Annotated in this window: 101 protein-coding genes and 1 tRNA gene (1 of these 102 running past the window's edge); 50 read left to right on the forward strand and 52 right to left on the reverse strand. The window is 48.7% G+C overall.

Annotated elements, in window-relative coordinates; all coding sequences use genetic code 11:
* Nucleotides 1-1174, forward strand: partial view of a PAS domain S-box protein gene (locus H6F90_RS30960; RefSeq protein WP_242024673.1) — the final stretch only. It extends 2363 nt beyond the left edge of the window; only the last 1174 of its 3537 coding nucleotides appear in the window; its start codon lies beyond the left edge, outside the window; the stop codon is at nt 1172-1174.
* A gap of 98 nt (nt 1175-1272) precedes the next feature.
* On the opposite strand, the gene mgtE is transcribed toward H6F90_RS30960, so the two are convergent.
* On the reverse strand, nt 1273-2619 hold the full coding sequence (gene mgtE / locus H6F90_RS28770) for a magnesium transporter (RefSeq protein ID WP_190438307.1): 1347 nt from the start codon (nt 2617-2619) through the stop codon (nt 1273-1275).
* A 208-nt stretch (nt 2620-2827) separates the two neighbouring features.
* Between mgtE and H6F90_RS28775 the strand changes: the two genes are divergently transcribed.
* Nucleotides 2828-3466, forward strand: coding sequence for a sporulation/spore germination protein (locus tag H6F90_RS28775; RefSeq protein WP_190555366.1), 639 nt, complete (start codon nt 2828-2830; stop codon nt 3464-3466).
* Nucleotides 3467-3478: 12 nt separating this feature from the next.
* Here the strand turns inward: H6F90_RS28775 and H6F90_RS28780 are convergent, their stop codons facing one another.
* On the reverse strand, nt 3479-4171 hold the full coding sequence (locus tag H6F90_RS28780) for a DNA-3-methyladenine glycosylase (protein ID WP_370588122.1): 693 nt from the start codon (nt 4169-4171) through the stop codon (nt 3479-3481).
* Nucleotides 4172-4242: 71 nt separating this feature from the next.
* On the opposite strand from H6F90_RS28780, the gene H6F90_RS31270 reads away from it, so the two are divergent.
* Both H6F90_RS31270 and H6F90_RS28785 read left to right on the forward strand, forming a co-directional pair.
* A complete protein-coding gene (locus H6F90_RS31270; protein WP_255525089.1) occupies nt 4243-4365 on the forward strand; it encodes a hypothetical protein in 123 nt (40 codons plus the stop codon).
* A gap of 268 nt (nt 4366-4633) precedes the next feature.
* On the forward strand, nt 4634-6427 hold the full coding sequence (locus H6F90_RS28785; RefSeq protein ID WP_370588123.1) for an MBL fold metallo-hydrolase: 1794 nt from the start codon (nt 4634-4636) through the stop codon (nt 6425-6427).
* Nucleotides 6428-6545: 118 nt separating this feature from the next.
* Here H6F90_RS28785 and H6F90_RS28790 read toward each other — a convergent pair whose 3' ends face one another.
* From H6F90_RS28790 to H6F90_RS28805, 4 genes are all read right to left on the reverse strand, one after another.
* A complete protein-coding gene (locus tag H6F90_RS28790; RefSeq protein WP_190438310.1) occupies nt 6546-6854 on the reverse strand; it encodes a DUF6679 family protein in 309 nt (102 codons plus the stop codon).
* Nucleotides 6855-6933: 79 nt separating this feature from the next.
* The gene (locus H6F90_RS28795) at nt 6934-7164 is read right to left on the reverse strand and encodes a hypothetical protein (protein ID WP_190555367.1); all 231 of its coding nucleotides are present in this window, start codon (nt 7162-7164) and stop codon (nt 6934-6936) included.
* A gap of 471 nt (nt 7165-7635) precedes the next feature.
* A complete protein-coding gene (locus H6F90_RS28800; RefSeq protein WP_190555368.1) occupies nt 7636-8475 on the reverse strand; it encodes an alpha/beta fold hydrolase in 840 nt (279 codons plus the stop codon).
* A gap of 68 nt (nt 8476-8543) precedes the next feature.
* Nucleotides 8544-9266 carry a 1-acyl-sn-glycerol-3-phosphate acyltransferase gene (locus H6F90_RS28805; protein WP_190555369.1) on the reverse strand — a complete coding sequence of 241 codons (723 nt, stop codon included), beginning with the start codon at nt 9264-9266 and terminating at the stop codon, nt 8544-8546.
* Between the two features lie 431 nt (nt 9267-9697).
* Here H6F90_RS28805 and metG point away from each other — a divergent pair, with 431 nt between their 5' ends.
* From metG to lptC, 3 genes are all read left to right on the forward strand, one after another.
* Nucleotides 9698-11299 carry a methionine--tRNA ligase gene (gene metG / locus H6F90_RS28810; RefSeq protein WP_190555370.1) on the forward strand — a complete coding sequence of 534 codons (1602 nt, stop codon included), beginning with the start codon at nt 9698-9700 and terminating at the stop codon, nt 11297-11299.
* A gap of 103 nt (nt 11300-11402) precedes the next feature.
* Nucleotides 11403-12008: an NYN domain-containing protein gene (locus H6F90_RS28815; RefSeq protein WP_190438321.1), complete on the forward strand. Its 606-nt coding sequence runs from the start codon at nt 11403-11405 to the stop codon at nt 12006-12008.
* 171 nt (nt 12009-12179) lie between these two features.
* On the forward strand, nt 12180-13349 hold the full coding sequence (lptC, locus tag H6F90_RS28820; protein ID WP_190555371.1) for an LPS export ABC transporter periplasmic protein LptC: 1170 nt from the start codon (nt 12180-12182) through the stop codon (nt 13347-13349).
* A gap of 9 nt (nt 13350-13358) precedes the next feature.
* Here the strand turns inward: lptC and H6F90_RS28825 are convergent, their stop codons facing one another.
* Nucleotides 13359-14786: a D-alanyl-D-alanine carboxypeptidase gene (locus H6F90_RS28825; protein ID WP_190555372.1), complete on the reverse strand. Its 1428-nt coding sequence runs from the start codon at nt 14784-14786 to the stop codon at nt 13359-13361.
* A 92-nt stretch (nt 14787-14878) separates the two neighbouring features.
* Between H6F90_RS28825 and H6F90_RS28830 the strand changes: the two genes are divergently transcribed.
* Together H6F90_RS28830 and H6F90_RS28835 are read left to right on the forward strand one after the other, a co-directional pair.
* Nucleotides 14879-15535 carry a cofactor assembly of complex C subunit B gene (locus H6F90_RS28830; protein WP_190555373.1) on the forward strand — a complete coding sequence of 219 codons (657 nt, stop codon included), beginning with the start codon at nt 14879-14881 and terminating at the stop codon, nt 15533-15535.
* 26 nt (nt 15536-15561) lie between these two features.
* Entirely contained in the window at nt 15562-16077 is a 516-nt protein-coding gene (locus tag H6F90_RS28835) for a DUF456 domain-containing protein (protein ID WP_190555374.1), read from the forward strand.
* Nucleotides 16078-16218: 141 nt separating this feature from the next.
* On the opposite strand, the gene rfbB is transcribed toward H6F90_RS28835, so the two are convergent.
* The 4 genes from rfbB to H6F90_RS28855 form a co-directional block, all read right to left on the reverse strand.
* Nucleotides 16219-17328, reverse strand: coding sequence for a dTDP-glucose 4,6-dehydratase (rfbB, locus tag H6F90_RS28840; RefSeq protein ID WP_190555375.1), 1110 nt, complete (start codon nt 17326-17328; stop codon nt 16219-16221).
* A gap of 23 nt (nt 17329-17351) precedes the next feature.
* Nucleotides 17352-18374 carry a D-glycero-beta-D-manno-heptose-7-phosphate kinase gene (gene rfaE1, locus H6F90_RS28845; protein ID WP_190555376.1) on the reverse strand — a complete coding sequence of 341 codons (1023 nt, stop codon included), beginning with the start codon at nt 18372-18374 and terminating at the stop codon, nt 17352-17354.
* A 69-nt stretch (nt 18375-18443) separates the two neighbouring features.
* The gene (locus H6F90_RS28850) at nt 18444-19649 is read right to left on the reverse strand and encodes an energy transducer TonB (RefSeq protein WP_190555377.1); all 1206 of its coding nucleotides are present in this window, start codon (nt 19647-19649) and stop codon (nt 18444-18446) included.
* A gap of 219 nt (nt 19650-19868) precedes the next feature.
* On the reverse strand, nt 19869-20675 hold the full coding sequence (locus H6F90_RS28855) for a precorrin-2 C(20)-methyltransferase (RefSeq protein WP_190555378.1): 807 nt from the start codon (nt 20673-20675) through the stop codon (nt 19869-19871).
* A 164-nt stretch (nt 20676-20839) separates the two neighbouring features.
* Between H6F90_RS28855 and H6F90_RS28860 the strand changes: the two genes are divergently transcribed.
* Nucleotides 20840-21466 (forward strand): cytochrome b N-terminal domain-containing protein, encoded by a 627-nt coding sequence (locus tag H6F90_RS28860; protein WP_190555379.1) that lies wholly within the window; start codon nt 20840-20842, stop codon nt 21464-21466.
* A gap of 26 nt (nt 21467-21492) precedes the next feature.
* Here H6F90_RS28860 and H6F90_RS28865 read toward each other — a convergent pair whose 3' ends face one another.
* The 8 genes from H6F90_RS28865 to H6F90_RS28900 all read right to left on the reverse strand — a co-directional run bounded on the left by H6F90_RS28865 (nt 21493) and on the right by H6F90_RS28900 (nt 31677).
* Nucleotides 21493-23460, reverse strand: a complete 1968-nt coding sequence (locus H6F90_RS28865; RefSeq protein WP_190555380.1) for a sodium:proton antiporter — start codon at nt 23458-23460, stop codon at nt 21493-21495.
* 168 nt (nt 23461-23628) lie between these two features.
* A complete protein-coding gene (locus H6F90_RS28870; protein ID WP_190555381.1) occupies nt 23629-24816 on the reverse strand; it encodes a murein transglycosylase A in 1188 nt (395 codons plus the stop codon).
* Between the two features lie 33 nt (nt 24817-24849).
* A complete protein-coding gene (locus H6F90_RS28875) occupies nt 24850-25101 on the reverse strand; it encodes a hypothetical protein (RefSeq protein WP_190438355.1) in 252 nt (83 codons plus the stop codon).
* A gap of 95 nt (nt 25102-25196) precedes the next feature.
* Entirely contained in the window at nt 25197-25964 is a 768-nt protein-coding gene (locus tag H6F90_RS28880) for a hypothetical protein (RefSeq protein WP_190555382.1), read from the reverse strand.
* A gap of 894 nt (nt 25965-26858) precedes the next feature.
* Nucleotides 26859-27233: a Mo-dependent nitrogenase C-terminal domain-containing protein gene (locus H6F90_RS31670; RefSeq protein WP_190555383.1), complete on the reverse strand. Its 375-nt coding sequence runs from the start codon at nt 27231-27233 to the stop codon at nt 26859-26861.
* Between the two features lie 399 nt (nt 27234-27632).
* The gene (locus tag H6F90_RS28890; protein ID WP_190555384.1) at nt 27633-29390 is read right to left on the reverse strand and encodes a ribonuclease J; all 1758 of its coding nucleotides are present in this window, start codon (nt 29388-29390) and stop codon (nt 27633-27635) included.
* A 290-nt stretch (nt 29391-29680) separates the two neighbouring features.
* On the reverse strand, nt 29681-30565 hold the full coding sequence (gene dapA, locus H6F90_RS28895; RefSeq protein ID WP_190555385.1) for a 4-hydroxy-tetrahydrodipicolinate synthase: 885 nt from the start codon (nt 30563-30565) through the stop codon (nt 29681-29683).
* 68 nt (nt 30566-30633) lie between these two features.
* Nucleotides 30634-31677 carry an aspartate-semialdehyde dehydrogenase gene (locus H6F90_RS28900; protein ID WP_190555386.1) on the reverse strand — a complete coding sequence of 348 codons (1044 nt, stop codon included), beginning with the start codon at nt 31675-31677 and terminating at the stop codon, nt 30634-30636.
* A gap of 841 nt (nt 31678-32518) precedes the next feature.
* Between H6F90_RS28900 and tig the strand changes: the two genes are divergently transcribed.
* The 5 genes from tig (at nt 32519) to H6F90_RS28925 (ending at nt 37561) form a co-directional block, all read left to right on the forward strand.
* A complete protein-coding gene (gene tig / locus H6F90_RS28905; protein WP_190555387.1) occupies nt 32519-33937 on the forward strand; it encodes a trigger factor in 1419 nt (472 codons plus the stop codon).
* Between the two features lie 279 nt (nt 33938-34216).
* Nucleotides 34217-34912, forward strand: coding sequence for an ATP-dependent Clp endopeptidase proteolytic subunit ClpP (gene clpP / locus H6F90_RS28910; RefSeq protein ID WP_190438383.1), 696 nt, complete (start codon nt 34217-34219; stop codon nt 34910-34912).
* Nucleotides 34913-34919: 7 nt separating this feature from the next.
* Nucleotides 34920-36260: an ATP-dependent protease ATP-binding subunit ClpX gene (clpX, locus tag H6F90_RS28915; RefSeq protein ID WP_190555388.1), complete on the forward strand. Its 1341-nt coding sequence runs from the start codon at nt 34920-34922 to the stop codon at nt 36258-36260.
* A 91-nt stretch (nt 36261-36351) separates the two neighbouring features.
* Complete coding sequence (locus H6F90_RS28920; protein WP_190555389.1) at nt 36352-37305, forward strand: alpha/beta fold hydrolase; 954 nt, start codon at nt 36352-36354, stop codon at nt 37303-37305.
* A gap of 55 nt (nt 37306-37360) precedes the next feature.
* Nucleotides 37361-37561, forward strand: coding sequence for a hypothetical protein (locus tag H6F90_RS28925; RefSeq protein WP_190555390.1), 201 nt, complete (start codon nt 37361-37363; stop codon nt 37559-37561).
* Between the two features lie 50 nt (nt 37562-37611).
* Here H6F90_RS28925 and ctpC read toward each other — a convergent pair whose 3' ends face one another.
* Together ctpC and ispG are read right to left on the reverse strand one after the other, a co-directional pair.
* Nucleotides 37612-38904 (reverse strand): carboxyl-terminal processing protease CtpC, encoded by a 1293-nt coding sequence (ctpC, locus tag H6F90_RS28930; RefSeq protein ID WP_190438396.1) that lies wholly within the window; start codon nt 38902-38904, stop codon nt 37612-37614.
* A gap of 213 nt (nt 38905-39117) precedes the next feature.
* The gene (gene ispG / locus H6F90_RS28935) at nt 39118-40344 is read right to left on the reverse strand and encodes a (E)-4-hydroxy-3-methylbut-2-enyl-diphosphate synthase (RefSeq protein WP_190555391.1); all 1227 of its coding nucleotides are present in this window, start codon (nt 40342-40344) and stop codon (nt 39118-39120) included.
* Nucleotides 40345-40522: 178 nt separating this feature from the next.
* On the opposite strand from ispG, the gene H6F90_RS28940 reads away from it, so the two are divergent.
* Complete coding sequence (locus tag H6F90_RS28940) at nt 40523-41218, forward strand: hypothetical protein (RefSeq protein ID WP_190555392.1); 696 nt, start codon at nt 40523-40525, stop codon at nt 41216-41218.
* A 580-nt stretch (nt 41219-41798) separates the two neighbouring features.
* Here the strand turns inward: H6F90_RS28940 and H6F90_RS28945 are convergent.
* Together H6F90_RS28945 and H6F90_RS28950 are read right to left on the reverse strand one after the other, a co-directional pair.
* Nucleotides 41799-42902, reverse strand: coding sequence for a glycerate kinase (locus H6F90_RS28945; RefSeq protein ID WP_190555454.1), 1104 nt, complete (start codon nt 42900-42902; stop codon nt 41799-41801).
* Between the two features lie 24 nt (nt 42903-42926).
* Nucleotides 42927-43259 (reverse strand): DUF565 domain-containing protein, encoded by a 333-nt coding sequence (locus tag H6F90_RS28950; protein ID WP_190555393.1) that lies wholly within the window; start codon nt 43257-43259, stop codon nt 42927-42929.
* A gap of 207 nt (nt 43260-43466) precedes the next feature.
* On the opposite strand from H6F90_RS28950, the gene H6F90_RS28955 reads away from it, so the two are divergent.
* From H6F90_RS28955 to H6F90_RS28970, 4 genes are all read left to right on the forward strand, one after another.
* Nucleotides 43467-44141 (forward strand): hypothetical protein, encoded by a 675-nt coding sequence (locus H6F90_RS28955; RefSeq protein WP_199296239.1) that lies wholly within the window; start codon nt 43467-43469, stop codon nt 44139-44141.
* Between the two features lie 142 nt (nt 44142-44283).
* Nucleotides 44284-46146: a glycosyltransferase family 39 protein gene (locus H6F90_RS28960; protein ID WP_190555456.1), complete on the forward strand. Its 1863-nt coding sequence runs from the start codon at nt 44284-44286 to the stop codon at nt 46144-46146.
* Complete coding sequence (locus H6F90_RS28965; protein ID WP_242024675.1) at nt 46143-47756, forward strand: glycosyltransferase family 39 protein; 1614 nt, start codon at nt 46143-46145, stop codon at nt 47754-47756. The genes H6F90_RS28960 and H6F90_RS28965 overlap by 4 nt, the downstream gene beginning before the upstream one ends.
* A gap of 81 nt (nt 47757-47837) precedes the next feature.
* The gene (locus H6F90_RS28970) at nt 47838-48947 is read left to right on the forward strand and encodes an LptF/LptG family permease (protein WP_199296240.1); all 1110 of its coding nucleotides are present in this window, start codon (nt 47838-47840) and stop codon (nt 48945-48947) included.
* 3 nt (nt 48948-48950) lie between these two features.
* Here H6F90_RS28970 and H6F90_RS28975 read toward each other — a convergent pair whose 3' ends face one another.
* A complete protein-coding gene (locus H6F90_RS28975) occupies nt 48951-52559 on the reverse strand; it encodes an ATP-binding protein (RefSeq protein WP_199296241.1) in 3609 nt (1202 codons plus the stop codon).
* 598 nt (nt 52560-53157) lie between these two features.
* Between H6F90_RS28975 and H6F90_RS30965 the strand changes: the two genes are divergently transcribed.
* The 3 genes from H6F90_RS30965 (at nt 53158) to kaiC (ending at nt 56156) form a co-directional block, all read left to right on the forward strand.
* Nucleotides 53158-54093, forward strand: coding sequence for a circadian clock protein KaiA (locus H6F90_RS30965; protein WP_190555394.1), 936 nt, complete (start codon nt 53158-53160; stop codon nt 54091-54093).
* An 88-nt stretch (nt 54094-54181) separates the two neighbouring features.
* Nucleotides 54182-54499: a circadian clock protein KaiB gene (kaiB, locus tag H6F90_RS28985; RefSeq protein ID WP_190438414.1), complete on the forward strand. Its 318-nt coding sequence runs from the start codon at nt 54182-54184 to the stop codon at nt 54497-54499.
* Between the two features lie 88 nt (nt 54500-54587).
* The gene (gene kaiC / locus H6F90_RS28990) at nt 54588-56156 is read left to right on the forward strand and encodes a circadian clock protein KaiC (protein WP_190438417.1); all 1569 of its coding nucleotides are present in this window, start codon (nt 54588-54590) and stop codon (nt 56154-56156) included.
* A 150-nt stretch (nt 56157-56306) separates the two neighbouring features.
* Here kaiC and H6F90_RS28995 read toward each other — a convergent pair.
* Both H6F90_RS28995 and H6F90_RS29000 read right to left on the reverse strand, forming a co-directional pair.
* Nucleotides 56307-56379, reverse strand: a tRNA-Arg gene (locus H6F90_RS28995).
* A gap of 189 nt (nt 56380-56568) precedes the next feature.
* Nucleotides 56569-56754 carry a hypothetical protein gene (locus H6F90_RS29000; RefSeq protein ID WP_190555395.1) on the reverse strand — a complete coding sequence of 62 codons (186 nt, stop codon included), beginning with the start codon at nt 56752-56754 and terminating at the stop codon, nt 56569-56571.
* A 21-nt stretch (nt 56755-56775) separates the two neighbouring features.
* Here H6F90_RS29000 and H6F90_RS29005 point away from each other — a divergent pair, with 21 nt between their 5' ends.
* On the forward strand, nt 56776-58395 hold the full coding sequence (locus tag H6F90_RS29005; protein ID WP_190555396.1) for a DEAD/DEAH box helicase: 1620 nt from the start codon (nt 56776-56778) through the stop codon (nt 58393-58395).
* Between the two features lie 94 nt (nt 58396-58489).
* Here the strand turns inward: H6F90_RS29005 and H6F90_RS29010 are convergent, their stop codons facing one another.
* The 3 genes from H6F90_RS29010 to ribBA form a co-directional block, all read right to left on the reverse strand.
* Nucleotides 58490-59755, reverse strand: coding sequence for a murein hydrolase activator EnvC (locus H6F90_RS29010; RefSeq protein WP_370588124.1), 1266 nt, complete (start codon nt 59753-59755; stop codon nt 58490-58492).
* A 146-nt stretch (nt 59756-59901) separates the two neighbouring features.
* A complete protein-coding gene (gene trmFO / locus H6F90_RS29015; RefSeq protein WP_370588125.1) occupies nt 59902-61305 on the reverse strand; it encodes an FADH(2)-oxidizing methylenetetrahydrofolate--tRNA-(uracil(54)-C(5))-methyltransferase TrmFO in 1404 nt (467 codons plus the stop codon).
* Nucleotides 61306-61340: 35 nt separating this feature from the next.
* Complete coding sequence (ribBA, locus tag H6F90_RS29020) at nt 61341-63041, reverse strand: bifunctional 3,4-dihydroxy-2-butanone-4-phosphate synthase/GTP cyclohydrolase II (RefSeq protein ID WP_190555398.1); 1701 nt, start codon at nt 63039-63041, stop codon at nt 61341-61343.
* Between the two features lie 380 nt (nt 63042-63421).
* On the opposite strand from ribBA, the gene argC reads away from it, so the two are divergent.
* The 3 genes from argC (at nt 63422) to H6F90_RS29035 (ending at nt 65245) form a co-directional block, all read left to right on the forward strand.
* On the forward strand, nt 63422-64480 hold the full coding sequence (argC, locus tag H6F90_RS29025; protein ID WP_190555399.1) for an N-acetyl-gamma-glutamyl-phosphate reductase: 1059 nt from the start codon (nt 63422-63424) through the stop codon (nt 64478-64480).
* A gap of 193 nt (nt 64481-64673) precedes the next feature.
* Entirely contained in the window at nt 64674-64943 is a 270-nt protein-coding gene (locus H6F90_RS29030) for a GlsB/YeaQ/YmgE family stress response membrane protein (protein ID WP_190438433.1), read from the forward strand.
* A gap of 32 nt (nt 64944-64975) precedes the next feature.
* A complete protein-coding gene (locus tag H6F90_RS29035) occupies nt 64976-65245 on the forward strand; it encodes a GlsB/YeaQ/YmgE family stress response membrane protein (RefSeq protein ID WP_190555400.1) in 270 nt (89 codons plus the stop codon).
* A 78-nt stretch (nt 65246-65323) separates the two neighbouring features.
* Here the strand turns inward: H6F90_RS29035 and H6F90_RS29040 are convergent, their stop codons facing one another.
* The 3 genes from H6F90_RS29040 to H6F90_RS29050 all read right to left on the reverse strand — a co-directional run bounded on the left by H6F90_RS29040 (nt 65324) and on the right by H6F90_RS29050 (nt 68917).
* Nucleotides 65324-65542: a hypothetical protein gene (locus tag H6F90_RS29040; protein ID WP_190438435.1), complete on the reverse strand. Its 219-nt coding sequence runs from the start codon at nt 65540-65542 to the stop codon at nt 65324-65326.
* 99 nt (nt 65543-65641) lie between these two features.
* Nucleotides 65642-67927, reverse strand: coding sequence for a ribonucleoside-triphosphate reductase, adenosylcobalamin-dependent (nrdJ, locus tag H6F90_RS29045; protein ID WP_190555401.1), 2286 nt, complete (start codon nt 67925-67927; stop codon nt 65642-65644).
* A 93-nt stretch (nt 67928-68020) separates the two neighbouring features.
* Nucleotides 68021-68917: a hypothetical protein gene (locus H6F90_RS29050; protein ID WP_190555402.1), complete on the reverse strand. Its 897-nt coding sequence runs from the start codon at nt 68915-68917 to the stop codon at nt 68021-68023.
* A gap of 216 nt (nt 68918-69133) precedes the next feature.
* Between H6F90_RS29050 and H6F90_RS29055 the strand changes: the two genes are divergently transcribed.
* Complete coding sequence (locus tag H6F90_RS29055; RefSeq protein WP_190555403.1) at nt 69134-69715, forward strand: Npun_F5749 family FMN-dependent PPOX-type flavoprotein; 582 nt, start codon at nt 69134-69136, stop codon at nt 69713-69715.
* Between the two features lie 12 nt (nt 69716-69727).
* Here H6F90_RS29055 and cysE read toward each other — a convergent pair whose 3' ends face one another.
* Together cysE and H6F90_RS29065 are read right to left on the reverse strand one after the other, a co-directional pair.
* Nucleotides 69728-70555, reverse strand: coding sequence for a serine O-acetyltransferase (gene cysE, locus H6F90_RS29060; protein WP_190555404.1), 828 nt, complete (start codon nt 70553-70555; stop codon nt 69728-69730).
* Nucleotides 70556-70672: 117 nt separating this feature from the next.
* Nucleotides 70673-71155: a hypothetical protein gene (locus tag H6F90_RS29065; protein ID WP_190555405.1), complete on the reverse strand. Its 483-nt coding sequence runs from the start codon at nt 71153-71155 to the stop codon at nt 70673-70675.
* Between the two features lie 537 nt (nt 71156-71692).
* Here H6F90_RS29065 and H6F90_RS30970 point away from each other — a divergent pair.
* Complete coding sequence (locus H6F90_RS30970) at nt 71693-72508, forward strand: response regulator (RefSeq protein WP_190555406.1); 816 nt, start codon at nt 71693-71695, stop codon at nt 72506-72508.
* A gap of 156 nt (nt 72509-72664) precedes the next feature.
* Here H6F90_RS30970 and H6F90_RS29075 read toward each other — a convergent pair whose 3' ends face one another.
* Nucleotides 72665-73093 carry an anti-sigma regulatory factor gene (locus tag H6F90_RS29075; protein ID WP_348227828.1) on the reverse strand — a complete coding sequence of 143 codons (429 nt, stop codon included), beginning with the start codon at nt 73091-73093 and terminating at the stop codon, nt 72665-72667.
* 208 nt (nt 73094-73301) lie between these two features.
* Here H6F90_RS29075 and H6F90_RS29080 point away from each other — a divergent pair, with 208 nt between their 5' ends.
* Entirely contained in the window at nt 73302-74450 is a 1149-nt protein-coding gene (locus tag H6F90_RS29080; RefSeq protein WP_190555407.1) for a PP2C family protein-serine/threonine phosphatase, read from the forward strand.
* A gap of 24 nt (nt 74451-74474) precedes the next feature.
* On the opposite strand, the gene H6F90_RS29085 is transcribed toward H6F90_RS29080, so the two are convergent.
* Nucleotides 74475-74801 carry an STAS domain-containing protein gene (locus tag H6F90_RS29085; protein WP_190438459.1) on the reverse strand — a complete coding sequence of 109 codons (327 nt, stop codon included), beginning with the start codon at nt 74799-74801 and terminating at the stop codon, nt 74475-74477.
* 481 nt (nt 74802-75282) lie between these two features.
* Between H6F90_RS29085 and mrdA the strand changes: the two genes are divergently transcribed.
* Nucleotides 75283-77076: a penicillin-binding protein 2 gene (mrdA, locus tag H6F90_RS29090; protein WP_190555408.1), complete on the forward strand. Its 1794-nt coding sequence runs from the start codon at nt 75283-75285 to the stop codon at nt 77074-77076.
* A 136-nt stretch (nt 77077-77212) separates the two neighbouring features.
* Here mrdA and H6F90_RS29095 read toward each other — a convergent pair whose 3' ends face one another.
* Nucleotides 77213-77944 (reverse strand): alternative oxidase, encoded by a 732-nt coding sequence (locus H6F90_RS29095; RefSeq protein WP_190555409.1) that lies wholly within the window; start codon nt 77942-77944, stop codon nt 77213-77215.
* Between the two features lie 114 nt (nt 77945-78058).
* Nucleotides 78059-79858 carry a DUF3352 domain-containing protein gene (locus tag H6F90_RS29100; RefSeq protein ID WP_190555410.1) on the reverse strand — a complete coding sequence of 600 codons (1800 nt, stop codon included), beginning with the start codon at nt 79856-79858 and terminating at the stop codon, nt 78059-78061.
* Nucleotides 79859-80080: 222 nt separating this feature from the next.
* On the opposite strand from H6F90_RS29100, the gene H6F90_RS29105 reads away from it, so the two are divergent.
* From H6F90_RS29105 to coaE, 6 genes are all read left to right on the forward strand, one after another.
* Complete coding sequence (locus H6F90_RS29105; RefSeq protein ID WP_190555411.1) at nt 80081-80380, forward strand: hypothetical protein; 300 nt, start codon at nt 80081-80083, stop codon at nt 80378-80380.
* Nucleotides 80381-80542: 162 nt separating this feature from the next.
* Entirely contained in the window at nt 80543-82225 is a 1683-nt protein-coding gene (locus H6F90_RS29110; protein WP_190555412.1) for a GspE/PulE family protein, read from the forward strand.
* Nucleotides 82226-82429: 204 nt separating this feature from the next.
* Nucleotides 82430-83569, forward strand: coding sequence for a hypothetical protein (locus tag H6F90_RS29115; RefSeq protein ID WP_190555413.1), 1140 nt, complete (start codon nt 82430-82432; stop codon nt 83567-83569).
* A gap of 111 nt (nt 83570-83680) precedes the next feature.
* A complete protein-coding gene (locus tag H6F90_RS29120; RefSeq protein WP_190555414.1) occupies nt 83681-84037 on the forward strand; it encodes a rhodanese-like domain-containing protein in 357 nt (118 codons plus the stop codon).
* A gap of 420 nt (nt 84038-84457) precedes the next feature.
* A complete protein-coding gene (gene hrcA, locus H6F90_RS29125) occupies nt 84458-85552 on the forward strand; it encodes a heat-inducible transcriptional repressor HrcA (protein WP_190555415.1) in 1095 nt (364 codons plus the stop codon).
* A gap of 119 nt (nt 85553-85671) precedes the next feature.
* Complete coding sequence (gene coaE, locus H6F90_RS29130; protein ID WP_190555416.1) at nt 85672-86457, forward strand: dephospho-CoA kinase; 786 nt, start codon at nt 85672-85674, stop codon at nt 86455-86457.
* 71 nt (nt 86458-86528) lie between these two features.
* Here the strand turns inward: coaE and H6F90_RS29135 are convergent, their stop codons facing one another.
* Nucleotides 86529-87962, reverse strand: coding sequence for a TldD/PmbA family protein (locus H6F90_RS29135; protein WP_370588127.1), 1434 nt, complete (start codon nt 87960-87962; stop codon nt 86529-86531).
* A 261-nt stretch (nt 87963-88223) separates the two neighbouring features.
* On the opposite strand from H6F90_RS29135, the gene H6F90_RS29140 reads away from it, so the two are divergent.
* Nucleotides 88224-89894: a HAMP domain-containing histidine kinase gene (locus H6F90_RS29140; protein WP_190555417.1), complete on the forward strand. Its 1671-nt coding sequence runs from the start codon at nt 88224-88226 to the stop codon at nt 89892-89894.
* Nucleotides 89895-90075: 181 nt separating this feature from the next.
* On the opposite strand, the gene H6F90_RS29145 is transcribed toward H6F90_RS29140, so the two are convergent.
* The 3 genes from H6F90_RS29145 to H6F90_RS29155 form a co-directional block, all read right to left on the reverse strand.
* Nucleotides 90076-91698, reverse strand: a complete 1623-nt coding sequence (locus tag H6F90_RS29145; RefSeq protein WP_190555418.1) for a DICT sensory domain-containing protein — start codon at nt 91696-91698, stop codon at nt 90076-90078.
* Between the two features lie 268 nt (nt 91699-91966).
* On the reverse strand, nt 91967-93457 hold the full coding sequence (locus H6F90_RS29150; RefSeq protein WP_190555419.1) for a UDP-N-acetylmuramoyl-L-alanyl-D-glutamate--2,6-diaminopimelate ligase: 1491 nt from the start codon (nt 93455-93457) through the stop codon (nt 91967-91969).
* A 31-nt stretch (nt 93458-93488) separates the two neighbouring features.
* Nucleotides 93489-93773, reverse strand: a complete 285-nt coding sequence (locus H6F90_RS29155) for a glutaredoxin family protein (protein WP_190555420.1) — start codon at nt 93771-93773, stop codon at nt 93489-93491.
* Between the two features lie 368 nt (nt 93774-94141).
* Between H6F90_RS29155 and sbcD the strand changes: the two genes are divergently transcribed.
* The 3 genes from sbcD to recJ all read left to right on the forward strand — a co-directional run bounded on the left by sbcD (nt 94142) and on the right by recJ (nt 98201).
* On the forward strand, nt 94142-95449 hold the full coding sequence (gene sbcD / locus H6F90_RS29160; protein WP_370588129.1) for an exonuclease subunit SbcD: 1308 nt from the start codon (nt 94142-94144) through the stop codon (nt 95447-95449).
* 211 nt (nt 95450-95660) lie between these two features.
* Nucleotides 95661-96101, forward strand: coding sequence for a hypothetical protein (locus tag H6F90_RS29165; protein ID WP_190555421.1), 441 nt, complete (start codon nt 95661-95663; stop codon nt 96099-96101).
* 39 nt (nt 96102-96140) lie between these two features.
* Nucleotides 96141-98201 (forward strand): single-stranded-DNA-specific exonuclease RecJ, encoded by a 2061-nt coding sequence (gene recJ, locus H6F90_RS29170; RefSeq protein WP_370588130.1) that lies wholly within the window; start codon nt 96141-96143, stop codon nt 98199-98201.
* Between the two features lie 137 nt (nt 98202-98338).
* On the opposite strand, the gene psb30 is transcribed toward recJ, so the two are convergent.
* Nucleotides 98339-98470, reverse strand: coding sequence for a photosystem II reaction center protein Ycf12/Psb30 (psb30, locus tag H6F90_RS29175; protein ID WP_190438500.1), 132 nt, complete (start codon nt 98468-98470; stop codon nt 98339-98341).
* A gap of 235 nt (nt 98471-98705) precedes the next feature.
* Between psb30 and H6F90_RS29180 the strand changes: the two genes are divergently transcribed.
* The 3 genes from H6F90_RS29180 to H6F90_RS29190 all read left to right on the forward strand — a co-directional run bounded on the left by H6F90_RS29180 (nt 98706) and on the right by H6F90_RS29190 (nt 99955).
* Nucleotides 98706-99062, forward strand: coding sequence for a YkgJ family cysteine cluster protein (locus H6F90_RS29180; RefSeq protein ID WP_190555422.1), 357 nt, complete (start codon nt 98706-98708; stop codon nt 99060-99062).
* A gap of 56 nt (nt 99063-99118) precedes the next feature.
* A complete protein-coding gene (locus tag H6F90_RS29185; RefSeq protein ID WP_370588131.1) occupies nt 99119-99574 on the forward strand; it encodes a TMEM165/GDT1 family protein in 456 nt (151 codons plus the stop codon).
* Nucleotides 99575-99652: 78 nt separating this feature from the next.
* Entirely contained in the window at nt 99653-99955 is a 303-nt protein-coding gene (locus H6F90_RS29190) for a TMEM165/GDT1 family protein (protein WP_190438505.1), read from the forward strand.
* A 116-nt stretch (nt 99956-100071) separates the two neighbouring features.
* On the opposite strand, the gene H6F90_RS29195 is transcribed toward H6F90_RS29190, so the two are convergent.
* Nucleotides 100072-100590, reverse strand: coding sequence for a DUF4149 domain-containing protein (locus tag H6F90_RS29195; RefSeq protein ID WP_190555423.1), 519 nt, complete (start codon nt 100588-100590; stop codon nt 100072-100074).
* An 871-nt stretch (nt 100591-101461) separates the two neighbouring features.
* On the opposite strand from H6F90_RS29195, the gene H6F90_RS29200 reads away from it, so the two are divergent.
* The 4 genes from H6F90_RS29200 (at nt 101462) to H6F90_RS29215 (ending at nt 104184) form a co-directional block, all read left to right on the forward strand.
* A complete protein-coding gene (locus H6F90_RS29200) occupies nt 101462-102043 on the forward strand; it encodes a DUF2808 domain-containing protein (RefSeq protein WP_190555424.1) in 582 nt (193 codons plus the stop codon).
* Nucleotides 102044-102131: 88 nt separating this feature from the next.
* Nucleotides 102132-103088, forward strand: coding sequence for a type II secretion system F family protein (locus H6F90_RS29205; RefSeq protein WP_190555466.1), 957 nt, complete (start codon nt 102132-102134; stop codon nt 103086-103088).
* A gap of 153 nt (nt 103089-103241) precedes the next feature.
* The gene (locus H6F90_RS29210) at nt 103242-103622 is read left to right on the forward strand and encodes a hypothetical protein (RefSeq protein ID WP_190555425.1); all 381 of its coding nucleotides are present in this window, start codon (nt 103242-103244) and stop codon (nt 103620-103622) included.
* A gap of 97 nt (nt 103623-103719) precedes the next feature.
* Entirely contained in the window at nt 103720-104184 is a 465-nt protein-coding gene (locus tag H6F90_RS29215) for a hypothetical protein (protein ID WP_190555426.1), read from the forward strand.
* A 24-nt stretch (nt 104185-104208) separates the two neighbouring features.
* On the opposite strand, the gene H6F90_RS29220 is transcribed toward H6F90_RS29215, so the two are convergent.
* The 4 genes from H6F90_RS29220 to lgt form a co-directional block, all read right to left on the reverse strand.
* Entirely contained in the window at nt 104209-104562 is a 354-nt protein-coding gene (locus tag H6F90_RS29220; RefSeq protein WP_190555427.1) for a phenylpyruvate tautomerase MIF-related protein, read from the reverse strand.
* A gap of 105 nt (nt 104563-104667) precedes the next feature.
* Nucleotides 104668-105147 (reverse strand): flavin reductase family protein, encoded by a 480-nt coding sequence (locus H6F90_RS29225; protein ID WP_190438536.1) that lies wholly within the window; start codon nt 105145-105147, stop codon nt 104668-104670.
* Nucleotides 105148-105236: 89 nt separating this feature from the next.
* Nucleotides 105237-106052, reverse strand: a complete 816-nt coding sequence (cobM, locus tag H6F90_RS29230) for a precorrin-4 C(11)-methyltransferase (RefSeq protein ID WP_190555428.1) — start codon at nt 106050-106052, stop codon at nt 105237-105239.
* 296 nt (nt 106053-106348) lie between these two features.
* Nucleotides 106349-107269, reverse strand: coding sequence for a prolipoprotein diacylglyceryl transferase (gene lgt / locus H6F90_RS29235; protein WP_199296245.1), 921 nt, complete (start codon nt 107267-107269; stop codon nt 106349-106351).
* A gap of 307 nt (nt 107270-107576) precedes the next feature.
* Between lgt and rlmN the strand changes: the two genes are divergently transcribed.
* The gene (rlmN, locus tag H6F90_RS29240) at nt 107577-108689 is read left to right on the forward strand and encodes a 23S rRNA (adenine(2503)-C(2))-methyltransferase RlmN (RefSeq protein ID WP_370588132.1); all 1113 of its coding nucleotides are present in this window, start codon (nt 107577-107579) and stop codon (nt 108687-108689) included.
* A 53-nt stretch (nt 108690-108742) separates the two neighbouring features.
* On the opposite strand, the gene H6F90_RS29245 is transcribed toward rlmN, so the two are convergent.
* Nucleotides 108743-108931: a replication restart DNA helicase PriA gene (locus tag H6F90_RS29245; RefSeq protein WP_190438540.1), complete on the reverse strand. Its 189-nt coding sequence runs from the start codon at nt 108929-108931 to the stop codon at nt 108743-108745.
* Between the two features lie 925 nt (nt 108932-109856).
* Nucleotides 109857-111740 carry an excinuclease ABC subunit UvrC gene (gene uvrC / locus H6F90_RS29250; RefSeq protein WP_190555429.1) on the reverse strand — a complete coding sequence of 628 codons (1884 nt, stop codon included), beginning with the start codon at nt 111738-111740 and terminating at the stop codon, nt 109857-109859.
* Between the two features lie 199 nt (nt 111741-111939).
* Here uvrC and H6F90_RS29255 point away from each other — a divergent pair, with 199 nt between their 5' ends.
* The gene (locus H6F90_RS29255) at nt 111940-112119 is read left to right on the forward strand and encodes a hypothetical protein (protein ID WP_190438544.1); all 180 of its coding nucleotides are present in this window, start codon (nt 111940-111942) and stop codon (nt 112117-112119) included.
* Nucleotides 112120-112142: 23 nt separating this feature from the next.
* Here the strand turns inward: H6F90_RS29255 and H6F90_RS29260 are convergent, their stop codons facing one another.
* Entirely contained in the window at nt 112143-112550 is a 408-nt protein-coding gene (locus H6F90_RS29260; protein ID WP_190555430.1) for a response regulator, read from the reverse strand.
* A 330-nt stretch (nt 112551-112880) separates the two neighbouring features.
* A complete protein-coding gene (locus H6F90_RS29265; protein ID WP_190555431.1) occupies nt 112881-113852 on the reverse strand; it encodes an NF038130 family PEP-CTERM protein in 972 nt (323 codons plus the stop codon).
* Nucleotides 113853-114387 lie beyond the last annotated feature (535 nt).

The raw sequence follows: 114387 nt of genomic DNA on the forward strand, positions 1-114387 counted from the left end.
CGTGAATACCGATATCACTCAGAAGAAGCAAATCGAGGCTCAGTTTCTCCGAGCGCAGCGCATGGAGAGTATCGGCACCTTGGCAGGCGGTATTGCCCATGACTTGAACAATGTGTTGGCTCCGATTTTGATGTCTACTCAATTGTTAGAGCGCAAAATCAAAGATGAACAAAGCCAACGCTTACTGAACACTGTAGAGTTGAATGCTAAACGAGGAGCGGATTTAGTTAGACAGGTTCTATCCTTTGCTCGAGGTTTAGAAGGAGAAAGAACTTTACTCCAAATTAGGCATTTAATTCTAGAGATTGCCAAGATCGCCAAAGAGACATTTCCCAAGTCGATTGAGATCTACACAGATATTCCGCAGGAATTGTGGCCAGTTTCGGGAGATGCCACCCAACTCCACCAAGTACTGATGAATCTCTGTGTGAATGCTAGAGATGCCATGAGTGAGGGAGGCACGCTGAGCATCACGGCTGAGAATTTGCTGATTGACGAAAATTATGCTCAGATGCACCTTGATGCTCAAGCAGGCTCCTATATTGTTGTGACGGTATCGGATACAGGAGCCGGAATTCCGCCAGAAATTCTCGATCGCATTTTTGAACCCTTCTTTACTACCAAAGAGTTGGGCAAAGGTACAGGTTTAGGCCTGTCAACGGTGATGGGAATTATTAAGAGTCATGGGGGCTTTGTGCATGTCTCTAGCAAGCTCAATCAAGAAACTCACTTTAAGGTGTTCTTGCCAGCCACAGAAGCGACGGTACCGCAACCGATAGCTGAGGCCTCCGACCTACCTTGGGGCAGGGGTGAGCAAATTTTGGTGGTAGATGACGAAGCAGCGATTCGGGATATTACCAAAACTTCGCTAGAGGCGTTTGGTTACCGAGTACTGGTGGCTAATGACGGCATTGAGGCGATCGCTCTCTATGCTCAACACAAGGATGACCTCAGCGCTGCTTTAGTAGACATGATGATGCCCTCTATGGACGGTCCCACCACCATCCGGACCCTCCAGAAGATTAACCCCCAGCTAAAAACCATCGCGGTGAGCGGTTTGGTAACCAGCGATAAGTTAGTTGCAGCAGCCAAGGCTGGGGTTAAAACCTTTTTGAACAAACCCTTTACTGCCAAAGAGCTACTCCAAACCCTCGATCAGTTGTTGCACACCTAAACTCCCTTAGCTGGGGCTAGAGCAATATCGGCAGACCAATCAGGACGATTCTCGTGATTGTCCTGCTTCAAAACTTTAAAGGCTTTGCGTATCCAGCGTTACTTGAAAACTTGTAAAGCGATGGAAATCAGGGTCAGGAAGGTGAGAAAGCCCACTGCATCTAGCAGGGTAGTGAGTAGTGGCCCACTGATTAAGGCAGGATCTAGATTTAGCCGTTTCAAGCCCATTGGCAGCACTGTTCCTAAGCTGGCGGCAATGAAGACATTAATCGCCATTACCGTTCCTGCCACCAAAGCCACCCAGCGTTCATCTGGAGGAGACCAAATCAGGGAGAGGAGGCTAAGGGATAGACCTAAGCCTACAGCAGTGCCCAAGCCAGCTAAAACCTCTTTGCGTAGAATTTGCAATGTGTCATCTGGTGTGACCTCACCCACCCCTAAACCTCGAACGGTAACCGATAAAGCTTGAATTGCTACGTTGCCGCTAGCGTTAGACAAAATTGGCATAATCACAGCCAGAACAGGTACTAGGGCAATCGTCTTTTGGAAAGGAGCGATCGCACTGGCTGCACCTACGTAAAGCACAATGTTGCCCATTAACCAAGGTAAGCGCTTGCGAATTGTGACATGGGGAGCCGACAAAGCTGCTTCGTCTCCACCACTTACCCCAGCCAGCTTTTGAATATCTTCCGTGGCTTCTTCTTCCAAAATATCGACTACGTCGTCAATTGTGACAATGCCTACTAAGCGATCTTCTCGATCGACTACAGGCACAGCCAGCAGGTCGTAGCGCTTCATCAACTGCGCCACTTCCTCTTGAGGCATTTCGGTGCGAGCTTTGAGGACGCGATCGCTGGCAATATCCTGAATTAGGACGTTGGGCAGTGAAAAGAGAAGTTGGCGCAGTGACACAACCTGCACCAGTTTGCGGTTGTTGTCAGTCACATAAGCGTAGTAAATCGTTTCTTTATCTTGATCAGTCAGGCGGATTTTGCGAATGGCTTCTTCGACGGTTAATCCTTGGCGTAACCGCACATACTCGGTGGTCATCACCCGTCCAGCAGTGCCTTCGGGATAGCCTAGAATTGTCGCTGTTGCTTGGCGTTCCGTAGGGCTGAGCTGTTGCAAGAGCCGCTTGACCACGCCGGCGGGCAACTCGTCAAATAACTCGGCTCGATCGTCGGGTCGCATCGACTCAACGATCTGACAGACCTGGGTACCGTGCATGGAATTAATCAACTCTTCCTGCACTTCAGAGGGGAGATATTCAAAAACATCGGTGGCTTGATCTTTCCTCAGCAACCGAAACGCGATCGCTCGCCGCTCAGGGGGGAGTTCAACAATGTAGTCCCCCACATCCACAGCAGGTAATTGATTCAGCTCAGACTTGAGCTGGTTTAAGTCCGCAATATCGGACAGCAAGGCACGGTTTTCCTGAGTTAGCATACAACCTCCTACGTCTCCCCCGCGCTGGGAGACTTACGCCACCAGGCTAGAGGAGATATCTACTACCAGGGAATGGACTAGAGTCCATGGAATCAATAAAACTCAACATCGACACCCAAATCAGGTATCGCTACGTTCTATGCTAACCCTCTCCTGCTTCTGGCGGTAGAGTCCGGTTGAAGTTTATGGAATCACAGGTAAGAAGACGATGAAATTTTATAAAGTATCTTTAATAGTTTTGCTAGCTGGTAGTTTGTGTTTAGGCATCAGCAGTTGTGATACGCCTCCCAGCGAAGAAGGCGATCGCACCCGCTCATCTCCGCCCAACTCCACCGCAGCGAACTCAACTATTCAACCAGCCGCCTCAGTTCCAAGGGCAATGCCAACCCCTACGACTAGCCCTTCCTCAGCGACTTCAACTCCAGCCGCTCGCAGCCAACCGCTAAATGCACCCGCTAAAACCGTGGCGGCAACCACAACGGCTCAGACTCAAAATACAGTCCCTGTGACGATCTACAAGGTGGATGGTCAATGCCAAAACTTGGTGCCGCAAAAAGTAACGGTGTCAGCTCAGAAACCGCTGGAGGCAGCAGTTAGTAAAACCCTAGCGCAATGGGATACTGCTGATTTTAGTTTGACAGGCTATCGGGTCAGCGTTGATCCAGACAGTCGGGTTGCGACTGTGGATCTGCGCGTCAGCCCAAGCTCGAAACGGCAACTAGAGTCGCTCTCTAGCTGTGAGCAATTAGCTTTGTTGGGGGCAGTAAATAAAACCTTGACTGCCAATCCGCAGTGGAAAATTGAGTCTGTTCGCTTTACAGAGCAAGGAGAAGAAGTGGTGCTTTAGAAGGCGCAAACTCTAGAGTTTGGAGACAGCAGGGCACTGTTTGACATACCAGCGCCAAGGAAGATCAGTCCCTTGGGTTAAGCCAATCCGGGTGGTTTGTACCAACGCGATCGCCCCTTGCTCGAAATCTTGTTGCCAGTTGGGTTGACGATGCCCCAGCCAGAGGGGTTGGCCTAGAGCGAATGGCAAAGCCGTCAAACTTAAGTCAATTTGGAAGGCACGGCAAAGTTTTCCGGGTCCGGCGGCTACTCGGTCTAGTTTGCGTTCTTTGAGGGGGTCGATTCCCGGAGGCATAGCATCCAACTGCAAAGCCCGGATTAATACAGCGCTAGGGACGCCATCTAGATCAGTGACTACATTCAGACAGTGATACATGCCGTAAATCAGATAAACATAGCTTAGCCCTGCGGGACCAAACATCACAGAATTCCGAGTGGTCTGTCGTCGGTAGGCATGACAAGCAGGATCTCCGGGTGCATAAGCTTCTGTTTCTACAATCAAGCCACGCAACACGGTACCATCCGCAGTTTGTCTAATCAAGGTGCACCCTAAGAGATCGGGGGCTACCTCTGTAGAAGGACGAGCCAGCCAAGTGGGCTGAATAAACTGGGCAGTGGAAATCGAACTCGGGGAGATTGTGTCAAAAATGTTGCGATCGCTAAGATCTTGATTGGTTTGTTCTACAATGCCGTCAAGTTTGGTCACTGAATTCCTACTTCACATTCCATAAGGTACTGAATTTAAGCCTGATATTGCTGTTTACCTGGTTTATAAATATGGACGTTAAATTAATTTTGGCCGTTCTCACCGTTGTATTTACCATTTCCTGTCTATTCTTTGGCACCCAAAACGGCTTTTACGATTCAGACAATTACCACGGAAATGGTTCCGCTCACTAATAGCGGCTAACTGCTATAGAGTTGATTTAATTCACATTTTACTGGCACGAGATAGCATCAAGGTAAGGGCAGAGTGTGCTGCCCTAAGCTGAGAGTAGAAGTATCAGAATTTGGGTTTTTAGCGTTCCCTAGTTAAAACCCAAGTTTTGCTATATCTAGCCTACATTCGCAACTATGCTAATTTTTTGTGGCTAAAGAAATATTGGTTGCCCTCAGAAAATCCGGCACACTTCTCTGATTTTGGGTTCTACGGAGATGTAATACGGACGTGGTTGAGCTGGAATGTTTGCCCTATGGTGCTGGTCAAGCAGGTGAAGGCGTCTGCTTACTAGTACGGATGGGACCTTATCGGATTTTGCTAGATTGCGGTCTGCAAGATGTTTCGCCTCTGGTCGTAGATGCCGATCGCTCGCTGCCTGCCGATTTGGTTTTATGCACACATGCCCACCTAGACCATGCCAGAGGTCTCTTGGCGCTGCACCAGGCGTTTCCACAACTTCCTATCTATGCTAGCGAAGTTACCACCGAATTGTTGCCCTTCAACTGGCCAGAGCTAGATCCAGCTGAGATTCCGCCTTTCTGCCAAGCCTTGCCGTGGCGATCGCCGATTGAGTTTCAAGAAGGGTTGACGGCTGAGTTATGGCCCGCAGGTCATCTTCCAGGGGCCGCAGCATTCTTACTCACCTACACCACACCACACCGTACCTACACGGTTTTTTACACGGGAGACTGCTTCCTTTCTAATTCTCGTTTAGTCGAAGGGTTTCCGCTGGAAGAGTTGCGGGGGTTGCGGCCTGACGTGTTGATTGTCGAAGGCAGTTATGGAACTTCGCGGCATCCACGTCGCCGTCAGCAAGAAAATCAATTAGCCGAACGAGTCAGCCAAGCCATTACAGAGGGCTATTCTGTGTTGCTGCCTACGCCTACTTTAGGGTTAGGGCAAGAGTTGCTGATGTTGCTGCGAAGCCATCACCACTTTACGGGACGTGACCTCAATATTTGGGTCAGTGGCACTGTGGCGGCTGCTTGTGATGCTTATATTCAATTGCTGCCACATCTGCCTACGACTGTGCAGAATTTTGCTCAACATCAACCTTTGTTTTGGGATGAGCGAGTTCGTCCACGAGTACGACGGCTGCACACCGACCCTATCGGCACCGCTGAGGAGTTGAGAACCGGGGATTTACAACCTCCTTGTATTATTCTCACCGACGCAACTGCCGACTTGAGCCAGTACTGCCGTCCTGGAAATGGGCCTTGGCTGCTAATGCTGCCCCAGCAGTTAGTCACAATTCACTCATCCTCGGACGAGCCATTCTTAGCTGAGCGATCGCAGCGTCATCGTCAATTGGTATTGTCACAGTCGAGGACCGTTGAGAAGAAACTGCAAGCCGAGATCCGATCGGGTCGCCTAGCCGTAGAAACCTACCTACTTGCTGATCACTGCGATGGACCAGGCACTACCCAGCTGATCCACAATTTACGGCCTCAGCATGTGGTGTTCGTACACAGTTCTCCTACCTACTTGTCCGATCTGACTAGTCTGGATGAGCTGCATAACCGCTATCACCTGCATTCCCCCGCATCGGGCACGGTAGTTGAGTTGCCAGTCGGCGAAACGTTTTTGCAACCTGCCGCACCCGAAACCAGTTATGAGGGTGAGCTAACCGAGCTAGGCACTGTAGTCACTATTACGCTACCCGATGCCATCACGGTGGATACTCGGTGGCACAATTTTGCCGATACGGGTCTGATTGAAGCTCGTTGGCAGGGGGAGGAACTCGTGCTACGTGGTTTGCCTCAATGGGAGCTATTAACCCAAGGTAGCGATCGCCCTGCTCCAGTGACACTAGATTGTTGTGGCAACTGTCAGCACTACCGAGGTCAGCGGTGCTGGAATCAAACTTCGCCTCTGTTCGACTTCAAAGTTGCCCCTGAAGGGTACTGCCCTGTTTTTGAGCCCATTCACCCTGAGTCCCCTAGCTCCAGCTCGCCTCTGAGCAACACCTTGACAGGAGATCTAGAGGGGCTAAACAGTGACGACGAACCAGAACTCAACTAAGGCGATATATCAGGTGCGCAGGTAAGCTGGCAACCAGGGATTAGCAGTGGTTTAAAGCAAAAAGACAGGCTGAGGAGCCTGCCTTAAAGTTGATCAGAAACCTACATCAGGTCAGGTCCTAATCTGGGTTGGAGTCAGGATGATTACGAATTTGCTCTGCTTCAGGACAGTCATCGGAAACTAAAGGTTCGACATCGCCTCTGGGGACTGTGGCTAGCTTCTGGGTCACAGCACCGATGCTTTCTAGCCGCACCATCTCCTCCCAGGAGCACATTTCATCCTCTTCTTCAGTTTCGTAGCGAAGCGTAACTAAATCTCCCTCAATATCAAGAATGCGTGCGCGTTCAATCCAGCGCTGCTGGTCCCGCAAGAAGATCCAGACTTCGCGACCATCTGAACAGAGCTGATAGATCTTGCGGTGTAGCATGTTTGGTTTCTCCTGAGCACCTAACTCTTCGAATACTTAATCAATTGCCGTAGCTTTACTCGAATCAATGCTGTCGCCCTCAATGTGTAGCACCCAAACCTAACAGGGGTTTTGGCTGACTTTGAAAGCGTCCAATGGGTGATTGGAAGTGAGCATTGCTGAGTTGTTGCCTGCCTGCCTGTAAGGTGCAGTTAATAGCAGGTAGCCCTTGATTGATGTGATTTGAAAATTTAGCAAGTTGAGCCTGAATCAAATGGAAGAGAGTAGTTTGGAAACGTTCTTGGAGATGGATGGTACCTGTTACAGTCATTATCCAAGGTTGTTAAGAAATAATTCAGCGAGAGCGCGAATGAAGCCGTTTGCCGGGAAGTGTGGAGGAGCTGCTGAAAGACATTATGGTTTCAACCGTCAATGCTGCTGAGGGGCAAACGTAACTTCTTACCAGCAATCTGGCCAGTGATCTGGAACACTGAGTTTCCATCATTCTAGCGACTGTTGAGCAGAGTTTGCGGTTTCCAGAAGGGATTTACCAAAAAATTGCACTTTAGGCGAAAAGTGAATTGGTTTCATGAATATTTTCTCCCTTCAGGAATGAGGTGAATTCGAGAGCCACACCAAGCTTTAAGAGGTTGATGCGATCGCCATGACCGACACTTGAGCTTGCGCTTTGAAGTCTAGCAATACACCCTAGTTGAGGTAGTAGCAGACTAACCTGCCTCAATCCTCGCATAATATGAACTTCAGTCTACTGCCAAGCAGATCCAGATTTTTAGCTTAAAAGTTAGGACTGCACACCCAAACCTGAAATAGAGGCTGGTAAAGTCAGGTCGTCTTGATACATCAAAAAATTATGCTGACGCATAATCTCGTAAAGATTGACATTTGCTTCTAAGAGGCAGGCGTGACCACTATCGGGCAGAACCACCGTTGTGACGTTTGGCAAAACTGCTGCTAAGCGCTCTGCCTCGGCTAAGGAAGGTAGCAGGCGATCGGCGGCACTGGCTAAGAGTAAAACAGGTTGTGTGAGACAACGCAGTTGGTCATCGGCAATGTCAAACTCATTGAGCAGAGAGAGACGCCAGATGGAAGTTTTTTGCGGGACTGACTGCACCGCCGTGAGCAGCGCTTGGCGATCTTCCGGTAGTATGCGCCCAAAGGATGCTAGAAACGGCAGCAATCCTACCGATGAGATTTGGTACCAAGTTTCTGGCAACCAACGAGTCAAAGATGAACCCCACTGAATCCAAGGCCGCCGTTTAAAGGACGAAGCTGGATTGACGAGCACGAGCCGATCAAAGAGTTGAGGAGCTTGAGTGGCAACTCGAAGCGCTAGACAGCCACCGAAGGACTCACCGCAGAGGTAGACCGCCCGTGGTTGCTCCTGTTTGGCAATTTCTTCTTGAATCAAATTGATGACTTTGGTGGCTAAGACATCCCAGTTAGTTAGATCATCGGGAGGAATGGCTAAGCAGCGGATATCAAAGCTGGTCTCTAGTCCTGAAGTTTGCGATCGCAAAAGTTGCCCAGTCCCATCCATACCCGGTAGGAACACAAACAGGGAATGGTGAGGATTCAGCCGCCTGGGCGTGAGAAAACAGATTTGGCTCTTGACTTCCTGCATTTTCTGAGGGAGATGAGAATTAGTAAATTCCAGCTGGAGCGTTGAGCAGCAGCCTCAGGTAGGCGGCTTTAGTAGCAACCTTGAGCAAGTAACTGGTCAATTTCGACGTGACAGTAGTTGGTTAAGTCAGCGACAACTGTTTTGGCATCCTTGCCGCGGTAATGTTGGCGTTCAGAGGCTTTGACCCAGTGTGGCCGACCAATGAAGACGTTGACCCGATGGTAGATTACCAAAGGATGCCAACCATTTTGGTCAAATAAAGGCTCTGACGGATCGATCAGGCTTAATAATTTCAGCGGAACCCCTGCACCATTGCTTTCCTCGCAGGAGGCGATCGCGACAGGCAACACGGCCAAATTCTGAATTGGAGCGCGCAAAGCCAGGTGAGCAAAGCCTCGATGGAACTCTCCAGTTTTTTGAGGATGAGTCGCTTGCACCATAGGCTCTCCTCCTTCAGGAAACACCCCAATCATTTGAGGGGACTGGAGTAGTTGACTAGCCTGCCGAAAGAAACTCTGTTGTCGATGTTCCAGCGAATCTAAAGGAAAACAGCCTAATAGTTTGACGAGTTCCCGCATCACTGGCACTTGGTCCATATAGTGATGGCAGGCAAACCGAATGGGGCGATTAACTGCGGCCATCAGGATCGGAGCATCCATAAAACTGCGGTGGTTGCTCACTACCAAGACAGCGCTATTCCGAGGAACCAAATTCTCATGGTAGAGAAACATGCGAGTTCCTAAGGCAGTTAGCAGCCAGCGAGAAATTTGCAGTGGGCTATTTGAAGACATTGGAGAAAATAAACGCCTCAATCCTTACTTAATGACAGTGTTAACATTGCTTTACTCGGCTTGACACATGTCTTAGAGTAGAAACTAACGAGTCTAGCTAAGTAAAGAGTTGCGGCTAGCCCTGCTGCTTCTACCCAACGAGGCAGACTGAAAACTTAACCCGCTTACGAGCTAGAACTCCTTGTCGCGTAAAGTGGCAAGGTATAGCTGCTTTATTTCAATTGATTTAAGGTTCTGTAACCTTTTTTAAGTAAAGTTTACGGTTAAGATAGTAAGTAACTTCAGCTTTGTCACCTTAATTATATTTTTGTTTGATTCTAGACTTATTAATTAAAGCTAATTAGCCTAGATCAAAGAGCAGATAAAGGACTTATTTGCAGGTGCTCATGTATGATTAAAAACGGATTTAATGTATTGTATTTTTCTCTTCCATGATTTCTATCGATACGAATAAAGAAAAATTTGCTCTTACAACACCTCTTTATTATGTAAATGATTTACCGCATATTGGCAGCGCTTACACCACGATCGCCGCAGACGTAATTGCGCGCTTTCAAAGATTGCAAGGTAAATCAGTTTTACTAATTACAGGTACTGATGAACATGGGCAGAAAATCCAGCGTACGGCTGAAGCGCTAGGGCGATCGCCGCAAGCACATTGTGATGAAGTTTCAGCTGGGTTCTCTCAGCTCTGGCAGCAACTCAATGTTCAGTGCGATCGCTTTATTCGTACCACTGACCCACGCCACGCCGCCATTGTCAAAGAGTTCTTCCAACGGGTGTGGGAGCGCGGCGACATCTATTTAGGCCAACAGAAAGGTTGGTACTGTGTTTCTTGCGAAGAATTCAAAGAAGAGCGAGATTTATTAGAAGGTCATCGTTGTTCTATTCACCAACGCGAGACTGAATGGCGTGACGAGCAAAATTACTTCTTTCGGCTATCGAACTATCAAACCAAATTAGAAGAACTTTACCAACAGCAACCAAATTTTATTCAACCAGAAATTCGCCGTAACGAAGTGCTCAGTTTCGTGAGCCAAGGGCTAAAGGATTTTTCGATTTCTCGCGTCAATTTAGACTGGGGATTCCCGGTACCCAACGATCCTGGTCATACCCTGTATGTGTGGTTTGATGCCTTATTAGGTTATGTAACGGCTTTGCTGGACCCGGACAGCGAACCCACCCTAGAAAATGCCTTAGCCCATTGGTGGCCGATCAATTTGCATTTGATTGGCAAGGATATCTTACGCTTTCATGCAGTTTATTGGCCTGCCATGCTGATGTCAGCCGAGGTACCCTTACCAGGGCGCTTGTTTGGGCATGGCTTTTTGACTAAAGACGGTCAAAAAATGGGCAAAAGCTTGGGCAACACGATCGACCCAGTGGCCTTGGTTAATCGGTATGGCTCAGACGCAGTGCGTTACTATTTCCTCAAGGAAATCGAGTTTGGCCGAGATGGCGACTTCAATGAAACCCGTTTCATCAATATTTTGAATGCTGACTTGGCTAACGACTTAGGCAACTTGCTAAATCGGACCTTGAAGATGGTCTATAAGTACTGTGATGGCAAGATTCCCGCTGTCGTGGGCGCAGAGGTTGCTGCTGATCATCCGTTGAAGGCAATTGGCGTAACTCTAGGCGATCGCGCGTCCCAAGCTTACCAAGCCCTAGCATTCAGTGAAGCCTGTGAAGCCATTCTGGCTCTGGTGAGAATGGGCAACAAATTTATTGATGAACAAGCTCCCTGGAGTCTCTATAAGCGAGGAGAGCAACAAGCAGTCGAGCAAGTACTCTATTCAGTTCTAGAATCGGTCAGGCTTGCCGCTTATCTCTTGTCGCCAATCATTCCGAATGTCAGTGGTGCCATCTACCAGCAGCTCGGGTTTGTTGTAGATTTTAATGATCGAAGTTTAATTGATGTTTCGCTGCCGTTTGTGACCCATGCTACCTGGGGAATACTACCTGGTAATCAATCCTTAGGTGACGCTAAACCTGTGTTTCAACGCTTAGAGGCTCCGGAAGCAGTGATCTAAGGTCAGTCTAAGCAGACAGTGTTAGCAAACAGTGCTACGGTCATCAATAGGTGAACTAATGAAACATCAATTTTTTTCATAATAAAAAAGAGGTATAACAACAATGTTGAACAATTTAGAAAGCAATACTGTATTCACCCCAGAACAAGTTCTAGAGAATCGGGGTCGAGTGGCCATTTTTATTGATGGCTCTAATCTGTTTTATGCCGCGTTGCAGTTAGGGATTGAAATTGATTACACCAAACTGCTTTGTCGTCTGACGGCGGGTTCTCGCTTATTACGGTCATTTTTCTATACAGGGGTCGATCGCACCAACGAAAAACAGCAAGGCTTTTTGTTGTGGATGCGTCGCAATGGCTACCGAGTGATCTCTAAGGATTTGGTGCAGCTGCCAGATGGCTCTAAAAAAGCCAATTTGGATGTAGAAATTGCTGTAGATATGATGGCCTTGGTCGATTCCTACGATACGGCTGTTTTGGTGAGTGGCGATGGTGACTTAGCCTACGCGGTTAATGCCGTTAGTTACCGAGGTGTGCGGGTTGAAGTGGTCAGCCTCCGCTCCATGACCAGTGATAGCTTGATCAATGTGTCGGATCGCTATATTGATCTGGACAATATTAAGGAAGATATTCAAAAAACACCACGCCAAAGCTATACCTATCGGCCCCTCTCCGGTATTAGCATCGTTGAAGAGCCAGAGGAGCGGTAGGGAAACTGCCAACTCGGCGCAGTGTTAATGGCTGAGAAACGGCCATCTTGGATGAGGCCATCGTTTTACTGCTGTTAAAAGGCGATCGCGAGAAAAGTGCATCAGCGTCTAGAGTGGAACCAGAAGCCTACTGTATAGTCAATTCTGGTATTGAACACTTTGAGAATGCTGATGTCACTGCTGCCTCGCTTGAGACCCTCTAGCTTGCGCCGACACCCAATTTACTCCTCGCAGCTTGTGTGGTTGATCTTGCTGGTGGGTCTCAGTGCTTGTGGGGGACCCAAGAAAAGCCAAACGGTTGATAAGCTGGCTCAAGATAGTTCTGCGGTGCAGAATTTTGATAACAACTTGACGTTTAATGATGTCACCCTAGAGCAGGTAGACGAAAAAGGTCAGTTGCTATGGAAAGTCAAAGCCAAGCAAGCACGCTACAGTAAAGACCAAAAAATTGCTAACGTTCAAAGCCCTGCGGGTGAGTTGTTTCAGGATGGCAAGGCGGTCTACAAAATTCAGGCTCAGAGTGGCGAAGTCCGAAAAGACGGCCAAACTATCCTGCTGAAAGGGCAAATTGTCGCTACTGACATCCAAAGTGGGGCGATCGTTAAGGGTAATGAGCTGGAATGGCAGCCCAAAATCGATCTTTTGCTAGTTCGCAATAACATCACGGGCACTCATCCCCAATTCCAAGCCACGGCTAAAGAAGCCAAAGTATACAGTCGGGCGCGGCGGATGGAGTTTTTTGGTCAGGTAGCAGCTATGTCTAAAGATCCTGCTATGGGCTTTAAGAGCGAGCATTTGATTTGGGAAATTGCTAAGCAGTTAGTAGTGGTTGATAAGCCAGTCCAAATCGATCGCTATGTGGGGACTGTCGTGAGCGATCGCGCCGTAGCCGACCAAGCCGAAGTGCAGCTAAAAAACAAAGTCGCGACGCTGAAACAGAACGCTAAACTGTCTGTGGCTGACCCACCACTAGAAATTGCCAGCAATTCTCTAGTTTGGAACCTCAATGACCAAACAGTAGTTTCCGACCAGCGAGTTGATGTGTTGCACCGGGAGCAACTGGTCGCTATCACGGCCAATCAAGGACGTGGTAATCTGGAGCCGCGAATTTTTTACCTAACGGGAAATGTGCAAGGAAACGGACAGCGCAACCAATCCCAACTAGCAGCAGACAACCTCACTTGGTATATCCCGACGCAGCAAATTGAAGCCACAGGGAATGTGGTTTATAGCCAAGCGAATCCACCCTTTAACCTCAAAGGCCCCAAAGCTTCAGGAACTTTGCAAGACCAAAATATTGTGGTGAGTGGTGGACGAGTAGTGACGGAAATTATTCCCTAAGCTCGAACCTCAAACCTGGACCTTAAACAAAATTTGATTGCGCCTGTCATCGCCTAGTTGAAACTTTTGGTGCAGGGTCGGTGATGCTGCCTTGGGATTGCTAGGAGCAGTTGTAGTTCCCATTAGCTGAGTAGCGGCGGGTTCACTGCTGGAGGCTGGAGCTGAGAAATTGAGCGGTGTATTAGAGCCTGGTGCGCTGTTGGGAGCAATCTCAGCCACAACCGATTGATCGGCTCCCCACTGCTCTAGTAAATTTTGCAGCAGTTGGTCTTGGCGATTCCGCAACCCATCTAGGTCTTCGCCTCGATTCAAAATCGCAAACCAAATTAAGCCGCGATCGCGAGTAGGTAAGGCTCCTGCCAGAGTACTCACATCCCAAAGCGTCCCCGTTTTGACGACTGAGGCGACAGGAATATTGCGGTCTTCGAGCGTACCACCGTCGCGACCAGAGACGGGAAACAAGTCAGCTACACTCATCTGCTGAGGCTTCAAGTAATTTTCAATCGCCATAAACATGGCGCAAACAGCCCGTGGGGAAATTTGATTTTCTGGACCCAAACCAGAGCCATTAATCAGTTGAATTTCTGCTTGTGGCACCCCCGCAGCTTTGGCAGCCTGAGCGGCAACGACAGGCGCTCCTCCCACGGAAGCAGCTAACATCTCAGCCATCGGATTGTTGCTGTAGATGTTCATCTGTTTGAGGATTTGTGCAAGCGGTAGAGATTGGTGCCGTAACAAAGCAATTTGCTTAGGAATCGGCAAGGTAGCGACCTTCACATCGCCCGCGATCGCGACTTGAGGCTGAGGGGTGCCTTTGGGTAAGTTGAGGTGCTGTGCCTTGGCTTCCTCAGACCACAGTTGAGCATTTAACCCTTGCTTTAGCAACGTTCCTGCTAGCAAGGGATCAGTCTCATAGTTCATGGCGAAGTTGCCAGTGATTACTAGGCTGCCTGTGACTTGACGAATGCCCATGCGGTTCAGGGTATTGCCGAGGGCGATCGCTTCTTCCCAAACAAAGAAGGGGTCGTTATTGCCCTGAATTACCAAGTCTCCCTGTAACACTCCGTTCTGAATTGGTCCCGTGGCCCCGATCAACGTGTCAAATTGGTGGGCAGGCCCCCAAGTTTCTAGTGCTGCCAAAGAAGTCGCGACCTTGGTTAAAGAGGCCGCAGGTAGGGGTTGCGTTCCTTGGTGATTGGCCAACAGATTGTAGCCCACTTGCACCCAAACACCTTGGGTCGTCTCAGTCAGCCCTGTGGCGCTCAGACCTTGCAGATACTGTTTCACAGTTGCTTCGCCTGCTGGGTCAGGTTGGGCAGAAAAAACTAGGCCAGGTGTATTCCAAGACGCAAGCAAGCTATCGGGATTGATGGGTTGTGGCACATGGGCCATTTTGAACCAAAGCGAAACCAACCCAGAGCTGACTAATTCCAGCACTACTGATTTGCCTCCACACGGCTGAAGCTAAAACCAAGACGGAAACATTCTATCTATTACGATGGTGAATAGATAGAATCAGGCCCCAAGGCATGGCAAAACCCGACCAAAATCAAGTTTTACGTCGTTTACCCATTGTTGTGGGCGCTTTGGCAGGGACGTTGCTGCTGGTGAATCGCCTGCTTACGCCCAATTTAACGGATGCTCAAGCTCGTTCTGACGCTTTAGGCGTCATTCTTAGTGCCTTACTGATTCTAACTGGGTTGCTGTGGCAGCGCATTCAACCGCGATCGCCCGATGCCGTAAAGTTAGTCGGTGAAGAAGGACTCGAACTAGCTTCAAATCTGCCAGAAGCGGTGCGGCTAGAACTGGCTTGGGCCTCTCAGATTTTGCTCACTAATACCGTGACGCGATCGCTGGTGGTGTTGTATCAGGGGCGCGTCTTACTGCGGCGAGGAATTTTGGCGACCAATGCGGAGGTGAAGCCAGGCCCGATTCTGCAACGGGTCTTAGAGAAGCAAAAACCCGTTTATTTAGTCGATGTAAAAGCTTATCCTGGACGCATTGAGTTTGACTATTTGCCAGAAAATACTCAAGGTATTATTTGCCAACCCATTGGCAATCAAGGAGCTTTGATCCTGGCCGCCAATGCTCCGCGCAGCTATACCAAGCAGGACGAAAACTGGGTGGAGGCGATCGCCGACAAGCTAGACAATACTCTGAGTCATCATTTATCCGTCACTATTTAGAAGTTGCTCAACCTCGCGCTTAAACTATGACCGTACTCTATTGGCTGCTTGTAGCTGTAATGGTGCTTGGGGTAATTGGGGCCGTGGTCCCAGCTATCCCAGGCACCAGCTTGATTGTGGCTGCCATCGTTATCTGGGGCGTTATCCACGGATTTAGTACAGTGACCGTTCCCCTAGTGGTGGCGATCGGGGTGCTGGTGGTCAGCATGGGTGTAGATTTTCTGGCGAGCTTCTGGGGAGCCCAGCGTTTTGGAGCCAGCAAGTGGGGCCAGATTGGTGCAGTAGTAGGCTTGCTGCTCGGCTTTTTTGGCTTGCTGCCAGCGCTGCCCTTTGGTGGGCCATTGTTGGGAATTTTGATTGGTCCCTTACTGGGCGCGATCGTGGGTGAGTTGATTTATCGACGAGATTTTGTTGTAGCTGTCAAAGCTGGCATCGGGATTGTTGTCGGTTCGTTGATCGGTAACTTAATTCAAGGTTTGCTGGCATTAGGAGCTGTGATTGTGTTCCTTGTGACCACTTGGCCCCTGGGAGCAGTTACTTAACCTCAACGCCTACATGTCAACGCCTGGTAGGGGCATCCGTTGCGGATGTGTTGTGGGTGCCTTTTCACCATTGAGGGCATCCCTTGTGGGTGCCCCTACAATAGATCAAAAATTTTGTGTCTACGCAGCTATCAAGTAGGTTTAGGCGTAGACCTTGCGGTAATAGGCTTGATATTCCTCAGAGAGCAGAGGTCGCCACCAATTGGGGTGGTCTAAATACCATTGCACAGTTTTGCGTAAGCCTGCTGCAACCGTTTCTTGGGGAGTCCAGCCCAGCTCGGTTTTAATCTTGCTGGCATCAATGGCGTAACGGCGATCGTGCCCTGGGCGGTCTTTGACATACGTAATCAGCTGATGGCAAGGACGCACAGGTGAGTCGGGGGCCAGCTCGTCCATCAAGTCGCACAGCATGTGAACTAGGTCAATATTTTTGACTTCGTTATTGCCGCCAATATTGTAAGTTTCTCCTACCTGCCCTTGGTGAATCACGGTGTCTAAGGCGCGGCAATGGTCTTCTACGTAAAGCCAGTCACGCACGTTTTGACCATCACCATACACAGGTAACGACTTGCCCAGCAAAATGTTGATACACATCAAAGGAATCAACTTTTCTGGGAAGTGGTAAGGACCGTAATTGTTGGAGCAGTTAGTAATGAGGGTGGGCAGGTTGTAAGTGTGGTAGTAAGCGCGGGCGAAATGATCACTCCCTGCTTTAGAAGCCGAGTAAGGGCTGTTTGGAGCGTAGGGAGTGGTTTCGCTAAAGGCTGGATCGTCAGAGCCTAAGCTGCCATAAACTTCATCGGTAGAGACGTGCAAGAAGCGATAGTGGCTCGGTTTTTGGTGGGCTTCCCAATGGTGACGAAACGCCTCTAGAAGTGTGAAAGTGCCGACAACATTGGTGCGGACAAAAGCACCAGGCGATAGAATCGAGCGATCGACATGGGATTCGGCAGCGAGGTGAGCGATCGCATCAACTTTTTCTTGCTTCAGCAGAGCATCCAGCAACAAGCGATCGCAGATGTCTCCTTGAACAAAGCGAAAATTAGGCCGCTCCTCTAAACTTTCCAGGTTCCGCAGATTGCCAGCATAGGTCAGCGCATCCAGCACAATCACGCGATCTTCTGGATAGCGATCGCACCAGTAATGGACAAAATTGGAGCCAATAAACCCAGCTCCTCCCGTGATGATGATGCGGCGGGGATGACGGCGCTGAGATTTTTGGTCTGCTGTGCCTTTGCCTGTCTCTGTCATGTCGCTTGTTGTCTCCAGGTTACTTAGTTCAGTAAATTTTGTAAGGCTAGTTTAATTTCAGAGGTAGTGGTTGTAGCAGTTCCAAACTGCCGCACCACAATGCTGGCTGCTAAGTTACCTAGAACAGCGGCTTCCCATACCGATGCTCCTGCAGTTAACCCCAGAGTTAAAGCTGCTACGACAGTATCGCCTGCCCCAGTGACATCAAATACGTCAGTGCGGTTAAAAGCAGGAATATGAGATTCCTCCCCTGATTGCTCAAACAGGGTCATACCTGCTTCCCCACGGGTGATCAGAATATTTTGGGCCTCAGTTAAGTCTAAAAGATCACGTCCCGCTCGACTCAAATCCTGGGGAGTCGCGATCGCATAACCAACCGCTTGCTCCGCCTCCGGCAGGTTGGGCGTAAACAACAGGGCACCTCGATAGCGGTTCAGTTCTTTCTGAGTGTCCACAATCGTGCAAGGATGCTGCAAAGCTGCGGCAGTTACCAATTGGGTGAGAGTGCCATCCCCGTAATCTGAACAAACAACTGCATCTACGGTGTCTTGATGTTGCTGAATATACTGCGCTAATTGGAGCTGCAACTCTAGGTCTGGTGGCTCATCCGATTTGCGATCGACCCGCACAATCTGCTGCGTCACTGACTGACGAGCATGCCCAGAAATGCGAGTTTTAGTCACAGTGGGACGCTGGGCATCGACTAAGACTCCTTGAGTATCAATCCCAGCACTGGCGAAAATCTCGCGAATCACCTGTCCTTGCTCATCCTTGCCAATCAGCCCTACCGCTTTGACCTGGGCTCCCAACTGAGCAAAGTTATAGACCGCGTTCGCGCCGCCTCCCGGAACTTGCCTGGTATTTTCATGCCGAATAATCAGCACCGGAGCTTCGCGAGAAATCCGCTCTACTTGACCTGTGAGAAATTCGTCTAGGGTTAAATCTCCCACCACAAGAACCTTCGCCTGACTAAACTGCTCCAAGTAGTGAAACAGTTGGTCAGCCGCAGCGGTTAATTGCTTTGTAAACGAACGGTCTAAAGCCATATCTGCTGAAGCAGCCTAAGCTACCTGGAACAAACTTACAAAATTTGTTACACAAGTTCAAACAAAAACTTAGCTAGGGGGTGCTTCCTCTGAAGGGATATCAGCACAAGTATCACTGCTGTAGTTAAACGGTAGGCTGACTAAATACGGCTGAGACTCACCTGTTCCCTCAAACTCGTAGGCTCTGACTGCTTCTTCGGCCTTTTGGTTGAGCAGTCGGTAGCCAGCACTTTGAATCCGAGCAAGTTCACCCACAATTTTGCCATCAGCATCGACGACAACGCCAAACGTCGCTTGTCCGTTTAATTTCCGGGGACAGGCTGCTGTCGGGTAGCTCGGTTTTAACTCTAAACGCTTAAAGTCCTTCCCTGTTGATTGTGAGGTTTCCTCAGTCCAATCCGATAAAGTACCGGAGGCTTCCTCGTTGCTGGTACCTGTTGCGTCGTAAGCATAAAGTTCTTGCTGGCGTTGTTGGGCTTCACGCAGTCTCGCGATCGCCTCAGCAGGAATTTTATCTGGTCGGGGGCCAGGGGCGGAGGGAGGTGTGTTTGGGGCAGCAGCCTGCTCTGTCTCTGGAGGCAAAGCTTGAGTCGTAGCTGGAGGAGTGGTTTGTTCTGGTGAGTTGCTAGGAGGCTGGGGCTGTGGAGTTACTGGCTCAGAGGGGCTAAGGTCTGTGGGTGGGAAATTGATTGTCTCAGGAGCGCTGGCTTCTAGCTGTGGCAGTTGAGGTAGATTTTGGGATTGCAAAGCCTGAGAATTCTGCTGAATCGCATCTAGACCCGGTTGATCTTGAAAGGCGATCGTAGGTCTGGAAGATTGAGCGGGTTCCGAGATTCTAGGGGCTGGCGCATCGGGAATGGGAATTTGAGTCGTGGGAAGCCCTAAAGGAGCGGGTAGGGGCACGGACGGAGAAAAAGAAAAGCCTGAAGGGGGCGGTGCGAAGAGGGGAAGATTATACGGGGACGAACTAGAGCTAGGCAGTGAGTTAGACGACTGTAGGGACGGCAGGGATGGAAATAGGTTTGTGGTCTTGGGCAGAGGAGGCAAGGAAAGTTGGGGGGTAGCAAAGCTGGGTAAACGGCCTTGTTCTGCTGGCGTCAGCTCCACCAGTTTTACAGGTCTTTGCGCCTCAGATTCGGTGGTTTTTGAGGATAGAGGTAAAACAGGTAGAACAACCCAGAGCAGCCCGTGAACCCCGACGGAAGCAATAGCTGCAATCCCGCTGGGTTGGCGCAATACTTCGGGCAGAGACTTAATCAAGGACCAGTAAGACATAACCGTGACAATCCGCTCCGCTCAAGCATCAACAACCGACATCTCGTTTGGTACTAAAAAAGCACGCACTCAAATCTTAGCCTTAGGACCTTAAACTTTAACTGGCTCATGATTGTAAGGATGAGCGGCTTAAAACTGCACGTAATACCACGATGGGCCCACGATGGGCTGTATGGGAAGACATTATAGTGGCGCTAAAAGTTGCCTACGCCACCTGAATTAACTACCAACAAGACTAGGGGCTGTAACTTGCACAATCAGCAGTGAGAAGTAAGACAGTTGGAGGTTAGGGCGATCGCTCAGATTCGCATAAATTACCTGCTCTGGCAAGGTGGCTCGCTCAACCACATAACTACGATTTAAAAGTTGCTGCTGCTGCAAAATGGCCCATACCTGTTCGTACACAGAACTAACTTTCATTAAAACCACCACATCTGCCCATTGCAGCGCGGTTTCTAATTCTGATACATGGTACAGCGCTGGTAGCACCACGAGCCGCTGCGCTTGCATCGTCAAAGGAATACCTAAAGTCGCCGCCGCAGCTAAGGGAGAACAAATCCCTGGAATGGTCTGTACCTTAGCTTCTGGGTGGAGGTGTTGCAGGCTTTGGGCTAAATATGTGAAAGTGCTGAAAAAGCTGACATCCCCCTCAGAAACAAAGGCTACATCCTGGCCTTGCTGTAAATAGGGCCAAACCGACTTGGCGGCTTGCTGCCATGCTTGAGTCAGCGTGTCTGTATCTTGAACATAAGGAAAATTTAGGGCTAGGCGCACTTGATGGGGCTGTAACCACTCAGCCACAATCTGCTCAGCCATGCCGAGTTTGCCTTTTACTCCTGCCGGAAAAGCAACGACTGATGCTTGCTTTAGTAGGCGTAGCCCTTTGAGCGTGAGAAGTTCTGGATCGCCTGTACCTACGCCAATGCCATACAAGGTTCCAATTTCGGCGATCGCAGGTTTAGTTGAGTTTGCGAATGCAGCAGTCACCAATTCATCCTTTGCAATAGTCTCTTTTGAGTCTGACATATTCGCTGCTCGTTACTTGCGCTTAGTTGATGACGGGCTAGGTTGCACGCGGCGATAAGTCCTGAGATCCAAAGAATTTTCCAGTTCTGCAACCTGCGATAGAGTGGCTGATTCTGGCATCCTTTGTTAATTTAAGAGTTAACAAAACTACACATTAACGAGCCATGAAAAACGTGCAGTACGCGGTAGTTTGGCGGCGACTCGCTACGGTTTTGGCTGTAGCTGTTTTGACTTTGAGTCTCATAGCAGCGATCACAGGAATTTTGCTTGCGTTCTATTACGAACCTACAGCGGGCGGTGCTTACGAGTCCTTGCGACTGATTAATACTGAAGTCACGAATGGTTGGTTAATTCAAAACCTGCACAGCGTGGCTGGCAATGGCCTCATTGCTATTTCTCTCATCCAAATTGTGGTGATGTTTCTCGGAGAGCGTTTTCGCTCCAGTTGGTTAACAGCTTGGATTAGCGGTATTTTACTGACTTTGACCGCGATCGCTTTAGGCTGGACCGCTATGATCTTGAGCTGGAGCCAACTTGGTTATTGGCGCTTCAAAATTGAATTAGAAACCATCCAAGCTATCCCCTTAATTGGACCTGCCTTACGCGAAATTTTGACAGGTGGTTCAGTCAGCACAGTTACGGTAGAGCATCTTTACACTTTGCACAGCTACTTGCTGGCCATTGGAGCCGTTTTGCTCGCGATAATTCACCTAGTCAGCTTGTTATTTCAAGAAAAAGAAGCTAAGCAGGCTGATGTTGGAAGTACCAATCTAGATGCGGAATTGTCCTAAAAGTTAAACCTCTCACCTAATCTCACCTAACTTGAGATAGAAGGTGGTACAACTTCTGTCTCCCTAGGCGTTACTTGGGCTTCTACCAAGACAGGAGCTTCTAAGGCAGGTTCGGGAATCGGAACTTCTTCTACTGCGGCTAATTTCTCCAAGGTGAGGCGAGGCTGGGTGGTGCCAGATAGCAACTTTAGCAGGGTAGGCCGAGGGTCATGTAATAGATAAATAATGCGATCGCCCGCTTCCCACTCTTCCTGGGCAGGCATAATTTGCAAACGGTCATCGCGCTCTAGGAGTAGTGGAATCAGCTCACCGGAGCGAATCAAAGCTTGCAGATGAGCCTGCTGAAAAGCAAAACCCTCATCCCGCAGCATCGTCTCGCCCAGCTTGACGGCACCGCTGCTCAAATAGTCGTTCCAAGCTTTGATGGGGAGCTCTGGAACAAAAGCTTGATGCACTTTATGGCTCTTATTCACAGCACTCGCTTGAGGATCGCGCGGGAAAACAGCTAGAACGCGAGGTGGATGAAATTCTTCGGCGGCTCGTTGCGCTAGCACCACATTCACTTCACCGTTGTTGGTCATGGCAAGAAAGGTGCCAACTGAGCCTAGTCCTGCTTCTTCTAAGACCCCAGCATCTAAGCCGCTGCTGACAAAAACCCGCACATTTTCTTCTGCCGCTAAACGACAGGCTTCAGGATCTGTGTCAATCAGGACTACAGTTTCCCCGCATTCATCAAATAAGCGTGCCAGAAGACGGCTGAGAGGACTACAGCCAATAATGACCGCACCTGTCGCTTGAGTAGAGGTAATCCCTAACCAGCGAGCGACCCAACCCGCAGATAGGCCTTGGACAAAAACGGTCATGAGGATTGTCAGAAAGACCAAAGCTTTAATTGCATCTCCACCATTAATCCCGCGTTCGGTCAGCAAAATAGAAAACAAGGAAGCAACCGAAGCGGACACAATACCTCTAGGAGCCACCCAACACAAAAATAGCTTTTGTCGCCAGTTCAGGTTGCTGCTCCAAGAGGTACAGAGCCAGATGTTGAGGGGGCGGACGATGAACATCAAGACTAAGACTGTGAGTACCCCACCTGGACCTAAAGCGAAAATACTAGCGATCGAAAGATCCGCTGAGAGCAGAATAAATAAAACCGAAACTGCCAGTGTGGTCAACTGTCCTTTGAAGCGTCGAATCAAGCGCTCTTCCGGCAGTGAGGATGCTCGCAACATCATTCCAGCCGCCACCGTTGCCATCAAGCCTGACTCACTTCGGAGCATTTGAGCCAAGCCAAACAAGCCCCAGAGCCCCGCTAAAACGATTAAGTTTTTGAGATCATCTGATAAGAAGCGGGCTCGTTTAATCACAAAGCCTAGCGAGAGACCCCCCACCAACCCAATTCCACCGCCAATGCCCAGTCGGAGCATTAAGCCACTAAATACTAAAACTGGGTCGGCATCACCGTTGAGAATGATGTTGAGCACTACCACAGCCAAAATAGCTCCCACCGGATCGATCAGGACGCCTTCGCCTTCCAGCAAGGCTGCCACCTGACGATCAACCTGTACTTGCTTCAGCAGGGGGCTAATGACAGTGGGTCCAGTAACGACCACGAGGGAGGCATAAAGAAACGCGATCGGCCAAGGAAATTCACTCAGCCAATAGGCCGCAATGCCACCACCCACTAAGGTAATCAGAGTGCCGATTGTCACTAGGTTGCGGAGGCTCCCGGAAACTCGACCCAGCTCTCCGAGTTCTAGATTGAGTCCCCCTTCAAACAAAATCAGCGCTACGAAGAGGGAGACAATCACTTCTAACCCGGTACCCAGCAAATTTGGGTGCAAGATATTGAAACCATCAGAGCCCAGCAGAATGCCAAAGAGGAGCAAGAAAACAATGCTCGGCACCTTGCAAAATTCGGCAATTACCTGAGCACTAATGCCTGCGATGACTGTAATGATCATCAGCAGTGTAATTTCAAAGGATGCTTCCATAGGCGCTACTGTTGCAGGCTTTGGTCTCTGTCTAGACGCCTTACTGATTTAAGGGAAGGGTCTTATAGCAATGGCAATGTAGAGCTGGGTAGTTCGTTTGCCTATCTTTGAATGTGAGACGCTTCTATAGACAGGGTACAACCTCAACAGGGGTAGGTAGAAATAGGGTTACTGCTTCAGTAATAGATAGTAGAGTTGACCCGTTGAATTTGTCAGGCCCGCGCGATCGCCTGCCTTCACCCCTGTACCCATGAAAATATCAACTCGTCCTGGGCCTTTAATGGCGCTTCCCGTATCTTGATCCAAGACGTAGCGGCTCACGGGGCGTTGTTCTAATTTGCCAGCCGCACTTGGCTGGGGCAGCGGGGTGTCAATCAAAGCTAAAGCGCCAGGTGGCATGAGAGATTTGTCGGTTGCGATCGATCGCTCAGCCGTTACGGGCACGCCTAAACTACCAGTTGCCGCTGCACCATAGGTTTCTCGAAAGAACACGAAACTGCGGTTGCGTGGCAAATAAACGTCGAGGTCTTCAGGATGCTGATGAAAGTATTCCAGCAAATTAGGCAGTGTTAGGTCTTCCAGACGCATCTTGCCATCTTTGACTAACTCGCGGCCAACTCCGGTGTAAGGATGATTGGTCTTGCCCGCAAAGCCAACGGTCATTGTGCTGCCGTCCGTCATTTGCAGGCGAGCCGAACCTTGCACTTGAATCAGAAATGCTTCTAGGCGATCGCGCAACCAAACCAACTCCAGATTCTTCAGCGGCCCCTTGGCAAATTGAAGCCCATCCTTTCCTTCCAATCGAGCCCTAGTTGGCTGAGGTTTAGACCACTCAGCTAAACCGGGCGGTACCCGAAATAGAGGATAGCGATATTCAGCCGTACGGACACGGCTAGCAGTATAAGTAGGCTCAAAGTAACCTGTATAGGCAACAGTGCCTTGGTTGTCTTTGCCCACGGCTCGATACAAAACAAACTCCCGCTGCACGGCTGCCTTTAGCTCTGCCGCAGAGCGCGACTTTGTCACCAACTGACGAAATCTAACTAGACTGCGACGCACGCGATCGCGGCTAATTCCAGGCACCGAATGCTTCTGATAATCTGTCGCTGCTTTAGGAGTTTGGAGATAGGTTAAACTATGGTCGATCGCCGCTAATAAAGCTGCCCGATCCCCCGGCTGGCCTGCTTGAGGCCAGATTTTGTCGTCAAGCCCGAGGGAGGTCGGTAGCGAAACAGATGAAGTAACAGGTTGCAGGGGTTGAACTGCAAAAATAGGCTGATGAGTTGCTGTGAGCGTAACTCCAAAACTGAGAGCAACGGCAGCAAGCCATCTTTGAGCCTTAGCAAAGCCAGACATACTTTGGTTGAGTGGAATAAAGAATCTAAGGAGCTAGTATCGCTCGACGCTAGAATTGAACACCGGTTCCACTCGAATCGCTATAATCCGCGAGGGTCGGGCCACCATGTACTCGCCCTGAATATTTTTGATCGGAACACTGATGAAGTCATCAGACGAGGATTTGGGCACTAGCTCACCGCTGTACCACTTTTGGAATTCTTGAATGGTAGGGAAACGGACTTCTTCCCGATGGCCTCCATCAAATAGGAGGTGAACAATGAACTCATTCGGGGTTCTAGGCATACTGTCGAAACTATCCTGAATACACCGACATTATTATGGGCTCTGAATCGGCGAAAATCGACAATTCCTTGCGAAGACTTGTTAGAAAGCTAGATTTACGAGAGCAAGCTGAATCGCTGTAATTGAGTTTCTACCAAGCTGGGTAAAGCTTTGCTTAAGTCTTTAGCGTCCTTAAACACTAAGCGGTTCTGGCTGGGTAAATCGAAGGGAAACTGCCCTGGCAAATCGGAGCGGTCCATTTGAGCCAAAAGGATCTGTTCGGTGCGCTTGCTTTGCAGGGCATAACCAACCTCAACACAAACCTTAGGGCTCGGAATCAACTGCGGTGGTTCAGCGCTAATTTTAGTGATGGGAGTGCTATCAGCGACAAAAAGCAAGCTCTGGCGAATTTTCCGCATCAAAGTACTGCTGAGCCGCACTGGTCCTTCTGTCAGGCGATGGGACTCTTCTAAACTCAGGGGTAAGCGCGATCGCCGATTTAGTTTTTCAATTAGGTCTTGGAGTGCGTCTCTCAAGACATCACTGGATTGGTTGTACTCGGTTTGGTAGCAGAGAAAAATGGTTGGCTCCAGATGAGCCATCACTTCTTGCTTGGTGAAGTAAATTTCGTGACTAATTAGATCAATATTCGAGATCGCGTAGCCACCACTCCCCTCGATATAAAACTCGATGGTTTCCCCTTCTAGGTAGCGCTGAAACCAAGCAGAGCGCTTTACTTCTTCAGAATCTTCTAAAAAGTCAGCTCGCAAACCAGATTTCAGTAGGCTATTTTTACTTAGGCGTAAATCATGGGGACGTTTCTCCAGTTCTCGAATCGGCTCATACTGCTGGAGGTACCAGGCTTTCAGGGCAATAATGGCCATGATACGCGTTTACCTATTGGCTGAAATTTCTATAAAGATAACGACAATAACAGAAAGTTTAAACGACAACAACACCCAAGCCTTCACTGAGTAACTTCCCCTGGTTCATCGATCATGGGCAGAGTTGCTTTGATTGAATTAATTCACAATCAACGACAGAGCTCCCAATTAGCCAATTGATGAGGAAGTATCAGTATCACACTTGAGTGCTGTTGCGACGATGCGAGACAGACTTTGTAAAAACAGCGCTTTTTACCTCTTGCTGAATGGACACTTGGCTGTTAAATCTGCCAGGGAAGCTTAATTGCTTCACTTATCAATATAGCGTCCCCGATTCTAGAAGCAAGACAGTGAAACTAAAATTTACTCCTCTGAGAGTACCTAATAATTTTGAGCGTTACGAAGCTTTAAATATTTACTCTGCAATGCTTGTGGCAGCTTCAGCTATTGAACCTGACTTCAATTCAGGCTGTATGAAATGAGTGAGGTTAACTGAAAATAGTTGAGCTAGCTTTATGAATTGAGATTTTTAGCTATTAGAGTAAAATTAATGAGAACTAAGATATTTAGGTTTAGGAAAGACTTAAATAAACAAAAACGTAAGGCTTTACTTAGCTAACTCAATAGCTTATTGCAGACTATTCTGTGATGACGCAAAGTCTAATGGATTTTTAGATTTCGGTGTTGATCTTTTGCAGCGGTCTAAAGAATCAACTAGTTAAATCTATGGATTAAATGAGACTTGGGTATCTCTGTCTCAAAATCGTTTCGGCTCTTCTTGCAGCCAAGGTTCTAATTGGACGACAACCCTATATAAACAATTAGCGTTGAGTGGATGCAGCAGCTCTAATTCTTTGCGGAAGGGCTGCGATCGCTCGACTGCCTACTGGATGACTAACAGTAGCGCGTTACATCTTCACCACATTTGTCTGCCAAGTAGCAAAGCGCTCGGAACCGTAGACCTACCACTTCTTCGTATAAAGGATTGAGTTTGCACATGGGAGGAATGTGAAACAAAGTGCGACCAAACAGTTTAACGTCACGCTCAAAGGGGCACTGAGAAGGAATAAGTTGGCAAAGCCGATGAGCTAGACCTGGAGTCGCAACTTCGACTTGCTCTAGCCATTGACGCATAGGTTGCCAAAAATCAAATTTAGCTTTTGCAGGGGGATGTAGAGGGCTTGCTGTCATTTCAGAGTCTTGACTGGAGGAGAGCCAAGTCCAGCTAACCAGGGCCAAATTTTCGGATGTGCATTCAGAAGTATTCATACTGCCTTTCCTGTGAATTAGTAGATGGTATGGAACCCTGCTTGCAGCTACAGCCCCTCAACGGGAAATATCGGATCGGCTGGGAAATGGTTGAGTAGACTTTGAGAAAACTGAAGGAGCGCTTAACTGAAGTTGGGCTTTCATCTATTCCAACACTGCTATTGTGTCTAAGATCCGGACAATCCTGAGTGAGCGATTTCACGGAAGTTTTGTGAATGTCCTCTCTCTAGTTCAGTGACTTCCGTAAGGATATGCCTATGACGGTCATCACCAAAATGGACTGCCATAAAGAAAGAGATAGGGGAAGCACGTTCCTCGCCTATCTCTACTTAGGTTTGCAATTGTAGTTTTATGCAGTGCTACGACTCAGCCGCCCGCCCGCAAAATAACGGTCAGCCTCTAGGAAGCTACTTTGGCAGTGGAGCGCCGACGATTTGTGGTCACTTTTGCGGGTGGCTTCTCAGGATTTTGCATCAGGAAGACCAAAAGTGGCTTGCTTTGCAACTCACGTCGCAGCAGTCGCTGTACGGCTGACTCAATCTGCGCTTGTAACCCTACCCAATCCACTTCAATTTGATCGTCTTCTAGAGACTGCACAAATTCCCGCCAGCGATCGCTCAACACGCTCTCAATGGCTCGGTTAATCAGCTTTTGCAGCAGCGATCGCTCCAGGGTAGTGACTACGCCGCGCAGATGTACTTCCGGCTGAGTTAACAATTTGCCGTCCCAACCGACTGTGGCAGCCACGGTGACAACACCATCTTCAGCTAGGTGCTGACGCTCTTGGAGGACGTTTGCATTGACGACTCCAGCCCGATCCACTAGCTCAATCCCAGAAGGTACCTTGCCCGCAACTTGAATGCTATCCGGAGCCACTTCAACCACATCACCGTTATTGATGATGACCATATTTTCGGCGGGAATGCCCATGCTTTGAGCCGTTTGAGAATGCTTAACTAGCATCCGGTGCTCGCCATGTACGGGCAAGAAGAACTTAGGCCGAGTTAGGGCAATCATTAGTTTCTGGTCTTCTTGGCAACCATGACCAGAGACATGAATCCCCTGCTCGCGACCATAGATCACCTTGGCCCCCTGAATCATCAACTTATCAATCGTGTTAACCACGGCGATCGTGTTGCCAGGGATGGGGTTGGCAGAGAACACAATCGTATCGCCGGGGCGCACCTTGATTTGGTTATGTTCGCCGTTAGCAATTCGAGTCATGGCAGACATGGGTTCGCCTTGAGACCCGGTTGTCAAGATCAGTACTTGCTCGGGAGGCAAATGTCGGATTTCTTGAAGCGGCTTGAACAAACTATCTTCACACTTGATGTAACCCAAATTCCGCGCATGAGCAATCACGTTCAGCATGGAACGGCCAATCACCGAAACAAAGCGGTTACGTTTCTTGGCCAACTCCAAAATCATGTTGATGCGATGCACAGACGAAGCAAAGGTAGTAACAAGTAAGCGTCCTTCTGCTTGGCTGAAAACGCGATCTAAGTTTGGGAAGACAGAGCGCTCAGAAGCTGTGAATCCAGGCACCTCAGAGTTGGTAGAGTCGCTGATCAGACAAAGAACGCCCTTCTCACCATGCTCAGCTAGCTTTTGGATATCAAAATGCTCACCGTCTACGGGTGTGTGGTCAAATTTGAAGTCACCTGTGTGAATCACTACACCTACAGGGGTGTGTAGGGCTACGGTATAGCTGTCGGCGATCGAGTGGGTGTTGCGAATAAATTCTACAAAGAAGGACGAACCGATCCGCACCATATCTCTAGGACGAACGGTACGCAATTCAGTTCTGTCGGCGACTCCTGCTTCTTCTAACTTACCTTCTAGCAAAGCCATGGCTAGGCGAGGGCCGTAAATGACAGGGATGTCAAACTGCTTGAGGTGAAAGGCAATACCGCCAATGTGATCTTCGTGACCGTGAGTTACGATCATGCCTTTAATTTTGTGGCGATTTTCCCGCAGATAAGTGGTGTCGGGCAAAACGATGTTGACACCATGCATGCCATCGGTCGGGAAAGCCAATCCAGCGTCTAGCAGCAGAATCTCATCATTGATTTCAAAAACACAGGTGTTTTTGCCAATTTCATGGAGGCCACCTAAAGGAATAACTTTGAGAGCAGGAGCTGATTGAGTTTGAGTCATGTGTATCCTTAGTACAAGTTTTTTACGAATGTGTAGTCAAGGCAAAAGAGTTGATGAATAGGCCAGTAAAGCGGTGCAAAGTCGAAAAAATGGCTAACTGCACTGGAGGCTCATGGCGGGTCAAAAACTTTTCTAGAATCAAATGTTTGTCAAGAAATAGCCTTGCTCAAAGGGAGTAATGGAATATCAAGACATTTGCTAGAACTACAGTGATTCAGAGAGGGTGTGGTTAGAATATTTAGTTGTCTAGAAACTTCAGGGCGCTCGCCCTACTCAGCTCAGCCAAGGTGCTAGAGCAAAGCCAACTCAGCGAGAACGGTCTTCAAGGCTGCGACAACATCGGTAGGTGGATCACAGAGCGGTAGCCGGGAAGGGCCTACCTCCCAACCTCGAAGTTTCATAGCTGCCTTGACAGGAATTGGATTTGTCGTCAAAAACAAAGCCTTAAATAAAGGAAAGAGGCGCAGGTGAATTTGTGTGGCTGCCTGAACTTGTCCTTGTTCAAACGCTTGAATCATTTGTTGCAGTTCTGGGCCAACGATATGGCTGGCAACACTGATAACACCTCTAGCTCCTACAGCGAGCAAAGGTAAGGTCAAGGAGTCATCCCCTGCATACATTGTAAATTCTGGAGGGGTCAATCGTCGAATTTGACTGGCTTGATCTACGTTACCACTGGCTTCCTTGATTGCCACAATATTAGGAATGTCAGCTAAGCGAGCTACGGTTTCGGGTTGTAGGTTCTGGCCCGTCCGACCTGGCACGTTATAAAGCATTAAAGGTAGATCAGGACTTGCTTGTGCGATCGCCTTAAAGTGTTGGTAGAGGCCTTCTTGGGGTGGCTTATTGTAGTAAGGCACAACCTGCAAAGACCCGTCTAAGCCTAGCTTCTCGGCTTTTTGGGTGGCAGCGATCGCTTCTTGGGAAGAATTCGAGCCAGTGCCTGCCATTACCTTAGCTTTGCCTGCGACTGCCTTTTGCACTACCTGAAACAGCTCGTACTCCTCATCCCAACTGAGAGTCGGAGATTCGCCTGTAGTGCCACACACAACCAGCGTATCTGTTCCATTATCGGCTAGATAAGCTGCTAGTTGCTCTGCAACAGAATAATTAACAGTGCCATCTGCTTTAAATGGCGTGAGCATCGCAGTGAGAACGCGTCCAAAATCTACCACGCTCTTTCAACTTCTCCTCATGATGAATAGGTCAGAAATTTTTAGCTGTGAGTCAGCAGTTGTCCTCATCAAGTTGCTAAGGCAGGAGCCGCAGGCTGAAGCAGATTTCTTGCAACCAGTAATTCAGCAATTTGCACTGCGTTGAGAGCTGCTCCTTTGCGAATCTGGTCTCCGCTCAACCAAAGCTCTAATCCACAGGGATGAGACAGGTCTTGACGGATTCGACCCACCAAAACTTCGTCACAGCCACTCGCTTCAATGGGCATCGGGAAATAATTAGCTTGCCAATCTTCAACTAATTTGACCCCAGGCGCTTGGCTCAACAATTCTCTAGCCTGAGCCACATCAAAAGGTGCATCAAACTCTAGGTTAATCGCTTCCGAGTGAGCCCGGAGTACGGGAACCCGTATGCAAGTTGCCGTGATTCTGAGATCAGGAGCACCAAAGATTTTGCGAGTTTCATGCACCATCTTCAACTCTTCTTCGCAGTAACCCTGATCAGTCAGCTTAGAGTTGTGCGGGAATAAGTTAAAAGCTAGCGGGTAAGGAAAAACTTCACTAGTAGGAGTTTCACCTTGCAAGATTGCTTTGGCTTGAGTTTTAACTTCTTCCATTGCCCGTGCACCCGCGCCACTGGCAGATTGATAAGTAGCTGCCACAATCCGTTTAATGGGTTGAATTTGGTGCAATGGCCAAATGGCAACTGACATCAAGATAGTAGTGCAGTTGGGGTTGGCAATGATGCCTTGGTGCCTAGCAGCAGCGTCCGGATTAACCTCTGGAACGACCAATGGCACTTGAGGGTCCATGCGAAAAGCACTGGAGTTGTCAATCACGACTGCTCCTGCTGCCACTGCCTTGGGTGCCCAAGCTTTAGAGATCGAACCTCCAGCGGAAGCTAGAACTAAATCTACATTGGCAAATGAGTTTTCGCCGACGGCTTCGATGGGTAATTCTTCGCCTTGAAAGGTGAGGGTGCGTCCAGCCGACCGAGGAGAAGCCAGTAGCTTCAGCTCGGAAACTGGAAATTGGCGACTTTGCAACAACTCAATGAGTTCTGTCCCAACTGCACCCGTTGCTCCCAAAATAGCGACTTTATAAGACTGACCCAAATTAATTGCCTCCTGTAATACCGATAATTTTTGCAATTGAATAAAAAATATTTGAAGAAATATAAGGTTAGAGCTAGGTCTTTACAGGTAAATCTAAAAGTCGGTTGGCTAACTTTGCTGGATTTTTAGCTGTTGGATCTGCTAGCTCACAAGGCTTTTTATAAGATTTTCTTTTGTTTAAGTTTTATCAGATGAGGTTAAATCATGAATTTAGAGGTTTTCTTAGTGATAAGCCTCAAAAATTGAGGTTTCAACATCTTAACGGATTTTGTTCGTACTGAAAAATAGCTCACCTTGTCTAAGCAGGAGTTTCAGCACTCCTCAACTAAGATCTTCGCATAAGACTGGGTTTTATCCGCTTAACTTTGTGCTCTGGGGGGCGATCGCTGCTGAGCAAAGCTAGCTGTAACAATACGGGCACTAGATTGAGGGGCAAGAGCACTAAAGTCATTGGGTGCCTTTGAGTGCTACTCTGCCAAAGAACAGCCCAGATGAACTTTAGATCAAATTTAATTCATCTCGTTCATGGCTGGTTAGGATCGGTTAGGATAGCTAATTGCAGTTAAGCGAAATTTCCCCGAATTGCTGAACTGAGCTCTTTCGCTCTGACCTTTGGTTAAGTGACAGAGCAGGTGATTAGTCCTGTGAAAGCTAAGTCATACCGATCGCCCTGAGTATGCCCGGAGTACTTAATGCCTACAGTAATCAAGTTGTTGCTGGGCCAAGGGCTGACCTTTAATGTCAGGGATTGCTCAAGGAAACCTGTGCTTTAGGGCACTGTATCACAAACCTCAATCCCTGTTGAACCAGAAAGTTTAGTTGTCTAAAAACTGCAGAGCCAATGAAAGTTACCCAGGAAAAACTTCCCGCCAGTCAGATTGGTTTGGAAATCGAAATTCCACCAGACATGTCCAAGAAAGCCTACGAGCAGGTCCTGCAAGAGTTTACTCGCTCGGCTAATATCCCTGGGTTTCGGAAAGGCAAAGTTCCTCGTCAAGTATTGATTCAGCGCTTTGGTTCTAGTCGCATGAAGGCTGCGGCACTAGAAGAGTTGGTTCAAAACGGTGTCCGTCAAGCCGTTGAACAAGAAAAAATCGATGCGATCGGTAACTTCCAGTTGCGCTCTTCATTTGAAGACTTGGTGCAACAGTATGAACCTGGTTCTGTCCTCACTTTCTCTGCTGCTGTAGATGTTCAACCAGAAGTGAAGCTAGACCAATACACTGGCTTTAACGTTCAGGCAGAAAAAGCAGAGTACGACCCTCAGCAAATCGATAAAGTTTTAGAAGAGCGTCGGGCTGAATTGGCAACTCTGATTCCAGTTGAAGGCCGCGCTGCCCAGCTGGGTGATACAGCTGTAGTGGACTTTTCGGGTCGCATAGTAGCTGAAGAAGGCGCTGAAGAAGAAGCTGCTGAAATCCCTGGCGGCCAAGCTGAAGACTTCCAGGTCGAGTTGTCGGAAGGCCGATTCATTCCTGGTTTTATCGACGGCATGGTCGGCATGAATCCAGGGGAAACCAGAGAAGTCTCAGTCAAGTTCCCAGAGGATTATCCGCAAGCTGATCTGGCAGACAAACCCGCTGTCTTTACCATTACAGTAAAAGAGCTGAAGGAAAAGGAACTGCCCGCCTTGGATGATGACTTTGCTCAAGAAGTCAGTGAGTTCCAAACTTTGGCGGAGTTACGTGCTTCGATCGAATCCAATTTCCAAAAGAAAGCTGACAGCAAAACCGACGCGAATAAGGAACAAGCGATCATCAGTGAGTTGCTGAAGCAAATTGAGGTTGATTTGCCCATGACCTTGATCGATCGCGAAGTTGACTACATGTTGACCCAAACCGCGATTGAGTTACAAAACCAAGGGCTGGATATCAAGCGGCTGTTCACCCAAGACATGATTCCTCAGTTGCGAGAGCGATCGCAGCCCGAAGCCGTTACTCGGATCAAGCGCACACTGGCTCTAGGCGAAGTAGCGAAGCGGGAGTCCATCCAGATAGAACCTGAGGCGATCGAGACTCGTATCAAAGAAGTCATGGAGCAATACAGCGATCGCGACATCGACCACGATCGTTTGAGAACCGTGGTTGAAGAAGATTTGTTGAAAGAAAAAATCCTCAAGTGGCTAGAAGAGCGCTCCACGATTGAACTTGTACCCGAAGGTTCTCTCACTCAGAGTGAAGAAAACGAAGAGCTAGCTTCAGCAGAGGTTACAGCTGAACCGGAAACTGCTGCTCCAGCAGAAACAGAGGTTAGTGAGTAGTCTTACGTAAATTTTCTTGAGGGAGCGATCACTTTAAACTCACTCTACGGCTCTAGCCGATAGAATGACTGGTTAGCTACCTAGCCGTAATTAAGCGGGTTTCTCGTGCATTTCTCCCTCACCTACAGCCAGTCTTAGATGAGTTGAGGCATAATGATCGCATATAACAGATACAAGCGTTACGGCTTTCCTCAGGAGTGTGTGCTCCTAAAGGTCCGTAAATAAACGCTCGAACTGTTTGGTTGATGTCACAGTCCTGAACTTCAGTTCTTAGCCCCTATGTTGGTATCTCAGTCCCTTTACTCCCCTATCAGCAGCCTGAACTTGCTAGACGTTGCTTCTACTGGCCCCAGCAACGTCATCCCGATGGTAGTGGAACAATCTGGTCGGGGTGAGCGGGCGTTTGACATCTACTCACGGCTCTTACGGGAGCGCATTGTATTCCTAGGAACGCCAGTTGATGACGCGGTCGCTGATTCCATCGTGGCTCAACTCCTGTTTCTAGAAGCAGAAGATCCAGAGAAAGATATTCAGCTTTACATCAACTCGCCAGGTGGTTCCGTCACGGCTGGTATGGCAATCTATGACACCATGCAGCATATTGGCCCAGATGTTGTGACTATGTGTTTTGGATTGGCTGCTAGCATGGGAGCCTTTTTACTCTCAGGCGGAGCCCCAGGCAAGCGCATGTCACTGCCTAGTTCCCGAATTATGATCCACCAACCGCTAGGTGGAGCGCAAGGTCAAGCTGTTGACATTGAAATTCAAGCCAAAGAAATTCTGTATCACAAGCGCAAGCTGAATGAGCTATTGGCTGGTCATACAAATCAGCCTTTAGAGAGGATTGAAGCGGATACTGAGCGCGACTTCTTTATGTCGGCAGTTGAAGCAAAAGACTACGGTTTAATTGATCAAGTTATTTCTAGGCAGAACATTCCCCTTCCGGGAGAGGCTGTCACCGCACTGAAATCATGAGGCAGTTATGTCTAAGTACGACTCCCATCTGAAATGTTCCTTCTGTGGCAAGTCTCAAGAGCAGGTTCGCAAATTGATTGCCGGACCAGGAGTCTACATTTGCGATGAGTGTGTCGACTTGTGTAACGAAATTCTGGATGAGGAACTGTTTGACTCTAGTGCAGCAGCTCCTCAGCCAACTCCTCGGCGTGAGCAACCGGTAGAGAAGCGACGTACTCGTGCTTCTAGTCTCTCGTTGACTCAGATTCCTAAGCCTCGGGAAATTAAAAAACACCTAGATGAGCACGTCATCGGTCAAGATGAAGCCAAGAAAGTGCTGTCTGTTGCAGTGTATAACCACTACAAACGCCTTAGTTTCATTCAAGCTAAGGGAAGTGCTAAGTCGACCGACGACCCTGTAGAATTGCAAAAATCTAACATTTTGCTGATTGGTCCTACTGGGTGTGGCAAGACTCTGCTGGCTCAAACGTTGGCAGAGATTCTGGATGTGCCTTTTGCGGTCGCTGATGCCACAACGCTAACCGAAGCAGGGTACGTCGGTGAGGATGTCGAAAATATTCTACTGCGCTTGCTACAAGTGGCAGATCTGGATGTAGAAGAAGCCCAGCGAGGCATTATCTACATTGATGAAATTGATAAAATCGCCCGTAAAAGCGAGAACCCCTCGATCACCCGTGATGTTTCTGGTGAAGGGGTGCAACAGGCGTTGCTGAAGATGCTAGAGGGAACAGTTGCGAATGTGCCTCCCCAGGGCGGTCGTAAGCATCCCTATCAAGACTGCATCCAGATTGACACTAGCAACATCCTGTTTATCTGTGGTGGTGCTTTCGTTGGTCTCGACAAAACAGTGGAGCAGCGGATTGGCAAGAAATCGATTGGCTTCATTCAGGCGGGTGATGGTCAATCGAAAGATAAGCGAACGGCGGATATTCTTCGGCACCTGGAGCCAGATGACTTAGTCAAATTTGGGATGATTCCAGAATTTATCGGTCGCTTACCCATGGTGGCAGTGGTCGATCCGCTGGATGAAGATGCCCTGTCTGAGATTCTGACTGAGCCTCGCAACGCTCTGGTGAAGCAGTACCAGAAGTTGCTGAAGATGGACAATGTCCAGTTGGAGTTTAAGCAAGAAGCTGTGCGGGCGATCGCTCAAGAAGCCTATCGTCGCAAGACTGGGGCACGGGCGCTGCGGGGTATTGTGGAAGAACTGATGCTAGATGTGATGTACGAGCTACCCTCCCGCAAGGATGTGACACGCTGCACGATTACCAAAGAGATGGTGGAGAAGCGCTCAACCGCCGAGCTATTGCTACATCCCTCGTCCTTGCCTAAGCCTGAGTCTGCGTAGTTAGTGCAGCCAAGCGATGTGGCAGCTTGAGTAGTAGGTTTTTTAGCCAAAAACCTGTAATCTCAATCTGGAGTTTAAAACCTGCTTAGCAATGCCTTATATTCCAATTCGTGGTGTTAATCACTACTATGAGTGGATTGGTACGTCGGACCACTCTAAGACCTCTGGAAAGCCAATTATGGTTTTTGTGCATGGTTGGGGTGGTTCGGCGCGGTATTGGGAAAGTACAGCTCAAGCGCTCTCAGATACGTTCGATTGTCTCCTCTACGATCTCCGAGGGTTTGGTCGTTCCTGTTTACCTGCTGATCAGCAACCAGGCGCAGAAAATCAACAAGCAACTTTACAGCAAAGTGTAGACAAGACAGTGACAGCTGAAACAGAACTGCTGCAAGCAGCTGAGAGCACTGAAGACTTAATCTATGAACTGGAAAGCTATGCGGATGACCTAGCTGCTTTACTGGAAGCACTGGAATTAGAGCGAGTTTATCTGAATGCTCACTCGATGGGAGCTTCGATCGCGGTCTTTTTCTTGAATCTTTACCCACAGTTTGTAGAGCGGGCAATTCTGACCTGTAGTGGCATCTTTGAATACGATGAAAAAGCGTTTAGTGCTTTTTATCGCTTCGGCGGCTATGTCGTTAGGTTCCGCCCCCGTTGGTTGGCTAAAATTCCTTTTGCCAACCGCATGTTTATGGCGCGGTTCTTACACAAACCTTTACCAGATGCCATTAGCCAAGCTTTTCTAGAGGATTTTCTCTTAGCTGACTACAAAGCTGCGCTTGGAACCATTTTTACTTCAGTGAGCAAAAAAGCAACAGAAGTGATGCCACAAGAGTTTGCTAAGTTAACGGTTCCTACTTTGTTGATTGCAGGGGAGCATGACATCATCATCCCGGCGTCGATGGGGCAGCAGGCGGCCAACTTGAGTGAGAAAGTGGAATATTCACTCATTCCTAGCACTGCTCATTTTCCGATGATGGAAGACCCAGAAACTTATCTACAGCGTGTACGGGACTTCACGCATGTCAAACAGCCTAGCCTATAGTGGATGGCATGCATGTTTTGATGACGGTCCACTGGAGCTAACTGGGAGGGTCTGGATGAGTGACGAAGAAGCTTGGTTTGTCGTCAAGCAATCTAATGGGTCTTGTGAGGTTTGGTCTGCGGCTCAGATTGAAGCCAAGCAATCTCAAGCACAGTCTACAGATTTAGCGCCACAATGGGGACCATTCAAATCGCAGACTGAAGCGATCGCCCGCCGAGTGGGTCTAATTCGTGCGGGCAAGTGTCAACCCGTCTAAAGCCAAGAACTAGAAGCTGATTTAGGGTGAGCCGTGACTCACCCTATTGCTTACCGCGTGCTAGATTCTGCACGGGTACCTTTTTGAGCTGCAACTTTTTGGGTCAGAACTGTTAAAGCTTTGGCGTATTGCGGATCGGCTTCAGTGCCTACCTTATCGCGATCGCGGCTCAGTTCTTCTCGCTGAGTATCGCTGAGTTCGATGACCACATCGGGAGCAATACCATGCTTGTTAATATCAACACCGTCAGGCGTGAGGTATTTGGCAATCGTCACCGCTAAACCGGAACCATCACCCAGACCTCGCACTGACTGAACTAAGCCTTTACCAAAGGTTTGCGTCCCCACCAAAACGGCTCGGTCATTGTCTTGCAGAGCGCCGGATAAGATTTCACTAGCACTAGCAGAACCCCCATCTACCAAAACAACTAGGGGCTTATCTGTCAAAGCGCGACGATTGGCTTTTTCCCGGTCTGTTTCGCCTTGTCGATTGACTGTGGAGACGATCGCGCCATCGTCTAACCACATGCGGGCAATCTCAATACTGGAGTAGAGCAGACCACCGGGATTAGAGCGCAGATCCAGAATGTAGCCATCCACCTGCTTTTGCTCTAGATCTTGGATGGCTTTTCGCATCTCCAAGGAAGCATTTTGGCTAAATTGGGACAAACGAATATAGCCAACATTGGCATTGGGCGCTTGTTGAGTGGTGTATTTGACTGGGTGGATTTCAATGCGATCGCGCTTCAGCCGAAACTCTAATTCCTCTTTCCCCCTCAAAACGGTCAGGGTGACTTGAGAACCAACAGGACCGCGAATCAAGGTCACAGCCTTATCAACATCCATCCCTTCGGTGCTCTTTCCATCAATTCTGAGAATTGTGTCCTTGGCAAGCACTCCAGCTTTAGCCGCAGGCGTATCTTCAATCGGAGCCACAACCACCAGCTTCTTGGTTTTCTCATCCTGAGACAACTGGATACCCACGCCAGTCAGTTCACCAGACGTATCAATCTGCATGTTCCGGAACTCAGTCGGGTCCATGAACCGGGTGTAGGGATCGTTCAGCTGCTTGAGCATTTCCCGGATGGACTTGTAGGCTTCCTCTTTATTGCTATAGGAGCGGTTTAGGTACTGACTGCGAACTGCCTTCCAGTCAACCCGATTGAACGTACCGTCTACATAGGTGCGATCAATGATCTGCCAGACTTCGTCAACTATTTCTTTAGGACTTTCGCGAAAAAAGGCTTGACTTTTAGATAGATGGATGCCAGCTCCAGTGATGCTGACAGCAGTGAGTGCAACTGCTGTTGCACCTAAAACAAGCCCGCGTTTTGTCATGTCCATACGCCTACTGAGCTGGAAGGGATTGGTCTGGAAAAGGTACAGCGTGCATTTGTGCTGAAGAAATCTGTCTAACCGAGCAGCTTTGGTTAGAACCTCACACCCTCAGGACTCAGACTGAATCTCATTGGTTTTCAATCTAAAGCCTTGCCAATAGAAAGACTATAACAACTTTATTTCGCAAGCCTCAACCCAAGAAGAAAATCCATGCCTGATTTAAGGATCAACCCACCGACCATCCGCTTTGATCAAATTAATTAACTCTGTCACCCCTTGATCTTCCGGAACTTTCTTGATTTCTTCCCGACCTCGGTACAGAGAAATATAGCCAGGTTGCTTGCCGACATAGCCATAGTCAGCGTCTGCCATTTCGCCAGGCCCGTTGACAATGCAGCCCATCACGGCAATATCTAGTCCTGTGAGGTGCTTGGTTGCTTCGCGAACTTTGTGGAGAACTTCTTCAAGATTAAACAGGGTACGACCGCAGGAAGGACAGGCGACATACTCCACCATCGTCTTCCGCAAACCCAAAGCTTGCAGAATGCTGTAACAAACTGGAATCTCTTTTTCGGGGGCTTCTGTGATCGAGACGCGAATGGTATCGCCGATGCCGTCTGCCAGAAGTGGCGCTAAGCCAGCGGTGGACTTGATCCGACCATATTCGCCATCCCCCGCTTCAGTCACTCCCAGGTGAAGGGGATAGTTCATGCCCAACTCATCCATCCGCTTCACCATGAGGCGGTAGGCGGCCACCATGACCGGAACCCGTGAAGCCTTGAGAGAAATGACCAGGTTATGGAAGTTTAGCGACTCACAGATCTGAAGAAACTCGATCGCGGATTCCACCATGCCTTCGGGGGTATCGCCATAGGTAAATAGCATACGCTCAGCCAAAGAGCCATGATTGACTCCAATCCGCATGGCTTTGCCTTGATCTCGTAAAGAAATTACGAGCGGCTCTAGGGTTTCGCGAATTTTGGCTCCGATTTCATCAAATTCTGCTTGGGAGTATTCGGTGCGATCGCCCTTCGGCTTCTCAAACACGTACAGCCCTGGGTTAATTCGGACTTTATCGACGTGCTTAGCCACTTCCAGGGCAATCTTCATGCCGTTGTGGTGCACATCAGCCACCAGAGGCACAGCTTGATAGGTTTCTGCTAATTTCTGTTTAATGTCTTTGAGCGCGTAAGCATGGGCCAAACTAGGCACCGTTACCCGCACAATTTCGCAGCCGATTTCGTGGAGGCGGCGAATCGCGGCAACTGAACCCTCAATATCCAGAGTGTCCTCGTTAATCATCGATTGCACGACGACTGGGGCACCTCCACCGATCGTGACATTCCCAACCTGGACAGGGCGGGTTTTGCGCCGCTGGATGGTGGTGTCAACAAAGGTTTGGCTGGAGGGATCGGAGGTGGTAGGTGGCGTGGGCAGGGTTTGCATACGCTGATGGCTGGCTTCTAGACCAAGACAAGTAAGTGTTTCTCTCTATCTCTCAGATTGCCACAGTTAGGCTCCTTTTAGCCGAGGGAATTGAAATTTGCGTAATTCTCTCAGCAGAGCTAGTAGGTACTGATCACGAATTCACAAATTTGCAATCAGGGAAACTACAGTGAGCAACATGGATGTTTTAAAGGCATCAAGCTTGATTTTGTTGGGTGCTAGTGTGGGTGCTTTATTACTCACTGCAGGGCCACAAGGAGCGATGGCTGAGACCGGAACAGATGTCTTGTGCCGCAAATCTCCGCATAATTCTCAGTGCGTAGGTCAAGGAACGCCTTCACAAAGCACTAACAGTTATGCAGCGACTACTAAGGCAAATTTGCGAGTGGTCAACGTTGATCAAGACTGGCGATCGCCGAAAGCAGAAATTCCTTGGTCAGAACCTGTAATTGTCCGTGACCAGTTTGATGGCGAATATCTAGCTGTATTTGATAAGAGTCATTCTGGCAGCGCTTTTTGGACTGGGCGAGAGTCGGGTGTCGTCACCCAATGGACCCCAACAAAAATTGCTGTATTCCCTTACAAGAAGACTAGCTCTTGTGGGTTTTTAACTTGTAATAATGTGATGGACTCGTCTCTAGTCGGCAAGGCGCTCGAAATTAAGTTAGGGAGTCAAGTCTTTAAGCTAGAGGGCGAAGATAGTACGTTTACAGTGACCCCTGAATTGGCAAAAGCCTTACAAAGCGCCCCCAGTGAGGAGGTTGTAATCAGAGTTACTTTGGCGGGTAACGGCTCGACGATCAAAAATAAAATTGGTAAGGGCACCGTTCAAGCTTGGAAAAGGGTTTACCAAGCAGTAGAACCGACCCCTTAAAAAGCGATTAATCAGAGAAAAGCGATCGCTCCTCTACACTCAAAGCGATCGCCTTTGTGAACTCTCAAAATCAGAAATTATTCTGTTGGGAAATCTGGGAAAACCCATTGACGTGGCTCACTCACTCTCCTGCGGGCACGTTCCTCAGCAATTTCCAGCATTTTATCGAGTGAGTTATTGGCTATAAACTTTGTCGCTGCCTCCTTGTACTCCAAGTTTGGGCATCGATCCCCAAGGACACAACCGTTCTTACAAGCTTCGGCACAGTTTATAGATTCAGACGTCACTTCTCTTCTCCTAATCTCAAAATGACAGTGAGTTAAAGCAGCTTTTTAGATTTGTTAGCAAAGGCGATCGCTCTTTCAGATTTTACCTCCAGAGATCGCGCTCTCCATCCGAAACTTGAGACGTTTTGCGATGGCGGGGATCAAGGCTCAAATTAAGTTCTGTGACTGCTGCTGTCTAATGGCTCGGTTTGAGTGGCAGCTTAGAAGCAAGGGAAAAGAAAGCAATCTTCCCTGGAAATCATTTTGGCGATCGCTTCACAGATTGTTACTTGCCGAGGTAGGTGTGAACGGGGTTAAGCCTCAGTAGCACCTTGACTTTCAGGAGCGAGGTCTTGAGGTCGATAAACAGTTCCAGGTGAATGATCGGGGTTAACTTCAACTACTAAATCAACGTAGCGGCGATCGCGCGTCAGGGGTTGGATAAATAGCTCAGGATGCAGCGCCTTCCAGAAATATTCGACAAACTGATCAATTTCGCGATCGCTCATGCCGCTTTTGCCAGCCGCAACCATTTGCTGCTCGGCTTGCCGTCGCCATTGCTGACTTAAGTGGTAATCAGTAGGATGCAGCACCATCAGGCGATCGAGTCTTGACCAGAGCGGTAAATAATTTTGCAGTTTTGCGTTCATATCTCGCGCAAACTCACGATCTGCTTCGGTTACAATCGGAGATGGTGCGGTAGCAAATGCTGCTGGGTCAATCGGGCGAACCCCGACAAACCAACCTTCAAACAGCACAATTGCCACATCCTTGACTACCTCTGGTACGGTTCTGTCCCCTGCTCCATTAAACGCAGATTTATCAAACCGAGGAACTTGAATCGAAGCGGACGGGTCAGTATGGCATAGCTGGTCTAAAACCATGCAACCTAAATCCACATCGTGAGTTCCCGGTGGGCCACGCCAAGTGAGGCGAGGGTCTTCGGCTCTTAGGCGTAGCCGATCTGGATAAGTTTTGTACAGATCGTCGAGCGAAAAACTAAGGGTGCGATACCCTAAGTGGCTAAGTAGCAAGGTCAAGATCGTAGCTAGAGTAGTCTTGCCTGTTCCCTGTCCACCCAAAATTCCCTGGATGAAGGGGCGGCCTAACGCTTGATGGCTTACTGCCAACTCTAAAGCTAAGGGCAGCCATAAATTCCATAAAGGAACTAGAAAGTCAGATTCCAGGCAAAAGGTGTGCTGACAAAACTGTTGGATCGCTGGATAGACACCTTGAAGAAGGTGCGATCGCACCTTGACAGCCTGGCTGACATTGGTAGAGTTGATGCCAAAGGCTTTCGCTCTCAATGAGTCTGCTAAAAGCCGAGTCTCTAGTTGCTGCTGAAGGACCGGGGTTGGTGCTTGTCCCATCGCCCAGTTTTGCAGAATGAGGTTCAAGGATGAATCTGATGGCTGCATACCTTTAAGCATGACTAATTTGATTTAACTGCCAATCTTGAAAGCCTCAATGAACATGCCATAAATTAAGCCAAGCTTAGTGGCGTTCAGGGCTTCTAGCAGCAGTGATTGCGTTGCCCCCCGACGATTGCTGTAAACAATTCGGCTAATTGCTTCTGTCAACGCCATCAAGATTGCGGCTGCGACAATGTCCCATGTGGCTGCTTGTCCGGTTGTAGTTGGGATGGCTGTGCCGAGAAAGATACCGAAGAGAACGCTGATTACCAGCAGCGATAGCCGTCGCCAAGGGTTGCGCAACCACCGTCCCAACTGACCTAGCACTCCATCTACGAGGTTGTTTAGGCGGGTGTTTTGCATAAATGACGCAGGCTCCAAAAGGGTGATGCGGCAAAATCTCAAAAAAATATCTTAGTGACAAAGTATATAACTCCTGTGCAGGTGCAGATTGTCTGAAACAGGGGAGCGAGGTGGATGGTATGAATTTGCGGCACCAGTGTTGCAGCGTTTAGTGGCGTAATAAATTCCAACGTAAGAGTTTTCGATGACTGGGGTAGGGGGCACACCATGGAGCGGGGGCAAGTGAACAAGCAGATGAAATCGATCGCCTATCCGATAGCTGCGATCGCGGGGACAGGGTTAGTTTTGGGCGCAGCGGCTTTAGCTTTGGGTTGGCTGGAAGTAGGGATTTCGATTAGTCCTGTAGGACCAGATGCCTCTGTGGTCTCAGGAGCCGCTCCACTGACTCAGAAGTCGGCTACTGAAGTCGCCATGCGATCGACTACAGGTAATCCTATTGTGTCCTCTCCGGAGGCTGATCCCCGCGTTCAGCAGGGTACAGCTTCAACCCAGGTTGCGGCCAACAGTAGCCCTGCCCGCTTGAATGCGACTCCTAATCCTGGCGGCTTGCGAGTGAGTAACACCACCGATCATCCAGTTCGGGTTGCTCTGCTAGCGCAACAATCTCTAGCCAGCTCTGCCCAAGCTTCCTTAGCGCCTACTGGTAAGGCACCCGTCTACGGCCAACCGGCTCATTGGGATTTTGCTCCCGGCGAGGGCAGCGCTCAGGGTTTAGCTTTGTCCCTGCCAGAAGGAAGTTTACAACTGAAAAAGGGAGATGTTTTGGTGGCGTTTGCCCAAGATGGATCACGCCGTTACTGGGGACCTTATGTCATTGGAGAAACTGACCAACCCCTGTGGAATGACCAAAACTCCGAGTGGCAATTAAGCTTGCAACGTTGAGTCAATCTTGAGTGAATCTCAGGCAGCTACGGTCTGCGATCGCTTGAGAATCTGAAGTCTTAGGTTCACGGATGGGATGATAATACTGGAGAACTTAAAAACCAGTTCTGTCGTCCCTAGTATTGCCTTGTTGACATTTTGGATGAAATTGAGTGTGGGCCGCCATATTGCAGATTTGTTGAAGCGTGACGAGAAGCAGCGTTCAGCGCTCATTTGGGCTTTAGCGATCGCTTGGTTACTGTTGATTGGCTGGATTGCGTTTTTTGGGCACTTGGGCAGCATTGGTTTAATTGATGAAACCGAGCCGCTGTTTGTGGAAGCTGCACGCCAGATGACGGTGACGGGCGATTGGATTACACCCTTTTTTAATGAGGTGCCTCGCTTCGATAAGCCGCCTTTAATCTATTGGCTGATGGCGATCGCCTTTAAAGCCTTCGGGGTGAATGAATGGGCGGCTCGGCTTCCCTCAGCCTTAGCAGGATTTGCCTTGAGCTGTTTTTGCTTTTATACGCTGCGTCAGTTTGGCTGGCACCATAGATTCTCAAAATCTAAGGCTCAAGAGCTACCAGATCGCTCATTAGAGTTTTCAACAGCACCGAAGCAGACTAGTGACGTTGGACGAGATTGGCAACTGTGGCTGACGGCTGGGCTAGGGGGCACAATGGTAGCGCTGCATCCCTACACGTTCTTTTTTGGACGGACGGGCTACTCGGACATGCTGCTGAGCCTTTGTATGAGTGGCTCATTGTTAGCTTTTTTTCTCGGATATGCCCATACTGAAAACTCCAAAGTTCAAACTCGCTGGTATTTGACTTTCTATGTCCTGATTGGACTGGCGGTACTGACGAAAGGGCCTGTGGGAGCGGTATTGCCTGGGATGATCATCACTGCTTTCCTGGTCTATGTCGGTCACTTCAAAGCAGTTTTACGAGAAGTAAAACTCGGCTGGGGGGCTTTGATTGTTTTAGGGTTAAGTGTGCCTTGGTTTGTGCTGGTGATTTTGGCTAACGGGCAAGCCTACATTGACTCGTTCTTCGGCTACCACAACGTAGAACGGTTTACCAGCGTGGTGAATGAGCACAGCGGCCCCTGGTATTTTCACTTTTTGATTGTGCTGGTTGGCTTTTTGCCTTGGTCGGTGTTTTTGCCAGCCGCGATCGCCCGTCTGCAATTTTGGCAACGTCGAGCTTGGCAACAGCAACCCCGCTCAACTCATTTAGGATTGTTTGCTGGCGTTTGGTTTGCAGTCGTCTTAGGGTTCTTTACGATTGCTGCTACGAAATACTTCAGCTATGTGCTGCCTTCCATGCCTGCTGCTGCGATTTTGGTGGCGCTGTGGTGGAGTGAGCAAATTGCCCAAGCGGAAATTGGGCAGCAACAATCACGCAGCTTAAAGCTCAGCACAATCGCGGGGGTCGGTTTATTTGCTTTGCTAGCAGCCGCTTGTTTCTATAGCCCTAACTGGTTGAGCGATGACCCCACCATGCCTAACTTGGGGCTGCGGATGGAACAAGCGGGCTTGGCAGAGTGGGGGGCAATTATTTGGGGGATTAGCGCGATCGCTGGGCTTCTCCTGTTACTAAAACGGCAAGCACAATGGTTTTGGGGCGTTAGTTTGATTGGGTTTGCGGCATTTCTGCTCTGGTTTGTGACTCCTATGTCCTTCCTTGTGGACGCGGAACGGCAGTTACCCCTAAGAGAAATGGCGGCTGCTGCCGTCCAGGCGGAAAAGCCCCAGGAACCGCTACTAATGATCGTGCGCGGGTTTCATAAGCCTAGTTTGGTGTTTTATGCAGAACGACCCGTCAATTTCTTGATGAACCCGGAAACAGCCGCACCCGAAATTCAGCAAGCGATCGCTCAACCCACTGTTCCAGGTTCTGCCTTGGTGATTACTTCGCAAAGAGCTTTAACCAGATCGGGTTTGCAGCCTACGCAATATCAGGCGATCGCTCAATCTGGAATTTATCAACTGATTCGAGTTCCCAAAACAGGTCAGCCATGATGCAAGTAGCGCAAAAGTGGCTAACTTCCCGGTTAAATCAGTGGGTAGTTTTTTTGCTGGTCGGCGGATTGCTGGTACGGGCCACTATTGCGGCTTGGCTCTACCCTGGTTTTGATGAGGCTTACTACTACCTTTATGTGCTCCACCCAGACTGGAGCTATTTTGACCATCCGCTGCTGGTGGCTCTTAGTACTGGATTGGGGCCTTGGTTAACCGGAGAGGTTTCTCAATTTACGATCCGGATTGGGACGTTGCTCCTTTACACCGGGGCCTTGATATTTCTGTACTTAACTAGTGCCACGCTGTTCTCTGCACAAGTGGCCACCCTGACTCTGGCGATCGCTACTGCCATTCCGATCTTTCAGGTAGGCTTTGGCACTTTGACGGTGCCCGATACGCCGCTGATGTTTTTCTGGGCTGCTACCCTTTATGTCGCTGCTCGGGAATTTTTTCGGGTTCCCGAAAGCTACCGACCCAGTTGGCGGTTGGCGTTGATTAGTGTTTTGGTCGGTTTGGCTTGTTTAGGTAAGTATCACGGCTTTCTGCTGGGGTTCGGGTTAGTTGGGTTTTGCTTCACCAGCGATCGTCATCGCTCGGCCCTCCTTTCCCCTTGGATGGCCCTTGGCGTAGGGCTGTTTGCTGTCACCCTCTCCCCCATGCTGTTGTGGAATTGGCAGCGAGATTGGGTTTCATTTCGGTTCCAATCCGGGCGAGCAGTTCCCAGGGATCAGTACGATCTACTGGCTCTCCTCGGTACCTTTTTGCTCGGAGTTGCTTACCTGTTTCCCACCTTTGGCTTTCCTCTGTGGTGGGTAACGCTGCGTCAGGCGGGCAAACAAATTATGCAGCCTTGGCGACGCAAATCTGGAATTGATCTCAATTTGCATAGCAAACAGCGGTTTATTCTTTGGATGTCTTTGCCCGTTATCTTGGTGTTTACCTTGATTGGCGGTTATCAGCAAATTTTGCCAACTTGGCCGATGCCAGGATTTTGGGGTGCCACTTTACTGTTGGGTTATCAAGCGGCTCTATGGCAGAAGGAAGCTCCGCGCGCCGTTCAACGTTGGCTCGTTGGGTCTGGAACTACCATCATTGCTTTGATGTTGATTGCGCTGCTGCATGTGGCATTTGGCATTGCTCAAACCACCAGCAATTATGCTTTTTTGGGTGGTATGTGGTCTCCTAAGGAAGATTCCTCTACACAACTAGTAGATGTGCAGCAGTTACGTCGAGGCTTCGCCGACAACCCCACCCTACGAGCGGCTCTGCAAGAGACTGATTTTATCTTTACCAATCGCTATTTCTTAGGTGGACAGATTGCGATGGCTTTAGAGCCTCTGGAACCTAAACTTATTGGTTGTTTATGTGAAGATCTGCGCGGCTTCGCTTTTTGGTCCAAGCCAAGTGAGTGGATTGGTAAAGACGCGCTCTACATTACCTCTGAGCGGTTCCAGGGCAAAACTGGGTTGGCGAAATACCAAGGCTACTTCAGCAGCATCGAAAAAATTGCCGATGTGCCAATTCGGCGGGGGGGTGCGATCGTCCAAATCTTTTACATTTACCGAGCGAAAAACCTACTTCAGCCTTACCCCCGACCCTATGGAAATTGATCGCCCTCAATTTGTTTTGCCACACCACTCAAAGTTTTTACCCGCATATCACCTGAAAATTAATGGCAAGGAGTCATTGGGATGGGTTTAAAGCCTTCCATCATGGACCGCTATCTCATTGCAGAATTGCTGCCACCTTTTCTATTTGGGGTAGCCGCTTTCTCGGCGATCGGTTTAGCAGTAGGGGTCTTCTTTGACTTGGTGCAGAAGATTACAGATGCGGGAATTCCCTTCGCGACGGCTATACAGATCTTTTTGCTCCAGGTGCCAAACTTTGTCACCCTCTCGTTTCCCATGTCAATTTTGCTGGCCACCTTAATGGTTTACAGTCGCCTATCGGGGGATAGCGAAATTGTGGCGCTGCGAGGTTGTGGAGTTAGCGTTTATCGGCTAATGGTGCCTGCTTTGCTTGTTAGCTTGATTGCAACTGGCATGACTTTTTTTCTCAACGAGTTGGTAGTTCCCAGCAGTAACTATCAAGGAGAAATTTTATTAGAAAAGGCATTAAGCCAAGATAAGCTGGCATTTCAAGAGAAGAATATTTTTTATCAAGAGTTTTCGGGGAAAAAACTGGCCCGCATTTTTTATGCCCATGACTTCGATGGTCAGCGCATGCAAAATTTGACTATTCTTGACTTCTCAAAAGAAGAGTTGAATCAAATTGTAGAAGCCGAATCGGCAGTGTGGAATGCGCAGCAGAGCACCTGGGATTTTGCCAATGGCACCATTTACATTGTGGCACCGGATGGCTCGTCGCAAAATTTGCTCAAGTTTGAGCGCCACCAACTCCGCTTACCCCGTGCACCTCTAGATTTAGCGAATAAAAAGCGCAAGTCAGATCAAATGAATATTGCTCAGGTGCAAGAACGCCTAGCCCTTTTGGAGCAGAAAGGGGATGAGAAAAAAGACATTCGTAAGTATAGGGTACGAATTCAAGAGAAACTAGCTCTTCCCTTCATCTGCGTAGCGTTGGGGCTGGTCGGGGCGGCTCTAGGCACTACCAGTCGTCGTACTAATACGTCTACTGGCTTTGGCATTAGCACCTTAATTATCTTTGGTTACTATTTAATTGCTTTTGTGAGTAATGCTTTAGGTGAAACAGGAGCATTTTCTCCCTTTTTAGCCGGCTGGTTACCGATCCTCGTAGGCTTGACCGCAGGTGGGGGGCTACTGATTCGCGCTGCTCGATAGCAGTTAATCAGCAACTTGGTGAGCTTGGGACAGGGCTTGATAAACTTGCTCTAACAACTCTTCTACAGGTAGGGTCGAGGGGAGAATCTGAGTTGCGATCGCCCCTAGGACTGTGGTTAGCTCCACCATATCCGTCATGTCCGCCATGTTTGTCACTGCTGCGGCTTCTAACAAACTGGGTTCAGCACAGGGTGGTGTTTGGTTCGCAAGCTGCCGTTGATCAAGGACCAAGATGGGAATTGGTAACTGTAGTTGGTCGAGAGTCTCTAGGGCCTGAAGCACCACTGGAGAAGTGCGATGACCTCGTAGGCAGATTAGTAATAAATCAGCGCTTTGATGCTGTAACTGTCGTAGCGCTTCCGCCCATGAGTGACTATGGAGACCTCGTAAGCCTGCTGTTTGCAGATATTGCACTAAAGCTTGTAACCAATCTGCATCCTTGAGCGTGGTTGAAAGATTGGCTGCTAGTTCAGGGGCTGAGCTGGCAGCAGCTGTGACTAAATCGGGCAAGTGTAACAAATCCACCACTAAAACGCTGGGTTGCCAGTTGAGTCCGACAGCCACTTGAATTGCCTGCATTAAAGCGGCTGCTTCTGAATTAGTTGGGTCCGAATTTGTGGCCAAGTGAAAATTGGGAGCGGCTAAACAAGGAAAAACAGATAAACCTGGTACTTGGTTTGCGGCTTGGGTAGCGGCTTTGGTGAGTGTGACTAACGGCAGGGAGGCTAAAGCAGTCTGTTGAGCTAACGTTTGGAAATAGCTCGGCAACTCAGCGATCGCCTGGTCGATTAAGAGAACGTCAGGCCGCCAAACTCGCGCTAACAATTCGGCTTGCTCTAGATCATCAGCTTCTAAAATGCGGTGGTGGTGTTGCTGGAGTAAGCTACTGAGCCTGCTGATGACCCTGGAAGCTGGATTTAAAGTGTTAGATGCTTCTGGCGCTGAGATCGAGGGCGATGAATTTGATTGCCCTAAGCCATGCTGCATTGAGTCTGATGGCATAGAAGCTTCAACACTACTCAAATAAAGCACCGTTAATCTACGAGTTGGGTGTGAAGTTGAGTCTAAGTTGGCAACTGAGGTGGTCAAGTGAGCCAGATGATCTTGTAGGGCTTGGCTCTGAATGGGTAAGCAAAGAAAACCATCGGCCTGATAACGGGCCGCTTGAGCTTGTTCAGCCTTGGTCGCAGTGATCACGACTGGAATATGGTAAGTTTCTGCATCCGACTTCAATAGAGTCAGCACATCCCAACCCGAAAGAAGGGGCAGTAAGGGATTGAGAAAAACAATACAGGGTTGCAGGCGTCTAGCTTTTTCTAGCGCTTCGGTTCCAGAGCGGGCGATCGCCACTCGGTAGCCTAGACTAATAAGCTCATCCGCTAATCCTTCAATGAATTGAGCTACCGATTCTACAATCAACACCAAGCGATTGTGGCTGGAGTTATCGCGCGATGGCACACCTAGGGTTGGTTGGGGAGGGCTTGGGGGTAGGAGTAAGGTAAACTGGCTCCCTTCCCCCTCTTTTGAAATAAACGTGACATCCCCTCCATGCAGTCGAGCTAATCGCTGGGTGATGGCTAACCCCAATCCTGTCCCTTCAAAACGACGAGTTAAGGGATTTTCCAGCTGCTGGAATTTTTGAAAAATTAGATGCTGCTTGTCTGCCGCAATTCCAATGCCTGTATCAGAAATAGTGAAGACAACCCAGCCTTCCCAACGGCTGACTTTCAAGCTGATTTTGCCACTAACCTCGGTGAACTTAATGGCATTGGATAGCAAATTAACCAGCATCTGCCGCAAACGCACTTCATCGGCCACAATGCTCTCTAGATCAGACTCAATCTCCAGAGTGCAGGGCACCATTGAAGGTGCTTCGACCATGTGCTCAACTAAGGCTTTTTCTTCGGGAAATTGCAGTTGATACGCTTGTTCAAGCGCGCGATCGCAGGTTGACTTAAGGCTGACAGGTGCGATCGCTAGCTCTAGCTGACCCGTTTCCATCCGAGTCAAATCTAAGATGTTATTGACCACCGTCATCAAGTGCCGCCCGCTTTGATAGATGAGGCTGGCATAACGAGCCTGACGCTCATTTAGAGGGCCTAGCACCTGATCTTTCAAGAGATTAGATAAACCTAAAACCGCAGTTAGCGGAGTTTTTAGCTCGTGGCTAATACAGGCCAAAAATTCGTCTTTTAAGAGGTTGAGCTGGACTAAATCAGCATTCTTCGCGGCTAAAGTGCGGTTGACCTGTTGGTCTGTATGGTCTTGAGCTAGCACCAACCATAAAGCTTCCTGAGGTGAGAAGCTTGGTAGCGCAGGGGGCGACTGGCCCAAAGTACCAACAGGGCTTGTGCCTAGGTCTGCAAGTTGAAACGGTGAAGTCGAGGTGGTGGCTATTGGAACGGGCTGTGGTTGCTGCTCGTTTGGCTGATCCCCAATCCAAGTCGATAAATCAAGCAGACTTCTACTAAATTGCCAAATCCGCTCTTGACCGTTGTCAGTCGGGCAGGTGCAAATACAACTATCCTCTGCTGCTCCTACTTGACAGTGATATTGCGCGATTGAAGAGGCAAAGAATGACAGCAGTCCAGCTTGCTGCTCAGATGAGGAAGTGCTAGGGGGAGACTTGGAGGACCATTTGGCGAAAGATGCTTGCTGTAGCTTCAAGGGAGTTCCCGGTTGGGCTCTAGAAGACAACAGTTGTTGATTGAGCAAAGTGACGCCAGGATGCGTTTGGCGGAACTTGGCACTGCCCGAGCGCATGCGACCAATCTGTTGGTTGAGTTGTGTGGAAAGCGATCGCTCTGCTTCACTCCAACCCTTGGCCTTGTTGGTTATGCCTGCAACATCTTGGGGCCGAACCGTAGGCGATCGCTGCCAAGTGGGAGAATGGTTCGGTTGGTTAGTCCCAGTAGCGGACTGTGGCCATGCCTCAGGATCAACTTCTGGAATATTCGGTTGAGAGTGCTGGTTGGGCGAACCGCCAAACTCAGAAAGCGGAGAATCTACTGTAGTGTTAAGAATCGTTCCAGCCGCTTGTCTAAGTCTTGTTAGCTCCGAAAGCTCCCCAATCTGCTGTTGCCAACATTGATTGTGATGTAAAACTCGCCCTGTGCTAGTTTGCACCATCAAAGGCAAAGGGATCTGCTCTAGAAGTCGGATTAAGAGAGCCAGAGGCTGTATGGGTGCCGAGGTAGCCGATGGAGTTACAGGTGGCTCGGCCAATTCTCTTGCAGTTGTGGCGGTGACGTGGGTTGCTGTAGGGCTGTTGGGTATGACCTCAGCGCCAGGGGTAAGTAGGGGAGCCAATAACTGCAAAAGCCGTGAATAATTCAGTAGTCCTAGAAACTCTCCGGCTAAATCTACTAGAGCCCAAGCCTCAGCAGGTCGCTCTGCTGCCTTTAGATGAGACCAGAATTGACTCAAGCTCCAAGCAGCAGGTAAGGTTGATAATGGCGTAATAATCGGTAGATCAACTGCTGATATAGGTTGATGCAGATTGAGTGTTGCGCTCGCACTCGGTTCTACTCCGTCCATCGCCTGCTCCCCTCCCAAGTAGGAAACTAGAACAGGCCAATTGAGCAAGCCAATCGGTTGTTTTTTTTCATCCACGACGACTAATCGCTCGCAGCTCGCTTGACTCAGAAGGTGCAAAACCGCTGACACAGTAGCAGACTGGGAACAGGTTGGAACTGATTCAATGAACGAACTGAGAGGAGTCGTGTGCATTAATTAATAGAGACTAGCTCCAATGAGTTGGCTCGGTAGCAAGGGCAGTAACTTGAAGCGATAAATGAGTCCCTATTGTAATGACTAGTTCTGCTTGATGGAAGCAAAGAGCAATGGTGGGATACAACAATGCAAAATTGGTAATCTACTGTCTGTAGATCAAAGCTATCACCTAACAAATATTTGGGATCAGTGATTGGTTTGGGCCTGACTAGGCTATGAGCTTCGAAAATTCCAATTCTGACAGTATTGCTTCATTATGGCGCTCCTCAACAAAGCCCAACGGAATAACTAATTACAATTGATTACGGTTGTTGCTGCATTTGGAGTTAAGATTAGTTAAGATTGCTACCTGCTTTGACGAAAAAATTCTCATTCAACTTTCCTTAACTCATTACTTTTGTTAATTATTATTTTTGGTATTGCTAATAAGACTTAGTAGTAATTTGTATCCACTTAGTTTTTTCAAGCTGGCGCGGTTGTGTATCCTCAACTGTCAATTTCAACTCTGCTGAATTCTGGTGACCTCGCTCAATCTCTAACTGCACTCTTAAGTGGCGATCGCTACAGAGTTACCCAATTCAGCTCTGAAAATGAGTTGTTTGATTTTATTGAGCTAGAAAAACAACAGATTGACTGTTTAATTTTGCAAGCAAGCTCGAACCTCAATTCCCTTGTTGAGCAGCTTCAAAGACGAGCCATCTTACTGCCTGCTGTCGTACTGAAATCTGAGACGGCGACACCAAGTCATGAATCTGAACAGTTGGGAACTCTAAATCCTACTGAATCAATTCCGCCTGCGCCCAATGCTGCCCAAACTCATCAAACCAGTTTAAGCTGCACATATCACGTCGCAACCGTAGAAGTATCGATTACTCAGCTCGATCGCATGGTTCAGTTCATCAACCAAGCGATCGTTCAGTTCTTAAAGTTGTCGCCGACGCACCACACTCCCAGCCTCCAACCTGCTTCCGACCTTGTGGCTGAGCTAACTAGCCAAAACTCTTTGATGCTGCAACAGCGGCGTTTAACTGAAAAATTGAAAGAGCGGTTGGGGTATTTAAGTGTTTACTACAAAAGAGAACCCAAAAACTTTCTGCGATACTTACCCCCCGACGAAAAACAAAATTTTTTGAAAAAGTTGAAGTCAAACTATAGCAATATTGTTTTAATCTACTTCTCTGGGGAAGAGCAACTCAACCAAAAAATTGATGACTTCGTTAACATGGCTTTCTTTGCAGATGTTTCAGTCTCGCAAATCGTGGAAGTTCATATGGAGTTAATCGATGAATTCTCGAAGCAGTTAAAACTAGAAGGCCGAAGTGATGACATCTTGCTTGACTATCGTCTCACCTTAATTGATACAATTGCTCACCTATGTGAGATGTACCGTCGCTCCATCCCCAGAGATTTCTAATGATTTTTTGTCTATCTCTGTTTTTAGAATCTATCTCTGTTTTTAGAAACTGTTGCTTAAGGCTGCTAGAAGTGAGTAGACCAAATTCATGAGTTCCTTGAAAAAAACTTACATCCTCAAATTGTATGTTGCTGGCAATACCCCTAATTCGATTCGAGCTTTAAAGACTCTCAATAATATTTTGGAGACAGAGTTTCAAGGAGTCTATGCTCTAAAAGTGATTGATGTGCTAAAAAATCCCCAACTGGCCGAAGAAGATAAAATCTTGGCTACTCCAACCCTGGCTAAAATTTTGCCGCCGCCTGTCCGTAAAATTGTGGGAGATTTGTCCGATCGTGAGAGAGTATTGATCGGCCTAGATCTTCTATACGATGAGTTGCACGAGGATGATTCCAACTTCGAGTAATCCCTAGAATTGAGTTTTACTGATCTATCTTCTCTCCCAGAAAAGCTGAACTTTTAGAGCAGACTTCAAAAGCTAAACTTAAAAGGCTATGAATCCAGATAATCAAACTCGAAAGAAAGAAGATCTATTATCAGTAGGGGTCAAAAAAATTCGCACTATGATAGAAGGCTTCGATGACATCAGTCATGGAGGTCTTCCGGTAGGCAGGACTACATTAGTTAGTGGCACATCTGGAACGGGTAAGACCCTGCTGGCAGTGCAGTTTTTATATAACGGAATTACTTTATTTGATGAGCCGGGTGTCTTCGTTACTTTTGAAGAATCTCCTGCGGATATTATTAAAAACGCTTTCAGTTTTGGGTGGGATCTCCAAGAACTAATTGATGACGGCAAGCTTTTTATTTTAGATGCTTCACCTGATCCAGAAGGTCAGGATGTGGTTGGCAATTTTGATCTTTCGGCTCTAATTGAACGTATTCAATACGCAATTCGTAAATACAAAGCTCGGCGGGTTTCGATTGATTCTGTTACGGCTGTATTTCAGCAGTATGATGCAGCCTCGGTGGTACGGCGAGAAATTTTTCGCTTAGTGGCCCGGCTAAAACAGTTAGGCGCAACCAGCATCATGACGACCGAGCGGATCGAAGAGTACGGCCCCGTCGCGCGCTTTGGGGTGGAAGAATTTGTATCCGATAACGTCGCGATCGTCCGCAACGTTTTAGAAGGTGAACGGCGGCGGCGCACTATTGAGATTCTGAAACTGCGTGGCACGACCCACATGAAAGGGGAGTACCCATTTACCATTACAAATCAGGGTATCAATATCTTCCCGCTAGGCGCTATGCGGCTTACCCAACGCTCTTCTAACGTACGAGTATCCTCGGGGGTCAAGACGCTAGACAGAATGTGTGGAGGTGGCTTTTTTAAGGATTCAATTATTCTTGCAACCGGAGCGACAGGTACAGGCAAAACTTTGTTGGTAAGCAAGTTTTTGCAAGAAGGTTGCATGCGAAACGAGCGGGCCATGCTGTTTGCTTACGAAGAGTCGCGGGCTCAACTTTCTCGTAATGCTTATTCTTGGGGAACTGATTTTGAGGATCTAGAACAAAAAGGGTTATTGAAAATCCGATGTGCTTATCCGGAATCAGCCGGGCTAGAAGATCATCTTCAAATTATTAAGTCAGAAATTGCTGACTTTAAACCCACACGGATTGCTATTGATTCTCTCTCAGCCTTAGCTCGTGGCGTCAGCAATAATGCGTTTCGTCAGTTTGTCATTGGGGTGACAGGTTTTGCCAAGCAGGAAGAAATCACTGGCTTTTTTACAAACACCACTGATCACTTTATGGGGTCACATTCAATTACTGATTCTCACATTTCTACGATTACTGACACGATCTTGATGTTGCAGTATGTAGAAATTCGGGGTGAGATGGCGCGAGCAATTAATGTCTTTAAGATGCGCGGCTCCTGGCATGAGAAAGGGATTCGAGAATATACCATTAGCGAGCAGGGACCAGAGATTCGAGATTCTTTCCGCAACTATGAAGGCATTATCAGTGGTTCGCCTACTCGCGTAGCCTTCGACGAGAAAACAGAGTTATCTCGGATTGTCAAAGGCGTGCAGGATAAAACTGAGAGTGATTTAGAACTGTAAAATTCAGGTTGTGAAGCGTAGACTGTAACATCCCCACAACCTAGGTTTTGGCCTCAAATTTCCAAAAAACATATGTTGGGAAAATGCTTCTCTTTGCAGAACTGGAGAAGCATTTCGCCAAGATCGTTTAGTTTGTCGCTTCAAATAAAGCGAGCATGGAGGGATTCGAACCCCCGACCCTCAGGACCGGAACCTGATGCTCTATCCACTGAGCTACATGCCCTAATTTCCTTTGTAATTGTATCACGTAAAGCGATTGCAAATCAGAAAAATCTGAAATTTGCGGACTAACAGCGGCTAATATCTCACTCAACCTCTAGCCCAAATTTGACAGCAAGGCTGATCTGAGTGATCTGCAAAATTTTTGAAAACTTAAAAGTTTCTCCGTTATTTGCTATTGCGGCGGGGCATGTTAAGCAAAGCTGCCGTGTAGTTTTCTGCTGATTAAAGGTTTCAATATTGTCTGTGTTAAAGCAGCTTTTTCAACCAAAAGTAACGCTAAAACTACTGAAATTACTTCGAAAAATAAATAACTAAGCAAGCTTGATGTGGAGAAGGCTTCTGAACTTTTTCTGCTAAGTTTTGCTGGGTTTTGCATCTACCCTGATGAACGTAAATTATGACTCACCAAACTACTGTCGAAATCTTGCCAGTCACGTTGCTACGAGAAATTCCCGAAGGAACTGCGGCTAATAGCCCAATTCGGGTGATCCAGAACTTAGAATCGCGAGTCAAAATTTTAGATGAAGAACAACAGAAAATTGCTTTTGAATATCCAGATGGACCTCAGCGGCTTCGAGGATTAGCAGGTACAGGTAAAACAGTTTTATTCGCTAAACGAGCAGCCAAAATCCATGCGGAGCATCCGGATTGGAATATTGCCTTTGTCTTTTTTACGCGATCGCTTTACCAACAAATTATTGAAGAACGGATCGGGCGCTATTACCAAGAGCTGACGGGCAGAGCGCCAAACTGGGATAAGCTCAAGGTTTTGCATGCTTGGGGCGCTAAAGATCAACCCGGTTTTTATCGTACTTTGGCGATCGCTGCTGGTATCAAGCCCAAAAATGTAAAAGATGTAGAACAAGAAATTGGTAAGGTTTCACCTGCTCAAGCGTTTGAGTATGTCTGTAATGGCTTGGAGCGGCAATTAGTTCCGGTGCCTTGTTTGTATGATGCAGTTTTTATTGATGAAGGCCAAGACCTGCCGTTCGCTTTTTATCGGCTAGCTCGCAACACCCTAACGGCACCGAAGCGCCTGTATTGGGCTTACGATGAGGCACAGGGAATCGGTTCCTTAACGGTGCCAGAACCTGCTCAAGTTTTTGGTCGTGAGGCGGATGGGTCTCCAGTTGTAGATTTAGGTTTGGGACGCAATCACTCCTTTTTCTATGAAGGAACAACAATTCGTAAGTCTGAAAATCTCAACCGCTGCTATCGTACGCCCCAACTGCTACTGCTGGTGGCGCAAGCTGTCAACATGGGGTTACTGAGAGCTGAGGGACCGCTGCAAGGAGTGAGCAACCAAGCAGAGTGGCGAAAGCTAGGCTATGAAGTGCTGGAGGGTGACTTTACCGAGGCTAGTGTTCAGGCAGGGCAACAAGTGACGATCGCCCGACCTGCGGATAAAAACCTGCATCCGATTGACCAAGAAAATTTTAAAGCGCGGGAAGCGATCGCGGAGTTGCTAAGTCTGCAAACCTTTGCAACAGAAGCCGAAGAACAAGAATGGATCGCGCAGCAAATTGTGAATGACTTGCGGCACGGCCTTCAACCTAGCGATATTTTAATTACAGCTTTGGTTGGGGAGAATGAGAAGCAGTATTGGCAAAGCTTTCAAGCCAAACTGACCGCCTATGGTGTCAAAGGTTTCGTAGCGGGTGGAGAGCCAAATCGTAATGAATTTGTGCGACCTGGACAGGTGACTTTAGCCAATATCCATCGCGCCAAAGGCAACGAAGCTTGGAAAGTCTATGCCTGCCGCTTTCACTGTGCCACTCGGCCTCTAGCCTGGAAACAAGAAAGCGAACTACATAAGCGCAATGAAGCGTTTGTCGCTTTAACGCGATCGCGGGTTTGGTGCGTAGTCACGGGATTGGATGACCCCATTTTTGAGGAGCTACGCCAAGCCAAAGCTCAATACCCTCAGCTCAAGTTTCCAGCGTTTAACAAAGCATCGTTGAGACGAGTCAATGACGAACAAAGTAGCGAAGCTGAACTAGAGCCAGTTGCTGGATAGCTATACTATTCGTTCAATTCTGCCGAGGCAATCGAATCTGGCTCCCCTTCCCTGAAGGGAAGGGGCTGGGGGTTAGGTCGCGTTTATTCAAGCATCAAAAGTAATCCATCGGTTCTACAGGCTCTCCAGCTTGGCGAACTTCAAAGTGTAGGTGTGGCCCAGTCGAGAGTCCTGTAGAACCAACGGATGCGATCGCCTGACCTCGTTGCAGCACCTGTCCCTCAGCTACATACAGTTCGCTAGCGTGTCCGTAAAGGGTAGTGATGTCATTGCCGTGGTCGATGACTACAGCGTTACCGTAGCCGCCATACCAACCTGCATAAATCACAATTCCGGCATTAGCAGCTCGAATCGTACTGCCATAGTCCGCACCAAAGTCAATGCCAGAGTGAAACCGCTCATAGCCTAAAATCGGGTGCGTCCGCCAGCCAAAGCTGCTGGTGATTGGGCCATCACAGGGAACACTCATCAGACCTGTCCCCCGAATCACAATGCTGCCTCGCCCTGCTGCTGCGTCTTTGGCTCTTTGTTCAGCCACCCGTTGCAAGATCAGTTGAGTTAAATCCTCGGAATCTTGAGCTAGTTGGGCTTCTGCCGCCTCTAAAGCCGATTGGTCGGAACGGAGCCGCTCCACTAATTCTTGTTCTGACTGGGTTTGAGCTTGCAACTCTGATTGTTGGGCTAACAATTGCTGAGCGAGGAGGGCGATTTGATTTTTTTGCTGTTCCACTTGCTGCTTTTGGGTTACAAGATCGCGAGACTCAGCAGTAAGTTGGGCTAAAGCGTTGCGATCGGCTTGGTACACCTTTCTCAAACGGTAGCGACGATCTAAAAAATCATTCAGGTTTTGGCTTTGTAGCAGCACTGCCCAACCTTGGCTTCCTTGCTGACGCTGGAGAAATCGTAAGCGAGCTACTGCCGCAGACTGGCGTTTCTGATAAGTGCGTTCGGCGATCGCTAAATCTGATTGCAATTCTTTGAGTTGCTTTTTGGCTAACTGCAACCGATATTGATTGTCTTTGATTTGCACATCCGTCACTTGCAGGTTTTGGCGAAGCGTACCGATCCGACTCTTGGCCGCTTTTTCCTGTTTCTGAACGCGATCGCGCTCTTTTTGAATCTCTGAGCGCTGCTTTTCGACTGCTTTTTGTTGCTCTTGTAATGTTTCTAGTGCTCCATCAGTTTGAGCCACCGACTGAGGAACTTGCATGAACGCTAGGGGAGTCGCGTAGGTTGGAGCCGCTAAACCGCTCAGCCAAAAGCTGCAAATTAAACTGAAAACCAGAGCGCACTTAAACCACTTGGCCAAACTTAGCCAAGCCCGAAGACTATTAAGGTTGAGGAGCTGAATCAACGTCACACAAATTAGGGCAAGCGGGCCGAGATAGAGCAGGAAAACTGACCTACTACTAGTAGCAGATTTTCAGGTTAGTCGTGTCACTTTTTAGTTGGCTTCCTGGTCAATCTGGCGATCGCCTTTCATCCTCTAATGACCGAGCGCCAGCGTTAGACGCTAGCCAAACATTCTGACTGGCCTAGCGAAATTTGATGTTGCGTGCTCCAACTGGATAGATCGGCTAGGGCGCGATCGCGATAGCAACCATAACGCTCCTGCTTGTTACGGATGCGCTTTTCTAGCTCAGGCAGAATGCCAAAGTTGGGCGGCATAGGTTGGAAATGCTTGGGTGAAGCAGAGCTAATAAACTCGAACAATGCGCCCATCATCGTAGTCCCCGGTAGGGCGATTGGATCCAGACCATGAGCTAAGCGAGCCGCGTTAGTTCCTGCTAGCCAACCACCAGCCGCCGCCGCAGTATAGCCTTCTGTCCCGACGAGCTGACCTGCAGCAAGTAAAGTTTGCCGTTGCTTGAACTGCAAAGTGGGGGATAGCAGTTCTGGTGCGTTGATGAAGGTGTTGCGGTGCATGACTCCCATACGGACAAATTCGGCATTTTCCAGACCTGGAATCAGGCGAAAGACTCGCTTTTGCTCACCCCAACGCAGATTGGTTTGGAAACCGACCATATTCCAAAGCTGCCCTGCTTTGTCTTCTTGGCGCAGTTGCACGACCGCGTAAGGCCGATGCACTTGATTCTCTGGGGCGCGGAAGTCGCCTCTGCGGGAGTCAAACAAACCTACGGGTTTGAGCGGGCCATAACGCATCGTGTCTTCACCCCGTTTGCCCATTTCTTCAATCGGCAGACAGCCTTCAAAGAATTTAGCGGTTTCGCGATCGAAGTCTTTGAGTTCCGCTTGCTCAGCTTGGCATAGCTCTTGCCAGAAGTGGAGATACTGATCCCGGCTCATCGGGCAGTTCAGATAAGCGGCTTCCCCGCGATCGTAGCGAGAGGCGCGAAAGGCGATGTCGAAGTTGATCGACTCCCCCACCACAATGGGACTGGCCGCATCAAAAAAGTTCATGTACTCTAGCCCCGTGAAGTACCGCAACGCTTCTGCCAAATCAGGGCTGGTTAATGGGCCAGTGGTGAGGACGGCAATGCCTTCGCTGGGAATATCCTGGATTTCTCCTCGGCGTAACTCAATCAACGGGTGATTGGCGAGCGTTTCTGTGAGGTTTTGGCTGAATTGACCACGATCGACCGCCAAAGCTCCCCCCGCAGGAACGGCATGCTCATCGGCTTTGCCAATGATGATGGAACCCAAACGGCGCAATTCTTCGTGGAGGAGACCCGCAGCGCGATCGCTGGATTGGGCACCGAAAGAGTTGCTACAGACAAGCTCGGCCAAGTGTTCGCTGTGGTGGGCTGGGCTTAAGCGCTCCGGTCGCATCTCATGCAAAATGACGGGAATCCCAGCTTGAGCAATTTGCCAAGCCGCTTCTGTCCCGGCTAAGCCTCCCCCAATGACGTGGATCGGTGGGGTGCCAGTGGTGCTGAGCAAACTATGCACTGAATTACTCTCCTAATCTTTAAGCAGCAAAATCTTTAGGCAGCGGATGAAGTAGCGTCTGTGGAAAAGCTATAAATCACTTGCGTTTCCAGTTGGTCACAGACAGCAGAAGGCAATTGGCTTAAGGCAAAGCTGTGACGATCGAGCTGCACTTGCAAACTCTTGAGCGGGTCAGAACCGGGAGAAATGAGAAACTCCACTTTTTGAATTTGCGGCCAATTGGCTAGATTATCCAAGATTCTGGCGATCGCTTGGACATAAGGATGAGTGGGTTGCTGATACCAATCGGCAGCAGCAACATTGGCTTGGTCAAAACCTACATGCACTGTAAGCGAAGGTTTGCCAAAGAGGGCGATCGCAACAGGGCGGGCTTCTTCTTGTAACAACAAATCGTGAACTTCTACTAAGTGCCGCAACTTTTCTAGGCGATCGTAACGCTCAGTGGCAGACTTGGGCTGATCTTGCCAATGAATCGCCACCGTCATCAAATAGGTCTGCAATAGCATGTGACCTAGCTTGGTGGCTTTGGTTTCTAGGTACGTGGAATTGTAGGGAGTCGCTTCAATCAGGAGAGGGACGCGATCGACAACTTCTAAACCGTAACCCTTCAATCCAGCGATTTTGCGAGGGTTATTGGTGACGAGACAAATTTTCTTCACGCCTAAGTCATTGAGAATTTGTGCTCCGACGCCATAATTCCGTAGGTCAGCGGGAAAGCCCAAACGCTCATTCGCTTCGACGGTATCTAGCCCTAAATCTTGCAATGAGTATGCCTTCAGCTTATTAATTAAGCCAATGCCGCGACCTTCCTGCCGCAGATAAACTACAACACCTTGGCCCACGTTCTCAATCATTTTCAGGGCCGCTTGGAGTTGCATACGGCAGTCACAACGCAGAGAACCGAGCGCATCTCCCGTCAAGCATTCCGAGTGCATCCGCACCATCACGGTTTTGTCGCCAAACTGGCTGGGGTCGCCTTTGACGATCGCCACATGCTCAGAGTTATCGAGGGCATTGCGGTAAGCGTAGATCTGAAATTTCCCGAATTCTGTTGGCAGCTCGGCGATGGTTTCTCGACCGACAAAGCGCTCATGCTGCAAGCGATAACTGATTAAGTCAGCAATGCTGACAATTCGGAGCTCATGAGTGTGGGCATATTCGATCAGCTCTGGTAAACGAGCCATTGAGCCATCAGGATTTTGGATTTCACAGATCACACCCGATGGGTACAGGCCTGCTAAGCGAGCCAAATCAACCGCTGCTTCGGTATGGCCTGCCCGCTTCAGGACTCCACCTTCGCGCGCCCGAATCGGAAAGATATGTCCAGGACGACGCAAATCGTCGGGACGAGTAGAGGGGTTGATGGTAACTTGGATGGTCCGAGCGCGGTCTTCGGCAGAAATTCCGGTACTGACTCCTAACTGGGGCGACGCATCAATGCTGACGGTGAAGGCAGTCTGATTGCTATCTGTGTTGTTCGTGACCATCAAGGGCAGATCGAGTTCGTCGAGGCGATCGCCTGTCATCGCCAAGCAAATCAGCCCTCGCGCTTTCACTGCCATAAAGTTGATCATGTCAGGTGTCGCAAATTGAGCGGCACAAATGACGTCGCCCTCATTTTCCCGGTTTTCGTCATCAACTACGACAATGGCACGCCCTGCCTTGAGGTCAGCCAAAGCAGCATCAATAGCATCAAACTTGAAAGGTTGGGTTGAGGCGGTTTGAGGCGATTCCACGGAGAAACTCAAAGTAACGACACCGTAAAGTTTTTTAAAGCTTACCTATGCTTCGATTGTAGTCTGTTTAGCGAAGTAGAGCGCTGCAAAAGCCCTGGTAAACTCGGCTTTCTGCCAAGTCGCGCTGGTGAAACTAGCACCTTAACTCAGGCGACTGATCTAAATACTGACCTAGTAAAGTTATGCCCTACTAGAAGGCAATTTAGCGAGGTAGTTTCTGATACTAGAGATTCAATATTAGCCGAAGGTGACGGAGCTAATCAGAGGCGCTAATAACTTGAAAAAATCATGGTGATTGTGTAGACCAACTTGGTGCTTTAGGTACTACAATGCAGCAAAAGTTAAGCGTTTACTGTTGAACCTCAAGAAGGCCAAATATCATGGGTGATGTAGGACGCGTGCCCGTTGGGATTATTGGCGCGTCGGGTTATGGCGGCGTACAGTTAGTACGGCTTCTGATTGATCATCCAGGAGTTGAACTTGTTTACTTGGGTGGAGAGAGCAGTGCGGGAAAGGCATTTGGTGAGCTTTACCCCCATCTCAATCATCGAGTTGACTTGATCATCGAGCCGATTGATCTCGATCAGATTGCGGCACGCTGTCAGGTTGTCTTTTTATCTTTGCCCAATGGGTTAGCTTGCCAAATGGCACCCGCTTTATTGGAAAAAGGTTGCAAAGTCTTAGATCTATCCGCAGATTACCGATTTTCCAATTTAGAAACCTACGAGAATTGGTACGCTAAGACGCGCAGCGATCAGGCGATCGCAGAAACAGCGGTGTATGGTTTGCCTGAGCTGTATCGCGATCGCATTGCCGAGGCTCAGCTAGTAGGTTGTCCAGGCTGTTACCCCACAGCTAGCTTATTGGCGCTCTCTCCTTTGTTGAAGCAAGGGTTAATTGTGCCTGAAACGGCTGTGATTGATGCTAAGTCAGGCACTTCTGGCGGTGGACGGCAAGCTAAAACAAATCTCCTTTTGGCAGAAGCAGATAACTCGTTCGCTGCTTATGGAGTGGCTCGCCACCGCCACACTCCAGAGATTGAGCAGGTTTGTAGTGATTTGGCGGGTCATGAGGTGTTGGTGCAGTTTACGCCCCACCTCATCCCCATGGTTCGCGGGATCTTGTCTACCGTTTATGCAACGCTGCGAGACCCAGGTCTGGTCCGTGAGGATTTGCTCACAATTTACATGGCTTTTTACCGCTCCTCGCCTTGGGTGAAAATATTGCCAAGTGGTGTATACCCGCAAACTAAGTGGGCCACTGGCACCAATCTCTGCTACATCGGTGTTGAAGTAGACCCACGCACCGATCGCGTTATTGTGATGTCTGCGATTGACAACCTGATGAAAGGTCAAGCAGGTCAAGCTGTTCAGTGTTTGAACTTGATGATGGGCTGGAATGAAACCTTAGGGTTACCTCAGTTAAGTTTCTATCCTTAAAGCCAAATTACTGCGACTGAAAATAAATTAAAACTCAAAGCTTTTAGGGAGTAGGTGTTAATGTCTACTCCTTTTTAGTGACTGTTTTTAGGCTTTTAAGGTTACATCTGCTGACAGATGCTACTTAATTTTAAAGTGGCTAATCTATTAGTTAATTCGGTAAGAATAATATTTTTTAGGAAATCATTGTCTTATGAATATTATTGCTTGGGTTATTTTAGGATTGCTTGCAGGTGCGATCGCTAAAGCAATTTATCCGGGTTATCAAGCGGGTGGAATCCTAGGCACCATTTTGATTGGCATTATAGGGGCTTTCGTTGGCGGAACGTTAGTCACTCTATTACAAACCGGAAGCCTACAACTAACTGCAACTAGCTTTAGCCTGCCAGGACTTTTTGTCGCAGTTTTAGGTGCAATTGTCGCGATTTGGCTCTGGAACTTGTTTACTAGACGTGCAGTTTAGCGGCAAATTCCTAATACTTTTAGGAAAAAATTATGAACATTATTGCTTGGATCGTTTTAGGACTGATTGCAGGCGCGATCGCTAAAGCTATCTATCCAGGCCATCAAGGTGGCGGTATTCTTGGCACTATGCTGTTAGGAATTATTGGGGCTTTAGTTGGTGGTAGCTTGGGCGTCTTCCTGCAAACCGGAACCTTCCAGTTTGCTGCTACTGGGCTGACATTAGGGGGTATATTTCTGGCAGTTCTAGGCGCAGTGATTGCCCTTTTCCTATGGAGCTTATTGACTCGACGCGCTGCTTAGGTAAGCATGCTTCAGACCACAAATAAAAAAAGAGCCAGACTCAAAGCTGACTCTTTTTTTATGGGCTCTAAATGGACTTTAATCGATCGAAATCGACTGGGGACCATTATTCCGACCGTTCGGGGTCTCGTGATTGAATGTGGTGTGAGTTGAAGTACCCGCTTGTTGATCTAGCCAGCTTTTGACTGGGTCATCAGCCAGGTTTAGCCGAAAGACACCAGAAACTAGTCCTCCTAGAAAAGCCATTGGCTGTCGAGTTAATTCTTTGAAAATGGGTGTAAGTTCATCAACAAACATGGAAGTACTCCTGACAAGAAACCTTTTGCAGAACTAGATTAAAAAGTGATTTTGCCCTGTCGAAATTAACAGCAACAACACTCTTAGCGTAACGCTCCCCTAGTTTTTTGTCTCAGGCATCATGCATTTGTCGCTATCGCAACCTGCTGGTCCTTCAACTGTGGCTTCTCCAGAGTCGTAGCGGCTTAGGGCCGTATAGAAATTGTCGGTTCTACGTCGTGCTTGCACTCCTTGCTGCAACTGTTCGTAAGTCTCTTGATCAATTTTCTCGAAAGGTAAACGGGGAAAAGGTGCATCAAATCGAGCTAGGAGGGCAGCACTAATGTAGCCTTCCTGGTTGGCGATCGCCTCGTAAATCCGTTTTGCCAAAGGCTCTACTTCATCTTCTCGCAGCTCCACCGTGGCACTGGTGTTGTGGGCGGTATAGTGCTTCTGCACCTGCATGTAGAAATCAAATTGCGCTTCCGCAGAGAACTTCTCGATCGCGATTTGATCAGCACCTGGCAAGTTGGCCCAAGGTACTTCGACTGGAATTTCTACCAACCACTCAGTCACTCGTGGGTCAAAAGGATCATTCAGCAGGTTGCCATTTTCGTCCTTGTCAGACTGAGACGGCACGACACTATAACCGTATTCAATACAAGCCAGTGCCACAGGATCATTCTTGCGGAACGTAATCCGGCGAATGTAACGTTGAGCTTTGGGTGGGTGCCAACCGGGAGATGCGCCAGTCAGTAATGATTTAGTACCGGAAGGCTGCACAGTGGTGCAACGGTTAGGACGCTTGATGTCGTGGCGATCGCAGTATTCCCACACTACCTGATGCACAACTTCTTTCCATCGCGACAGATAGGCTTGCTCCTTCTGCTTAAACTCTAAGCCAGCCACTGTATCGGGCCTGCCTGCTTCCCACCAGTGCAACCAGTCCACACCAAAAGCTCTGACAAAAAAGTCAAACAGCCCAGTGAAAGAAACCCCAACAATCGGGTCAACTTCCCGTGACCATTGATAGCGCTCTTCTGCAAATTGATGATTCAACAGCGCCGCCACAGAGAGCGCTCCAGCGGTAAAAGCTTCTTCTTGTTCCTTTGGATTGTGGGGATCTAGCTGGTTAAGATGTACCTCCGCCAAATTGCAGTGGAAGTCGGCCCCGGTGATCTCGCCACATGGGTTTAAACCATAGCGTCCTAGGCGATGCTCAATCTCCTCGGCTGATATTTGAGGGTAGCGGTTTTGTAGCCATTGCTGAATCTCACCCCGCTCATATACTTGCAAGAATTCTGCTTTCAGTTCTGGTGTAGGCAACAAGTCAGAGTTAGATCGGGCGATCGCTTCTGGTGCGTATTGAATCGCGCCTTCCCCAGAGTAGAACTGTTTGCGAACTGCCTCAATACACTCTTGCTCAGAGGGTTGGCGGTGAAACACTCTGGTATGGTTTGCCATTCGCAGAGCATCCCGTTCCGGGTCAATCCGCCAATTGCCTTCTGCATCTTGCTGCCACAGGTTATCCTTGGCTGTCGCAAATTCTGCATCATCGCTATCCCCTTGACGCATACCCGCACTGCGCCTAATGTTTCCGGCGACAATCGTGACAGCGGCGGCATCAATCAGTAGGCAGCATTCGACCGAGTTTAACTGGCGACCTACGGCGCGATTTAAGATCGTGGCGCAGCGATCGTAGAGTTCGGGGAGCTTGATCGGGTTTGCAACACCACCAAAACCTTTTAAGGTTTCGCCCGCCGGACGGACATCGCTCAGATTTACGACTACTTGGACTTCACCAGAGAAGCGATCGCTGCTAGAAAGTTCGAGCAAAGACTGATAGGACTTCACCCAACCTTGACGACTGTCCCCTACGTTGATTTGAACTTGGTTGCCTTCAATCTTGACTTCTGTAGTGGCACGGCGCTGCTCGGCGGGAGTGGTGCCGATTTCGCCTGCAACGGTGACATTTAAGCGGTTGCGGATGGCCGGTAAACGGTTGATATATTTGGGTTCTAAAATGGCACCTGTGCCGCAGCCTTGCATGGCGAGATCCATCATTAAGCCAAAGGCTCGCCAGTCAATCACGTTGGTGCTGGTGCAGTTATAAGCGCCGGAAAAGTTTTCTGGTTTTTCGATCCAGTCGGTGCCCCCAATCCACAGCCAACGACCGGATGGCAAGCTTTTAATCTGGTACTGCATCCGTCGCAGCAAATCTACTTCGGCGTCGGTGAGCTTACCCAGTTTAGCGATGCCTTCAATTGTGCGATCGCAGACTTGTTCCCAGGTTTCACGCCGACCGTCGGTTCTACGGCTATAAGTCCTGAAGAAAACTGCGTTAGCCGTGGGTGCTGTTTCAGGAAACTGGCTAGTTGGGCGTACCCGTTCTAGATCTTGAACCATAAATAAAATCTCGTTGATACCTGTATATAGTGTCTCAGTTAGTGGAGTCAACACTATAGATCACTAAATCTGTAAAAGCTAGGGAGATTGAGATTAGCGTCGTGGTAAGTAATCCCACAATTCTCTTATCCCCGCAGCAGCTACGTCATACTCCCCTGCTGAGATGTTAGTTAAAACTTTTTCCATTAGAGCTGGCTCAATAGGACTGCCTGCAACAAACGGTTTTCCATTGCTGTAGATAGATAGCCAGTCTAGAGAAGGTTTCCACACAGGCCATAATTCTGCGTTGAATCCCAAAGGACGATCGTTTATGTATGCGTCGCTGATAAGGTTAGACATCAACAAATATCCAAAAACTCTCTGCTGTTTATCTTCTCTTTTACTACAAGGAAAAGCATTGAGCATTGCTCTGCCTACCTTGGTCCAAATGTTATAGAACTCCTCAATGTATGCAGTGTTATAAATGCTTTTCGAGAAGAAACAGCTAAGAGTATGAGTAGCTAAAAAATCGCTTCTCAGATCTAGCTCTCCCATGCGTTTCCGCCCAAGGTCGAGATCAACATCTTTCATTCGTTGGACATCTTCATACCGCTTAAGATTTTGAGAGATGTGTGATGATTCATGGCATAGAAAAACTAAAAGAGCTTTATCTAGTAATTGTTTTGGTATTTGCTCAATCAAGCGCTCAATAACCTCTAAATTCAGGCTGATCGTTAGGTTCCAGTCGTTTGGTTTGTGACCAGCTTCTCCTAATGCTTCAAAGATGATCCCGTTGGAGTAATGCACCAGAGGTTTAGTAACCTCCTCGGTTTGGAAATCTATTTTTGACAGTTTAGAGGCGTATTTAACGATTTTGCAGACATTGGTCTTCAGCTTACGCAGCACTTTGTCGTCGTGATGGCTGTAAGACTTGCAAAATGCAGAATCAGCCGAAGGAGTAGTTTCAGGATACTGGCTAGTTAGACGTACCTTTTCTAGATCTTGAACCATAGATAAAGTCTCGCTGTTGTGAGCCAAATATATTACAGATGTAGCGTTAAGGAATTGGAGTAAACAGAAGCTTGTACTATTAGTAGTGTTTTGCTGCTAAAAGAGCTTCAAGCAGAGCACATTAGTATATATCGGTTGAACTTCAGTTGGGAGTGCGGTGCAGATCTTGAATCTCTGCAATACTTGAAATCTTAAAGTCGCGTTAGAAAGCTTGTGATGTCTCTTGCGCCTTGGCGATCGCCCCTCTCTCGTGCCTTACATCGCAACCGTAGTCAGCCTGAGGCTCGTTTCTTACAATTGGCCACCATTCAAATCAACGGTCAACCTGCCAACCGTACCGTAGTGTTTCGGGGCTTTTTGGATGACACGGACCAATTGAAGTTTGTGACTGATACTCGAAGCGAGAAGACAGAGCAAATTGAGCAGAACCCCAAAGCAGAAGCCTGCTGGTATTTCATCAAAACTAGGGAGCAGTTTCGGATTGCGGGGACTCTCATCTTAATCCGCGCTACTGATCCGGACTCAGCACTACAACAAACACGAAAAACCGCGTGGCAAGAGCTTTCTGATGCAGCGCGTCTACAATTCGCTTGGCCCACACCCGGAGAGCCAAGGGCCGCTGCCGCTGCATTTGCACCTCAGCCCCCCGACAATACAGAGCCATTGCCATACTTTTGCTTACTGCTCCTAGAACCAGAGCGAGTAGATCATCTAGAGCTGCGCGGAGAACCCCAAAACCGTTGTCTCTACCAGCGCGACCAAAATCAAGTCTGGTCTGCTCAGGCGATCAACCCCTAAGCAACTCCTTTGTTAGATACCGCCGCCATCCAAAAACTGCTCAATTACCTTGTCGCGTAATCGGCAGCTAGGTGAAGTCTGACTGACTTCAGGTTCCGTCTCTTGATTGGACTGCTCTGGCTCAGCAGCATTGGAGCAACTAACAGGGACAGCGATCGCGTAATTTGGCTCACTTGCTTCGCGGTAATAGCTATTTGTCAAAGATTGCCGACCTTGCAGCAGTTGCAACTGTTGCTCCATGAGTTCAATGCGATCGACCAAAGCTCGAATGACTTCGGCTTCAGAGTCTGGCAAGCGGCCATGCTCTAGTGGCCCAACACGCTCACCAGCCCGGTAGACAACTCGACCTGGAACGCCAACGACCGTGCAATCTGAAGGCACATCCCGCAACACTACAGAACCCGCCCCAATTCGGACATTGCTACCGACTTGGATGTTGCCTAAAACTTTAGCACCTGCTCCTACGACTACGTTTTCGCCCAGAGTTGGGTGACGTTTGCCACTTTCCTTCCCTGTACCCCCTAGCGTTACGCCTTGGTAGATTAAGGCGTAATCCCCTACGATCGCCGTTTCACCGACCACTACTCCCATACCGTGGTCAATAAAAACGCCCTTACCAATCATCGCGCCTGGGTGAATCTCAATTCCCGTCAGAAAACGCGCCAGGTGAGAGATTAACCGGGGAAAGAACGGAATTCCAAGCTTATATAGCCAATGAGCTGGTCGATGAAAAAGTAATGCTTGCAGGCCTGGATAGCAAAATAAAACTTCCAACCAGTTACGAGCCGCTGGGTCACGCTCAAAAATAATGCGGAAGTCAGTGATTAGGGTTGCTAGCACGAGTGTCACCCTCATTGGCAAGACAGGCCACTCACTATCTTAGCGTTCCTAGGGTTCTTCGCTGCGTGGTTCCCATAACCTTAGTGTCCCTGATGTCGCTTTGAAACTAGTCCCAACTTATTGTTGCGCTGTGAGTGTATATTTCCACCTTGCGCCTGCATCAAAAGTACCTACCCAAATCTCATAGGTACCAGCAGACCACTTTGCCTGACTGACGCTAGCATCCTTATTGGAGCCTGTATCATCTCCACACAAAATAGTGTTATTCGGCCCTTTCACAACTAAGGTGGTGTCTTTACCTTGAGTATCTACTTGGAGCTGTAGCCGCGAAAAATCCTTTTGCAACACCATAATGTGATCAGGCTGGGTATCGCCAAATCCCAAGCAACGCTTTCCCTCGCGATCGCTGTTAGCAATCGAAGGTAAAGAATAAGAGCCCCCTGTGAAGCCTCGTGCAGTTCCAGCGGCACGCGAGAAGCCAGGAGAAAGATTTAAGGTGCGAAAGTTAGCTGATTCCGCTAAAACAGGCACTACTTTTGCAGCACTTAGTAAGATAAAGCAGCCTAAGGTTGTGAATTTAAATGCAGTTGAAATTGACATAGCAACGTCCTCTCATATAACCCTAATAAATTTAAGTGTGCAGATTACCGAAGCTACTTAAATAGTGACGAAGCATTGATCACTCAAGTGCCCTGCTCATGCCATCGGATAGACTATGCTCGCAATTATTATCGTGACCCTGGTATTTGCTGGTTTGCTACTGGCAAATGCATTGGTGTTGCTGCCTCTAGGAACCTTGAGCCTAATACAAGTTCCTCACTGGCTTGGCTTGATATTCTTTGTAGCCTTAGCCGCTTGGTTTCTAGGAGATTGAGTCAAAAGGCCTACAAACTCACTGTAGCGGAATTTGCTCCTCAGTAATTAATTTATCAGTTTATGTATCAATTTTAACTATAATGACCTAGGGTGCAGACTCTAAACTACGGTTCTGCTGATATGTTTCTAGCTGCGAGTCAGGCACTCTCAAGAAAGATGGCTAGCAAACCAAGGTCTATGCATTCATGGCCTATCCTAGAAACATTCAAAAAAGCTTTAGGTATACTGAAAAGTTTCTAGATATCTCGCTCAAAAATTAATATGAATAATGACTCCAGCTTAAAAGTTTTACTGGTTGAAGATAATCCAGTTAATCAAAAAGTCACTTTGTACCAGCTCAAAAGCTTGGGCTACCTAGCTGATGTGAGCGCTAGTGGCCAAGAGGCGCTAGCGCGCATGGCTGAGTCTGACTACGACCTCATACTGACTAACTGTGAAATGCCAGGTATGGATGGCTATGCTTTGACTGAAGCAATTCGTCGCTTAGAAGTAGATGCTGTAGGCGATCGCCCCTTGCCCGTAGTAGTGCTAGGAATGAACGCGGACAACACACCACAGGAGCAATCTAGATGCTTGGCGGTGGGGATGAATGATGTTTTGAGCAAGCCTGTTCGTAAAGATGAATTGGCGCTCAAGCTAGAGCAATGGAGCCAAAAGATTTTCACGGCGCGGAGTCAAGGGCTAACCTCAGAGGTGCCGCTAGAGCACCCAGCCCCAGCAGTTTCACCTGATCAGGATGGCTCAAACCCACCGTTGGATTGGGAACATCTCCATCAAATGTCTGATGATAGTTACGAATTTGAACTAGAGTTGTTAACTGTCTTTGTTGAAGATGCTCAAGTGCATTTAAAGGCAGTTACAACAGCGATCGCGGAAAGCAATTATTGGGAAGTTGAGCAGGCCGCTCACCATATTAAAGGTGCTAGCGCCAATGTAGGAGCCAAAACAATGCAGGCAGCAGCAGCGGAGATAGAACAGCAAGCACGTCGGCAAAAACTAGAAGGAACTGCCCAGCTTCTGACCGAAATTGAGCAGGCTTTGACCTCAATAGAAAAATTTGTCCAAAAGAATAGTTAGTGAGGAGAAAGCGATAGATTTTGTTATTTCTGTGAACTGTATTCGTTTAATGTTGACAATTTTTAGTAAGTGAAGTAAAAACTGCCTTGAAACCCCTTCCTGACTTAATAAATTTAAACTTAGTAAGTTTAAATTTCTAGTACTTTTAGAAAAGCTTCAAATTTCGTTGGCTGCATAGTGTTTTACAATTAGGAGGCAGTTGCGCTTGTCCTCCGTAGAGCTGTAGCTGAGCTTATCCGCAACTGACTTTAAAATTTGTAATCCACGACCACTAGAAGAATCAAAGTCAACTTTGTCATCAACCTGTTCCAGCTTGGCATTGAAGTCAAAAGGTGGACCGCAATCCCAAATTCGAATCTCTAAAGTATTAGCAGACGAACTAACTTCAATATCAATAGGAGTTTCTAAAGGTTGATGTTTATGAGCATGTCGAATGGCATTCGTGAGCCCTTCTGCTAGAGCAGTTTGGCACTGTAACCAAACTAATTTAGGAATATGAGGTTGATTGAATGTCTCGAACCAAGAGAGAACTTGAACTAGCTCGTTGAGATCTGTATTGACGCGTAAGTGATGTTTCTGGTGCACTTTAGACCTCTTAGAACCGATAGCCTAGTAGTAAGTAGCTGTAAATTTGTGATGGCATAAGAATGTTGTCATAATATTGAAAAGTTTGTTGTGGAGCTGTGATTTACTCCCTTGGTGTCAGTAACTTATTGTTTCTAATCGTGTTTCTATTCATTGCACCTTAACTTCCTTCATCACATTCTAGAAATATCAATAACTTCTATATCCCATGCCTCGAATTTTAGTCATAGATGACGATCCTGTAATTCGATTAGTTTTAATGAGAAATTTGCAAAAACAAGGTTATGAGGTAGCTTTAGCACGCAATGGTGAAGAAGGAAGTGAGCTAGCTTCGCAACTTCGTCCGGCTCTCATCATTTGCGATTGGATGATGCCAGGACGAGACGGGTTAGAAGTCTGTCGCCAGGTGAAGGCGAACCCAGATTTGTCTACAACCTTTTTTATTTTGTTGACTTCTCGCGGGGAAGTCGAGGATCGGGTGAGAGGGTTAGATTCCGGTGCCGATGACTTTCTCTCCAAACCGATTGAAATGAACGAGTTGAAGGCAAGAGTAAGAGCGGGATTACGCTTGCATCAGCTCACTCAAGACCTACAGACCCAGAAGCAACTTCTGGAAGCTGAACTAGCGGAAGCAGCTGATTATGTGCGATCGCTATTGCCCCCTCCTTTTCTCGGACCTCCTGCGATCAATACCTGTTTTATTCCTTCTAGACAATTAGGCGGTGACTGTTTCGACTATTTTTGGTTGGACCCCGATTATTTAGCAATTTATTTATTAGATGTATCGGGTCATGGTCTAGGGTCGGCTCTACCTTCAATCTCGGTGCTCAATTTATTGCGATCGCAATCTTTGCCAGGTGTCAACTTCTACTTGCCCGATCGAGTGCTGACCGGGTTAAATGAAACCTTCCAAATGAGTGGGCACAACGAACGGTATTTCACCATTTGGTACGGTGTTTATAACAAAACGAAGCGGCAATTGGTTTACGCGAGTGCAGGCCATCCTCCAGCTATCTTAATTTCAGGCGAAGCTGCCGCTACAACCAAAGTTAAACGTTTGAAAACAGCAGGTCTACCAATTGGTATGTTTTCTGATGCTCAATATGTGAGCGATCGCTGCGAAGTCGAGGCTGGAAGTAGCCTTTACATTTTTAGCGATGGCATTTATGAAATTAATCAGCCTGATGGTGAAACTTGGACTTTAGATGGTTTCGTTGGCTTACTAAGCGACTTGAGTCAGGCCAACAATATCAATTTAGACACAGTCTTATCCTCAGTTCGAGCGATGGGTGCGAAAGAAACATTTGATGACGACTTATCGTTGCTTCAAGTTAGTTTCGCTCAAGGCTCTCCCTAAAGATCATGCTGCTTAATTGATTATCTAATTAGGCAATAAAACTGCCTGATTAAACTCAGCTCGATTCGGAAAAATCTCAAAGACTCGATCCATGCTCGTTAATTGAAACAGCATCTTGACTTGGTCATTGATCGAGCAAAGAAAGAGCTTACCCCCAGCCGAACGGACACTCTTCAGCGCAATGACTAAAGCTCCTAAGCCAGAGCTGTCCATAAACGTAACATTTTCTAAATCAATTAAGACAATATCTGTACTTGCTGTTACAGCGTTATTAATTTCCTGACGGAGATGATTGACTTGCGTACCATCAAGAATACCGACAGGCTGAATTACTTTAAGCACAGGACTCATAATTAAATCCCAATATGGAACTAGAGGTTAGTGATTTTCGTACAACTAAGAGGAGTCTACCAAGTTAGCTGGATTCCCTGTGTTTAGTTTTCCCACATAGCTCTCAAAATAGTCAAAATCCTTTCGGCATCCCTACATCTGAAGTGCGAACTATTCCTGACTCCATCCTTTCGACCCGCTGACAGATGCGCTGAGGCACAATGATTGACGCTGGCTCCAGCCGATGGGTAAGAGTAAATTTTAGGTTTTCTAAAGTAGCAGCTTAGGCGCTACTAACAACCTTAGTTTTGCGCTAACTCTCAAGCACGATTTATTAGCAAAATTCCGGATGAGCCACTTCGGATTCTGGAAGTTGACAGGGAGCAGGATCAGTCCAAGATGAGCGATCGCCTTCCTAGTTGGCCTGTGTAGCTCTGTGGCAGTTCCAACGTTGTTTTAATTTTCGCATCGATTCCCCAACAACCGATTTAGTTCAGGCAAGATGGCTACCGGACTTTCCTTTTCTTCATCCTCTGCAACTCGCTTCGTCAACAATATTCAAGAGCGCACCAGTCGTGGAATTTTGTTGACTCTGGTGATGACATCTTTACTGTCAGCCTGTATGTTGCGCTTGGTTCAACTCCAGTTGATTCAAGGGCAACAAAATCGCCAATTGGCCGATCAAAACCGCATTCGCTTGATTCCGATCCCCGCCGATCGAGGCAATCTGCTAGACCGTAAGGGAAAATTGCTGGCGGCTAACCGAGTCTCTCGGGCTGTTTACCTTTGGCCCAGATACCAAACCCAGGCTCAGTGGCAACAATGGGCAACTCAGCTAGGACCCATTTTGAATGTTCCGGCTGCTGAGATCTTGAAAAAACTCCAAGATGTGGGCTATCACTCAGCCATGCCTGTCCGCATCAGCCAAAACCTTAGCCCTAATGCCTTTACCAGACTCGCAGAGCAAATTGGAGAGTTGCCAGGTCTAGAAATTCGACCTGAATCAGCGCGTAACTACCCCAACGGCGATCTGGGTGCTCACGCGTTGGGATATATCGGTGAGGCGACCGCAGATGACCTGAAGGCTCACCCTGAGTACCCGATGGGCATGATTGTGGGCCAAATGGGTTTGGAGCGCTTATTGCAATCTCAGTTGCAGGGTGTTTGGGGAGGCCGTTTGATTGAAGTTGACGCAGGCGGTAAGGAACTGCGTTTACTAGGCAATTCTCCTACCAAAGCAGGTTCATCTGTAAAGCTGACCCTGGACTTAGAGTTGCAAAAAGCAGCAGAGAAAGCGCTGAACAAGCGGCGGGGGGCTGTGGTAGCGCTGGATGTGAAAACAGGGGCAGTGTTGGCGATGGCGAGTGGTCCTACCTTCGACCCCAATATTTTTACCCGTAGAGTCGCCTCGAAGGAGTGGGACCGATTGCAGGGGGAAGATAAACCGTTTCTGAATCGCGCTTTTCAGGGATATCCACCCGGTAGCACGTTTAAGCTAGTGACGGCAGTGGCGGGTTTGGAATCGGGTAAGTTCTCGCCAGATTCAACTCTGGTTAGTTCGTCCTACATCACAGTGGGCGGTTTCCAATTCCACGAGCATGGTAGCGGCTACGGTGTGATTGGCTTTCGAGAAGCCTTTGCGGTTAGCAGTAATACCTTTTTCTACCAAATGGGTTTATCCGCAGGGCCAGAGCAGATTTCTAAATGGGCGCACCGCTTGGGAGTTGGTGAGACTGAGGTGTTGGGTTTTGAGAAGGCAGGCTACGGTGCGGCTCCTACGCCAGCCCAAAAAGAAAAGCTCTATGGCGAGCCTTGGTATGCTGGCGACACGGTGAGTATGTCAATTGGGCAAGGTTTGGTCCAAGCAACACCCGTGGAGATGGCGGTGATGTATTCAGCGATCGCCAATGGAGGATCGCGAGTCAAGCCCCACTTGTTAGCCTCCCAAACGAATACCCCAGCGACTCAGCCAGCGAAAGTGGGCTTGTCTCCCAGTACCATCGCCACAGTCCGCAATGGCTTAGTTGCGGTAGTACAACAGGGAACCGCAAAGCAACTCAACGATGGCTCCATTCCACTAACTGCGGGCAAGACGGGGACAGCAGAAGTGCCAGGGCAGGAAGATAACGCGGTGTATGTGGGTTATGGCCCAGTGAAAGATCCGCAAATTGCGATCGCGGTGGTGGTGGAGAATGGCGGATTTGGTGCTGTCTCAGCCGTGCCGATTGCTCATGAAATATATAAAACCTATTTCAAGCCATCAAGCCCAGCTAAGACCAAGGCGAAACCAAAGTAACTAAGCCTGACGACTAAAGTCGCGGCTACAAAAACAAAGGCTGCCTACGCAGCCTCAAAATCTGACCTCACTTCCTGTTTAGAGATAGCAAGAATCTAGTTCCTTCTCCCTGGGGGAGAGGGTTAGAGAGAGGGGGTTAGCCCTCAACGGTAGTGACAGGTGCAGGAGTAGTAGGTAATACCAGTTCCACTTCTAGAGGCAACTGAATCACTTCTAGATTGTGGGGGCTCTTCAAAGCCGTTTGAGCATCAGGTTGCTGGCAAGCCACCATTGTTTTGACGTGCTCGGCTTCGTCGTCGCGAATATTGACGAAGACATCGTAGAGGTTATCTACAGAGGGCCGTCGAGACTCTGGCTTCGTGCAGGTCTGGAACTCATCAAACATGTAGAGGTCGCCATCGCGGTAGTAGGCGATCGCAATGGCAGGAGCAGGTTGAGCTTGTAGCTCGGCTTGATTGGTAGCGACAAACTGGTCATAGGTGTGGAAGGCGTGCCCTTCAATCTGCTCCATCATGTAGTAGGCTGACCTCGGCGAGACCATATACAGACCCACCATCACCCAGTAGTACATTAGAGCGGTGTGCTGGGCAAAGAACCGATCAATCCACCAACGGTTGCCACCCAAGGATTCCATAATCAGCAAGTGGTGGAGTTCATTCCAGGCTTCAGCGAAATGCACCTTGAGCCAATCGGCCTTGCGCCACCAACCCAGCGTTTCGTAAAGGTGTAGGACTGAGAGATAGGAGAAGTAGGGAACGCGCGCAACGGTTTCTAAAACGTAGAAGCGCTGGTAGGGGCGATCGCGGTAGAACGTATCAATCACAAGTACGAGGATGCCTACCAGCGATCGCAATACAAACTTGACCATGCAAACCTCCCGAAGGAGTAAAGTCCGCTTTCTTCAGTAGCGGGGAGAGTGATCTCCTCCTTTGATCCTAGCGAGTCTCAAGCTTGATAGCATCCTTAGTATCTAAGCTTTTACTTAAGCTTTGTCACTTGCGCTCAAGTTGAGAAAGACTTCACTCCGTCGCACTCCAGATTCTCCTCCTAGGCTGGTAACGGTGAGCGATCGCAACTGGTTCCAGAACGGCTGACTCGCTAGCTCCACGAGACGCAAGAACGGAAGCTGTTGTTCTAGAATCGAGCGGCTGTTCACCCAATCTAGATATAGGTAGCCATCGTTGTCTTTAGGAAGAGCTGCGATCGCTGCCTTGAAGCCAGGGCTATCTACTAAAGAATCTTTGGTAGCTTGTAGGGCTTGCTCCATCGCTGATACAGAAGTAGCAAAGATTTCGTAGTTGCCCACTGTGGCATGTACCCCCTCGACTTCAGCGGCAATCACATTGGCAAGCGAAGCGGAGTTGCCTTCAGTAGTAGTTTTGCTTGCAGCTTTGAGAGGAGTTGAACCTAATTTAGTCCAAGCAGAAACAGGGCGATCGGCTAAAGTTAGCGGTCCGACGCTGAAGCCTTTGTCCTTGGCAAGCGTATCTAGGTTGGCGATCGCGGTCGTGGCTGCTTCGGTTCTTTCAGTGACAAAAACCCAATCGGGCTGCTGTTCTGGACGTGGCAGCAAGGCCACAGCATATTCCCCTTTTACCCAACTAAAAATGTCTTGGGGGAGATCCAACTGCCAAGCGTTTCGTAGGTTGTTGAGCGGCTGATTAATCAATTGAGCCACCGCCCCGTAGCCCGATATCCCATCAGAAATTTGCGTCCAGAACTGTTCTAAGTCTGTACCTGCTGCCACCACGGGACTACTGGCAGGAATATACGCCAAAGCCCCCGTTGGTTTAGATAGCGTAGGAGTGGCCGCTGGTAAGGTTTGCCCTGGTGCGGCCAAGAAAGCCGTTTCAGCCAAGAGCCCTTTGCGGCTCAACCCTAGACCGAGCGCGACACTTTCGTACAAATTGCTCGCTTCAGTCGTAGCATCTGCCGTTCCCTTGCTCGACCAAGCCGCCAACTGAGGCAAGTTGAGAAACACTAAGCCAATTTGTCGTTCCTTGAAGTTCTGTAACGCTTGCTGATAGGCAGGGGAACTTCCTAAACCTAGCTCCGCCGCTTGCACGTTGTTGATTGCATCTCGCAACACCTTCGGTTGATTGGCAAACAACACAAAGCGATCGCCTACCACAGCGGTTGCCAGAGTGGTTGCAGGTTGAGCCGTGAGCACTGTATCAGGTTCTTGTTGCTTATTTTTTTTACGCTTAGTTTCTGGCTTTTGTGGCTCTACTGGGGGTTCGGGTTGGCTGTAAATCAGCTTGACGCCTTTGTACTGCTCGAACATCAACCTGGTGCCAGCCGCTACCCGTTTCTGCCAAAACAACTGCAAGAACTCACGGCTACGTTCTGGATTTTGAGTGGCGATCGCTAGTAAGTAACCGGGTTGTTGCCCAGTCTGAGCATCGCGATCGACATCAGGCGAGGTCAAGGCGAGAGTGATTTCATCGCCTAGCCAAGGCTCCACGTCTTGCTTGTAATCGAGACCTGTATTCGCGAGCAAACTCTGCTTCAGTTGCTCGATTTCAGCTCTAGACTGACGGCGGGCACCCGGAGCTGCAATGACTTGGCGAAACGCCTCTAAGCGCTCTGGATTCACCAACAAAGACACCACGGCTGGGGCTTGTTTGGGTACAAACATGGCTGCTGCGGGACCATCTGTCGATCCGCCTCGCAAGAGTGCAAGGGGACTGCGAGCTGTAAGCCAGTAAAAGCCGCTGGCACCGACCAAGAGCAGCACCAGAACACTGGCGACCAGAACCGAGAAAAATGAGCGGAGCTTCATGGTGAATTTAGACGCTGCTTGAGGGCTATTGAGCGAAAAACAATCCAGGATCATTATTCCAAGATCATTATCCATCAAGCCATAAATCTGGGCATTCTGAGACCAAAGACTAATCTCGCGACGGCTGTTTTCCTGAAAATGCTTGCTAGGGTAGGAATCAGTCTAGGGCACCTAAGTGTCAAAGTTTTTGCCAAACTTGAGCGTGATTCAGAGGCGATCGCCATGTCAGAGCCTGATTTTCAGCAGTTTGACCCACCGCCCGAAGTAGAGAAGGAAGATAGCCCAGAATTGATGGCTCAAATGGATTTTGAGCAATGGCTAGAAGTATTGCAAAAGTCCGATCGCTCGTTCTACAACCTGATGGCAATGGAGGTGTGGTCGATTGCGAAAACGATGGATGGGCTACTGCCAGGATTTTGGACTCGCTTCATGAGCCACCGCCAAACAGCACTCAAACAATTTCTTCGGCATAAACAGGCTCATGCAGACGCAGACTCAACGCCGCCCTCATCAGAACATTAAGCTAGGTATAAGACTCGTATAAATTAATTCTAGTGTTGTGGAGATGACTGCTTGGTGCTGCTCAGCTACGGTAAGCTGCTTTGCTAAGTAAAGCTAAGCTCAATGAGCGATCGCTGATTCCTCTAATGCATCCATTCATAAGTGCTTAACGTATAAAAAATTATGCAGACACCTTTTGCTTCCCTATCCGCTTGGCATCAGCTAAAGAACCGGGAAATTACTTGCGAAGAAGCACTACAGCTACTAGTGGATGCTCAGGGTGGCGTTAGGCTGGAATTGCTCGATCGAGAAGTGAGCTATCGCTTTTTGCGCGAGTTTCCCGATCGCGGTACTTTACCGCCCGTGATTCCGCTGTTGTTGTGGCGTAACTGCTACTTCTTAGGCAGTCCGATCGCCTTGCCCTTAGAGGAAATTAGAAAGCTCAGCGATCGCACCTTCACTGAAATCAAAATTATTCCAATTTCCGATAAAAGCTATCGCAACTGGTTCCACAGCCAAAACCTAGATAACAACCGCATCAGCTCAACACCGCTGGTGAATCCCCTCACTGGGGAACAAGACCAAGAAAATATTGGGGAAGTCACCGAACTCTACCTTTCTAAAGCAGTAGACCAAATCAGTCGGATTCGTACCATTATTTCCGGGGCTTTACGCAACCGAGCCAGCGACATTCACCTAGAACCCACACCAGAAGGGTTACGAGTGCGGTATCGCATTGATGGCATTCTGCGCGATATTACTACGCTGCCCTTAGAAATTAGTCGTCGGGCGATCGTAGCGTTGAAGGTCATGGCGGATATGGACATCGCGGAGAGCCGTCGCCCTCAAGATGCCAGAATGGGCGAAAAATATGCCTCTGGTCAAGACTCCGACTTGGGCTTAGACATGCGAGTTAGCACGCTGCCTTGTATTGGTGGAGAAAAAGCCGTCATTCGTCTGCTACCGCGCCAAAATCCCTTCTCTAGCATTGACGAACTGGGTTTTACTGAAAAAACCTTGGCTATCTACAAAAACTGGCTCCAACAACCCCAAGGCATGGTGATTTTCACAGGTCCTACAGGTTCGGGAAAGACCAGTACGCTCTACACCAGCTTGCAAGTGGTAGCCACAGAATTCGTCAATGTGATCACAGTTGAAGACCCAGTTGAATATGTGTTGCCACGCATCACGCAAACTCAAGTGCATGAACCCGCAGGCATGACCTTCGCGGCTGGGCTGCGAGCCATTCTGCGTCAAGACCCAGACATCATTATGTTGGGGGAGATTCGCGACAGTGAAACGGCAGAGACAGGAATTCGCGCGGCTTTGACAGGTCACTTAGTCCTGACAACGCTGCACACCAATGACGCGGCCAGTGCCATCCCCCGCTTAAAAGATATTGGTCCTGACCCAGGCTTAATTAGTGATGCTTTACTCGGCATTGTGGCCCAGCGCTTGGTACGCCGAATCTGCCCTCACTGTACTGAACCCTATACCCCTACAGAAGCAGACTTGAAAGTGCTCGGCCTAAACCTAGAAGAAGCCTCCCCAGAGTTATGGCGTAAGGGCCGAGGCTGCCAAAAATGCTTTAATTCCGGTTTTATGGGCCGAGAGGCGATTATTGAGTTGCTGGATGTGGATGATGCGGTACGGCAAATTATCTATGAAGGAACGATGACGCAATTGCATCGGCATTTGAGCGAGATCAATTTTGCTTCTTTCCGCCTTGCTGCGATCGAAAAAGTAACCACAGGAGCGACGACGATTACCGAGGTGCTGCGGGTTCTACCTCATAGTGCTCTGTACCGTAAGACTACAGCTCGACCCCAAATGAGCCATATGAAGTTGATTAATGCCACTTCCTAACTAGAGCCTTACCTAGCTTGACACCTTTTTTGGTCAAGACTTGCTTCTAGAGCTGGATTTCTGGAATTAGGTACTTTGACCTGGTTTGCACTAGTTACACAATCTAAAAAAAATCTGTAAAGGCTTGATAAAACAGATATGCCTGTGTCTTTTTATGCTGGGATAGTTGGGTAGGATAGTCCCAAGTATTAGAGGCGATCGCAAATGATGGGGTTGAGTTCTGTTAGTACTCTGGACAGCAGCCCGCTCAATTCGAGCCGCAACGTTGCAAGTTGGGTTCAGGAACTCCAAAAGGCCGACCAAACGTTCTACAACATGATGACGTTAGAGATTTGGTCCCTCGCTCAGACGATGGATGAGATCCAACCTGGCTTCTGGGCAGACTACATGCGTAACCGCCAGACCATCGTGCAGCAATACATCAAAGAGCGTCGCCGCCAAGACCCCAAGCTCAACCATCCCTCTCTACACAAGTCTGCCAGCACCCGCAAACGCTCTCCTTTTGGTTGGGCTACCGAGAAGCCTGTTCCAGAAATCGCTGGGCAAAGAGTTACTGCTTTTTCTGAAACTTTAGAGCGAGATTTGCCCAAGGTGACCCCTCGTTCGGTTCGTCCTTTGCTTGTAGAACCACCCGTTGATGAATCTGCTACTCTCAGCGATCTAGTGCTCATTGACGTGTTTGAAGAAGCTGAGCCAGTGACTTCTCAATTGGCTAAACAACCCAGCGTTATAGAAGCTGAGGCATCTATCTCTCCGTTGTCTAGCTCCTTGCCTGGCATAGCTCAAGCTCCTGCATCTGCTTTGACCAAAGCTTCAAGAGAAGCCACGATTCAAAGCAGGGTTGTATGGTCAGCATCACCTACGCCCACTCGTAGAACGCCAGCAGTTGACTTAGTAAAACTACCTCATTTAATGCGCTTTCCAGTTGTGAAGGTTGCGCCTGCCTTGGTCCCCCCGCAAGCTGCCGGAAACTTAGCAAACACAGTCGTTGCATGCTGGCTAACCCGGAATTTTTTGGTGCAGGCACCCTATCAAGAGGGGCCTCTAGGGGTATCAAAACGCTGCGATCGCATTACTTTAGAACCGGGACAGACCATCGTTTGTCAATTAGGCTTTCAACTAAAGGGCTTGACTTCTGCGGTGCAAGTCCAGCTAGTCAAAGCGCTCCGCAGCCAACATCAACTAACCGTGGCTTGGTTTGAACCAACAGTACAAACCAATGAAGCTGGAGCCGTAGAAACTCCTGAAGTCATGGTGCAGCTCACCAATCGAGGAACGCAACCTTGTTCACTACAAGCTGGGCAAGCGTTCTGTCGCTTAGAATTCCTCTGCTCTACGAGTTAAGTATTGAGTCGTCATTAGCACCTGGTAGTACTGAGCTGACAAGAGTGCTCTAAACCCAGATAAAATCAGTTTAGAGTCTATGGCTGAGCAATCCAGCAAGCGGGCAATTTCATGACCAACCAATCTACGAATCCAGCTTTTACTCAAATGAGCGTTGAGGAACTGGCAAAACGTTTAGCAACACCTGATGGCTTGCAGTTGGTTGATGTACGAGAACCGCAAGAAGTTGCGATCGCCAACATCTCCGGCTTTACTAATTTGCCGCTCAGTGAATATGCAGCTTGGTCAGAGCAAGTACAAACTCGCTTTGACCCCCAGGCAGAAACGATTGTGCTTTGCCACCACGGGATGCGATCAGCACAGATGTGTCAATGGTTAGCTAGCCAGGGGTTCACCAATATCAAGAATGTTGAGGGTGGCATCGAAGCATACGCTGTTTTAGTTGATTCATCAATTCCGCGTTACTAGCGTTCTGGGTTACGAGTCGTTGCTCTTCATGGCAAGTGCTAGCTGTAACACGACAACTACTTGGTTAGGAACTTAGGCTGCCCAATTGAGGACTAATAGACTATAGTCACTGAGTAGAAGCTGGAAGCGATCGCAGCTAGTAGGATCTTCCAAGGCCTCAGGAAGATGGTTATTTTTGCTACTACTGACGGAGCAGTCCGAAAGAGACAATCAAGCATCTGCTATGTTGGTGGCATCCCAGTACCAATCAGAGTCTCGTCACTACTCGGATCGTCAGTTTAATCACTGGTTTTAAGGCTCTCAACCAAGACGGGAAAGACGGAAGACTAACAGTAAATCCCTTTTTGTAGACCTTCTTAACTTGATCATTTATTTTTTGACAATCTATTTGAAGCTCAGTTAAATTCAGCTACCGATCTCATGCCTGTACAAGTGAATCTCACCGATCGACAGCAACGGGTTCTTTGGGCAACCGTCCGTCACTACATTGCGACCGCAGAACCTGTGGGTTCAAAAGCTTTGGTAGAAGAATATAACCTGAGTGTCAGCCCAGCCACGATTCGCAACGCGATGGGGTATTTAGAAAAGGCGGGGCTGCTTTATCAACCCCATACTTCGGCAGGGCGGATTCCTTCCGATTCTGGTTATCGCATTTATGTTGATCAGTTAATTACTCCTTCCGAGACTTTGGCTCGCCAAGTCGATCAACTGTTTAGCGATCGCCTGAACTCGGATAGCTGGAGTTTTGAAGCTTTGCTCCGAGGTGCGGCCCAAATTCTAGCAACCCTGAGTGGGTACGTGACTTTAGTGACGATGCCTCAGACCAACATGGCTCGACTGCGCCATTTGCAAATCGTGCAGATTGAGCCGAGGCAGGTGATGCTGATTGTGGTGACGGATGCTTATGAAACCCAATCAGTTTTGATGGAACTGCCTCAAGCTGACTCAGCTCAAAATCAAGTGGAGGCCTTGGCAGACCCAGAGTTGGTTGAGCGAGAGTTGCAAATTTTATCCAATTTCTTGAATCATCAACTGCGGGGGCGATCGCTGGCGGAATTGCCTTCGCTCGACTGGAGCGAGCTGGGCCGAGAATTTGAACAATATGCAGATGGTTTGCGGGCTTCACTAGCTGATTTGATGCGGCGAACTCAATCACCCCGCACAACCCAAATTTTGGTCAGTGGCGTTTCAGAGGTGTTACGCCATCCAGAATTTTCGGAATTGCAGCAGATTCAAACCATTATTCACTTATTAGAGGAAGAACAAGATCAACTATGGCCTTTAATTTTTGAATATCCTGATTCTGACTCAGTAGGTAAAAAAGCGACGGTGCGGATTGGAGCTGAAAATCGCTTAGAACCAATTCGTACTTGTACGCTGATTTCTGCCACCTATCGCCGAGGCACAGTCCCCGTTGGTAGTGTAGGAGTCTTGGGGCCGACTCGCATGGTGTATGAAAATGCGATCGCGATGGTAGAAGCGGCAGCTGATTTTCTCTCTGAAACTTTAAGCTGATTGGGAGCCAAAGTTTTATTTCTCTAGGCAATCTCACTTGTTAAAATTTCCTAGAGTGCTGATCCACGGCTCGAAAAGCCTTTAATCAACCATTTTGCATAAGTGTACGGGTTCACGATATGAGTCAAAGCTTAAACACCCTTCGTGAACAGCGCGGCTCTACAGATCTAAAGCTGACCCAGCCATCTGCTTCCCAGATCCCAAGCCATGACCAACGGGTAATTGGTTTGACTGGGGGAATTGGGATGGGCAAAACGACCGTTTCTGACTATCTAGCTTCTGCTTATCAGCTACCCATTTTGGATGCCGATTTGTACGCTAGAGAAGCGGTTGGCCCAGACTCAGATGTGTTTCAAGAAATTGTTGAACGTTATGGCGTTGGTATTTTATTAGCCAATGGAGACCTTGATCGTCGCCGCCTAGGTAAGATTATCTTTAGTAGCTCTGCCGAGCGATTGTGGTTGGAACAGCGCATTCATCCGTACGTGCGCGATCGCATGGAGTCGCAACTGCAAGCCCTACCCGCAGAAGCTTACCCCACAGTGGTCCTGGTAGTACCTTTGCTGTTTGAAGCCCGCATGACCGATCTGGTCACTGAGGTGTGGGTGATTCAGTGTGCGTCAGTTCAGCAAGTTGAGCGTTTACTAGAACGAGATGCCAAAACTTCCCCAGAAGGCGATCGCCTGAGCTTAGAGCAAGTGCAAGCCAGAATCAATAGCCAGATGGCGATCGAAAAGAAGGTAGCTTGTGCTCATGTCGTGCTAGATAACTCCTCGACCTTGGACGATTTACTAAGTCAGGTAGATCGGGCGATCGCAGGAACCCGACAAACTCCTCAAGCGGATGCCTCAGAACCAGCATCTAGACAAGCATCTCCAGGGAAATCTGGGCTCTTGCAGCCATAACCCCTTTGTGAGCATCCGCTTCAACTGAAAACCTGCGAGCTTGAGCACGAAAGCGCTCTGCTAATGCTAGGTTATTCCTCTTCGACTGCTTCGCCACCTACAACCACGTTGCGTAGGCGCAAGCTAGGGCCTCCACAGCCTACAGGCAGACCGCCTTGGCCTCCTTTGCCGCAGCCACCCGATTCATCCCAATAGAAGTCGTCTCCGATCGCTTCAATGTCTGCTAGTGTCGTGAACACATTGCCAGAGAGTGTGACGTCTCTGACGGGTTCGGCAATTTCGCCGTTCCGAATCATCCAGGCTTCCCCTGCCGTAAACGTAAACATTTCCCCATTCGTCATGCCACCTAACCAGTTGCGGGCATAAACACCTTCTTTGATGCCTTGGAAGAGGTCGGCAACGGGAGTTTTACCGCGCTCAATCCAAGTATTGGTCATGCGGACAATCGGGGGGTAGTGGTAGTTAAGGCAGCGGGCATTCCCGGTAGGAGCTTCGCCCAGCTTGCCCGCAGTCTCACGCGAATGCAGCCGTCCTACCAAGACGCCATCCTGAATCAACTGCGTAGTGGTTGCTGGTGTGCCTTCGTCATCGTAGAAGTAGCTGCCTCGATGTCCTGGGGGCTGGGCTCCGTCAAAGATTTGCAGCTCTGGTGATCCGAACCGTCGGCCTAAGGTCATGACTTCCAGAATGTCAGGATTTTCGTAGGCCATATCTGCTTCTGAAAGATGCCCAAATGCTTCATGGACAAACAATCCTGACAGAATGGGGTCGATCACAACGGTGTAGGTGCCGCCTTTTACAGGTTGCAACGCTAAAGCATCTACTGCGCGTTGTGCGGCGCTACGAACTTGAGCATCTAGCCCTAACAAGTCTTCATAACCCCGGCGAGAGCCAGTCGTCTCGCGGCCTGTTTGCACTGTTTCGCCGTTGCGGGCAGTAGCCGCAAAGCGCATCTCCATATCCACCCAAGACTGTTCGATCAAGGTGCCTTCAGAGGTGGCGAAGAGGATACGTTGAGCGCTGTCGCCATAGCGCACAGAAATCGTAGTAATTTGAGGATCGACTGAGCGCAGAATGCCCGCATAGTACTCGCACAGCGTTTTCTTCTCATTCAGTGAAACGTGGCGAGGATCTTGGCCTGTAAGCGGCAGGATGCAAGTGTCTTGAATTGGGTTGACAGGAGCCAAGATGGTTTCTTCATCTCCCACTAAACGAGCGGCAGCGATCGCTTCTTCAATCTGCTCTGCCAGGCCTGAAAGTCGATTGAAACTGGCAAAGCCCCAGCCGCCTTTGTGACAGGCGCGAACTTGCCCACCAATCGAAATGCCTTCACTCAAGCTTTCGATCTTGTCTCCCCGTAACAGGATGTCGGTGCCTTCGGCCTCTTCTAAGCGGATGGCCAGATAATCTACCTGGGAACGGTAGCGGGCAACTAAGTCAGAAAGTAAGCTTTTGGCATCTGTGAGCAAAGTCGGCATGATGAGCGGGGTATGAGTAAACTGCATCCATTTTGCAATTATTTGGACCAATGCTGCCACTCTACTCAGGCGTGTCTATAAGCCAGCAAGGTGATTTTAGCAGCGAAGCAAAAACCATTAGCTCCACCTAGATCCTCAGCGCAACGGAGATTGACACCTAAGAGTTCGGTTCTACGCCTAGCTCGGATCGGCTGATACCGATAACCTGGTACTAGATGGAGCGAAATTGAGCAGTGTTCGCAGTCTCGGTGCCATAACGAGTGACTGCATTGGGGGGGCTAGAAAGTTGTGCATCAGTGGTTATTGCCAAGCTTAAGTGAAGTATTAGCCAAGAGTGCCTCGAATGAGGTAACTAACGGTGCCACGTCTGTCCGTGAGACACATGGCGAGACACATGAGGTTTCAGTTATATCTGCTGAAGCGGGTAGAAGTCATGTGTCGATCGCGCGGCAACGAGTGCGGGCCGAGCGAGAATGGTGGGGGGCGATCGCGGCCCTTAACGTCTTATTAGAAGCGACCTTGCCAGAATTGGCAGAACCTGTAGCAACGGTTCAGTCTCCCCGCAAGCAGCATTCAGCTCTCAAAGCCAAGCAAGGGTTAATTCTCGCAGGGCCATCCTGTATCCTGACGCAACCCAGTCTCAATACCCGTTTAGCGTCTTGGGTGTTCACGCCTAAAGCTTTAGATGCCTTTGCTTGGATGCCATTTCAACTGCCGCCCGCATCATCCAGTCAAGAGGTATCTGAGGTTCTGGAAACTACCCCTGCTCTGCCTGTGTTGCCTGGTGATCCCTTGGCGGCAGAACAATTTTGTTTGGTTTTAACCTCAGCGTTTAGCTTAGTGATGGTGTTGGGAGAAAAGGCAACGGGCGAACCCGCTTTCAGTTTTTCTTTTGACCCAGAGGTGGTGCAGAGTGCTTGGCGATCGCTACGGCCCCGCGCTTTACTTACCAGTCCTCACCAAGTGGAACGGTTGGATGCTTTGGTGGCTCAGTTTGCGCCTACAGCTCCGCATTACAAAACTGTGATGCAGTTTAGTCAGCTGTTGCTGCAACATTTGCCAGACCCAATTGACTTAGAGGCAGAACTATTAGATTCTTCTCGCCTAGCTACTCACACTTTTAATTCTGAGACGGTTCATCTAGTTGCGGAGCCATTTCCTGAGTTGGCAATGGCTAGTGTGGCGACAACCCCAATGCCTTCGGAGGTTCATGCTCCGGCTGAAGTGATGGCGGAGCCGAAAAGTAATTTGGATGTGGAGTTGTTGCAGGCGATCGCACATGAGGTAAGAACTCCGCTCACGACGATTCGCACATTGACCCGGTTATTGCTGAAGCGGAAGGACTTAGCGCCTGAGGTGCTGAAGCGGTTGGAAATTATCGATCGCGAATGTAATGAACAAATCGATCGCTTTGGTCTGATTTTCCGAGCTGTGGAGTTAGAAACGTCGGCGGTGAAGCGCCCTCCAGTGGCTTTGGCTTCGACTTCTATTGACCAGGTGTTGCAGCAGAGTATTCCGCGTTGGGAGAAGCAAGCGAGTCTGCGGAATCTGACGCTGAAGGTGTTGCTGCCCCAGAAGATGCCGATGGTGGTGAGTGATCCAACCATGCTGGATCAGGCTCTGACTAGCTTAATTGAGCGATTTACTCGCAATTTGCCTGGAGGTAGCCATATTCAGGTGCAGGTGATGTTGGCGGGGAGCCAGTTGAAGCTTCAGTTGCAGTCTGAGTTGCAGCCAGAGACTGACCCCTCAACTCATACGAGCCATTCGGCGCGATCGGCTTTGAAGTCGATTGGGCAGTTACTCATGTTTCAGCCGGAGACGGGTAGCTTAAGTTTGAGTTTGGGTGTGACGAAAAATTTGTTTCAGGCTTTGGGTGGCAAGTTGATTGTGCGGGAGAAGCCGCAACAAGGGGAGGTGATGACGATTTTCTTGCCTTTGGAAGTGAGTCATTCGTAGGTAAGTTGCTCTGGGAAACCGAGCCTTGGGGTCACTCGCCCCCAAACCTCCGCTGAAGGACGGTTGCGTCCTCCAGACCTCCTCCAAACGAAATTTAGTATGGGCGTTTCGAGTCCGGGTTTTGGTAGCTTTTGGTTCGCAACTCCTCACTCCTCACTCCTCACTTCCCGGCTCCTCCTTTTTATCCTTCATCCCTCATCCTTCCTCCTTCCACAGGCGCTCTATAAATTGGCAGTAGGACGTTGAAGGTTGAGCCTTCGCTGAGTTTGCTTTTAACAGAGATAGAACCACCGCAGCGGAGGAGGATTTGCTGGACGATGGTGAGGCCCAAGCCTGCACCACCGGGGTCTTCTCCGGCGACGTGACGGGCGCGGTAGAAGCGATCGAAAATTTTGGGGATTTCGCTGGTGGGGATGCCGATGCCTGTGTCGCGAAATTCTAGCTGGACGTAATCACCCTGTTGTTTGGCTCGAACCCAAACTTGGCCTGATTTTGGGGTGAATTTGATGCCGTTGTGCAGCAGGTTAATCACGATTTGCTTGAGCCAAGCGCTGAGGCAAGAGACAAGGGGAAGTTCTTCTGGCACGGTGTAAGCCAGCATAATGCCTTTTTCTTGGGCTAGAGGCTGATAGGTGCTGACGACTCCGGGCACAATTTCGGCGAGTGAAACGGGTTGCATGGTGGAGTTTTCGATTTCGCGATCGAGTTGTACTAGGTCGAGGAGGCTGGCAATCAGGGAGCCTTGGCGATCGCATTCTGTGCTCAAGACTTGCATGTAGCGTTGTCGCTGAGCAGGTTTGAGGCTGGGGGAGTTGAGCAGGGTGAGGGCCGTTTTCATGTTGGTCAGGGGCGTTCGCAGTTCCTGACCGACGGTGCTGAGAAATTCGTCTTTGAGCCGCAAGGCATTAAGCAGTTCTTCGTTTTGGACTTGCAATGTTTCGGCGGATTCGGCCTGCTTCCGATAAATGGTGGAGCGATGCCAAACTTCTTCTTGGCGTTGGACTTGTTTGGTGAGAAAACGGCTGAATAAGTTGGAGTCTACTGGTTGGGCAAGTCCTTGCTGCAAGAGTTGATCCCAACTGCCAACTAAATGAGAGGCGGCGATTGCGGACTCAGAATGTAGGGTTTGGGTGACGGTAACGGCTTGCTTAATGCCTGAAAAAACTTGTTGCAGGGTGGTTGGGTTAAAGGAGCAGCAGGCGAGGAGGGGTTGTTTTTTCTCTAAACCCTCTTCTTCTGTAGTGGCTTTTTCGGCAGTTCCACCTTTAGATGCATTGGTTGGTGTAGCAGTCTCTGATTTGGTAGGCCGCAAGGAGCGAGGCCGATGAGCCAATACTAAGCCAGAAAATTGAGGAGACAGAAAGAACAGAAAATATTCCCGTTTTAGTTGGCTTTCGGCGGCTAACTGCAAGGTGACTAAAGCCGAGGACGAGTGAGAAACAGCGGAAAAATCGACGGCTTCCTCGGCACTTTTGGGGAAATCTTGATTCGGATAGGCTTCTCCCTGCCCATTGGCGATCGCAGAGGTCGCACTCAGAACTTCATCTTTAGAAGTTCTAAAGAGATACAGCGTATGAGGGACCTGGGCGGATTCGCAGTAGCGCTTAATTTCGGCTTGCCAAACGTCGTCGCGCGGCAGCTTGATCCAAAGGGTGGCTGGCAATTTTTGCTCGATCAGAACGTCAATCGCAGAACTCACAATAGATTTGAGAGTCGCAGGGCTTACTTGCAAAGGGGCTGGGGACTCTTCAGACTGGAGGGCAAGTTCGTAGAGCGAAACGTCTTGAGTAATAGATGAGCTCATGGGGTATGAAGAAAGTGACAGCAGCTTAACACCCAACCTATCCGGTTGAACTGAAACCAGGTCTCCTTTCAGATCTACTGACTATTTGCAAAAATTGCCACCTACTCGCATTCTTTCGCAACATTTCTGGGCGTAGATCAGAAAACTGTGCTACAGATTCAGCGCAACTATACAGGGATCGGAACGAACGGCGATTCGCTCCTAGGAGAAGGTATAACTCAAGTTAGGTAAGTCGATCGCTCAATTTCAATCTTGAAAGTTTCTGCTTTTACCGTAGTTCTAAAGCGGCTCTGGCTTGTTCGCGATCGTCAAAGTGGATTTTCTCAGTGCCGAGAATTTGGTAATCTTCGTGGCCTTTGCCTGCAATCAGCACGCCGTCTCCTGGTTGTGCTTGCAGAATGGCGGTACGAATGGCTTCGGCGCGATCGCAAATCACTAGAGGCTTCGCGGTGGGGGGAATGCCAGCTAGAACGTCTTGCAAAATCCGCTCTGGATCTTCGGTGCGTGGGTTGTCGGAAGTGACGATGGCTAAATCTGCCAAGTCAGCAGCAATTTTGCCCATTTGAGGCCGCTTGGTGCGATCGCGATCGCCGCCACAACCAAACACACAAATCATCCGCTCTTTAATAAAGGGACGAGCCGCTTTCAGCAAGTTTTCTAGGCTATCTGGGGTGTGAGCATAATCCACAATCACGCTAATGTCTTGCTCAGCGTTGATTTGAACTCGCTCCATCCGTCCTGGTACTCCCGAAAACTGGGGCAAGGCCGCAACAGTTGTTTCCAGCTCTAAACCCAAATGGAGAGCGGTGCCGACGGCAGCTAACAAGTTGGCTAGATTAAATTGACCTACTAAGGGCGATCGGAAGGCGATCGCTCCTTTAGGAGTGTGCAATGTGCCGCTGACTCCGTTGGCTTCATAGATGAGGTCGCTGGTCCAGAGGTCAGCGTTGGAGTCTTGGGTGCTGTAGCTCCACACTTGTTCTGCGGGTAGTTGGTCGATTAAGCGCCGTCCGTATGCATCATCCTGGTTAATAATGGCGCGACCTTTGAGGTAGCCAGGGCTAAACAGGAGGGCTTTAGCAGCGAAGTAATCTTCTAAGTCGCGGTGGTAGTCTAGATGGTCTTGGGTGAGGTTGGTGAAGACGGCCACTTGAAACCCACAACCTAACACTCGACCTTGGGCGAGGGCGTGGGAGCTAACTTCCATCACGCCATATTCGCAGCCTGCTGCCACTGCTGAGGCTAGGTTCTGTTGCAAATCGATCGCGAAGGGCGTGGTGTGGGCTGCGGTTTTTTGATAACCAGGCCAGCGAGCATAGAGGGTGCCGAACAAGGCAGTGGAGGGATTTGCTTCGTTGAGTAAGAATTCGATTAAATGAGTGGTGGTGGTTTTACCGTTGGTACCCGTAACACCGACCAGTTGCAGTTTTTGAGCAGGGTAGTCGTAAAAGGCGGCGGCTACTTGAGCACAGGCTTGCACCATATCGGAAGCAGGAATCACACAAGCATCTTCTGCTTCAGTGTGGGGTCGTTTTTGAGCGGCAGTGGATGAAACCAAGGCTGCAACTGCACCAGAGGCGATCGCGCTGGGCCAGAATTCGCCACCATCGACGCGGGTTCCGGGCATGCCGATAAATAAATCTCCAGGTTGGCAAGCGAGAGAGTTGGTGGTCAACCCTTTCACTTCGCACTCCAATGCGGCATGACTAGACGGTTGCGTTACGCCTGGTACTGCTGCTAATAATTCTCGTAGTTTCATGTCAGCAACTCCTCACCTGCACATCCTGGGCCTATTCTGACTGATCTGCTAGCCAATATTTCTGTAACATTTGCTCCAACTGGGTGACGCTCGCTCGTGGGGAAGGACGAGGTAAGAGTTCTTCCACCGTGCCTGTTGGTTGGGGGTTGACTCGCAAAAGCACGGGGATTTCGTACTGGTAAGCCTGAAACCAGTCCTCACGGGTGGTAATGTCCCGAATCTCTAGGTCAATCTCTAAGTTTTGAATTTGATCTAGCTTTTCCTGTAGTCCTTCGCATAGGTGGCAACCAGGTTTACTGTACAAAATTAATCGCATGTTCTGTTTTCTACCTTGGCCCTTGCAAAGTCTGTTCTGTTTATCCGCTATGGAGCTTATTTTTTCAGGAAAGTCTCGTTATATCTAGCAGTTTGGCAATTTCTTGTGTGCATTGTTCAATTAAAGCCCGAACCTTGGGGGCACTCGCCCCCAAACCCCCGCTGAAGGACGGCTGCGTCCTCCAGACCTTCTCCAGACGAGTTTAACTGTGAGTGTTTCAATACCTGCGATCGCTACTTCTTAACGTCTGACTCTTGGTTTTCTATTCCTGTCTCCTCACTCCTCTCTCTCTTCATCCTTCCCCTAGTGTTAAGTTGTTGTTTAGCCAGTCCATTCGTCATCCATTCGTTGTGCCCGGAAGAACTTAAGTGGCAATTAAAATCCTGCATCTTTCCGATATTCACATGGGCAGTGGGTTTTCCCACGGGCGGGTTAATCCAGAGACGGGGTTGAATACTCGCTTAGAAGATTTTGTGGCGACGTTGGGGCGCTGTATTGACCGGGCGATCGCGGAGCCTGTGGATTTGGTGCTGTTTGGTGGGGATGCGTTTCCGGATGCGACGCCGCCGCCGATTGTGCAAGAGGTGTTCGCGACTCAGTTTCGTCGCTTGGTGGATGCCCAGATTCCAACGGTATTGTTGGTAGGGAATCACGATCAGCATTCGCAGGGGCAGGGGGGCGCGAGTCTATGCATTTACCGAACACTGGGGGTGCCAGGGTTTGTGGTAGGCGATCGCTTGGAAACTCACCTGATCTCTACTCGCAACGGCCCGATTCAGATCATTACTTTGCCTTGGCTGACACGCTCGACGTTGTTGACGCGCCCCGAAACGGAAGGGTTGTCAATGGCAGAGGTGAATCAGTTGTTGATCGATCGCCTGCGAGTGGCGCTTGAAGGAGAGGTACGCCGTCTTGATCCGGAGGTGCCGACGGTGCTCTTGGGCCATTTGATGGCAGATTCAGCTTTCTATGGAGCGGAGCGATTTCTAGCGGTTGGCAAGGGGTTTACCATTCCGCTGGCGTTGCTGGCTCGGCCTTGCTTTGACTATGTGGCTTTGGGGCATGTACATCGGCATCAAGTCCTGTGTCATGAGCCGCCTGTGGTCTATCCGGGCAGTATTGAGCGGGTAGATTTTAGTGAGGAAAAAGAAGACAAGGGCTTTGTGCTGGTTGACGTAGAGCGGGGAGCTACGAAGCTGGAGTTTTGTGCTTTACCTGTCCGAGCATTTCGTACGATTGAAGTGAATGTTTCGGAAGCGGAAGATCCGCAAGCCAAGCTCCTAAAAGCGCTGAAGCCAGAATTAGTCGCGGATGCTGTGGTGCGGCTGATTTATCAAATTCGCTCCGAGCAACTGGATGAGATTGATAATGCTCCTTTGCACGCCGCTCTGCACATGGCTCATAGCTACACGATTCAGCCAGAGCTAGTTAGCCAGTTGGCTCGTCCCCGTCTGCCAGAATTAGGAGTTGGTAGTAGCATCGATCCTTTAGCTGCTTTAAAGACTTATTTAGCGAATCGAGAAGATTTGCAAGATATTCAAGGCGATCTGCTACAAGCGGCCCAAAGTTTACTAGACACTGATGAGGAAGAATGGCTAGATGAACAGCCAGCGATCGCTAACCATCTAGGTTCCAGCCGAGTCCTAGATGGAGAAACCCAATTGCGCCTCCTCTAAGCCAAGCCTCATAAAATGCTTGTAGCTTGCGCAGGCTCAGTTTTAATGGCTCTAGACTTCAGCCTATGAGTTCAAATGATTGCAGCGTTAAGACCCAAGCGGCAATAATTTTGAAGCCAATGGGCATGATGTGTCTTAAAGTGCGGCATCCTGCTAATGGGAGCAACCACAGAGATCTACTCATTTCTGCAATCTTTCTATGGCTAAATCTATGGCTAAACTTTTACCGACGGTTTTACTTGCGCCTGCTTTAATGACGGCAACGCTACTTTTTAGCCAAACTCAAGCTATTAGTCCCGCTTGGGCGGGCACTTGCGCTTCTCGCTGCGGTCCTAAGCCGCTTCAGTTCACACCAGGGCAGCGGGTGAGTGTGGAAGTGGTCAATCAAACTGCGAGTTTAGTGCAGGTTCAAAAAGTCTTTGGCACTGATCCAGTTCCCATGCGGCCTGGGCAGGAATTGAAGTTTGTGCAAGGCGGTGGCACAGAACCCAATATTTCTGTGTACTTCTGGGACGAAACGGCGCTGCCTCTGCAAGCCAGACTCTCTCAGCCGAATCCTAAAACCCTACGGATTGAAATTCGGCCAGGTGGAAGACCTCCGGGCGATCGCTCTGTTTATTTGTTAAATGATGGTCGTGTTGCTGTCTTTTAGCCAGTACAATCGGCTGAGCGTGTTTGAACTGAAACATTTGTGCTAGTACCCGTTCCTTCCTCCCCTCACCTGTCCCATCGTGAGCACCGCCTGCCCGATAAACGTTGGGCGATCGCTGAGCGCGATTTGGAACGGGTAGAGGCGATCGTGCAGGCAACTCAGCTTTCACCGCTGCTGGCTCAAGTGCTGACGAACCGAGGCATCGCTTCACCGGGACAGGCAGAAATTTTTCTCGACCCGGATTTGCAAGTCTTACCTTCGCCGCTAGAAGATTTTCCAGATTTAGCGGTAAGTGTGGAGCTATTGCAAGAAGCGATCGCCAATCAGCATAAAATCGCTATCTGTGGCGACTACGATGCTGATGGCATGACTAGCACAGCCTTGTTACTGCGGGCTTTGCGGGCTTTAGGGGCTGAGGTGGATTACGCCATTCCTAGCCGTATGAGTGAAGGCTATGGCATCAATGAGCGGATTGTGGAGGACTTCCATCGCGAAGGGGTACGGTTGATTCTGACGGTAGATAACGGCATTGCTGCGGTCAAGCCGATCGCTAGAGCCCGTGAGTTAGGTTTAGCCGTCATTGTCACCGATCACCACGAAGTCCCACCAGAAATCCCGCCTGCCAATGCCATCCTCAACCCCAAACTGATTCATGAGGACTCGCCTTATCGAGGTGTAGCGGGGGTTGGGGTAGCTTACGTTCTAGCTGTAACCCTAGCTCAGCAACTGGACGCGAAAGATTTAGGCAACTTACTGCTAGAGCTATTTACCTTAGGCACGATCGCGGATTTAGCCCCTCTAACTGGGGTGAATCGGCGTTGGGTGAAGCGAGGGTTGCAGCGATTACCCAAGTCCCAGATTCCAGGGGTGCAAGCTTTAATTCAAGTGGCTGGGTTGGGTAGTTCCAAAGCTCTTAAACCGGAGGCGATCGGGTTTAGTTTAGGACCACGAATTAATGCAGTTGGACGCATTGCCGATCCTCAAGTGGTGATTGAGCTGCTAACGACCGATGACATGGGCATTGCTCTGGAGCGGGCGATGCAGTGCGAACAAATTAATCAGCACCGCCAGCAACTTTGTACTCAGATTGAGCGGGAAGCGATCGCTTGGTACGAAGCCAGTGAGATTGACTTGCAGGACGATCGTGTGTTGGTCATTGTGCAACCTAATTGGCATCACGGGGTGATTGGCATTGTGGCTTCTCGTCTGGTGGAGCGTTATGGTGTGCCTGTTTTTATTGGCACTTACGAGGACGACAATCAAAAAATTCGCGGTTCGGCTCGCAGTATTCCCGACTTTCATGTGTTTGAAGCGTTGGAGTTTTGCAAGGAAGTTTTGGAAAAACATGGAGGTCACCAAGCGGCAGGTGGTTTTACCCTCTTAGCCGAAAATCTAGAAGAGCTGCAATCGCGCCTCCGTACCTTTGCTTGTGCTTCTCTGCAACCGGATCAGCTCAAACCTCTCCTAGCCATCGATGTGCAAGCTCACTTGGAGCAAATTGACCTTTCGCTTTACGAGCAAATTGACGCGCTGCATCCCTGCGGCATCCAGAACCCCGATCCAGTTTTCTGGACTCCAAATGTGCGGGTAGTCGAGCAACGCCTGATCGGAAAAGACCAAGCCCACCTTAAGGTGACTTTGAGCCAGGATGTTAGCCAAGTTGATACGCCACTAGCTGCGATCGCTCAACCTCGAATCCAAGCATTGGCATGGCGTTGGGGGGAATATTACCCGCTGCCTAATCGAGTGGATATTGCCTACAAGCTGCGGGTGAATGAGTGGCAAGGCAATCAAACTGTAGAGTTAGAATTAGTTGGTGTCCGGTTGCCTAGCTCTGAAAACGCCTTGCGATCGCCAGCAACGGTTGCTACTCAACAGGCTAAGTTTGATTACAGCGATCGTCAATACACCTGTGGTCTCTACGAACAGCAAAAAGGCAAAGAGTTAAGAATCACCAATTCGGAAGGACAGCAGCTTGTGATTCAGAAAGGGCAGAAATTAGGTTGGCTACTCAAACCAGGTGCAGAAGCCAAGCCAGTAGACGTTTCTCAGCCTTTCTTTTATCAACTGATTAAAACGGCTCTGTCTGCTTTGGGCTGAGAACTTCACCAAAGAAAAAGAGCCTACTGTGAAGCAGGCTCTTTATTACTCTCTCTTACTTGAAGCTTTTTAGGTAAAACTTTGTTGCCGATTGTTTTAAAGCCGAAATCTGGGTCTCAGGTTTAAACAATAGAAATCTAGAGGTCGCCTTTTCCGGCCGCTAACAAGAAAATGACAGCCGGACCAGCAAGCATGATCAGCGCTACGAAGGTGAGTTGCGCGATCGCTTCGAAGTTAATGTTGCCAGCGAGGCCAGACAGAAAATCCATTTCTCCTCCCGAGTTAACCCAATGAATTGTACCTTGGGTTAGAATGCCTGAGGCTTATTTTACCTGTCAACACCTGGTTTCTTTAAGGAAGTTTACAAAACTCTAAATACTTCCAGACAAGGCAAAATTGGCCTACCATCCATTCGCTTCAAAAACCGCTAAGCTCATTCAGGGGGCGGTAGATCTGAATTGTCAGTGCCACCCAGTGGGCCAGTTTCTAGAGATTTTGTAGATTATGCCAACTTGGCGTTGTGTCAAATATTGTGGGGCTTGTTGTCATCTCGACCCCAGCGATCGCCCTGATTTGGACCAATATTTATCAGGTGATGAGCTAGCACTTTATCTCAGCATGGTAGGCGAGGATGGTTGGTGTGTTCACTTCGACCACGACACTCGTGAGTGCAGCGTTTATGATGACCGTCCTCGCTTCTGTCGAGTCCAGGCGGATGTGTTTCAAGATTTATATGATGTTGAGCCAGAAGAACTCAACGATTTTGCGATCGACTGCTGCGAGCAGCAAATCGAAGCGGTATATGGCGATCGCAGTTTAGAAATGCTGAAATTTGAGCGCGAGATTGGCGTGATTCATTGATCTTTCAGGCAACCCTGAGCATAATAATGAAAAGAATATGAAATGGCGCGTTACCTGTGCAATTATCTTCCCGCCCTACTAGTCTGTCTGCCCCAGCTTCGCCCGCTGCTCAGTCATTGATGGAGCAACTCAATGGGCCAGAGTCTAAGATTCATGCAGCTTTGATTGAAGAAGTGGAACTGCCACGGCAGGCTAGTGCTCCGCATATGTCTCAGGATCGTCAAGAGCGTTGGCAGGGGTTTGGAGTGTTTTGCTCTACCTTTGTTACCATTTTTCTCGCGGAGTTAGGCGATAAGACCCAGGTAACGACGCTATTAATGAGTGCGGAATCCCAGTCGCCTTGGATGGTGTTTGCAGGAGCAGCATTGGCTTTAATTACGACTAGCTTGTTGGGTGTGCTGGTCGGGCGTTGGCTAGCTAATCGGCTGTCGCCCAAATCCTTGGAGACGGCTGCGGGAGCAGCTCTGTTGCTAGTTTCTGTTTCCCTCCTGTGGGATGTCGTGCATTTTTAGTACCGCTGGCTCCAACCAACTAATTCGATCAACATTTCAACGGTTCGCGATCGCTGCCCTGCAACTTCTTAAAACCTTATGGATTGGCACCTGCTTGGATTGAGCTTTATCACCATCTTTTTGTCGGAATTAGGCGACAAGAGCCAAGTGGCAGCGATCGCCCTGAGCGGCAGTTCTAAATCTCCACGGGCCGTGTTTTTTGGGACAGCAGCGGCCTTATTGTTCGCTAGTTTGTTAGGGGTGCTTTTGGGTCATGGGGCGGCTCATCTTTTGCCAACTCGCTTGGTTAAGGCGATCGCAGCTTTGGGATTTGCCTTGATGGCGGTGCGATTGCTATGGCCCAGTGCTGATTTACCTCCAGACGCAGAGGAAGTTTCCTAGCTAATTTATTTTCAAGGTTTATAGGCACCTAAAGCAAAAGCTCCCGATCGGCTCAGGAGCTTTTTTCATGGCTAGAAATAGGTTGTGCCTCTGTTGGTGAAGCAAGTAAAACGCAATTAAACGCGATCGCGGTAGCAAAGATTTAGCAACAGTCCGCCGGAGGCAAACTTCAGTAGCTCCAAGGCCCAATAGCTGCCATGCAACTGGTTCATCCCGACTGGGATTTCGATTGCCGTATTAAACAAATTTAGCTCCATCCCTAAAGCACTCATTTGAGGCGTGAGAGCGTAGGTGTAAAGAAGAGCGATCGCCACTAATATGGCGGCAAGTACCGCTCCAGCATAGCCCTTGCGGTTGTAGGCAGGTTGTAGGTAGCGCAGTGCTAAAACTCCCGTCAAGGCTATGGCAGCGCAGAGCAATTCAATGCGGTTGAAAAGCCAGAAAATGGCGTATCCAGCTGCGGCAAATCCAGGTTGGCTCATCATGCCTGCTGCGTAGAGACTTGGCATAATTACCAGGTCCAAAATCAGGCTGCTGCTGAGCCAAAAGGCCAACGCAAAAATCACAACTGTCTGCCATTGAGGTCGCTGCATTACGCCATTGGAAATGCTAAAACTATCTACGCTTGAATGCATAAAAATTCCTAGATGTACTTACCTTTAGCTTAGCGAATCTATTTCCTGACAACTGTGAAATAAATCGGAATTGTCTCAGGCTAAAGTCGATTCATTTAACCAAACAACTTGGCTTAGAAAAACGAGCCAGAACAACAAAAACTGCTGAGTTTGTAAGTCAGTAGATCATACGTGAGGTAAATTTACCTGTCCGCAAAAGTGATACAAAACTAAATGAGTCTGACAGAAGGCTGCCAGACTCTTCAAGAGTAGTCAATCAGGAAGTTTGTTTCAAAGGTGGACAGAAGCCTGCTTGTCAGATCTGCGAAAGGTTAGAACACCTCCTTGATCATTGAAATAACCTATCACTCGTCTACCACAGCCTATGAGGTAGACTCTTAACCACCGCTTAAGATACTTCAGACGAAGCACTTAATTTTCTGCAACGAGCTTTACAAAAGTTGTGCTGATTGTAAGGGAAGGGAAGCAAGAAACCAATGACGAGATTGATGAGTTGTAAAATTGGTAAACTGCTTATTGCTTGCGAATACAGCTACTTTTGCAAAGTCAGATCGAACATTGGAGAAAACATTCTGACTAGCGCAGGAGGCTAACCTTTTCAGATCCTAGAAGTTGTCAATTGGATTGAATGAGGAGGAGCTGTTTGGTGCCTGAATTTAGAATAGCACCGAGGTTTTGAAAGCGTGAGCTGTTTTGTAGAAGTTCACTCCTAATTAACTTTAGAAACAACCCGCAAAGAAACTAAATACTAGACTTAAGTTCTTGCTCTTTGCTTGTGGTTAACGGCAGCGATCGCAGCACCTGATCTACAACTGAAGTAGAGACAAAACAAGCTACCTGGAAGTTGGTAGACCTAGGTGGGAGACGGGCGATGAAAGGTATTGCGACTAGTTTAGGGATTTTACTGACGGCAGCTACGGCTACCTGGAGCTTGAATCTGCCATTGCAGGCGGTGACTCTAGCAGATGGTACGGTCTACTTTGTGCAACCTCCTCGATTGGTGAAGGCGACCACAACGCAGAGCGCGACCTATGCTTGGTCAGCCACTTACTACTTCACCTTGGATGTACCGGAAAATGCAGGAGAACCTCTCCAGAAAGTGACGATCGCACAGCGAGAGGGGATTGATGCCTTGCGCTACGACCTGAAAGACACCCAAGCTTTTGTGGGTGAACCTAGAGGTAAGAGACAAGCGGTGGCCTTAAGTGAAGTAATCGGCGATCGCAAAACGCGGACAGTTTCAGTGGCATTCGATCCGCCGATTCCTCCCGGTCAGACTGTGACTGTAGGGCTGCGTCCGGTACGCAATCCCAACATCGGTGGTGTGTACTTGTTTGGGGTTACAGCCTTCCCAGTAGGTGAAAAAGCGCATGGGCAATTTTTAGGCTTTGGCCGACTGCACTTTTATGACTCTCGTGATGCTTGGTTTCTCCGCGATCGCTGGTTTCGTTAGGCTTCATTCCCCTGAGTTAATACAAACTCGCTTGCTAAGCTAGGCGAATTAAACCAAGCTGGCACTTATAACTTCAATCTTGGCAGCGGTGCTCTCTCCCAAATTCAGGCTCAAAGAAATCGCCAGCTTCTTTCACCAATTCTCAGCTTTGCTGGATGCAGGATTGCCTGTGCAGCAAAGCTTGACTTTGGCAGGTAAGGATTGTAGCGCGGCTTTTCAGCGCTCTCTACAGCAAGCTAGTACCAATGTTGCTCAGGGACAGGACTTGGCGACTGCGATGACTCTAACGCCAGCGGTTTGGAGCCCGTGGACTTTGGCTTTGATTCAGATGGCTGAGTACAGCGGTAGCTTGGCGGCAACTTGTCGCAAATTAGCGATCGCGGCTGAGCAACAGCAACGACGGGCACGGCTTTACCGCTCCGTGACTTTGGCAGGTGGGGCAACTGTGCTCAGTTTGCTGTTGCTGCTCATAGTTTTACTGCAAGGCAGTGTTAACTCTCTAGGTCAGCCTGGCTTTTGGGTCACAGCAGGATTGCTATTAGCGCTTTTTGGTGGAAGTGCCTATGTAGTTGGGACTCGACCACTTGATGCGGGCCTGTATCGGTTACTAGTTCAACTACCTGTCCTGAAGCCGCTATTGGAAGCTCAAAGCATGTTGTACTTTACCGAGCTAGAACTGCCCCTGAGCTGTGGAGTGCCATTGCTGAGCGCTTTAGAGTTAATTCGCGATCGCATTCCCAATCCAGAACTCGCTAAAAATTTAACGATCGCCAGTCAGCAAATAGCGCGGGGGCAAACTCTGAGCCGCAGTCTACAAGGTAAGATTCCAGCGATCGCGCTGCAAATGATTCGGACGGGCGAAGAAACTGGCAATTTAGATGCCATGCTGCAAAAACTTGCCGCTTATTACGAAGGAGAGTTAGAGCTAAAACTTCGTCAGCTTCAGGGAGTGTTGCGTCCCTTGAGTTTGCTAGCGGGGGGAGCGTTCGTGCTGGTATTGGGCATGCAGATGGTGCGATCGCTGCTTAATGCCTTACCAGGTTGACTGGAGTAGCTTCAATGAGTTCTCGCCCGTCAGATTTAAAGCCAGAGCGAAAAATTTTCCACGGTAACTAAACCGTAAATTCATCCGCCAGGGTAGACGGTACGCTACATTAGCAGTTGGAAGAGACGACATCAGCAAAAGAATTTCTCAATCATGGTAGAACGTCCCATCAAGAAGTCTGAACGTCAGGTTGCAGACAATCCCAGTAGTGATGCAGCAGGGTTCCAAGGATCGGAAGCTTCCGATTCGGATACTCGGAACTCTGAGGAACGCGTTAGAAGTCGGCCTTCACGCGATAAAAGCGATAGAAACGATAAAGGCAGTGACAGAGGCAGCGGTAGAGGCGGCGACAGAGACAAAAGAAAAGGCAGAGGTAGAGACCAAGAGGACGATCGCGCCAGAACTCCGGTCAATCCTGCTTTGATGCGGGGACCAAAACCTACTCAGCCGAAGCCGCCTGTGGTGCAGCCAGAGCCAGAAGTAGAGGAGAATGCTACCGCTGAGGCAGATTCAGAAGTTGCAACTGAAAGTTAAGACTTGATTGATGGAGTTGGGCCAAGCTAGACCCACTCTCAAGGGTTAGCTGCCAACCAGCAGGGCTGCCATGTTTGAGAAACTCAGGAGGGTTTGAATGAGTAAACCGTTAAACGCTGCTCTCTCGGAAGAGATTGCTCAGCGACTTAGTCACAAAGCCAAAACCTCCTTCGACAATGCTTACGAAGCAGCCTTGCTGATTCCAGGAGTTACCTATGTGCAAGGATTTCTGGTGCTGCCAGGCATACCCTACAAGCCGATGGAGCACTGCTGGCTGGAAGTTGAGGATGCCATTGTTGATCCCGCGTTGCCCCACCTAAACCGCGCTCCCGAAGAGATTTGGTATTTCCCAGCTCAGCGCTTGAGCGTCAAGAAATTGAAAGCTGCGATCGAAGAAGCCAAAGAAGATTATCCAGAGGACGATCCGCTGCCTGTGTATGGAGCCGCCCCCTATGAGTATTACGGGGACGCGATGTTAGGGGGCAAAGACTATCTGGAGGCGTTTCAGGCAGCAGAGGCAAAGTGTCGAGAACTCAACCAATCAGAACTAGATCGCAATTAGTGTGCAATTAGCGATCGCCTCACCTTAGCCAAACGTGGAGCCATTCCAACCCCACATCGAGCCTCTAGCATCTGAAAACTCAATGTAGGTACGATTGGCAGGTATCCCTAAAGCTTGCTCAATTTGTTGCGAAAAATCCTGGCTCATCGCTTTGGTCTGTGTGGGACCCATCGTGCCTACGCTTTTGATCTCCACGTAGCATGTAGGATCAGACGTACCTCCGAAAGTCATGGCGACTTCTGGCTCAAAAGCCGTCATCACATAAGATTCGGGCTTACCCGTATGTTTTGCTAACCCAGCCGACAACTGCTTGAGTAGGCTTTCCACTTGCGACTTGTCTGGAGCAGAAATAGAAGTTTGAACCTTGATCAAAGGCATAGTGACAATATAAAAATTCTAAAACTTCACTAGCTGATGAGTTGATTGTTTAGGCTAAGCCCAAGACTCAGCCCTCACAACCTCTTATCCTTAGCAATTAAAGTGTTAGCCACCGTATTGCCAGCCTGTGCTCTCTAGCAAGAGAGGCTCGCCCTCACGATGAGTGCCTGCTGCAATCACTTCACCTACATAAACCGTGTGATCGCCTTGCTCGACCGCACCAACTACGCGGCATTCCACATATCCCAAAGCTTCGGAAATGATTGGGCAACCTGTTTCTCCGAGGTAAAACTCGACATCATCGAACTTGTTACCGACTCGACGCTGCGGTTGAAAAAACTTTTGCGCCAGGTCTTTTTGTCCTGCTTCCAAAAAGCTTAGGACAAAGACACCGCTGCTCTTGATCATGGCGTGAGAGCGGGAGTCCTGTTTCACACAGTTGACGACGAGAGGGGGCTTAAAGGAAGCCTGCATAACCCAACTGGCAGTAAAGCCATTTACTTCTTCCCCTTCTTTGACTCCACAAATGTAGAGCCCGTGGGGAATTTTACGCAGGATTGTCTTTTTCGCTTGTTCGTCTAGCAAGGGTCTATACCTGATTGGCACTACATCGCTCAGTGTATTACAGACTCACGAGAGGAAAACCACAGCCCAGCCATAATCCGACTAGAATCTTACTGGCGGAAGAGATGATCGTGTTCTGGATGATAGAGCCGCGATCGCGCCTGAGTTGCTGTTAGAGCAGGACTAATCACATAGAGTGTGGTTCGGATCAAGTTCTCCTGTTGCGTGACCGTAGCCATTTCACTCAGCGGCACCACCCGAATTTTTTCATCAGGCCAACCAACGCGGAAACAAATCGCCACCGGAGTCTCCGCGGCATAATGCTCCATCAACTTCGCCTGAGACGCTTCTACATGACGAGCGCTGAGGTAGAGACAAAGACTCGCTTTGTGAGCTGCCAACCCAGCCAACTCCTCCGCCTCCGGCACCTCCGTCCGTCCGCTAATCCGAGTCAAGATAATCGTCTGTACTAAGCCCGGAACCGTTAGCTCCACCTGAAGCTTCGCCGCCGCTGCTTGAAACGCGCTAATCCCAGGAATCACCTCAAACGGTACCTCCGCTTCCGCTAAAGCCTGCATTTGTTCATGCACCGCTCCATACAAGCTGGGGTCGCCTGAATGCAGTCGCACTACCGACTTTTGCGATCGCACCCGCTCCACCATCAGCGGCAAAATTTCTTCTAGCGTCTTGTTTGCCGTGCGAATCAACTCTGCATCAGCTCTCACACCCTGCAAAATTTGCCGAGGCACCAAAGAATCCGCAAACAAAATCACATCCGCTTGCGCCAACAACCTTTGCGCCTTAATCGTCAGCAACTCCGGATCACCCGGACCCGCTCCGACAATGTAAACGGCAGGCGCTAGACCAGATTTATCCTGGGTTTCAGGGAGTTGGCTGACGACAGAATTAATATCAAACGTAGTCATAAATCTCGATTCAGTCTTTAGTGTAGAGGAGTCAGTCTAGAGCCTCCCCGTACGTGAAGTTACCTCTGCAGGGGGTCTGGGGGACGCAGCCGTCCCTCAGCGGGGGTTGGGGGGCAGGTGCCCTCAAGCTCTTGGTTCTAAAAGCGTAACCGTAAAGACTTGATAAAGCGATCGCTCCAGAATTCAAACTATCCGGATTGGCTACTGTGCCGTTGGATTATGGAATGGTAGATGCACCCTGATTTAACCCTGGAAGCCATTCAGCTTCTGGGGTTTTTCTTATTTAAATTCCAAGCTCAAGGAAGATGGTCCGATTCTTGACGCAACTTCGGATCTGTTTCCTGAGCAGCCACCACATCCGCTAAAGGACGACGGAGTTGGTAGAGCCAAAATAAACCAGCAAGACCGATGCTGATTTCTACCAAACTAATAATTTGAGCAATTCGAAGCGGGCCGATCATTAAGCTGTCTGTGCGCAGCCCTTCAATCCAGAAACGACCCAAGCTGTAACTGACTAAATAAACTAAAAATAGCGTTCCCACCTTCAAAGCAGGTTTCCCTCGCAGGCCCCGGAAAAACAAGGTGATGAGAATCCCAAACACCATCAAGTTCCACAGAGACTCATAGAGAAAAGTGGGATGAAAATACGCCACATTCTCATATCCCACTGGACGTTGCTCAGGAGGAATAAACAGCTTCCAGGGTAAATTAGTCGGTCGCCCAAACGCCTCTGAATTAAAGAAATTGCCCCACCGCCCGATCGCCTGCCCCAAAATCAACGAGGGTGCCACCAGATCCGCTAGCTGCCAAAACGAAACTCGTTTGATTCTGGCGAAAATCAAGCTAGCTACCAATCCACCTAAAATAGCGCCATGAATTGCGATGCCCCCTTTCCAAATGGCAATAATATCTTCTGGGCGTTGAGCATATTCTTGCCACTGAAACAGCACGTAATACAGCCGAGCAGAGGGGATAGCAGCGACAACTAACCAAATAATTAGGTCGCCAATCAAATCGGGATCAACTCGGCGACGCGTCGCCAAAGCTTGGGACAAGCTGACCCCAATTAGCACAGCCGAGGCAATTAAGAGGCCATACCAACGAATAGTGAGAGGTCCCAACTCAACTAATATGGGGCCTGGAGACTTGAACTCAAAGGCCATAAGCCCATAGCAGCCACTCCAGAGATGGGACAAAATCGGCAGATCCAACGGCATGAGACTTTAGGATTCAGCTACAAACTTGATTTTATCCGTCCGAGTGCAGAATCCAAGCTAGACTGCGATTTCTCCAGCTTGGAATTCTGACTACCAAGAAGCCTGAATTAAAAGCGCTGTCCAAGGCTGCACGGGCCAATTGAGCTAGAATGAAAATCCCTAGGCCAGCTAATTCACCTACATGGCAGCGGAAGAATGTAGGTGCGTGAGTTAGCACCGAGAGGCCAAAGTTCTACAATCAAAAGTTTGTCAGAATCGCAACTGCAATTGTTGACAACGCTAGTTGCTCCTGGAATTGAGAAAACGCATGGATAGAATTTACTCCGATCAACCTGTGGCACAGGCTATCACTGCTGGTCAATCAGGAACTGCGGCTCCGATGCCATCTGTAGTAGTTTTACCTCCCCTGCTAGGTGCTTCCGTGGCGGAGCTAACGGAGTGGGTGAAACAACAGCAACAGCCTGCTTATCGAGGGCAGCAGTTACACCAGTGGATTTACCAAAAAGGTGTGCGATCGCTGGATGAAATTTCAGTTTTCTCCAAGCAGTGGCGTTCCACGGTTGCTGATGTGCCTATAGGGCGCTCAACATTGCACTATCGAGCCGCTGCCCCAGATGGCACTGTGAAGTTTTTACTCCGGCTAGCTGATGGTCAGATTATTGAGACTGTAGGCATTCCCACGGAAAAGCGCCTGACTGTTTGTGTGTCTTCTCAGGTTGGCTGTCCGATGGGTTGCGACTTCTGCGCTACAGGTAAAGGTGGTTTCCTCCGCAATCTGGAGCGACATGAAATTGTTGATCAAGTTTTGACAGTTCAAGAAGACTTTCAACAGCGAGTCAGCAACATTGTGTTCATGGGCATGGGCGAACCTTTGCTCAATGTAGACAATGTCCTGGGTGCGGTGCGATCGCTGAACGAGGATGTGGGCATTGGAAAACGCGCCATGACTATTTCGACCGTAGGCATTCCGGGTCGCATTCGTCGTTTAGCCGCATACCAGCTACAGACCACTTTGGCTGTGAGCTTGCATGCTTCTAGTCAAGCAGTCAGAGAGCAGCTAATTCCGAGTGCGAGACAGTATCCTCTGCAAGACTTACTGGCTGAGTGCCGCGAGTATGTGCAGCTAACCGGGCGCCGGGTGACGTTTGAATACATCTTGTTGGGTGGTTTAAATGACTGCCCAGAGCATGCAGTAGAATTGGCGGAACATCTGCGGGGGTTCCAGAGCCACGTTAACTTAATTCCTTACAATCCAATTAGTGAAGTAGATTATCAACGCCCCAGCCCACAGCGGATTCAAGCTTTTCTGAATGGCTTGAAGCAGCATCACATTGCTGCGAGTGTGCGGCGATCGCGGGGTTTGGAAGCAGATGCCGCTTGCGGTCAATTGCGGGCAAAAAAAGTAGGAGCGATCGCTTAAGATCACTCCTACCGTGCTGCTGCGATTGTGGTGCGGCAATCGCAAGTGCAAATCTAATGACGGGCGTAGATGCCAGGAGCATACGCTTCGATTACTTTGCCTGTGATTGTGCAAGTAATCATTAAATAATCACAAGTTTGGCATTGGGTTCGAGTCAAATGATCATCTGAAAGATGATGACGTTCGGCATGACTACCACAATTAGGGCAACGAACAACTTGTAAGGTTTCTAGAACACGCATTTTAATACTCTCGCAGCTAGCTCAACAATTAGGAGGGATTAAGGGCAAGGTTCACGAATTAAATTCGTAATTCTAAGATTTTCGAAACAAAATGTATCGAAGCTTACTAAATTAGTCTGAGATTAAAAGTGCAGAAGTCATCGTCTCCTGACTCTTCTATTATGTTGGCATTTATGCAGATCGGCAATCAAGCTTTAGTTAGATTTTAGATTTCAGAGGTTGGGGATCGCCTACAGAGAGAGCGATCCCCGCAATACTGCTATTAGCTAAAAGCGCTGTTGATTTGGGACTGCTCGATACTAACTTCTTCGATGATTACAGAGTTCTCTAAACAATTCTGCAAATTTTTTATGAGATTTTACTTATGTTTATGAACTTTCTTAATGAGTTTACTGAGCGTTAGATAATATTTTATTGGAGAAAAACAGAAGCAATTGTTACTAAAAATACAAAATATTTCCTGGTTAAACTCCTCCACGTTCCGTCATAATTCAAGCAGCATAATGCATTGAGCTTTTATAAGTCTTTTGGTGTCGTCTACGCAGAGCAAAGCTGTTCCTCAATCTTGCTGCCAAGGGCAGTAAAACTACAAACTGCATTGCCAGGAAGATTCAAGCATTTTGTCATGATTTCTTGCTATAGAAAATGAACACAAGTTTTCTGGGTCAGCACAAATGTTTAACCTCTAAATCGCAAGATTTGGAGGCAAACTCAAAAGGATATATCGAGGCTGACTTTATCTAACCCTTCAAAGCGATCGCGTCAAATAAAGCTATTACCAATCATTAAAACTAAATTAAGAAAATGGTTCTTCCTTAAGAAGGATTTAGGCAACGATTAGCAATTTGGCTACGTAGTGACAACTGAGCAGAGCTAGACCTTACTCTACTTCGGTGAGGTTTATTTAACCCGTCTTGATAGAAAACTAGGACTGCGGATGAAAGTAGTCGTAGATTTTCTGAGCTATCTGAGGGCCAATCCCAGAAACATTTGTGAGTTGTTCCGGGGTCGCTTCCCGAATGTAGTCAACTGAGCGAAAAGCAGCTAACAGTTCTTTTTGGCGATGATGCCCTAGCCCAGGAATATCTTCTAAGCAAGAGCGGCGCATGCGATCGCTGCGTTGCTGGCGATGGAAACTAACGGCAAAGCGGTGAGCCTCATCACGAAGACGACGCAACAGTTGCACTCCGGGTTGTTCTGCTTCTGTGGTTAAAGGCAAGGACTCCCCTGGCAAAAAGATTTCTTCTCGCTTTTTCGCTAAACTGACCACGCGCAACTCTTCTAATAAATTCAGCTCCCGCAGTACGCTCACTACAGCCGAGAGTTGGCCTTTGCCGCCATCAATCATGACTAAATCGGGCCAATCTGGGTTGCCCACCCTTGGCAACTGCGGATCAGCGGCATATTTACGAAACCGCCGCCGAATTACTTCTGCCATGCTGGCAAAGTCATCCGAGTGCCCTGTGGTCACAGTAGGGTTCTTGATTTTGTAGTGCCGATAGTGCTGTTTGGCAGGTATACCGTCTACAAACACGACCTGAGAAGCGACAGCGTCGGAACCTTGAATATGCGAAATGTCATAACCTTCAATCCGTCGCGGCATGTCAGGCAGATCTAACACTTCGGCTAGGTCTAACATCGCTTGAGCATTGCGATCGGCAAAGCGCTGAGTTCGGGCTAACTCATACTCCGCGTTGCGCTCTACCATTTCAACTAGCTCAGCTTTGGTTTGCCGTTGCGGCGCGACAATCGTAACTTTGCGTCCTTTGCGATCGCTTAGGAACTCAGCCAGCATGTCGCTCTCTGGCAGTTCGTGCTGTACCAGAATTTCTGCAGGAATCTCAACTGCGTCTACTGTTTGGTAATGCTCCTCCAACACTCGCTCTAGAATCGCACCTGGTTCTCCCGATTGAGCATCGGCGACAAAGCCTAATCGTCCTACTAATCTGCCAGCGCGAATTTGAAACAGTTGAATGCAGGCATGCTGCTCATCTGCGGCCAACGCGATCGCATCACGAGAAATGGTGTCATCGGGTAAAGCTACTTTCTGCTCTGCACCCAAAGACTTCAAGCCATTAATCTGATCTCTGAGGCGAGCCGCCTGCTCGAAGTTCAAAGCCTCGGCAGCTTGATCCATTTGCACCATTAAGGTGTCAACCAGTTCCCCGGTACGCCCTTGAAAGACCATCGCGACTTTCTGTACAATTTTGCGATAGTCTTCGCCCGAAATCATTTGCTGACAAACGCCTGGGCAACGACCAATATCGAAATTAAGGCAGGGACGATCCTTAAACAGAGGTTGGGGACGCTGCCGCAAGGGAAAGATCCGCTTCACGATGTGCAAGGTGCTGCGGAGCAAATGAGTATCGACGTAGGGACCGTAAAACCGATCTCTTTCATTACCCAACCGTCGCTTTCGGGTAATAAAGATGCGGGGGTAATCCTCTGACCAGGTAATGCAAAGATAAGGATATTTTTTGTCATCCTTGAGCAGCACATTGAAATGTGGTTGATGCTGCTTAATTAAGTTCGCTTCTAGCGCTAGGGCTTCAGCTTCTGTATCTGTGACAATAAACTCAATTTCTGCAACCTGTCGCACCATCAACGCGATGCGAGGGCTGAGTGACTGTAAATCACGGAAATAAGAGCGCACCCGCGATCGCAGCTTTTTCGACTTACCAATATAGAGAATGCGATCGCTCACATCCCGCATGTAGTAAACCCCAGGCTCCGATGGAATCTCTTTCAATCGGGTTTCGAGGCGCTCAGGTTCTTTCAGCAGTGGCAAAACTTGAGAAGATAGGGTCACAGGCCGAATTAGAAAAATAAACGAACTGAAAATTATAGAATCTTGAGCTTCAACCCATAGGGTGTCCGAGAAGTGTGGCCCTATACCTTTATTTTAGAACAGCTAGAAATCTTAAGCGAATTAACGGATTCTCTCTTCCCTCCGTAATTGCTATGGTTGTAAATGTATGTATTAAGACTATTAATTAAGTAGTAAAAGTATGGAAATTGAAGAGTTTGAGTCACAAACTCGCAATGCTATTGATAAAATTCTAAATCAATTGCAAACGGCAACCCTGCTAATTGCAGAGTTGGAATCTCAAATTTCTGAAGCAGGTGCCTCAGTACAAACCTTGAGCCAGCTTGTTGAAACCTTTGTTATAGAACAAAGAGCCAAATAAATCTGGATTTAGCAGAAGAATTCCTATAAGACCGAGTAGGGCAGTTCCTCTCGGATTGCTTGTTTGAGTAGGTTCAGGTTCACTGGTTTGACTAAGTAACGACGAGCCCCTAAACTCAACGCTCGCCGCTGGTCAGACTGAAAAGCAAACGCTGAAACGACGATTACAGGGACTTGGAACTCTTCCCCACGTTGTTGCAGTTGCTCTAAAAGAGTGTATCCATCAATATCTGGTAATTTCAAATCTAAAAGCACAATATGCGGCTGAAATTGGGCGATCGCCGTAAAAAATCCAGCACCTGCAGCCAAAGTTAGTACGGTATAACCGCAGTAATTGAGATAGTCACTCAGCAGTTGCCGATTGGAGTCATTATCCTCAATCAGCAAGATTCGAGCACTGCCTTGTCCTAACTCATCTGCATCCTGGCTCATCCTTATAATTCCTTTTGCACAAAGCTACCCAATCTGGAGACCAAATTTTAGTTAGAGACTCTATCAGCCTCTAAGTTAAATTGGTTACATCCAATTTCGCAGCCTATAGTATCTGTCCTGGCCCATTAACGCAAGGCTCGACTAACAGCAGCGTGAAACCGAGCACGGCAAGGTCTAATAAGATTAAAGTATTTAAGTGACGTGAGACTTAGTAGCGATAAAAATTATCTGAACATTAAGCGGATATAAACGAAAATTTTCTAGAATCACACCACAAAATTAAACCAGGAAGCGATCGCCTCCTGGTTCTGATGTTGACTGAATTAATAATTAGTTTGAGGCTTGTTTGGTTAACTTACGCTTAGCTGCAAACAATCCACCCAGACTAAATAAACCCAATGCTAGTGAAGGCTCAGGAACTGACTCAGGGGAGGGCTTGGGTGGTAGTTCACCTTGCAACGAGACTTCGTAGTTGCCAGTGTGGGAATTTGTACCATCTTTAGAGACGAGCCCAGAGTTGGTCGCCTGATAGCTACGTAAGTATTGACTCGCTTGTCCGTTGTAGCTAACCTTGACTAGTTCACTGGCCTGAATGGTGCCCGGTAATCCTAATAGCGGGGCAGCATTGAAATGTCCAGCTAAGCCAATCTTAATCAACCCAGTTTGATCGTCTTGATTGACATAAGAGATGTTGGGGTCACTAAATCTTTGCAGCCCACCTGCTAGCAAAAAGGTGCTAAATAGGTTTTGGTTAGGTGCCATCCCGTACTGAGTTAGGGTGGTGTTAAACCAGGTGGTTGCTAAGTTGGATGAATTGTAGAGCGAGGCGATCGCCGCAAATTTTTGGATGGCAGTTGTATTAGAACCGAGGGCTGTCTGGAGAGTAGTAACGTTGCTAGCTCCTAGCCAATCTACAGCGGTTAAGCTGCTGAGGCTGATGTTTTTACCGTTGAGCTGACCATCCAAAGTTTTAACTTGGTTGTAACCCAAAAAATTGTTGAAAGCGGTTAACTTTTGGGCCGAGGTTGCTCCGGCGCTGGAATAGAGAGAACCTGCTTCACTATTAGAAAATAGTTCGACATTGCCGCCTGGAGCGCTGCTATCACCATCTAATGCTGCCTGCACATTATTGGTTGGGTCTACTACGGTTTGACCGCCAATGACTGTGTAAGTCAGAAAAGATGCATTACCTCCAACTGTTGCATTGACGATAGATGCTGCAAATGCAGGAGCGTTAGCGATCGCACTGACAGTTGCGAACACGGAGGCTCCAACGATTAGGCGTTTAATATTCTTCACCATGTTGTGTGTCTCCACAAGATTTCTAGATAACGTTCGAGCCCTGGAACACCCACTACAGGGGAGGTAGATTTGTGCGATCCAGAGTTAACAAGATCGATAAAACTCTGAGGGGCAATCTACTACTTCGTAGTTTTACTTGAGTATTTTTTGGTATTGAATCAACGCCTAGTCTAGAAAGTTTAAGTACTCAAATAGGTAAAGTTCGCTGAGATTTTGCCTAAGCTTGGATAAAGAATTGCTTGCTCTTTTGATAGCTACCGATCGCTCATCCCCGTAGAAATACAGGTAGCCAGTAGTTTCCCGGAAGCACAGCGTCAGATTAAGGCCATTGCATCCTTGCAAGTACTCAATAATACGCATCCATTAAACGTTCGACTGCCTGGAATGAGTAATATCAACTCCTGAAAATCAGGCTACAAGTACAGAACTTACGCAAAAGTCATTTGAACGGACGGATGCTTGAGTTGCTCCTTGAGATACTCAGAGAGCATCCCGTGCTTGATTTGATAGATAGTTCTACCACTTTCGTAGGCAA

This window comes from Trichocoleus sp. FACHB-591, assembly GCF_014695845.1.
Classification (GTDB): Bacteria; Cyanobacteriota; Cyanobacteriia; order FACHB-46; family FACHB-46; genus Trichocoleus.

Excerpts from the sequence above, each read along its gene's own strand:
- mgtE (WP_190438307.1), bottom strand. The coding sequence starts at position 2,619 with ATGCTAACTCAGGAAAACCGTGCCTTGCTGTCCGATATTGCGGACTTA.
- H6F90_RS28775 (WP_190555366.1), top strand. The coding sequence starts at position 2,828 with ATGAAATTTTATAAAGTATCTTTAATAGTTTTGCTAGCTGGTAGTTTG.
- H6F90_RS31270 (WP_255525089.1), top strand. The coding sequence starts at position 4,243 with ATGGACGTTAAATTAATTTTGGCCGTTCTCACCGTTGTATTTACCATT.
- H6F90_RS28790 (WP_190438310.1), bottom strand. The coding sequence starts at position 6,854 with ATGCTACACCGCAAGATCTATCAGCTCTGTTCAGATGGTCGCGAAGTC.
- H6F90_RS28795 (WP_190555367.1), bottom strand. The coding sequence starts at position 7,164 with ATGACTGTAACAGGTACCATCCATCTCCAAGAACGTTTCCAAACTACT.
- H6F90_RS28800 (WP_190555368.1), bottom strand. The coding sequence starts at position 8,475 with ATGCAGGAAGTCAAGAGCCAAATCTGTTTTCTCACGCCCAGGCGGCTG.
- H6F90_RS28805 (WP_190555369.1), bottom strand. The coding sequence starts at position 9,266 with ATGTCTTCAAATAGCCCACTGCAAATTTCTCGCTGGCTGCTAACTGCC.
- metG (WP_190555370.1), top strand. The coding sequence starts at position 9,698 with ATGATTTCTATCGATACGAATAAAGAAAAATTTGCTCTTACAACACCT.
- H6F90_RS28815 (WP_190438321.1), top strand. The coding sequence starts at position 11,403 with ATGTTGAACAATTTAGAAAGCAATACTGTATTCACCCCAGAACAAGTT.
- lptC (WP_190555371.1), top strand. The coding sequence starts at position 12,180 with ATGTCACTGCTGCCTCGCTTGAGACCCTCTAGCTTGCGCCGACACCCA.
- H6F90_RS28830 (WP_190555373.1), top strand. The coding sequence starts at position 14,879 with ATGGCAAAACCCGACCAAAATCAAGTTTTACGTCGTTTACCCATTGTT.
- H6F90_RS28835 (WP_190555374.1), top strand. The coding sequence starts at position 15,562 with ATGACCGTACTCTATTGGCTGCTTGTAGCTGTAATGGTGCTTGGGGTA.
- rfbB (WP_190555375.1), bottom strand. The coding sequence starts at position 17,328 with ATGACAGAGACAGGCAAAGGCACAGCAGACCAAAAATCTCAGCGCCGT.
- rfaE1 (WP_190555376.1), bottom strand. The coding sequence starts at position 18,374 with ATGGCTTTAGACCGTTCGTTTACAAAGCAATTAACCGCTGCGGCTGAC.
- H6F90_RS28850 (WP_190555377.1), bottom strand. The coding sequence starts at position 19,649 with ATGTCTTACTGGTCCTTGATTAAGTCTCTGCCCGAAGTATTGCGCCAA.
- H6F90_RS28855 (WP_190555378.1), bottom strand. The coding sequence starts at position 20,675 with ATGTCAGACTCAAAAGAGACTATTGCAAAGGATGAATTGGTGACTGCT.
- H6F90_RS28860 (WP_190555379.1), top strand. The coding sequence starts at position 20,840 with ATGAAAAACGTGCAGTACGCGGTAGTTTGGCGGCGACTCGCTACGGTT.
- H6F90_RS28865 (WP_190555380.1), bottom strand. The coding sequence starts at position 23,460 with ATGGAAGCATCCTTTGAAATTACACTGCTGATGATCATTACAGTCATC.
- H6F90_RS28870 (WP_190555381.1), bottom strand. The coding sequence starts at position 24,816 with ATGTCTGGCTTTGCTAAGGCTCAAAGATGGCTTGCTGCCGTTGCTCTC.
- H6F90_RS28875 (WP_190438355.1), bottom strand. The coding sequence starts at position 25,101 with ATGCCTAGAACCCCGAATGAGTTCATTGTTCACCTCCTATTTGATGGA.
- H6F90_RS28880 (WP_190555382.1), bottom strand. The coding sequence starts at position 25,964 with ATGGCCATTATTGCCCTGAAAGCCTGGTACCTCCAGCAGTATGAGCCG.
- H6F90_RS31670 (WP_190555383.1), bottom strand. The coding sequence starts at position 27,233 with ATGAATACTTCTGAATGCACATCCGAAAATTTGGCCCTGGTTAGCTGG.
- H6F90_RS28890 (WP_190555384.1), bottom strand. The coding sequence starts at position 29,390 with ATGACTCAAACTCAATCAGCTCCTGCTCTCAAAGTTATTCCTTTAGGT.
- tig (WP_190555387.1), top strand. The coding sequence starts at position 32,519 with ATGAAAGTTACCCAGGAAAAACTTCCCGCCAGTCAGATTGGTTTGGAA.
- clpP (WP_190438383.1), top strand. The coding sequence starts at position 34,217 with ATGTTGGTATCTCAGTCCCTTTACTCCCCTATCAGCAGCCTGAACTTG.
- clpX (WP_190555388.1), top strand. The coding sequence starts at position 34,920 with ATGTCTAAGTACGACTCCCATCTGAAATGTTCCTTCTGTGGCAAGTCT.
- H6F90_RS28920 (WP_190555389.1), top strand. The coding sequence starts at position 36,352 with ATGCCTTATATTCCAATTCGTGGTGTTAATCACTACTATGAGTGGATT.
- H6F90_RS28925 (WP_190555390.1), top strand. The coding sequence starts at position 37,361 with ATGAGTGACGAAGAAGCTTGGTTTGTCGTCAAGCAATCTAATGGGTCT.
- ctpC (WP_190438396.1), bottom strand. The coding sequence starts at position 38,904 with ATGGACATGACAAAACGCGGGCTTGTTTTAGGTGCAACAGCAGTTGCA.
- ispG (WP_190555391.1), bottom strand. The coding sequence starts at position 40,344 with ATGCAAACCCTGCCCACGCCACCTACCACCTCCGATCCCTCCAGCCAA.
- H6F90_RS28940 (WP_190555392.1), top strand. The coding sequence starts at position 40,523 with ATGGATGTTTTAAAGGCATCAAGCTTGATTTTGTTGGGTGCTAGTGTG.
- H6F90_RS28945 (WP_190555454.1), bottom strand. The coding sequence starts at position 42,902 with ATGCAGCCATCAGATTCATCCTTGAACCTCATTCTGCAAAACTGGGCG.
- H6F90_RS28950 (WP_190555393.1), bottom strand. The coding sequence starts at position 43,259 with ATGCAAAACACCCGCCTAAACAACCTCGTAGATGGAGTGCTAGGTCAG.
- H6F90_RS28955 (WP_199296239.1), top strand. The coding sequence starts at position 43,467 with ATGGAGCGGGGGCAAGTGAACAAGCAGATGAAATCGATCGCCTATCCG.
- H6F90_RS28960 (WP_190555456.1), top strand. The coding sequence starts at position 44,284 with ATGAAATTGAGTGTGGGCCGCCATATTGCAGATTTGTTGAAGCGTGAC.
- H6F90_RS28965 (WP_242024675.1), top strand. The coding sequence starts at position 46,143 with ATGATGCAAGTAGCGCAAAAGTGGCTAACTTCCCGGTTAAATCAGTGG.
- H6F90_RS28970 (WP_199296240.1), top strand. The coding sequence starts at position 47,838 with ATGGGTTTAAAGCCTTCCATCATGGACCGCTATCTCATTGCAGAATTG.
- kaiB (WP_190438414.1), top strand. The coding sequence starts at position 54,182 with ATGAGTTCCTTGAAAAAAACTTACATCCTCAAATTGTATGTTGCTGGC.
- kaiC (WP_190438417.1), top strand. The coding sequence starts at position 54,588 with ATGAATCCAGATAATCAAACTCGAAAGAAAGAAGATCTATTATCAGTA.
- H6F90_RS29000 (WP_190555395.1), bottom strand. The coding sequence starts at position 56,754 with ATGCAAAACCCAGCAAAACTTAGCAGAAAAAGTTCAGAAGCCTTCTCC.
- H6F90_RS29005 (WP_190555396.1), top strand. The coding sequence starts at position 56,776 with ATGACTCACCAAACTACTGTCGAAATCTTGCCAGTCACGTTGCTACGA.
- argC (WP_190555399.1), top strand. The coding sequence starts at position 63,422 with ATGGGTGATGTAGGACGCGTGCCCGTTGGGATTATTGGCGCGTCGGGT.
- H6F90_RS29030 (WP_190438433.1), top strand. The coding sequence starts at position 64,674 with ATGAATATTATTGCTTGGGTTATTTTAGGATTGCTTGCAGGTGCGATC.
- H6F90_RS29035 (WP_190555400.1), top strand. The coding sequence starts at position 64,976 with ATGAACATTATTGCTTGGATCGTTTTAGGACTGATTGCAGGCGCGATC.
- H6F90_RS29040 (WP_190438435.1), bottom strand. The coding sequence starts at position 65,542 with ATGTTTGTTGATGAACTTACACCCATTTTCAAAGAATTAACTCGACAG.
- nrdJ (WP_190555401.1), bottom strand. The coding sequence starts at position 67,927 with ATGGTTCAAGATCTAGAACGGGTACGCCCAACTAGCCAGTTTCCTGAA.
- H6F90_RS29050 (WP_190555402.1), bottom strand. The coding sequence starts at position 68,917 with ATGGTTCAAGATCTAGAAAAGGTACGTCTAACTAGCCAGTATCCTGAA.
- H6F90_RS29055 (WP_190555403.1), top strand. The coding sequence starts at position 69,134 with ATGTCTCTTGCGCCTTGGCGATCGCCCCTCTCTCGTGCCTTACATCGC.
- H6F90_RS29065 (WP_190555405.1), bottom strand. The coding sequence starts at position 71,155 with ATGTCAATTTCAACTGCATTTAAATTCACAACCTTAGGCTGCTTTATC.
- H6F90_RS30970 (WP_190555406.1), top strand. The coding sequence starts at position 71,693 with ATGAATAATGACTCCAGCTTAAAAGTTTTACTGGTTGAAGATAATCCA.
- H6F90_RS29080 (WP_190555407.1), top strand. The coding sequence starts at position 73,302 with ATGCCTCGAATTTTAGTCATAGATGACGATCCTGTAATTCGATTAGTT.
- H6F90_RS29085 (WP_190438459.1), bottom strand. The coding sequence starts at position 74,801 with ATGAGTCCTGTGCTTAAAGTAATTCAGCCTGTCGGTATTCTTGATGGT.
- mrdA (WP_190555408.1), top strand. The coding sequence starts at position 75,283 with ATGGCTACCGGACTTTCCTTTTCTTCATCCTCTGCAACTCGCTTCGTC.
- H6F90_RS29095 (WP_190555409.1), bottom strand. The coding sequence starts at position 77,944 with ATGGTCAAGTTTGTATTGCGATCGCTGGTAGGCATCCTCGTACTTGTG.
- H6F90_RS29100 (WP_190555410.1), bottom strand. The coding sequence starts at position 79,858 with ATGAAGCTCCGCTCATTTTTCTCGGTTCTGGTCGCCAGTGTTCTGGTG.
- H6F90_RS29105 (WP_190555411.1), top strand. The coding sequence starts at position 80,081 with ATGTCAGAGCCTGATTTTCAGCAGTTTGACCCACCGCCCGAAGTAGAG.
- H6F90_RS29110 (WP_190555412.1), top strand. The coding sequence starts at position 80,543 with ATGCAGACACCTTTTGCTTCCCTATCCGCTTGGCATCAGCTAAAGAAC.
- H6F90_RS29115 (WP_190555413.1), top strand. The coding sequence starts at position 82,430 with ATGATGGGGTTGAGTTCTGTTAGTACTCTGGACAGCAGCCCGCTCAAT.
- H6F90_RS29120 (WP_190555414.1), top strand. The coding sequence starts at position 83,681 with ATGACCAACCAATCTACGAATCCAGCTTTTACTCAAATGAGCGTTGAG.
- hrcA (WP_190555415.1), top strand. The coding sequence starts at position 84,458 with ATGCCTGTACAAGTGAATCTCACCGATCGACAGCAACGGGTTCTTTGG.
- coaE (WP_190555416.1), top strand. The coding sequence starts at position 85,672 with ATGAGTCAAAGCTTAAACACCCTTCGTGAACAGCGCGGCTCTACAGAT.
- H6F90_RS29135 (WP_370588127.1), bottom strand. The coding sequence starts at position 87,962 with ATGCAGTTTACTCATACCCCGCTCATCATGCCGACTTTGCTCACAGAT.
- H6F90_RS29145 (WP_190555418.1), bottom strand. The coding sequence starts at position 91,698 with ATGAGCTCATCTATTACTCAAGACGTTTCGCTCTACGAACTTGCCCTC.
- H6F90_RS29150 (WP_190555419.1), bottom strand. The coding sequence starts at position 93,457 with ATGAAACTACGAGAATTATTAGCAGCAGTACCAGGCGTAACGCAACCG.
- H6F90_RS29155 (WP_190555420.1), bottom strand. The coding sequence starts at position 93,773 with ATGCGATTAATTTTGTACAGTAAACCTGGTTGCCACCTATGCGAAGGA.
- H6F90_RS29165 (WP_190555421.1), top strand. The coding sequence starts at position 95,661 with ATGGCTAAACTTTTACCGACGGTTTTACTTGCGCCTGCTTTAATGACG.
- psb30 (WP_190438500.1), bottom strand. The coding sequence starts at position 98,470 with ATGGATTTTCTGTCTGGCCTCGCTGGCAACATTAACTTCGAAGCGATC.
- H6F90_RS29180 (WP_190555422.1), top strand. The coding sequence starts at position 98,706 with ATGCCAACTTGGCGTTGTGTCAAATATTGTGGGGCTTGTTGTCATCTC.
- H6F90_RS29190 (WP_190438505.1), top strand. The coding sequence starts at position 99,653 with ATGGATTGGCACCTGCTTGGATTGAGCTTTATCACCATCTTTTTGTCG.
- H6F90_RS29195 (WP_190555423.1), bottom strand. The coding sequence starts at position 100,590 with ATGCATTCAAGCGTAGATAGTTTTAGCATTTCCAATGGCGTAATGCAG.
- H6F90_RS29200 (WP_190555424.1), top strand. The coding sequence starts at position 101,462 with ATGAAAGGTATTGCGACTAGTTTAGGGATTTTACTGACGGCAGCTACG.
- H6F90_RS29210 (WP_190555425.1), top strand. The coding sequence starts at position 103,242 with ATGGTAGAACGTCCCATCAAGAAGTCTGAACGTCAGGTTGCAGACAAT.
- H6F90_RS29215 (WP_190555426.1), top strand. The coding sequence starts at position 103,720 with ATGAGTAAACCGTTAAACGCTGCTCTCTCGGAAGAGATTGCTCAGCGA.
- H6F90_RS29220 (WP_190555427.1), bottom strand. The coding sequence starts at position 104,562 with ATGCCTTTGATCAAGGTTCAAACTTCTATTTCTGCTCCAGACAAGTCG.
- cobM (WP_190555428.1), bottom strand. The coding sequence starts at position 106,052 with ATGACTACGTTTGATATTAATTCTGTCGTCAGCCAACTCCCTGAAACC.
- lgt (WP_199296245.1), bottom strand. The coding sequence starts at position 107,269 with ATGCCGTTGGATCTGCCGATTTTGTCCCATCTCTGGAGTGGCTGCTAT.
- rlmN (WP_370588132.1), top strand. The coding sequence starts at position 107,577 with ATGGATAGAATTTACTCCGATCAACCTGTGGCACAGGCTATCACTGCT.
- H6F90_RS29245 (WP_190438540.1), bottom strand. The coding sequence starts at position 108,931 with ATGCGTGTTCTAGAAACCTTACAAGTTGTTCGTTGCCCTAATTGTGGT.
- H6F90_RS29255 (WP_190438544.1), top strand. The coding sequence starts at position 111,940 with ATGGAAATTGAAGAGTTTGAGTCACAAACTCGCAATGCTATTGATAAA.
- H6F90_RS29260 (WP_190555430.1), bottom strand. The coding sequence starts at position 112,550 with ATGAGCCAGGATGCAGATGAGTTAGGACAAGGCAGTGCTCGAATCTTG.
- H6F90_RS29265 (WP_190555431.1), bottom strand. The coding sequence starts at position 113,852 with ATGGTGAAGAATATTAAACGCCTAATCGTTGGAGCCTCCGTGTTCGCA.